Source organism: Ichthyobacterium seriolicida (assembly GCF_002369955.1).
GTDB lineage: Bacteria > Bacteroidota > Bacteroidia > Flavobacteriales > Ichthyobacteriaceae > Ichthyobacterium > Ichthyobacterium seriolicida.
Genome location: NZ_AP014564.1, coordinates 461370 through 576712, shown reverse-complemented (window position 1 = coordinate 576712; position 115343 = coordinate 461370). Strand labels below are relative to the sequence as shown.

Genomic DNA, 115343 nt, shown 5'->3' with positions numbered 1-115343 from the left:
TTTGGCTGAGATGGGTTATAATGTCAAAGCCTTTTGTTTCCAAGATTCTCCTAGAAGGGCTCATTCCATAGCAGCTCAAGGAGGTATAAATGCTGCTAAAAATTATCAGAATGATGGAGATTCAGTATATAGACTATTTTACGACACTATAAAAGGAGGAGATTACAGATCTAGAGAAGCTAACGTTTATCGTTTGGCAGAGGTATCAGCATCGATAATAGATCAATGTGTGGCTCAGGGAGTTCCCTTTGCTAGGGATTATGGAGGCTTATTAGATAATCGTTCTTTTGGTGGTGTACAGGTATCTAGGACTTTCTACGCTAGGGGTCAAACTGGGCAACAGCTCTTATTAGGTTGTTATTCAGCTATGTCTAGACAGATAGGCAAGGGAAAAATAGAGATGTACAATAGGCATGAGATGTTAGATCTAGTTATCGTAGATGGTAAGGCTAGAGGCATAATAGCTAGAAATTTAATTACAGGACAGATTGAAAGACATTCTTCACACGCTGTGGTAATAGCATCTGGAGGTTATGGCAACGTTTTTTTTCTCTCTACCAATGCTATGGGGTCCAACGCTTCTGCAGCTTGGAAGGCTCATAAGAAAGGAGCTTATTTTGCAAATCCTTGTTTCACCCAAATACATCCTACTTGTATACCCGTATCGGGAGATCATCAATCTAAATTGACTTTGATGTCAGAATCTCTTAGGAATGACGGCAGAGTATGGGTTCCTAAACACCAAGAAGATGCTAAGAAAATAAGGGAGGGTACCCTAAGACCTAATGATATATCTGAAGAGGATCGAGATTATTATTTAGAGAGGAGGTATCCAGCTTTTGGTAATCTGGTTCCACGAGATGTAGCCTCTAGAGCAGCAAAAGAACGTTGCGATAAAGGCTATGGAGTAAATGCTACTGGGGAGGCTGTTTATTTAGATTTTGCCTTTGCCATAGAGCGTTATGGAGAGATAGACGCTAGGACTAAGGGAATAAAAAATCCTTCTAAGGATAAAATAATAGAACTTGGCAGAAGTGTTGTTAAGGCCAAATACGGGAACTTATTTCAGATGTACGAAAAAATAGTAGACGAGGATCCTTATGAGACTCCTATGATGATATATCCAGCAGTACACTACACTATGGGGGGACTTTGGGTAGACTATAATCTCATGTCTACCATCCCTGGATGTTTTGTTTTGGGAGAGGCTAATTTTTCAGATCACGGAGCCAATAGACTGGGTGCATCTGCGCTGATGCAGGGTTTAGCAGATGGGTATTTTGTGATTCCTTATACCATAGGTCACTATTTAGCTGATGATATCCGTACGGGGAAAATTCCTACAGATAGTCCAGAGTTTGATGCTGCAGAGAAAGAGGTAAGAGATTCTATAGATAGGTTAATAAACAATAATGGATCTAATACAGTAGACTACTTTCATAAAAAACTAGGAAAAATAATGTGGGATTATGTGGGCATGTCTAGGAATGAACAAGGTCTTAAAAAAGCTATAGAAAGCATAAAAATTTTGAAAGAAGATTACGCTAAAAACGTTAGAGTTCCAGGCAGTGCATATGGATTGAATCAAGAGTTAGAAAAGGCCTTAAGGGTGAATGATTTTATGGAATTGGGACAACTCATGGCTATGGATGCTCTTCATAGGGAAGAATCTTGTGGAGGTCATTTCAGGGAAGAGGCTCAGACAAAAGATGGAGAAGCTTTGAGAAAAGATGAGGAATTTGCATTTGTCTCGGCTTGGGAATACACAGGTGAGAATATCAGTGATGAAAAACTAAACAAAGAAAAACTGAATTACGAATTTGTGGAGTTGAAACAGAGGAGTTACAAATAATTCATTTCTAAGAATGAGACTATGAATTTAACATTAAAAATATGGAGGCAGAAAGACGCTGAGGATAAAGGCAGGTCTGTCGATTACAATATGCCTGATGTATCTCCAGAGATGTCTTTTCTAGAGATGTTAGATGTACTAAATGAAGAATTAGTAAACAAAGGCGATGATCCAATAGCTTTTGATCACGATTGTAGAGAGGGAATATGTGGAGCTTGTTCTCTGTATATAAATGGGAGACCACATGGTCCTGATGAGCTTATCACCACCTGTCAATTGCATATGAGGAGATTCAAAGATGGTGACGTCATATATATAGAACCTTGGAGGGCTAGAGCTTTCCCTGTGGTAAAAGATTTAGTAGTAGACAGGACAGCTTTTGATAGGATTATGGCATCTGGTGGTTTTATTTCGGTCAACACTTCTGGTAATACTTCAGATGCCAACGCCATACCTATTCCTAAGAGCGATGCGGACAAGGCCTTTGATGCTGCTACTTGTATAGGGTGTGGAGCTTGTGTAGCTACCTGTAAGAACTCTTCTGCTATGTTGTATGTGTCGGCTAAAGTGTCTCAATTTTCTCTTTTACCTCAGGGTAAGGTAGAAGCTAAGCAAAGGGTATTAAAAATGGTTGAGAAGATGGATTTAGAAGGATTTGGGAACTGTACTAATACTGGATCTTGTGAGATTGAATGTCCAAAGGGAATATCTCTAGAAAATATAGCTATAATGAATAGGGAGTACTTAAAGCACTTTATTTCTTCTGAGGAAGATTAAATTTGATTATAGAGTTTTAATTTACGGAGTCTAGAGGAAGATTAAATTTGATTATAGAGTTTTAATTTACGGAGTCTAAGGGTTTGTTTAATGTTTTACTAACTTTGTGATTGGTAATCTCGCGAATTAATATTATTATTTGATAACTATGGTTTTTGATTTAGATGTTATAAAAGCTCTTTATTCTCTATATCCTGAGAGGGTGAAAATGGCTAGGGAATTATTAGGTAGACCTCTTACTTTATCTGAAAAGATATTGTACACGCACTTATGGGAAGGATTGCCACTAAAAGATTATGAAAGGGGAAAAGATTATGTAGATTTCAAACCAGATAGGATAGCTTGTCAGGATGCTACTGCGCAGATGGCTCTTTTGCAATTTATGCAAGCTGGGAAGAAAAGAGTAGCAGTGCCAACTACTGTTCATTGCGATCATTTAATACAGGCCAAACAAGGGGCTAAAGAAGATTTATTGGCAGCTAACGAGTCTTCTCAAGAGGTATTTGATTTTCTAGCGTCTATATCTAACAAATACGGAATAGGCTTTTGGAAACCTGGATCTGGAATCATACATCAAGTAGTACTAGAGAATTACGCTTTCCCTGGGGGGATGATGATAGGAACGGATTCTCATACTGTAAATGCAGGTGGATTGGGAATGGTAGCAATAGGTGTAGGAGGTGCAGATGCTGTAGATGTAATGGCAGATATGCCTTGGGAATTAAAATTTCCTAAGCTGATAGGAATTAAGCTCATAGGAGAATTAAGTGGATGGACTTCGGCTAAAGATGTAATACTTAAAGTATCTGGCATTCTGACTGTTAAAGGAGGAACTGGGGCTATAGTTGAATATTTTGGTGAGGGTGCCGAGAATATATCTTGTACTGGTAAAGGTACAATATGTAATATGGGAGCTGAAATTGGAGCTACTACCTCTACTTTTGGCTATGACGACTCTATGAGGAGGTATCTAAACTCTACGGGAAGAAAAGAGGTTTCTGCCCTAGCAGATCAGATATCCGAACATTTAACAGGTGATAGGGAAGTATACGAAAATCCAGAAAAGTATTTTGATAGGGTTATAGAGATAAACCTATCTGAATTAGAACCACATTTAAATGGTCCTTTTACTCCTGATAGAGCTACTCCTATTTCAAAGATGAAGAAAGAAGCCTTGGATAACGATTGGTCTTTAGATGTTGAATACGGTCTTATAGGTTCTTGTACTAATTCTTCTTATGAAGATATTTCTAGAGCAGCTTCTATAGTTCAACAGGCTATAGATAAAAAGTTAAAGATGAAATCGAAACTTGGCATAAATCCAGGCTCTGAACAAGTTAGACATACTATAGAGAAGGAGGGATATATCGATACGTTTAAGGAATTAGACGCTATAATATTTGCCAATGCGTGTGGTCCTTGTATTGGGCAGTGGGACAGATCTCAAAAAGATAAGGAGAGAAAAAATACAATAGTTCATTCATTCAATAGAAATTTTGCCAAGAGGAACGATGGTAATCCTAACACTTATGCTTTTGTTGGATCTCCAGAGATGGTAGCGGCTTTAGCTATATCTGGGAGATTAGATTTCAATCCTATAAAAGATACTCTTATCAACGATGATGGTGATGTAGTTAAATTAGATCTCCCAACTGGATTGGAGCTTCCTCCAAATGGTTTTTCTGTAGAAGATCCAGGATATCAAGAACCAGTAAAAGACGGATCTAATGTGGAAGTGGTTGTTTCAAAGACTTCTGACAGGTTACAGATTTTATCTCCTTTTGATGAGTGGGATGGGGAGAACATCTTTGGACTTAGACTGTTAATAAAGGCAAAGGGCAAATGTACTACCGATCATATTTCTATGGCTGGTCCATGGTTGAAGTATAGGGGGCATTTGGATAATATATCTAATAACTGTCTTATAGGTGCTGTGAATTTTTTCAATGATAAGACCAATGAAGTAAAAAACCAGTTAAATGGCGAGTTTGGAGAGGTTCCTAGTGTTCAGAGATATTACAAATCGAATAATGTAAAAACCATAGTAGTTGGAGATCACAATTATGGAGAGGGTTCTTCAAGAGAACACGCCGCTATGGAACCTAGGCATTTAGGTATAGTAGCTGTGCTAGTAAAATCTTTTGCAAGAATACACGAGACTAATTTAAAAAAACAGGGTATGTTGGCTCTCACTTTTGAAAATGAGAGTGATTACGATTTAATACAGGAAGATGATATATTTGATCTTATTGATTTAAAGAGTATTTCTCCAAATAAATCTATAACTCTAAGGGTAAAACACAGTGATAGTAGTGTTGATGACATTATATGTAAGCATACTTATAACGAGAATCAAATTGAATGGTTTAAGGCGGGTTCAGCTCTTAATTTGATAAGAAAAAATAATGAAGGCTAGGTTTTATGCCTTTTTTTTATTCTTTTTTTTATTCCTTTTATTTATATTTAATACTTACTTTCGTGGCATGTATTTTATGAATTGCCAAAACAGTGAAAATTAAGTTCGAATACTATAGGAGCTTTTGCAATCTTTTTGTGTTGAGTGAACGCAGTTATACGGTTGCATTAAAGCAGTTTTTATATTATTCCGATCGGGAAAAAAAATAATTAGGTATGATCTTTGGATCATACCTTTTTTTTGTGTCTCAATTTAAACTTAAGTGTTTATTTTTTTGAGGTCTTATTTTGAAATAATTATAAAAAAAAGGGAATAGTTAATATATAATTTATGCGATGGATTATATTTTTTTGGGGGATTCTAGTTTAATTTTTAGTAGGGTTCATGATAAGTGAAAAACAGTTAAAATACGACAAGGCTTATTTACGTATAGCTATGGAGTGGGCAAAATTATCTCACTGTAAAAGGAGGCAGGTAGGTGCGATTATAGTAAAGGATAAAACTATTATTTCAGACGGTTATAATGGAACCCCTTTTGGATTTGAAAATGATTGTGAAGACAGTGAAGGATACACAAAATGGTACGTATTGCATGCAGAGGCTAATGCTATTTCAAAGGTAGCTTCCTCTTCCCAATCTTGCAAAGGAGCTACACTTTATATAACTCTTTGTCCTTGCAGGGAGTGCAGCAAACTCATATTACAAGCGAATATAAAAAGAGTGGTATTTTATAATAAATATAAAGACTACTCTGGAGTAGAGTTTTTAGAAAAATCAGGTGTATTAGTTTCAGAAATAAGCGTATGATTCAATTATTGTTATGTCATTTTTTATAAACAGAGTTAATTTTAAAATATAATTAGATATGAAAAAATATTATTTTTTAATCCTATTCCTACTTTCATTTCGAATGGGTTTTTCTCAGGAAGATAAAATAGATGATGAATTAGATAAACGTTATCCACTTTTATTTAAATTAAATGAATCGGGCTCTAAATTTTTGAGTCTAACTATTTGGAATACTTTTCGAGCTGGCATAAAAAAGATTGGAACCAGAGATCAAAAAAATTTTTTAGATTTTAAAGGTTCAAATATTTTCGTTTATGGTCAATTTTCTCCTAGATTTATGGTAATGACAAGTATAGGTTCACGGTCGTTTAATGCTCAAAATACCGGTGTAGATGGAGAGTCAAAAGCTATGGTGTTTTTAAACGATGCCACAGGAGAGTATATGGTCATAGATAAAAAGATGTATATAGGACTAGGACTACATTATTGGTGCGGTATATCTAGAGCACAAGTAGGATCTGGCAATAGCGCCATGACAATGGGCGGTCCTAATGATAGAGTATGGTTAAATTATGGTAGAACAGGACAGGCTGTAAGAGAAATTGGAGTTTTTATCAAAGGATCTCTCTCAGATAAATTGAAGTATTCCTTTACTATAAATGATTCTGAAAATTCATACGTTGTAAATGATGACACTCCTATATCAAAAGATGTGTCGGCTTATGCTGGGGCATATATCTCACCTAAGGTCTCTAACTCGGAGAAATCTAGATTGAATTATACTTCTAGATTAGAATATCAATTCTTGGATGAAGAAGGCGATAAATTCCCTTTTAAGTCTGGGAGTACTTTCAGTAAAAAAGGAAATGTTTTCAATGTTGGAGCAGGCATTTGGTATCATCCCAATGCGTCTATTACTTTAAGGGATAAATTATCTCCTATAACAAAGATTTCTGAGATAAAAAACGTAAACCAGATAGAATATCAAGATGCTTTACATTTTTCAGTAGATGCTTATTTAGATATGAAAGGATTAACAGCTTATGCGCTTTTTCAAGACACTAATTATGGGAAGAATGCAAGAGGTTATAGATTCACAGGATCTAATACTACATTGACATTAGGTTATTTTTTAGAGGACTTTAATCTTCAGCCTTATGCTTCTTATAGTTTTTTACATCCTAGGGTCGATGGATATAATTCTGGATGGGATATGAAATTAGGTATTAATCTTTTGAAACTAGATATATTCTTAAGGGCATCTTTAGAATATAAAATTAATAAATCAGTTGAAGATACTTCTTTAAATAAAAGTTTGATTTTGCAAGTACAATTTGTAATATAAATATTATGGATAAATTAAATGAACAAAAAAATGCAAGTGCTTATTGGAAAGAGAACTTAAAGTACTTGATAGTCCTTTTAGGATTGTGGTTTTTAGTCTCTTATGTATTATCAATTATCCTAAAGGAGGATCTCGATGAAATAAGAATGGGAGGTTTTAAATTGGGGTTTTGGTTTGCTCAACAAGGGTCCATGTTCGTATATGTGATATTAATATTCGTATATGTGTACCTTATGAATAAACTAGACAAAAAATATGGTTACGATGAATAATATTATACACTTTAAAAAATAATAAAGCAATGGATGTACAAATTTGGACTTATATATTGGTCTCTATAACATTTATAGTATACATAGGTATAGCGATTTGGTCTAGGGCAGGATCCACGGAAGATTTCTATGTGGCTGGAGGAGGAATATCCTCTCTATCTAACGGGATGGCCACAGCTGCAGATTGGATGTCTGCTGCTGCCTTTATAAGTGCCCCTGGTATAATTTCCTTTATGGGATACGACGGATCTGTATATCTCATGGGATGGACAGGTGGTTATGTCTTATTGGCTTTGCTTTTGGCTCCCTATTTGAGAAAATTTGGAAAATTTACTGTTCCAGATTTCATAGGGGATAGATATTACTCTAATATAGCTAGAACTGTAGCTGTGTTCTGTGCTCTTATAGTATCTTTCACTTATGTGGCAGGTCAGATGCGTGGAGTAGGTATAGTATTTTCTCGTTTCCTTGAAGTATCTATAGATGCTGGGGTTATAATAGGTATGATAGTGGTCTTGTTCTACGCTGTGTTGGGGGGGATGAAAGGGATTACATATACTCAAGTAGCACAATACTGTATACTAATTTTTGCATTTATGGTTCCTCCTATATTTATATCATTCCAGATGACTGGGAACCCTATACCTCAACTCGGGTTTGGAGGTCAGCTATCAGATGGAACCTACTTATTGGACAAATTAGATGGATTATCCAGAGAATTAGGATTTAACGATTATACTAAGGGGAGCAAGTCCATTTTAGATATGTTGGCTATAACATTCACTTTGATGGCTGGTACTGCTGGACTTCCTCATGTAATAGTTAGGTTTTTCACAGTTAAAAAGGTCAAGGATGCCCGTAAATCTGCTGGATATGCACTATTATTTATAACTATTTTATATGCTACTATTCCTGTTGTAGCTGTTTTTTCTAGGGTTAATCTAATCGAGACTGTTAGTGACAAGCCTTATTCTAGTATGCCTGAATGGTTTAATAAATGGGAAAATACTAAGTTGATCAGTTTTGAGGATAAAAATGGAGATGGAAAGATACAGTATCTAGCAGATAAGAAGAGTAATGAGTTGACATTAGATAGAGATATAATGGTTTTGGCTAGTCCTGAAATAGCTAATCTGCCAAATTGGGTTATAGCTTTAGTGGCATCAGGCGCTCTAGCAGCTGCGTTATCTACTGCAGCAGGGTTATTATTGGTAATCTCTTCTGCTATATCACATGATTTGATAAAAAAACAATTTAATCCTAATATATCGGCAAAAAAAGAATTGATAGCAGCTAGGGTATCTATAATATTATCTGTTTTTGTAGCTGGTTATTTTGGTGTTAATCCACCTGGTTTTGTGGTAGCAACTGTAGCTTTAGCTTTTGGCTTAGCAGCATCTTCATTTTTCCCGGCAATAGTTTTAGGTATATTTTACAAACGAATGAACAAAGAAGGCGCTGTATTTGGAATGGTAATAGGTATGATGTTGATGCTTTACTATATGATAAAGTACAAATTAGGTTGGTTTGATGGAGGGGTAGTTCCAGATGAATCTGAATGGTGGTTTGGTCTTTCTCCAGAAGGTTTTGGCTTAGTGGCTATGTTGGTGAATTTCATCTGCTCTATAGTAATTTCAGCCTTTACTCCAGAACCCCCTGCTAAAGTTCAAGAAATAGTAGAGAACATTAGAATACCAAGTGGAGCAGGAGAGGCTGTTATGCATTAAAATATGTTTCTAATCTAGAAACCCTTTACTGATATTAAGAGAAACCTCTTAAGTTATCTTGAACTAAAAATTAGGTTCAAGATAACTTAAGGGGATTTTTTTTATCCATTTTAACAGATATAAATACAAATTTTCATAGCGATAATTAAATCTCCATTCACACTCTTTTAGATGATAATAAAACTTGTGCTTATGAACTCCTCTAAACCTGGATAATCGAACTTTACATAGTCCCCAAAAATTCTCTATTCCATTAATATGATTTACTCCTTTAGCAAATTCATTTTCACTATGTTTTAATCTATAATGCCTCTTATAACCATAATTTACCAAGCCGTCATAAGACTTAAATCTATCAGTATAAATTTATACTTTCTTTACTTGCTCTGCTCTCTATGATAAGCATTATTACTGATGATGAGCAGTTTTTTACAATTTGTATAAACTTTCCCCTCTCTCTTTAACATACCAAATACAGGAACTTTTCCTCCTGATCCTCGTACCCTTTTTCCCCTAGCTCGTTTAGCTCTAAAATAACTCTCATCTAATTCTATTTCCCCTTGATTAAAGAGACTTTCTTCTTCGCATTTTTGAGCAATTAACAAACGTAATTTGTCAAAAATTTTGTTGATAGTATAACGACTTACATCAGTCAATTTACTAACTTTTTTTGCTTGCTATATCTAGGCAAAATAACCGTAAAATAGACCTGAATTTTGCCTCAGAAATTCTCAAACGAATTATATACTTGTTTTTCATAGGGTTATACACATGTAAATTTACCTTAAGTTGTCTTGAACCTAATTATTTTTGCCAGTCAGATCTATCTCTGATTTGATGTAATAAGAGTTTTTTGACCATTTTAAATCAGATAATTTTGACATAACAAAATTTCCAAATTTAATCCCTTCTCCTATTCTTTAGAGAAGCTAAGCCGTTCTTATTTGTTTTAACATTTAAGTGGACTTTAGAATACAACCTCTTCTTCTAAATCTTTTTCATTTAAAGTGTACAGGGAAATACGAATACTAACCATTGATTCTTTCAACAATTTATTGCCTTTTAGAATTATTACTTGATAGCTCAATTTATCAGGAAAATTAGTGGAAGTAGAGTCGATACTTAGGAACAAGAAAAATATAAGTCCAAAAAGAAGAGAGAGATTAGTATTCATGACGACAAGAATAACCGTTCGAATTAAAACTTTCAGCCCTAATTTTAAAAAAAAACATCACTTATGCAAATGGATATAGTAACGAAAAGCTTTTTAGTAAAATCAAGTCTTTAAAGTATTTTTGGCAAGCGAATTATTAATCGAACTCAGGTTTACAAATAATTTTAAAAATTGGCTAATTTTGACCCCAATATTAAAATTTAGCTCTCTATTTTAAAATAAATCACTATGAGAATACTATTAAAAAATGCTATAATAATAGATTCCGAAAGTTCTCATAATGGTCTTAAGAAAGACATCCTAATAGAGGGTAATACAATAAAAGAGATATCGAATAGTATAAAAATATCCGACGACACTAAAATTGTTGAAGATAATAATTTATACGTATCTACAGGTTGGTTTGACTGTAATGTGAATTTTGGAGAACCAGGCTATGAACACATAGAAACCATAGAATCTGGATTGAATGCTGCCGCAAAAGGCGGCTTTACTTCGGTGGCTGTTATGCCTAATACTGAACCGACAATAGATAATTCTTCAGGAATACATTTCTTAAGAGAAAAATCTAAAGAACATATAGTAGATTTATTTCCCATAGGGGCTTTAACCAAGAAATGTAAAGGAGAAGAATTAGCCGAAAGTTATGATATGGTCGAAGCTGGTGCCATAGCATTTAGTGATAATAAAAACACTGTTACTAACTCTGACACTATGAAATTAGCTCTTTTATACAATAAGGAGCTAGGTAAAAAGGTAATCGCTTTTCCAGATACAAAAGATCTCTCTGGAGGAGCTCATATCAATGAAGGAATAAAATCTACTCAGCTGGGATTGAAAGGGAATCCTTCCCTATCAGAAGAATTACAACTCTCTAGAGATATATCATTAATGAGATATACAAAAGGGAATTTACATATACAAAACATATCTACTCATAATTCTATTTCCTTAATAGAGAATGCTAAAAAAGAAGGAATGCAAATAAGTTGCCATGTGACTCCACATCATATATCTCTTACTGAAGATGAATTAGATGATTTTGACACTCTATTTAAAGTCAAACCTCCTCTTCGTTCAAAAAAAGATGTAGAAGCTCTTAAATTAGCTATAAAGAAAGGAATCATAGATGCTATTTCTTCGGATCACACTCCAATAAATATTGAAGATAAAAAATGTGAATTCGAATATGCCAAACCTGGAACTATAGGCCTAGAAAGCTGTTTTGGGGTGATCAACAGAGAATTAGAAGGTGATATTTCTATAGAAGAGATCATAAACTTGATAAATTCAAATCCTAAAAACATTTTTGGAATAAAAAATACTAAAATAGAAGAGGGGGAAAAAGCTAATCTAACCCTTTTCAACCCAGATATTAAGTGGATTTTTACCGAAAAGGACATAATGTCTAAGTCTAAGAATTCTATGTTTATAAAAAAAGAGTTAAAAGGAAAAGTCATCGGCATATATAACAAAGGACGATTACTCTTAAATGCTTAGCTCATCTTTTAAGTAAGCTCCAAAACTCTTAAAGGCATGATAAAATGAAAATACTAGTTACTCTATCTCGTTTTTTTGTCGGAGGCGTATTCATCTTTTCAGGAATAATAAAACTCAATGATCCATTAGGCCTCTCTTTTAAACTCTATGAATACTTTAGTCCAAGCGTTTTTGACATTCCTTTTTTAGTAGATAAAACTCTGCCTATAGCCTTCTCTTTAATAGTGTACGAGATATTATTGGGCACTTTGCTAATCATCGGTTTTAGACCTAAGATTACCATATACAACCTCTTAGGATTGACCGTATTTTTCGCCTTTTTGACTTTCTATTCTGCGTACTTCAACAAAGTAACCGACTGTGGATGCTTTGGAGATGCTATAAAATTAACACCTTGGCAATCCTTTTATAAGGATATTATACTCTTATTCTTCATACTGATCATATGTTTCGGAATAAAATATTGCAAAGCGCTTTTTAGTAAAAAAGTATCTGAAGGGATTGTGTTATTCACTTTAATAAGTGCCTTAGCAATTGGAATATACATAATCTCTTTTCTGCCCATAAAAGACTTCAGGCCTTATTCCATAGGAACGGATATTTTAAAAGAAATAGATAGATCTGAGCGAGAAGATCCAGATATTTACGAGATGAAATGGATCTATAGAGTAGATGGAAAAGACAAAGTGTTTTCTACAGAACAAGAGCCTTGGAATATAGAAGGCGCCGAATTCGTAGATAGAAAGAGGATTCTAATAAAAAAAGGTTATGAATCGCCTATAAAAAACTTCTACCTATTATCTAAGGAAGATAAAGATCTGACATCTGAATTACTACAAAGAGAAAATCTGATATTAATAACCTCTTATGAACCTTTTGAGATAGAAGGAGAAACTCAAAAAGAGTTAATCAAATGGAGAGATGATTTTATCAAACAAGGTGTGGAAATATACTTTTTATTGCCCATTAGTACTATGGGTAAAGCCTCAAATAGCTATACTCTAGATAATCTAGAGCTGTATATGGATGACACTACTCTAAAGACAATAATAAGAGCTAACCCAGGAGTAATACTCTTAAATAAAGGTGTGATAATAGGAAAATGGAGTTTGAGAGATATAAAAAAAGCTTATGATTTAACTTTAAAACAGTAATCCCAGATTCTGAGATTCACACACATTTTTTTCTAAAAAAAACATATCTCTTTGTATTTTATCTATAATATAATTGTCAACACTTCAGGCATTTTAATAAATATTCTATCGTTATTCAGCCCGAAAATTAAAAAGTTTGTAGAGGGAAGAATCGATTGGGATAAAAAAATGCGTAGAGATTTTTATAGAAAAAAAAATGTAATCTGGTTTCACTGTGCTTCTTTAGGTGAATTTGAACAAGCCAGACCTCTCATAGAACTTTTCAAAAAGGGAAATAATAAAATATTGTTGAGTTTTTTTTCTCCTTCGGGTTATGATGTAGTACATAAGTCTTATTCCAAAGCCGACTATATATGTTACCTCCCTTTAGACACTATAAAAAATGTCAATACATTTCTAGAAATAGCCAATCCCGAGGCGGTTATTTTTATAAAATATGAATTCTGGTTTTGCTTTATAAATACTTTACACAGTAGGAAAATACCAACGTTTATAGTGTCGGCTATTTTTAATAGAAATCAGATGTTTTTTAAGTGGTATGGAAATTTTATGAGAGAAGGGATAAAAAAATTCACACATTTTTTTGTTCAAGATGAAGGGTCAAAAAAGCTGCTTGAATCTATAGGAATAGACAGTGTAACAGTGTCTGGAGATACTCGTTTTGACAGAGTTATAGAGATAGCTAGAAAATCTTCCCATATAGGGGAAATTGAAAAATTTAAAGGTGAAAAAATATTATTAATAGCAGGAAGTACCTCAAAGCCTTGTGAAAAATTACTGACTCATATTATAAATAATGATAATTGTAATATGAAATTCATAATAGCTCCACATGAGATAACAAAAAGAAATATTCAAGAATTAAAAAATAATATAAAATCTAAATATGTACTTTTTTCTGAGATAAACCGACAAGATATATCCCTCTATGATGTATTAATATTAGACAACGTAGGCATGCTAAGTGCCGTATATAAATACGGTGATATCAGCTATATAGGAGGAGGATTAGAAAAAAGAGAACTTCACAATATAATGGAACCTGCAGCATTTGGACTTCCTATAATAATAGGGAAAAACTACCATAATTTTTTAGAAGCTGTAAAAATGGTTGAGGAAAATGCAGCTTTCCCAATAGAAAATAACGTTACTTCATTGGGAGATATTATAAAAAAACTACTCGATGGTGATATTAGGAAGGAAGCTGGACAAAGAGCCTTAAAATTTGTTGAAAATAACAGGAGTGACCTAAAAAAAATAATCCACATTATTGATAAAAATACAAATCAATAATATGGATTATCTCTAAATTTAGATAGAATCTTAAAATCTATTTGTCATGATTATGACCATCGTGGTCCTCATGATTTTCGTGGTTATCTTCTTTAGAATCAGAATTTTTAGTGTGGTCTTCATCTTTGTTATCAGCGTTTTTCTCATCTTCTTGAGATTCAGATTCCTCTATTCTATCTCTTACTTCTTGAGCAAAACTGGTTTTCTTTACATCATCACTTAAAATACCGTAGTATTCTTTCAACTCGGAATTAGATATGCCCCTCAATGTTTTCAAAATAAAAGCTGAAACTGGACTATCAGGATTCTCCTTTATAAAAGAAACAGATATCTCAGAAATTTGACTCTCCATCTCTTTGTATTTCTCCATCATTTTTTTCTCTACCTCCATAGCCAATAGAGTGTCGTTTTGATTTACAGCCTCCATATATTTGTCTTGTAACTCTTTGCTGCTTGATAGTTCTATACTTTCAACTTTTTCAACCAATTTTTTAAACAGTTCATCAGTAGCAGAACCTTTTACATTTGCTCTTTCTATACTGTCGATAGGTATGACTACAGATACATCATCAGCCCCCATAAAAATTGCCGCATACCTGCCTTTATGAGCTTGTAACTCTATAAATAATAGTCCTTGTTCAACTTTTTTTCCTGAAAAGGAAAATTTATTATCACTTGATATCTTCGTGCTATCTAGGATAACGCTACCTATATTTTTTTTCATTTCCAGCAAATGAACATCTCTACTGAGAGAATCTAATGTCCCTAATACCTCTCCTTTAATAGTAAAACTATTATTGTTGTTGGAACAATTTGTAAATAACCCCAGTAAAACTAGGAATACACATGCTTTTTTTATCATTTCAAGTTACTTTAATTTATTGTTTAATATGATATTATTGAGTTTTATTTTAAACTAAAAAAGGGAAGCTAAAGAAATTTCTTAGCTCTTGCCCCTCAAAGAAGTGCAAATAAACAACTATTTTTTCATAAAAGATTGCTGTCTAAAGACTAAAAAATAAAAATAGGTTTAACCCGGATTATTCACAGTCATATTAAAATAGATTAGACGTGATATTTTTTCCTTAACTTTTTTGTTAATAGAAGAAGCTGTCTCAAAACCGAGGCAGTTTTTTTGTTTGAAAGTGTAGTTTTTTACCCGTTAGTTTATCTCACTAACTGATTGATAATCAAAATAGTATGAATACAAATTTCAGGGACTACAACCAATGACAAAATTGGCTTTTTCCGCCTAGTATCGAAGAATTGATTCCTGCAGATCATCCTGTGCGAGTTGTCAATGGTGTGATTGAACAACTAAACCTCAATTTGTTGATTTCTGAGTACAGTAAAGAAGGGAAACCAAGCTACCATCCTAAGATGATGCTCAAAGTAATGGTATATGCCTACATGGATAACACCTATTCTTCAAGAAAAATTGAGAAAGCAATGCGTGAAAACATCATTTATATGTGGCTTTCAGCTCAACAGGTAGTAGATCACAATACCATTGCTCGTTTCCGTAGTAAAAAACTCAAGACCATTTTTAAAGATATTTTCAAACAAGTGGTCTTGTTATTGGCAGATGAAGCCTTGTTAACACTCAAGGAAGTCTTTACAGATGGGACTAAAATTGAATCCATGGCTGGACGTTATACTTTTGTTTGGGGTAATGCGATTAAGACTCGTAAAGAGAAAATGTCCGAGCAACTGGAAAATATGTGGCAGTATGCTCAGAGTATCGCAGATGAAGAAGATCTAGATCCTACTCCTCAAGACTTTAGCAAGATTGATAAAGAGAAAGTAGAAAAGACGGCTACTAAAATCAATAAGATACTCAAAGGTAATACCAAAGCAAGCAGTAAAGCCAAAGCCAAGGCACGCTATATGGAAAAGAATTTCCCAATCAACCTTGAAAAGTATCAGCAACAAGAACAAATGATATCATAGCGTAACAGTTATAGTAAAACGTATCCTGACGCTACCTTTATGCGCATGAAAGAAAATCATATACTCAATGGTCAATTAAAACCAGGGTATAATGTTCAAAATCAATCATTTCCAAAATACCTTAGTGCAGATGCTGGTTATGGGAGTGAAAAAAAATGCCAATACCTAGAAGATGTTGAAATAAGTGGTTATGTCAAGTATAACACTTTTGATAAAGAGCAACGGACTTATAAATCTAATCAAAAGAAAATCTCTAAAGTTGACTTTCATAGAGATAATCTTCATTATAATGAACAAGGGGATTACTATATGTCCTATGTGGGCCAAAGAATAGAGAAAATCTATGAACGAGAGAATACAACAAAATCAGGTTACAATCAAACCTTGAGCGTATATGAGGCACAAAATTGTCAAGAATGTTCACTACGAGGGCTTTGCCATAAATCAAAGTACAATAGAAGGATAGAACGTAACGATCATCTTGAAAGACAAAAGAATATAATGCGTAATAGGCTCAAGAGTAATGAAGGTCAAAATAGACGTAAAAAAAAGAACATCAGATGTGGGACCTGTCTTCGGATATATCAAATCAAGCCGAAATTTCGAGAGATTTACACATAAAAGGATGAAAAAAGCAGAATTAGAATTTGGATTACATGCTTTAGCACACAATCTTCGAAAAAAGGTATCATAAAAAAGAACTTCCTTTTAAAAGGAAAGTAAAATATAGCGCTACATACCAAAAATTAAAAAACCGCCTCATTTCATTAATGAGACGGCTTCTTTGGCTAATTATAAGCTGATTAATTTAAAACAAACAGCTCTAATACAGTTGAAACAAGGTAAGAACTGCCTAATATTTATCCCAAAATAACTTGGTGTCTAAATTATCTCCACCTATAGCACTACTTGCTTGTTCGTATGATTTTTTATTCAAATTCTGCTCAGAAACTGGATAAGTATATCTATACGGCGGTTGACTGATACCTCCAAAAGGCTCAGCTGCTGGTGCTAACTCAGGATAATCTAACCTTCTCCAGTGCAACCAAGCGGAACTACCTCTATTGTACATAGCTATCCACATTTGAGTACCTATCCTCTCTTTCCATTTTGTAGCATCGTAAACTACTTCAGGTTGTGCCAAATAAGTTGTAGCCTCTGCATCAGTACCTCCAAAAAACACTATTGAAGCAGTGACTCCATCATCATAGTGTTGCTTTGCATCTCCAGCCAAAAAGCCTCTTTGGACAGCTTCTGCTAATAATAATTTTACTTCACTGTAATCAAAGATACGTCCCTTAGCGTCAGCTTTTGTAAACCTATCTGTAACATGAGAATATTCAGAATATGCACTTCCCTTGCCTATCTCCCCTCCTAAATACTTGTTAGGACTAACCGGAGTACATAGCTTAGATATTCTAGGGTCGTTTAAGCTCTCCAAAACATCTATAAATGTTTTGGCTATTACGTAGTCATTCCTCCCACTAGCTACCAAAGCTAGATACATCCTATTTTGATTAGGTTGTACAGGCTTGTAATTATAGTAAGCGTTATCAGCACTAGATTCAAATAATCCATAATTATTAGCTTTTACAACTATGTCTTTAGCATAAGTTTCATCTACATCTGCCATAACCAACCCCATTCTAAACATTAGAAAAGCAGCGAATTTTTTCCACCCCAATGTTGTAGTATAAACATTGTCATCAGGGAAGCCGCATGCTTGGGGATTAGCGGATATTGCCTTTATAGCCTTATCTAATTTGCTTATTAAGTCTTTATAAACTGTTTTAGCGTCATCGTACTTAGGAGATAGATTCTCTATATCTAAAGCCTCTTTATATGGAATATTCCCAAAAGTTTCTACTAACCTGCTATAAGCAAATACAATATGTATATCCAAAATAGCATCTCTTACTTTTTTCACGGATTCTTTTATCCCCTTATCCTCTTTTAATAATTTTTTAGCTTCATTTAAATTACTTAATCCTCTCATATAAAGATCTTTATACGTATTATGCGGCACATTTCTCCTAGACATGTTGTAATTAGACTCCTGTATATAGGTTGTTTGTTGTAAGTGCTGAACCCATAATCTGCTATTATTAGTATTGTCACTAATATCCAAAAGATTATTCACAATACGATTCTGAGCCCGTAAATACAAAGAATTAATAGTTGTTCTGCCTAAAATCTTGTCATTTTTATTCATATCTGTTATATCTGTCATGTAATCGTGTTTACATCCAAACACAAATAAAAGTGCTAAAAAAAGGATTATTTTATTTTTCATATTATTTATAAATTTTATGTAGGACATAGTCGCTTTACTTTTCATATTTTTTTTCTTAAAAATTAATTTTAACATTGAAAGCTAATTCCCTAAACACAGGCAATGATCCGATACTAATACCTTGTACATTACCAGCACCTAAGGCAGATTCAGGGTCAGCATGAGGTAGGTTTTTATGCAATATCCACAAGTTAGAACCTACTATACCTAATGTCACTCCCTTTAAAAATTTAATGTTGTCTACAGGTAATTTATACGACAGGGAAACCTCTCTTAACTTTATATATGAAGCATCATATACAAAAGCTTTATGAGGCAAAGCGCCATATCCAAAAGTCCCGTCTACAACTTCAAGCCTAGTTTCATTTTTTGCGCCATCTTCATTTACCCCAGGGTTGATATACCCCCCTCCGTCTGCTATCTTATTTCTAACAGGATTGCCTTTGTCATTAAGGAAGTCTGTCTCTTCATACAGCCCAGTACCCATTCCATACCACATATCTAAAGAGTAAATATCCCCTCCTTGTTGATAATCAAACAAAAAAGACAATGAGACCCCTTTGTAAGAAAAAGTATTAGACCATCCCAATAACCAATCAGGATTTTGATCACCTATCACCTCGTTTACAGTTTTAGTGACTTTATATTTGCCTTTATTAGGACCTTCACTGTGTACTATCTTTTGACCGTTTTTATCGTAGACATAATCCGAACCGTATATAAGACCATAAGGCTCACCTGGAGTAGCTCGTACAGTTACATTACTTTGATAACTTCCAAGAGTAATTTTATCTACACCATCTGCCAGAGAAACTACAAGACTTCTATTCAAAGACCAATTTATAGAAGAAGACCATGAGACAGAACCCATATTCACATTATAGGTGTTTAGAGAGACTTCTAATCCCTTATTTAATATTTCTCCACCATTGATAACTTTATCAGCATAACCAGTTGAAAGACTCACTGGGAGATAAGTAATTTGATCTTTAGATAAATTGTGATAAGCAGCTATGTCTAAACCTAATTTGTTTTCTAAAAACTTTAAATTTAGTCCAAGCTCGTAAGAAGTAGTTTTTTCAGACTTTAAATCTGGATTCATTTTTCTAGAACTAAGAGTAGATACTATACCTCCGTTATTATCTAAAGGCTTATATCTATCTATGAGAACATCATATGGAGCTGGTGCTCCTACCTGAGCAAAATTAAATCTAAGTTTACCAAAAGAGATCGTTGGGATATCAAATAACTCTGTAAATATAAAACTAGTAGACACAGAAGGATAAAAGTACACATTGCTAGCCTTTGGAAGTGTAGAGGATTGATCAACTCTAAAAGCCAAATCCATATATAGATATTTTTTATAGTCGAAAGAAGCATTTGAATAAACAGAATTTAAACCAACCTGCTCCTCATCTTCACGTGGAGGGGCAGTATCTCGTAGGGAATTACCTAAAAAATAATATCCAGAAACGGCGAGACCTCCTTTAGTATTAGATGAGATATAGCTGACAAAATCTCTTTTTATATTTCCACCAAAAAGACCTACAAAACCTATGTCCTCAGTTATAGGAAAACTAATATTTAATATAGCATCGTAATTTAATATTCTACTAGTTCTACTTCCTCTGAAGTATCCAGAATCAATCTCAATGCCAGAATCGCCAAGATCCATAGCATTACTGCCCTTTGCAATCCTCAGATCCATGTCCATAGAGTATGTGTCTAAAGCCCCTCTGAGCAATGCAGAAACTTTTAACTTATCATAATCTAATATCTTGTAATCCAAAGACATATTACCCAACCATCTATTTCTGTAATCAGTAGTGTAATTTTCATATCTCTCGAAATACATATTATTCCAATATGCAGGCTGAGGATTGCCGTTTTTATCTAAATTAGTATTCCAAGAAATGTTTTTCTTAGTCTTCTCATAAGCCTCTTTTTGTTCTTTTAAATCTACATTGGTCGCCCACCACTGCCTAAACATGGCCATAGTATTCGAGTTGTACCCCATGCGACTCCTCCCTATAGAGCTCTGACGTATATTACTCACAGATAATGTAGAGGATAAATCATCTGTAAACTTATAAGAAGTATTAACAGTAAAATTGTCCTTCTTTAAAGAAGAATTTGGCTCAGAGCCCTTCTCGTCGTGATTTGTATAAGACAATCTATATGTCATGCCTTTATCAGAACCTGATATGCTAAGAGAGTTAGAAAGGGTTATTGGCGTTTCAAAATAAGTTTCTGGACCATTTTCAGCATACTTCCAAGCCCCTTTCTTTTTATATTTTTCCTCTCCAAGACTTTTATATAAAGACCACCAGTGGTATACTTTTTTATCTTCTGAATACGCAGGGCCAAAAGAAGCATCCTGGCCTGTAGCTACGCCACTATTTTTTTCTCCAAAAAAATTACTCCAATCCTTTTCACCATAATAACCAGCGCCATATCCTTTTTGATACTTCGGGAAAGTGCTCCTATCTAGAAGGCCGAAAGAGGTAGAAGAATTAACAGTAATATCCATAGTTTTTTTGCCTATAGTTCCACCTTTTTTGGTGGTTATCATTATCACCCCATTAGCTGCTTGAGATCCGTACAAAACACTAGCTGCCGCTCCTTTTAGAACCTCTACAGATTCTATATCTTCTGGATTAATATCAGAGGCTATATTACCAAAATCTATCGGAACATCACTGTTACTCTCGTTTCTAAAATAGTTCGAAACAGGAACGCCATCTACTACAAAAAGAGCTTGATTACTGCCAGATAAAGAAGAGTTCCCCCTTATAACAACATTGCTACTTCCTCCCATATTGTTAGTCTTGTTTATCCTTACACCGGACACTTTACCAGAAAGAGAATTGGTAATATTACCTGATTTGACAACGTTCATGTTATCTCCAGAAACTTTTTGAACCGAATAGCCCAGAGATTTTTTATCCCTCTTTATTCCCAGGGCTGTAACTACTACATCTTCTAATACCTGAGCGTCACTATCCATAATAACATCAATTGTATTAGAATCTTCTACAACTACAGTGATCGTTCTCATGCCTATAAAAGAAAATTCTAGAACATCACCTTTACTAGCTTCTATAACGTAATTACCGTCATAATCTGAAGAGGTTCCAATGCCACTTCCTTTTACAATAACTGAAACTGCTGGCAAAACCTCGCCGTTGTCTTTAGAGGTTATAGTACCTGATATCTTGGATTTCTGCGCGTAGGAACTCTGAAAAAACAGAATACCTAAAAAAAGTAATAACTTTTGAGTTACATTCATAATAATTATATTTTTATTAAACTTTAACGAATTAACCCATCCTTGATAGGATGGATGGATCAAAAAAACTCTGACCCTTTAAGCATCGAGACAAAAAAGTGCTGGCCAAATGTATAAAAGTGCTGGGCAAATCTATATAAAAAAATCTAACCCAAAAAAATGCTACTAACTGAGAAACGAACAAATAAGCCGTAGAAAGACAGCAAATAAAAGGGTTAATAGAAAATAAAAAAAGTTGCTGAGTTTGAGATTTTAATAAATTATTAGCCCAACTCAATCCAGTTTTTAATCATCCTTCCTCCATAATCGGTTAAGATAGATTCGGGATGAAACTGAAAGCCCTTTACCTTGTACTCTTTATGCCTCAAAGCCATAATGTCACCTTCTTGAGTAGTAGCTATAACCTCCATATTATCTGGAAATTCACAAGGGGAAACCAGCCAAGAGTGATATCTTCCTACCTTTATCTCAGTGGGCAATCCTCTAAATAGAATTTCATCACAAACGGTGATATTTATCTGACTACAAACTCCGTGATACACTTTTTTGCTGTTGAATATACCCGCTCCAAAAACCTCAGCTATGGCTTGATGACCTAAACATATACCCAAAATACTTTTTTTAGAAGCATATCGCTCTATTATAGGCTTTAACATATTTGCCTCATGGGGAACCCCAGGTCCAGGAGATAAGAGTATCCTGTCGTATTTAGCCACAGCATCAAGTGTTATCTGATCGTTTCTAAATACATCTACTTCACCACAAAAATTACTCTTTACCAAATGGCCTAAATTGTAGGTAAAAGAATCGTAATTGTCTAATACTAAACATCTCATGCCATAAAACTGTAGTTTGAATTAAAGATGACAAAACCCAAATGTCCCGTAATTCATTGACAAATTAGATTTGCGAGCTATTATCTCTCCCCATAAACTCTTCTACCTTATCTACCATCTTTTGGCTTCCACAAATAAATGGCACTCGCTCATGCAACTCTGTAGGAACTATATCTAATATCCTTCTATGTCCATCACTGGCCTTGCCATTAGCCTGTTCAGCTAAAAAAGCTATAGGGTTACACTCGTACAATAATCTCAACTTGCCAGCTCTATTCTTAGAGCTCTTAGGATATAAATACACTCCTCCCTTTATCATATTTCTGTGGAAATCTGAAACCAGAGATCCTATATAACGAGAAGTATAAGGAGCTCCACCTTCACTTTTTTCCATCTGGCAATATTTTATATAATCTTTTATGCCTTGTGGAAAGTGAATATAATTACCTTCATTTATAGAATATATATTTCCCGTTTTAGGGAATTGCATATTTGGATGAGATAGATAAAAAGTTCCTATAGCAGGATTTAAAGTAAAGCCGTTTACACCATTTCCCCAAGAGTAAACTAGCATAGTAGAAGTTCCGTAAATTATATAACCTGCTGCTACCTGATTTTTTCCAGGTTGAAGAAAATCTTCTATTGTCACGGGCGTGCCCACTTTAGTAACCCTCTTGTAGATAGAAAAAATGCTCCCTATAGAGACATTTACATCTATATTGGAAGATCCATCTAGGGGGTCTAATAATACTACATATTTGTTTTGATGTTTATTATCTCTACTGTTTATAGTTATAAAGGTATCTTGTTCTTCAGATGCTATTCCACAGACTATATTTCTATTTTTTAGGGTTTCTGTAAAGACCCTATCGGCAAAGACGTCTAATTTTTGTTGATCTTCACCTTGCACATTATGAGTGCCAACACTTCCAGTGATATCTACCAAGCCAGTTTTATTAACCTCGTGATTTACAACCTTAGCAGCCAGACGAATGGCGTTAATAAGCCTAGAAAATTCCCCCGAAGAATGTTTAAAAGAAGCCTGACTATCTATTATATATTCTCCTAAAGATTGATTTTTATTAACAGTCATACCATGAAATTATTAAAAGGCTCATCATAAGAATTCAGCGCAGCGACAATATATTAAAATCCTCTTTCGGCTTTTATCTTATCATAGGCTTCACTGACTTTTTGAAATTTCTGCTTACCTATATTTACGTGTTGTTCACCCAAGTGTTGAATCCTGTCAGGGTGATACTTTTTGGCCATCTTCCTATAAGCTCTCTTTATATCATCATTTGTAGAATTTTTATCTACTTCTAAAATCTTATACATAGATTCTATATCGTTGTAATAAGTAGATTTTATGGAGTAAAAATCACCTTTGCTAATATTTAGGTAATTAGCTATAGTAGCTATTTTATCTATCTCAGCTGTTACTACATTTCCATCAGCATTGGCGACTCCAAATAAAAAATGTATTAGTTGCAAACGTTCAGCATGAGACATATACTGATTTATCTGTGCACAAATCTGAGGAAGAGAAATATCATTGTTGATGACAGTAGCCTTAAAAATCTTAAAATTCTCTTCTGTCCTAGATTCACCATACACTTTTGTGAAGTACCTTCTCACAAAACTCAATTCGGATTCACTTACCTTTCCATCAGCTTTTATTACTATAGCTGATAATACTAAAAGAGAGATTTCAAAATCTGTAGCTCGTGATGCCTTTATACTATCAGAACTAAAACCTCTTTTCGAGGCTCCCTCAAAAGCACTTCCCAAAGCAAATCCCAAAATAGCGCCTATAGGACCTCCTACAGTCCATCCCAAACCAGCACCTAATATTTTTTTAAAAGACATCTCTAAGATTTTATGTTAAAAGTTTCTTCTATGTGGAATACCGTTTTAATTATCAATAATAGACCAAAAAAAATCAATAGATATCCAGTTACACTTTTAATCTTGTAAATTCTTTTATTTGTCAATTTCTTTTTAAATCTCTTGGCTAAGAATATTTTGAAGATATCAATTAACAGATATGTTAATATGATAGATAGAAAACAAGCAAAAATTTCGTAATAAACCTTAGATATCTTAGTTGCTACAGCAATAACTACAGAAAGCCAAAAAATAAATACGCTCATATTGCTGATATTCAGCAAAAGACCTTTGAGGAAAAGAGCTAGATAATTGTTATTAACCTTACGCAAATGCAAATCTCTATACTCGCCCTTATCTTTTTTAAAGATATACGTAGCGCCATAGACGATAAGCGCTCCTCCTCCTATCAATAAAAATGAAGAGTTTTCAGTTATTGCATCTATCATGGGCTTACTGCCAAAAAGAGAGACCAATATAAACACTATATCGGCGGAGATAACTCCTAAATCAAAGATCAGAGCCGCTTTAAACCCTCTAGTAACACTTGTTTCTATAAGTATAAAAAAAACAGGTCCCATCAAAAAAGATAGTAGCAGACCCATTGATACTCCATATAAAACAATCTCTAGCATAACACTGAAATAATACCCCCTTTGTTATCAGCTCAAATACTTTCTATCTATGTAGATAGCCCCAAAGGGAACTACCGAAGCAATTACCATAATGCAGAAATCCTTCCAAGTACACCGAGTCTTTATTTTAAACAAAAATGACGATAAAACGTAAATGATAAACAATATACCGTGAATCATACCGACTACTTCAACCATAACTGGTTGTTGTAAAATATATTTAAAAGGCATAGCAATACCGAATAAAATCAAAAGAGAAAGACCCTCTAAAGCGCTAATCACTCTAAAAAACAAAAAAAACGACATGTCAATTAAATACCTTCATATAAAAAAGTGCCCAGAACTGGACTCGAACCAGCACATCTGTAAAGATACAACCCCCTCAAGATTGCGTGTCTACCAATTCCACCACCTGGGCAATGACAACTGTCTTATCATAAAAAAGAGGCTCACAAAAATACACTATCTTATTTTTACAGGTGTAAAAAGATAAAATTAAAATTATTTCTATTAGGAGACATCGTGTTTTTTTATCATGGTCTTATTTCTTTTTAAGGAATTGATATTAGGAAGGTTTAACATTATTAACGACACAGCTATTAGAAATACTCCTGTTACCACATTTGTTTTTACATTTTCTTCTGGTAAGAAAATCCAACTTAAAACACATCCAAATACAGGAATGATAAACTTCCAAAAATTTAGAGAAGACACCTTAACTGATTCTGTCCTAAGTAAAACAAACCATATACTCACGGCAAATGCCGATACAAAACTCAGCCAAGCTAAAGAAGTGCAATAAGTGATATTAGAAAAAGCCGAAAGATCAAATCCCTCAAAAAACATAGACATCAATATCAGCAAAAAACCTCCTATTGTCATTTGGGAAGAAGAAAGAATAAGAGGAGGAATGTCCTTTGTATATTTCGCTACAAAAATATTGCTATACGATATAGATATCACGTGTAATACAGCAATTACCACCCCGCCTATAAAGGCATTTAAATCTCCTACCTCCACATCTAATAATTCATTTATGCTTATGAATACTATCCCTAAAACCCCTATTAGTATGCTGAAAACCTTGAAAACATCGAGTTTTTCATTCTGTAACAAAACATGAGAAAATATAGCTATAACCAATGGAGAAGATCCTATTATAACAGAACACAGCGAAGCTGGTATCATATCCATGGCAATAAAAAGTAAAGAGTAGGTTAAAGTTGTAAACAAAATAGCTGCCATTACAACAACTTTGAAATTATCTTTCACTATCTTATAAAAAGGCTTTATGGCTCCGCAAAAGGGAATTAGCAATAATCCAGAAATAAAAAACCTCATGCCTCCAAACTGCATAGGATCCGTATACTGCAACCCTACCTTGATTACAAAAAAAGTAGAAGACCAAAGCAAACAAGCAATTATAGCTACTATATTAGCGTTTATATTCATTTATTTTTAACTATTTATTCTATGACTCCTGAACCTATTAACTCATTTTCTATATACCAAACAACAAATTGACCTTGTGTAACTGCCCATTGAGGTGAGGCAAACCTCAGGTATAAACCTCTTTCAAACTTATACAGCACAGCTTTTTGAGGGGACTGTCTATATCTTATGCAGGCTTCTACCTTCATTGATTCACCAGTATCTATAGCCAAATCTGTTCGTACCCAATGTGTGTTTTCATCTGATACAAATACTACACTTTTAAATAAACCAGGATGAGAATCTCCTTCTCCAACGTACACCACATTTTCCTTTGTGTCTGTTCCAATGACAAAAAGTGGATCTTTAGTGCCTCCAACACCTAAGCCTTTTCTCTGACCTATGGTAAAGGAGTGAGCCCCTTGGTGTATTCCAACTACCTCTCCCATCTTTATGGAATATCTCTTATGCTCATATAGGTTATATAACTCTTGTTCTAGACTGTTAAAACTGGTGGGATTCTCCAAATAAATATCTTCTTTATCACTTATTTTCACAATACTCCCTTGTCTAGGAATTAACTCTTGCTTTAAAAAATCAGGAAGCTTTATCTTACCTATAAAACACAATCCCTGAGAGTCTTTTTTATCTGCAGTTACCAAACCCATATCAGAAGCTATTTTCCTGACCTCTGTTTTGAGCATTCCTCCAATAGGGAATATTACCTTAGAGAGCTGCTCTTGAGAAAGCGAACACAAAAAATACGACTGATCTTTATTGGGATCCACCCCCTTTATGAGACTATATATCTCCTCTCCCCCTTTTTTTATGACATCCCTTTGACAATAATGCCCTGTAGCTATAAAATCTACATCTAACTCTTCTATCTCTTCTAAGAGAATTTTGAATTTTATCTCTCTATTGCACAACACGTCTGGATTAGGCGTTTTACCTCTTCCGTATTCTTCTAGCATATAGTCTACTATTCTCCTCTTATACTCTTTAGTGAGATCTATTATATGAAATGGAATTCCCAATTTCTGAGCCACCATCATAGCATCGTTGCTATCTTCTACCCAGGGACACTCATTAGATATGATCAAGGATTCATCATTCCAATTTCTCATAAATACAGCTATTACCTCATATCCCTTTTGAACTAAGATATGAGCGGCTACGCTAGAATCTACCCCTCCCGATAGACATATTACAACTCTCTGTTTCATAATAACGTGCAAATATAGATATTAACCGAATTGTATTAATAACCTTAGTTCGATTAATAAAATCACTTTAATCTTTTAAATTTATTGGGGTTTAAGAGGTTGCTAGCGTAGTTATTGAAATCCTTTTATACTTATGAGGCGATTTAATGGAATTTTGACACTTTTTGCACAAAAACAGTCAATTTATCACAAATACGAGTCTCTTTAATCCTAGTTAATTCAAGAATTTAAAGAGTTTTTACTAAACAAATTATCACTCTAACTCAGGTTATTAATGGGATTAAGGGCTTAAAATTATTTTTAAACCTAAAAAAATTGGATAAGTTTAGATGGAACAGTTATCTAAACTTTAGATAGGGAAACATTTGGAATGGATTTTAACTTGTCAAATCCCCCTTTTATGTCTACGACATTATCTATTCCCATGGACTTTAGTATAGAACAAGCTATTAGTGATCTATACCCTCCCTTACAGTGCACAAAGTTTTTTCTTTTCTTATTGATTTGAGCAAAATTGCTATGAATAAAATCTAAAGGCAAGTTTTTTGAATTTGAAATATGTAGAGATTGGTATTCTTTTTCTTTTCTAACATCTATTACATTTTCTACTTTTTTATCTCTCAGTTTTTCGACGAATTCTTCAGCAGAGATAGATTCTATTTTTTCCACTTTATCTCCATTTTCAATCCAAGTATTTATACCTCCTTGCAAATAACCTATGCAGTTATCATATCCGACTCTAGATAATCTCATAACAACTTCTCTCTCTCGACCTCCCTCTGCCAAGAAAACTATCTTCTGTTTTATATTCGGAATTAATGTTCCTATCCAAGGGGCAAAAGTCCCGTCTATGCCGAAATACCAAGACCCAGGAATGGAACCATTTTTGGTGTAATCTTCTTTGGATACAGTATCTATTACCAATACATCTTCTCTTTCTGATAGAGATTTAAATTCTTCTAAGCTTAAAGCTCTAGTGCCTCTTTGTATTATATCTGTGTATTGATCATTTATCCCTTTATTCATATCTACATTGTGCTTGAAGTAATCTGGAGGAGGAGGGATGTTTTCTGTCACTTTTTGTATAAACTCCTCTTTGCTCAAGTCTTGTTTCAAGGCGTAATTAGTTTCCTTTTGATTTTTTATAGTATCGTAAGTTTCTTTGCTAATATTTTTTCCGCAAGCTGATCCAGCTCCATGTGCAGGATATACAACAGTATCATCGCTTAATGTCATGATTTTTTCTCTTAGAGAATCAAAGAGATATCCAGCTAGTTCCCTTTGAGTCAAACCGTTTTTAACAGCTAAATCAGGTCTGCCTACCTCTCCTATAAAGAGACAGTCGCCAGTGAATACATAAGGTGTTTTTTTGTCTTTATCTATTAACAAATATGAAGAAGATTCCATAGTGTGTCCAGGAGTATGAAGCAGTTTTAGTTTTACATCTCCAATACAGAACTCTTCTAGGTCTTTTCCCTCGTGAAAATCATAACTGGTGTTAGCATTGGGCCCGTAGACTATAACCGCTCCCGTCTCATTAGATAGATCTACATGACCCGCTACAAAATCTGCATGAAAATGAGTTAGGAAGATATATTTTAGTTCAGCCTTATCTTCAGATAGCTTTTCTAAATAAGGGCTTGGGTCTCTTAAAGGGTCTATCACGGCAGCTTCTCCTTTAGATTCTATATAATAAGTCATTTGAGATAAACACTTTGTAAATATCTGTTCTACTTTCATAATTCTAGGTATTAAACGGATGGAATACTGCGAAGTTATGTTTTTATGTCAAAAGACTAGGTCTTTTTAGCACAGCGTTATAGTATATTTGTCGGGCATTAATCCTTTGAATATGGAAGAAATAAAAAATATAATTGAATCAGCTTGGCAAGACAGAGAATTACTAAAAAAAGAAGATGTAAAAAACTCTATTAGAGATATTATTTCTGGTTTAGACAATGGCGTATTGCATGTAGTTGGTCGTGTAGGCGATTCTTGGGTAGTTAATGAGTGGATTAAAAAAGCTATTATTCTATACTTTGTAATTCAAGAGATGAAGACTCATGAGGTCGGCATGTTTGAGTACCATGATAAGATTCCTTTGAAGAGCAAATATGCTGATAAGGGCATTCGCGTAGTTCCCAATGCGGTAGTTCGCTATGGATCATATGTTTCTCCAGGCGTTGTCTTAATGCCTAGTTATGTTAACATAGGAGCTTATGTAGATAGAGGAACAATGATAGACACTTGGGCTACTGTGGGTAGTTGTGCTAGAATTGGTAGTGATGTTCACATTAGTGGAGGCGTAGGCATAGGTGGCGTTTTAGAACCTGTACAAGCATCTCCCGTTATAGTGGAAGACAATGTCTTTATAGGATCTAGATGTATAGTTGTAGAAGGTGTTCATGTAGAGAGAGAAGCTGTTTTAGGGGCTAATGTAGTATTGACTTCTTCTACAAGAATTATAGATGTATCTCAAAAGGATCCAGTATATCTAAAGGGACGAATTCCTACAGGTTCTGTAGTTATTCCGGGTTCTTACACTAAGAGTTTTCCCGCAGGCGACTATAGTGTTCCCTGTGCGCTTATAATAGGAAAAAGAAAAGAGAGCACAAATAAAAAGACTTCTCTTAATGATGCTCTGAGAGATTATAACGTGTCCATTTAAGGAACAAGACAACTAATTGTTTTTTATTTCAAAGTCTTTTTATTAAGCAATGTAATGACCTAACTAGGTTTAGCAGTTCTCCTTTTGTTATAATTAGCAAAAAAACCATGACATAGTGTCATGTGTGCATTATCTCAAATACTTAAAATATTAAATATGGCAATGTGTAATTGTCAATAGATATAGCGGCATAATTTTTGCTTATTCTGATTCTATATTGACAGAACATAAAGAATAATTAATAAAAACTAAAATTATGAGTAAAATAATTGGAATTGATTTAGGAACTACAAACTCTTGCGTATCTGTAATGGAGGGCAACGACCCTGTAGTAATTCCTAATCAAGAAGGCAAGAGGACCACTCCTTCTATGGTAGCATTTGTAAAAGACGGAGAGAGGAAAGTAGGAGATGCAGCAAAGAGACAAGCCGTTACTAACCCTACTAAAACTATCTACTCTGTTAAGAGGTTCATAGGAGATAGTTACTCTTCCAACAAAGAGGAAGCAGGAAAAATGCCTTACAAACTAGTAAAAGGAGATAATGACACAACACGTGTAGATATAGATGGAAAACTATATACTCCTCAAGAAATCTCAGCTATGATTCTTCAAAAGATGAAAAAAATGGCTGAAGATTATTTAGGTCAAACCGTTAGTGAAGCTGTAATTACCGTTCCTGCGTATTTCAGTGATTCTCAAAGACAAGCTACAAAAGAAGCTGGAGAAATAGCTGGATTGAAAGTGAGAAGAATAATAAACGAACCTACTGCAGCTGCTTTAGCTTATGGCTTAGACAAAAAATTATCTGAGAGAAAAATTGCCGTTTACGATTTAGGGGGAGGAACCTTTGATATATCTATACTAGAATTAGATGAAGGAGTATTTGAAGTGCTCTCTACAAATGGAGATACTCACTTGGGAGGAGATGATTTTGATCAAGTAATTATAGATTGGTTAGCCGATGAGTTCCAAAATGAAGAAAAGATAGATTTGAGAAAAGATCCTATGGCCTTGCAGAGGTTAAAAGAATCAGCAGAAAAAGCTAAGATAGAGCTCTCTTCTAGCACTTCTACAGAAATAAACTTGCCATATATAACGGCTACAGACTCAGGCCCTAAACATTTGGTTAAAAATCTGACTAGGTCTCATTTTGAGAAATTATCAGACGACTTGATTTCTCGCTCTTTAGAACCTGTTAAAAAAGCTATTTCTGATGCAGAATTAAACCCTTCAGACATAGATGAGATAATATTAGTGGGCGGATCTACACGTATACCAGCTATACAAAAAGTGGTGGAAGACTTCTTTGGCAAATCTCCTTCCAAAGGTGTAAACCCAGATGAAGTAGTAGCTATAGGAGCTGCCATACAGGGTGGTGTTCTAACTGGAGATGTAAAAGATGTATTACTTCTAGACGTAACTCCTTTATCTTTAGGAATAGAAACCATGGGAAGAGTAATGACAAAATTGATAGAAGCTAACACTACTATTCCGACTAAAAAGTCTGAGACATTTTCGACTGCTGTAGACAATCAACCATCAGTAGAAATACACGTTTTACAAGGAGAGAGACCTATGGCAAGCGACAACAAAACTATAGGGCGTTTTCACTTAGACGGAATACCTCCTCAACCTAGAGGAATTCCTCAAATAGAAGTTACTTTCGATATAGACGCTAACGGATTGATACACGTAACAGCCAAGGATAAGTCTACGGGTAAAAGTCAAGATATAAGAGTAGAAGCTTCTTCTGGATTGACCCAAGAGGAAATAGAAAAGATGAAAAAAGATGCTGAGATTAATTACGAAGCTGATAAAAAATCTAAAGAGACAGCCGATAAGCTAAATCAAGCTGATGCTCTTATCTTCCAAACAGAGAAGCAAATCAATGAATTAGGAGATAAGATACCTGCGGATAAAAAAACTTCTATAGAAGCGGCTCTAGCTGAATTGAAAAAAGCTCACGAGAGTAAAGATCTAACTAGTATTGATGAAGCTTCAAAAGGCTTAGAAGAGGCTTTAAAAGGAGCTTATGAAGATTTGCAGAAAGCTCAACAGGCTAGTGGTAATACCAAAAGTGAAAATCAAAAATCTGGAGATGATAAAAAAACGGATATAGAAGATGTAGATTTTGAGGAGGTAAAATAAACATTTTACTATACTTTTGATATGACTTTTCAAAACGCAGAAAAAATGTTTTTTCTGCGTTTGTTGTATAAAAAAGCTCCTGTTCTAGCATTAGAATTAAATGCATTAGCCTACAAAATATGATAAACTTTTTTTATCAAATAAAAGAATTTCGATTATGTGATGAAAACATTATCACTAAATGGATCAACGATATAGCAAAAAAGGAAGAAAAAAATATAGGAGAGATAAATTATATATTTTGTAATGATGAAGATTTGCTCAAAATAAACTTAAAATATCTAAATCACGATTATTATACTGATATAATTAGCTTTGACTACTCTTCTGAGAATATTTTATCAGGGGATATCTTTATAAGTATAGATAGAGTTAAGGAAAATATGAATACTTTTAATCAGAGTTTCAACAGAGAATTGTTTAGAGTCATTTCTCATGGAATATTACACTTTATAGGATATAAAGACAAAGAGCCTAAAGAAAAAAAACTGATGAGAGAAAAGGAGGATTTCTACATAGCAAGTGAGATTATTTCTACTTATCTGTAGGTATTTTTAACACAAATCACATATTTCCAAATTAAAAAATGTTTAACGAATACGATGTAATAGTTGTAGGTGCTGGTCATGCAGGATCAGAGGCAGCTGCAGCTGCAGCAAATCTAGGGGCTAAAACCCTATTGGTTACTATGAGTCTTCAAAATATAGCTCAGATGTCTTGTAATCCAGCAATTGGAGGCATAGCAAAGGGACAAATAGTAAGAGAAATAGACGCCTTAGGAGGGCAGACGGGGATAGTAACAGACAAAACAATGGTACAGTTTAGAATGTTAAATAGATCTAAAGGGCCAGCTATGTGGAGCCCTAGAGCACAGTCAGACAGGATGCGTTTTGCAGAAGAATGGCGCTCAACTCTAGAGAGAACTAAAAACTTAGACTTTTATCAGGAAAAGGTTTCAGAGCTATTAATAAAAAATAATAGAGTAGAAGGTGTAAAAACTAGCTTAGGTATAGAGATAAAATCAAAATCTGTAATCCTCACTAACGGAACTTTTTTAAATGGAATTATACATATAGGACAAGACAATTTTGGGGGAGGTAGAATGGGGGAATCTTCATCTAAAGGAATAACTAAACAACTCATATCTCTGGGCTTTGTTCACGGAAGAATGAAAACGGGAACTCCTCCGAGAGTAGACGCTAGGTCTTTAGATTTCTCTAAGATGGAAGAGCAAAAAGGAGATGAAAACCCAGGAAAATTTTCTTTCACAAAGACTCCGGAGTTAAAAGAGCAAAAAAGTTGTTTTATAACTTATACGAATAAAAACGTACACGAAATACTAAAAACAGGTTTTTCTAAATCCCCTATGTTCACAAATAAAATAGACGGGGTAGGGCCTAGATATTGTCCTTCTGTAGAGGATAAAATAAATAGATTTTCCGAGAGAGAGAGACATCAAATATTCGTAGAGCCTGAAGGCTGGAATACTGTTGAAACCTATGTAAATGGCTTTTCCACCTCTTTGCCTAAGGAGACACAAATAGAAGCTCTAAAACAAATACCTGGTTTTGAAAAGGTAAAAATATTTAGATTTGGATATGCTATAGAATACGATTATTTCCCTCCCACTCAGCTTCTAAGCACCCTAGAGACGAGAATTACAGAAAACTTATACTTTGCTGGACAAATAAATGGGACTACTGGATATGAAGAAGCAGCGGCTCAAGGTTTGATGGCTGGAATTAATGCTGTTAAAAAGATAAAAGACGAAGCTCCCTTTACATTAAAACGAAATGAAGCTTATATTGGAGTTTTAATAGATGATCTGATAACAAAGGGCACAGAGGAGCCTTATAGAATGTTTACCTCTAGAGCAGAATACAGAATTCTGTTAAGACAAGATAATGCAGATTTAAGACTTACCAAATTAGGTCATGAAATAGGCTTAGCTTCTACAAAAAGACTAAAAGAATTAGATGAGAAATTTGACAAGATTAATAAAACTATATCATTTATTAAAAACAAAAGTCTAGAAAAAGATGATATTAATAAGTTATTAAAAGAGAGAGAGTCATCTCCAGTAAATCAAAAGCAAAAAGCGGCAAGTATCTTATCTAGACCTCAGATAAATATCGATCATATGATGGGATTCTGTGAAATCAACTCTTTTGCAGAAGAGAATAACCTAAACTCTGAAATATTAGAACAAGTTGAAATTCAAATTAAATACGAAGGTTATATAGACAGAGAAAAACAAAATGCTGAAAAACTAGACAGGCTAGAAGATATAAAAATACCTTCTCATTTCGAATATGATAAGCTGCCTTCTCTGTCTAGTGAAGCTAAAGAAAAGTTAATGAAAACACAACCTAAGACTATAGCTCAAGCATCTAGAATTAGTGGGGTATCCCCTTCAGACATAAGCATTCTTTTGGTTTACATGGGGCGCTAATAGTTTCACGTGAAACTATTAAATGGTCTTTGTTTAAAAAGCTGCAGCCCCGCAAAATACAGCCATATGATAAAAAGTTTTTCTTTTCACAAGAAGATATTCATTATTTGCCTGCCCTAATTAAAAAAAACATACCTTAATCTTAAAGAGAATTATATAAACACAATAGCTACTCAAAACCAAATACTAAAAAAACTTTCCCTTTAATTAAACCATATAACGACTAATAGTTTCACGTGAAACTATTTAAAGATATAAAAACAAAAAAGGGTTTTTAACGAAGAATGGATAGAATTAGATAAGTCATGTTTTAAACGCAAGTGATTTTAAGGAAAAAGTTATATAAAACAGTGCTATTGAAAAACTTTATAAAATTAGGCTAAAGACAACTTAAGATAATTTTACATGTGCGTAGCCCCTTATATTATCTATAAAAAATAAGCATATAATTCGTTTGAGAATTTCTGAGGTAGAATTCAGGTCTATTTTACGGTCATTTTTCCTAGATATGGCAATCAAAAAAACGCAGTAAATTGACTGATGTAAATCGCTATACTATCAACAAAATTTTTGACAAATTACGCTTGTAAATTACTTACTGAAAAATACGAAGAAGAAAACCTTTAACCAATAAGAAATAGAATTAGGTGAGAGTTATTTTGAAGCTAAAAGAGTTAAGAAAAAAAGGGAACGAGGGTCAGGAGGAAAAGTTCCTTTATTTGACATGTTAAAGAAAGGGGGAATTTATACATAAATTACAAAAAACTGTTTGTCATCAGTAATAATGCCTGTTATAGAAAGTAGAACAAGTAAAGAAAGTACAATATGACGGCTTGGCAAACTATGGTTATAAAGGCATTATAGAGTAAAGCATAGTGAAAATTGATTTGCTCCTTTAGCAAATCACATTAACCTGCATTATTCACAGTCATATTAACCCGCATTATTCATAGTCATATTAAAATAGATTAGACGTGATATTTTTTCCTTAACTTTTTTACTAATCGAAGAGAACTCATCTTCTTTGTCGTTTTTTTGCACCTTTTTTTAGGATGACAATGCTCTTTTTTAGTGTTTTTACATGGTTTTTTAACGACAGAACGTAACTATCCCAAGGTTGTTAATTTCACAAATAAACAATCGTTACTGGGTAATAATTTCCCGAAATAAACCCTTGTAAACAAAAAATTTAGATAACTGGTAATAGATTCGCCTTTTGGTAATTTTAATCATTGCTCCTACCTTCAAAAGATAAGTTCTATTTGAACTGATTAACCATTTTTTTGCTACTTCAAATCTTGTTTTCTTTATCTTCTGTTTCAGTAATAAAAACATTTCATAGGCAAGACTACTTATCATAAGTCGAAAAAAATTAGCAAGAAAACTATGATTTGACAAACGATCAGAAAAACACATATTTTTAACTTCTTTAATTCTATCTTCACTTGAATCGCCTCTTTTAACATAAAAGTCAAAGTAAATTTCTCTAGCATTCTTTTGGGGAATATTACTAGAAAAATGCCTTATATTCATCCCTAATCCTGTACTCTCAACTTTAGAATAGCACTGTTGAGGCTTGTGCCAACTCTTAGCTTTGTACCTGAAACTGATAAAATGTTGGTGCTTCTCTCCATGATCTAAATACCTGAGTTCGATTAATAAATCACTCAAACCCTTTGATTTTATTGGAATTTAAGAAAATACCCTTTTTAGTTTTTGTCTCTTTTGTGTGTTTATAAGACGATTTAATAGAAATTTAACAATTTTTTGCGCAAAAAAACACTCGATTTATCACAAATACGAGTCTCTTTAATCCCAGTTAATTAAAGGCTTTCAAGTGCTTTATTTAAGTAAATTATTAATCGAACTCAGGTTAAATACATTTTTTTACAGCATTTTTTGACCGAGATACCTTTCTTTTTAAAACTTCATTGCTCGCTATACCTGTCACATATAGTAAATCAAAATCATCTACTAATTGGTAAAAAGCGGCGCAGCTAAAGCCGCTATCACTTCTAATAATTATTTTCATATCTGGGTAACTCTCACGTATTTTCATAATTATTCGCCTTAAAATACTCACATACCATTTATTAGAATGACTGTTTCCTCGACGGAGTACAGGAAGAATAATCTGTCGGGTGTTTCTATCATGAAAAAAATAGTTCATTGTACATGAATTGACCATAATAACTATTAAACATTGACAATTGTTGACTGCCATAAGTTGGATCATCGGTTGAATCTACGTCAATAACTATTCTCTTGCGACCAGATAAATTTGAAACATATTTGTATAACCACGCATTACAAAAATTAAAAACAGCCTGTTTATCAAAGCTATTCTCAAATTTTGATATAGTGGGTTGAGAGGCCAAATCACCTTGAAGAACATCTTTAAATAAAGGATCATGCCGTAAATGACTAAGATCATTGGCGTCTTGATAGCCTAACATGATCATATAAACCCTTTGCTTTAACTGTTGCTTTCTGGTATAAGTAATAAATCTAGAGTCTCGAGTATCAGGCAAAAACTTACTGTAATAATGAATCAATTTATGATCTCGTTCTAATTTTTCAAGCATGATTAAAGATCCATCAGAGCTAATTTCTGATGATGAAAAAAGTTAACTCAACAAAAGTTTTCCCTCTATAAAATAATGTGTTTTTATTCCTCATTTTTGGGCTATATCTAAAGTGGTGAATTTTTGATTAAAACCTTTTAAAATTAACACTTTATACCCAATATTGAAAGGTAACTATGAATAATAAGAGTTAAGAACTTCTTTGTTAGATAACAACTACAGAAGCAAAAAAAATGAATAGTTTTAACCCTTAAACCCTTTTAAAATAAATACTTGTAATTGAGCTTGAAGATTTAGGAATTAGGATTTTGTTTAGTCAAAATCAATTTATCTAAGAACTGTTATATAGCCATTTATATCTGTAGTCTTGCCATCCTTCGTTATTCTAAGAATATAATAATACGTGCCGCCGTTTTTCCCTTCAAAAGACCAACTATTGTCATAATTCCTTTTTTCGTAAATCAAGCGACCAATCCTATCGTAGATGTAAAGAGTTATATTATCTTTTCTATATTCCTCAGGAATGCTCCAATTATCTTGATTGGTCAATATATTACTTAAGCCTTTGTCTACTATCACCTTACACACAACTCTCTTTTTACAGCCATATTCAGAAGTGATATCTACTATATATTCTCTGTCCTCATATACAGGATTAGTTTTGATGCTATATGATTTCGCTCCTGTATTCCAAAAGTGTTCTTTCCCCCCATAAGCCACAAAAGATGTATATTCTCCTCTCTTTAAATATCTCACTGGATCATATACTCCTATATCCGATTCTTGTACTTCTAGATATTTACTCTTTATCTTACATCTGGCTGTTTTGTGATCAAATATATAATGGTATTTTCCAAGTTCACCCGTTTTATATGTACTACTAGTCGCTCCAGGAATAAGCTCATTGTCTTTATACCATTGATATGTTCCTTCTCCTTCTCCTATCATTGGATTTCCTGTTATGGTAATTTGTTTTTCTACCTCACACAAGAAACCAGAATGGGTGGCTGAGATAAGAGCTTCTAAACTTTCAGGCTTAACCTCAACAGCATTAGACAGATCCGAACTACAGTTTCCATCTACATATGACACTTCATAGTCTCCAGAGCGGAATTCTTCTAATTCAAGTCTTTCTGTATTCTCATTAGGTATCTCAACTTTATTTCTATACCATCTGTATTCTCCTCCAGCAAGATGACCTTGAGCAATAGCTCTCAAAGTTGTAGCATAGGTTATCTTAGAATACAATATATCTGACTCTGCACATGTTGCTATTCTTGATGACGTTAATGTTATTGCTGGAAATGTTCTTCTTCCACTAGTGACTCTTACTTCAGCCTCTTTACTACAACCTTTTTTAGTAACTATACTTACCATATAGGTTCCAGAGCCATTGCCTGTGTCTCCTCCTACTACTAAGGAGCTAGTAGAGCTTAAAATTTCTCTACTAGCAGTATTAGGAGAACCATCATCATTCCTCTTTTCCCATACATAATCTACTTCTTCTGTTACTGTAGTCTTTGCTTCTAATGTAAGAGGTTTACCACACATTATCTCAGGATTAGCTGGTTCTATAGTAGGATTTGGCATTTCTACTATATCTATAGAATTACTATATGTTACACAGCCCTCAGGCCCCAGTAATTCCGTTGTAACGTAATATCTGCCTATTTCTGTAGGAGCAAAAGTCTTGCCTGCAGCTACAAGAGTTCCGCCAACAGCAGTAGCATCAATATATGTAGCCATATTTTTAAGATCTCTATTAAGAGATTTTTTATCTAAACCTAAGTTTTTAGCTAAACTTGGGCTAACAGTAGAAACAACAGCGCCAGCACCTATCTTAGCAGCTGTAGTAAATAACGAACCGAAAAATACGCCTAATGTACGAATACTAGAAGCTTTAGGCTTGGCCGCAGGAGCAGCGGCAGGAGCAGCGGCAGCGGCAGGAGGAGCAGCAGCGGCAGCGGCAGGAGCAGGAGCAGCTATTTTATACCATTTGAAATCTTCATCCTTAGCCGAAGCAAAAGCCTCTCCATCAAAACTCACACTTAGAGTATTACTTCCTCCGCATAAATAGTTGTTTCCTAACTTTGTACTAACTTTTAAATCTAAAGGCTCTAATATCTCTATCTCTTGGCTTTTTAGAGCTGTACAATGATTATCCCCTATATCTAATTCTAGCCTATATTTTCCAGGTTCAGTTACTTCTAACGGAACGACTTTTTCACTGATTTCGGCATCATCTTTAAACCATTTTACATTTTTAATATCTGAGCTCCCTACCTTTACCCCTGTTTCTAATTCATTTTTAGCTTCTGTTAAGTCTGTAGCAGAAACCGTAATACTATATTTATTTTTAGTAAAAGGATTAGGTTTACACAACCTGTTTTCTTTGGAACTGGTCTTTATCTCAATAGTTGGCTTTGAAAAATCAAAGGGTTCTTTAGGTTCTACTTTTTCACAAACTACAGTATTATCATCAGTTTTAGTTATTCTTACCTTTACAGAAAATTGAGCTGTATCATTTTTATCAGTACCAGTTATTGTATATTCTTTGCTTTTTCCATTAATACTAATATCTTGACCATCTTTTGTCCACTGATATGCAGCTGTATATCCAGTTAGGAGCTTATCAACATTAGCAGTTAATTTTATCCCTATATCGCAATTTCCGGGATCTACTCCAATCTTTACAGAGTATTCTTTTACTGTTACTGGATAAGATTTTGGAGAGTCGCATTCAATCTCTGAGATTTTAGATCTAACTATCTTATGGAGCACTTCATACTTCCCTGCTCCTACTGAAACAGACTTGCTATTGTCTTTTATCTTTTGATCATCTTTATACCATTCGTATGCTATTTCGCCTGAAAAACTAGCATCTTTTTCTGAGGATGTTAAAGTGGTATTCTCATTAGGAGCAACATAAAGCTCCTTTTCATTTGTTATTCCTGTTCCTTCAGCAATAGTAGGCTGATCTAGATTTTTGATAATTTCAAATATATCTGTGTATTCTTGTGTTACACCACCAGACTTTTCAGAACCTGAAGATGTGACCTCTTTAATCTGCATTTTGTGTTTGCCTACAAGTAGTTCTGGAAAATTTATAGACTGTTTGTAAACAGTACTTCCCTTATCAAATCCTCTATGAGCATTTGATATGATAACTATTTCTTTGACATCTTCACTATCATCTCTTATATCCCAACTCGATACTGTACTACTACCACCGCTAAGCTTAGCACTTTTAACAATTAATTTTCTAACACTTGAAAAGTCCCCTATATATGTTATTTGAATAGAATAATTATCCGATCTTCCCTGATCTATATCACATATTTTTTTTATAACTTTTCCACCAACATCTACTATTTCAAATTTTATGATTTGAGGGGAGGTATTAGTAACAATACTAGGACTCTTTCCAGAATAATAGAAAGAAGTATTAATTATAAAACAAAGGCTACTAAAAAATAGTAAACACAATATTCTAAAAATCTGTTTCATAACTTAGGTTTTTGCTAAGAAGTTAGTGTAAATTTATTTACTACTGTGTAAAAATGTTTTTAATAATTAAGGTTTAAAACAACTTTTATAATTTGATGATTTAACTATACTACTAAGTCTTTTTCTATTTTTAAATTATCTATTATAAACGACTGTCTATCGTTGGTGTTTTTACCCATATAAAAATCTAACATTTTATCTATGGAATACTGCTTATCTATTATCACAGGCTCCAAACGAATGTTTTTTCCTATGAAATGCTTAAACTCATCTGGAGAAATTTCACCTAAACCTTTAAATCTAGTTATCTCTGCGTCGGCCCTCATCTTTTTTATACACTTCTGTTTTTCCTTTTCACTGTAACAGTAGCTTGTACTCTTTTTGTCTCTCACTCTAAACAAAGGTGTTTCTAAAATATACAGATGCCTCTCCTTTATAAGTTCAGGAAAAAATTGCAAAAAGAAAGTTATCAACAACAATCTTATATGCATCCCATCTACATCAGCATCAGTTGCTATAACGACATTATTATATCTCAAATCCTCCATTCCATTTTCAATATTCAAAGCAGCTTGCAAAAAATTGAACTCCTCATTTTCATATACAACTTTTTTAGTTAATCCATACGAATTGAGAGGTTTACCCTTTAAAGTAAATACAGCTTGGGTCTCAACATTTCTAGATTTTGTAATAGATCCACTAGCTGAGTTTCCCTCAGTTATGAAAATAGTAGTATCTAACCTAGATGGAGAATTTCCCTTGTTGTAATGCTGACGACAATCCCTCAATTTTTTGTTGTGTAAACCTATAGTTTTGGCTCTCTCTCTAGCTATCTTTCGTATACCAGCTAATTCTTTACGCTCCTTTTCTGATTGAATTATCTTATTCTGCAAAATACTAGCTACCTCACTATTCTTATGTAAGAAATCGTTTAAATGCTTACTTATAAAGTCATTGACATAACTCCTGATAGTAGGTAAATCAGCTCCCATCTCTGTAGAACCCAACTTGGTCTTTGTCTGAGATTCAAAAACTGGTTCTATAACCTTTATAGATATAGCCGAAACTATGGACTTCCTAACATCTGAAGAATCGTAATTTTTACCGTAAAAATCTCTAATCGTCCTAAACACTGCTTCCTTAAAAGCAGACTGATGAGTTCCTCCTTGCAAGGTGTTCTGTCCATTTACAAAAGAGTAATAATCCTCATTGTACTGCTTAGAACTGTGTGTCATGGCAATCTCTATATCATCGCCCTTGAGATGTATGATAGGATACAAATATTCCCCTTCATCCAAAACATCTGTAAGTAAGTCTTTCAATCCATTGTCAGAACTAAATTCTTTACCGTTGTAAGATATAGTCAAAGATGTATTTAGATAAGAATAATTATTTATCATCTTTTCTACATAATCTTCCCTAAAAGTATAATTGCCAAAAATAGCAGTGTCAGGCACAAAAACTATATTAGTGCCATTTTTAGTATCAGAAGGTTCAACATCCTTGTCTAAAACAATTTTCCCTTCAGAAAATTCTACGGCCTTAACCTCATTTTCTCTAAAAGATTCCACCTTAAAATAAGAAGATAAAGCATTAACGGCCTTTGTTCCCACTCCGTTTAGACCTACTGACTTTGTAAAAGCTCTACTGTCGTATTTTCCTCCAGTATTTATCTGTGATACACACTCTGCTACCTTTCCCAATGGTATACCTCTCCCATAATCTCTGACACTTACTTTATCTCCTTCTATAGATATATCTATTCTATTTCCCCCTCCCATTACAAATTCATCTATAGAATTATCTATTATCTCTTTTAAAAGAACATATATACCATCATCAAATGATGAACCGTCGCCCAACTTTCCTATATACATACCAGGACGCATTCTTATGTGTTGTTTCCAATCTAAAGATTTTATATTATCCTCTGTATAATCAGTATTGTTAAGCATTGTGAAATATTATAATTCTATATCATCCAAAAAAATAGAAACAGGACTAGTTGGATTTGCCATTTTAGACACCCTTATATTATGATTTTCATAAGATATCCTGCCTGCTTCAACAGCCATTTTAAAAGCTTCAGCCACTTGAGAAGGATTTGAACAAACAGCTATAGCTGTATTTATAAGAACTGCAGACGCTCCCATTTCCATAGCTTCTGAAGCGTGAGAAGGTAATCCTATTCCAGCATCAACTATAACTGGCACATTGCTCTGTTCTATTATTATCTCTAACATATCCCTAGTCTTCAAACCCATATTGGTGCCGATGGGAGAACCCAAAGGCATCACTGCCTGTACCCCCACATCTTCTAACTTCTTACATAAAACTGGATCCGCATTTATATAAGGTAATACTACAAAACCATCTTTTACTAATTGTTCAGCAGCTTTTAGTGTCTCTACAGAATCTGGTAAGAGATATTTTGGATCAGGGTGGATCTCCAATTTTATCCAATTTGTTTCAAGAGCTTCCCTGGCCATCTTCGAAGCGAAAACAGCCTCTTTAGCATCCCTTACACCTGAAGTGTTAGGCAACCAATTTACTGGTAAATCTTTTAGATTACTCAATATATCATCATCTCTATGGTCTAGATTTACTCTCTTTAAAGCCATAGTCACTAATTCAGTGCCAGAAGATATAATAGCATTTCTCATCTCTAAATGAGAACTGAACTTACCCGTACCTACAAATAGACGAGATTTAAATAATCTATCTGCTATCTTTAGCATTTGAAATATATTTTTTTACTTTTATAACTGTTTCTTCTAAATTAGAATCAACTCTTAAAAGAGAGGAAACAGCTACACCATAAATACCTGTTTTCATTATAGCTTCTATATCACCTAATTCTATACCCCCGACAGCGATAATAGGCAATTTAAAATTATTGAGATTACTAATAATTCTATTATATCCGTCTATTCCTAAAACAGGAGCTATATTTAATTTTGTAGTAGTAAACTTAAATGGACCTAATCCTATATAATCAACTTGATTCTTCGATATAGAACAAATCTCTTCAAAAGTATTTGCTGTGCAACCTATTATCTTTCCCTCTTTTAATACTTTTTTTACATACTTTAGGGGCATATCTCCTTGACCTATATGAACACCATGGGCATCTACTATTGAAGATATATCTGCTCTATCATTAATAATTAACTTGGCCTTGTAACTATCACATATCCTCTTGGCTTCTATAGCAGTACTTATATAATCACTATCAGATATATCTTTTAATCTCAACTGTACCCAATCTATTCCTGCTCTGCAAACTCTAGATATGTTCAATAAGTGATCATCACATGTATTGCCATGTGTTATGTACTGTATTCTAGATATCACGAGTCAAAAAAAATAGAATAAAATATAATACTTATTTCATCTTAAAATCTTCCATAAATTTGGTAGTATACTCACCTCTTAAAAAGCGCTCATCTCTAATAAGCTGTTTGTGAAAAGGTATTGTAGTTGTTATTCCGCCTATTACAAATTCACCCAAAGCTCTCTTCATTTTCTTGATAGCCTTTTCTCTATCTTGATCTGTTACTATCAACTTTGCTATCATAGAGTCATAATTAGGTGGAATAGTATAACCAGAATATATACAAGTGTCTATTCTTACACCATTACCTCCTGGTATATGTAAGTCTGTTACCTTTCCAGGCGATGGCATGAAATTATTATATGCATCCTCAGCGTTTATTCTACACTCTATTGAGTGTCTCTTAGGCAAATAATTTTTTCCACTTATAGGAATACCAGCAGCTATTTTTATCTGTTCACATATCAAATCATAATCTACAACCTGTTCTGTAATAGGATGCTCGACTTGTATACGTGTATTCATTTCCATAAAGTAAAAATTCTTGTACTTATCTACAAGATACTCTATAGTTCCAACTCCCTCATATTTTATACTCTCGGCAATTTTAACCGATGCCTCACCCATTTTTTTTCTCAAAGCCTCATCCATAAAAGGAGATGGTGACTCCTCTAAAAGCTTCTGATGACGACGCTGTATAGAACAATCCCTCTCAGAGAGATGACAAGCCTTTCCTCTAGAATCAGATGCTATTTGTATCTCTATATGTCTTGGATCTTCTATAAATTTTTCCATATACATGCTATCATCCCCAAAGGCTGCTAAAGACTCCTTCATAGCAGAATCCCAATGATCCTTTAAATCTTGTTCCTTCCACACAACCCTCATTCCTCTTCCTCCACCACCAGCTGTAGCTTTTAAAATAACTGGATAACCTATTTTACTTGCAACTTTTTTAGCTTCGGAAAGTGAAGATAATATTCCATCAGAACCAGGAACACAAGGAACTTTTATTTTCTGTACAGTTTTTTTAGCATTGGCCTTATCACCCATCCTCTGTATCATATCATATGAAGCTCCTATAAACTTTATATTATGACCATCACAAATTTTTGAAAATCTAGCATTTTCAGATAAAAAACCATAACCAGGATGTATAGCATCTGCATTTGTTATCTCCGCTGCAGATAAAATATTATGTATGTTTAAGTAAGAATCTAAAGAAGAAGGAGGACCTATACAAACAGCCTCATCGGCAAAACGAACATGAAGACTATCCTTATCAGCTGTGGAATATACAGCGACAGTCTTTATACCCATCTCTTTAACTGTTCTAATTATTCTAAGAGCAATTTCACCTCTATTTGCTATGAGTATTTTTTTAAACACAACTATATATTAAAATTATATACTATATATTAAGATTATATTATGAAATTAAATAACTATGAAGAAGGTTCTATTAAAAATAGAGGCTGATCAAATTCAACAGGAGCTAAATTATCGACTAACACTTCAACTATCTTACCAGAATATTCTGATTCTATTTCATTAAATAATTTCATAGCTTCAACTATACAAACTACATCTCCCTTAGATACTAAATCTCCAACCTTTACAAACATATCCTTATCTGGAGAAGGACTTCTATAAAAAGTACCTATCATAGGGGACTTTATAGTCAATAAGTTTTCTTTTTTACCGTCTTTTTCGGTTTTTACAGTATCAATGTCGCTTTTTATCACAGGAGTTTTATTATCCTGATGTGAAATAATAGAAGGATAATCAGATGGATGCAAACTGGTATTTTGATACAAAATATTATTTTCAATACTTTTGTTCGTCTTAATAGTTATCTTAAATCCATCATTTTCCAAACTCAACTCACTAACATCTGACTTGGAAACTAACTTTATTAAGTTTTGTATTTCTTTTATATCCATCTCCAATTATTTTAAAACCGCCAAATTTACACCTAAAATAAAGAACAAATCTAAATATTTTTTTAGTTAATCGTACATTTGGAAAATATTTTATCTAAGTATTAATCTATAATTTATACACTTTAATAAACTATATGAAAAAACTATTTTTTTTGTTAATACTTCCCTTTACAATATCAAATGTAATTGGACAAGAAAATAATTATAAAAAAGTAGGTGTAGTTCTAAGTGGAGGTGGGGCTAAAGGACTCAGTCATATAAGTGCATTAAGAGTAATAGAAAAAGCTGGTATAAAAATAGATTATATAGGAGGAACCAGTTCTGGATCTATAATAGGAATGTTGTATTCTATAGGTTACTCTTTAGATGAAATAGAAAATATGATGAGAGAATTTGTGTATAATCACAATGTATATATCAACGATATAATTCCTAGAGAACAATTATCTGTTTTTAATAAAAAAATAAATGATAGATACTTAGTAAGCCTACCTATTGATAATTTCATTCCAATACCAATAGGTCTTACAGAAGGTTATATGTTCTTATCTTGGTTAAATGAAAAAACACATCACGTACATGGAATAAAAGACTTTTCTAAATTAAAAATACCTTTTTTATGCCTAGCTACAAATTTAGAAACTGGTGAAGAAGTAGTTCTAAAAAGTGGTAATCTAGCTGAATCAATAAGAGCTAGTTGTTCGTATCCTCTATTTATTTCACCTATAGAAATAGATGATATGGTATTAGTAGATGGAGGTATTTCAAATAATTTGCCATCTAGAGAAGTTAAAAATATGGGAGCAGATATCCTAATAGCAATAGATGTTCAAGAAAATTTATTCAATAAAATAGAACTCGATAACGCATATAAAATTGTCAATCAGATAATAAGTTTTAAGATGTCTGAAAAAAATGAATATCAAAGAAAAATATGCGATTTGATAATATATCCAGATATCACAAATACTAACATAACTAGTTTTGATCAAACAGATATGTTTATTAGAAATGGAAGAATAGCAGCAGAAAAAAAATGGGAAGAACTCAAAAATATAGCTAGTATTCAAAAAAAATCTTACAAGGGTGAGGAAATTAATAATTTTAATATTGACAAAAGTTTTCCTAAACCATTTATAAATAAAAAAATATCAATAAAAAATATTAATATAGATAGTGATGATGACGATAATACAAATTTTGTAAAAGAAGAATTGAATTTTATAAACTCTACAGAAAGAAAAATAAATTACAGTGAATTAAAAAAATATATAAATGAAATATATTCAACTAAAAAATTTAGATACCTAAGCTATAAACTATTACCCACTAAAAAAGAAGACGAAAAAGATCTATACATAGATATAAGAAAAACTAAAATAAATAAATACCTAAAACTAGGGTTTAACTATAATTCTGTTTCTAGAACTAGTTTATTAGTAAATTATACCGATAATAATTTTTTGTTTAAAAATAGTAACATATCTGCAGACTTTATTTTTGATAATAATTTTACATATTATTATTTACCCAGATACTTGATATCTTATAATTTTGACATAGGTGGTGGAATTAATTTAGATTTACATTCTAGTTATCAAAGCATTTTTTTCGAAAAACAAAATATTTTATTTAATAAAATATCAATTACAAATGATATAATTAGGAGTAGAAGTGTCAATCAATTTGATAAATTTAAAGTAGATAAAGTATCAAATATATTTTCAGTTATAACAAATGGAATTTCATTTAAAAAATCAATTTATTACTTCGGAAGTGTTAGACTTGATATAGATTACCAAGTCTACTCAAATGAAGCAAAAGAAATACTGATAAGTGATAATGATAAAGGAAAATTATCGAATTATAGAAAATATTTCTTCTTTAAAGAAAGGAGTCTTAATATTAAATTATGTACAGAAATAGATACTTACGAAGATAAGTATTTCCATACAAATGGATTTAAATCTAAAGCATCTTATAATTTATTTTACAATAAAACTCAAAAAGATGACACCTTCTTTTTAGGTGGAAGTATAAATTTATTAATGAGTGTATCTAAAAAAATTGATAAATACATAGGTTTTTATTTTTCTGCCAATTCATTCAATACATTTTATTATTCAAAAATCATAAATACTCAATCTAACATACAAACATTGAGAATGGGAGGAATGAATAAAATAGATTGGGCTGAAAACACTAGTTTTTTAGGTTTAGAATTTCAATCTTACAGTTATCCAAATGTTATAAAACTAGATTTTGGATTAAATCTAGACTTCTTGAAAAATCATCAAATATCAGCAGAAATAAATTACGCTTTGTGCAATTACCACTTATACGATTTATTTAATTTCAATATAGAAGATGAAGAAAGAAAAAGCTTAAATATAATAGGATTAGGAATATCTTATATATATAAGAGCTTATTGGGACCAATAGAAATTTCTGCCTCTACATCACCACAAAACAATTTAGAACCACTGATGTTTTTAAATATAGGTTTACCCTTTTAATTCTAAATATATATCTTCTAACAAATTATAAATATCTTCAGGAGAATCAATGGTTAGCAATTTCATTCTATAAACCTTAAAATTTTCTATACCCTTAAAATATTTACTGTAATGTCGTCTCATTTCTAAAACTCCCAATTTTTCTCCTTTTAGATTTATAGACATTTCTAAATGTCTTCTTACTGTTAATATTCTCTCTTCTAATGTGGGATTTTTTAAGTGTAATCCCGTCTTTAAAAAATGTTTAACCTCTTTAAAAAACCAAGGATAACCTATTGAAGCTCTGCCTATCATAGCTCCATCAAAGCCAAATACATCTCTTATTTCTTTTACTTTTTCTACAGTATCTATATCTCCATTAGCAAAAACTGGAATACACATTCTAGGATTATTCTTAACCTCTGCTATTCTATGCCAGTCTGCTATTCCCTTGTACATTTGAGATCGAGTCCGACCGTGTATAGATATAGCTTTGATACCTACATCTTGCAGTCTTTCAGCAACTTCTACTATTTTTATACTGTTTTCATCCCAACCCAACCTAGTTTTTACGGTAACTGGAATATTGGTACTATTAACTATTTCTTTTGTTAGATTAACCATCTTTGGAATATCCTTTAAAATAGCAGAACCAGCACCTTTACAAGTCACTTTTTTTACAGGACAACCGTAATTTATATCTATTATATCTGGATTATATCTCTCGACAATCTCCGCACTCATCTTCATAGAATCCATATTTCCACCGAAAATTTGTATACCTATAGGCCTCTCTTCATCATTGATATACAACTTTTCAAAACTCCTCTTAGCATTTCTTATCAAACCTTCTGAAGATATAAATTCAGTAAATACCAAATCTGCACCATTTTTTTTACATAAAAATCTAAAAGGTAAATCTGTAACATCTTCCATAGGAGCCAACAAAATAGGAAAATCACATAATTCTACATCACCTATCTTTACCATATCTAAATATCAAAATTATTATCTATTAATACTTTAGCCCTCTCAATTATTGAGTCTGAATACAAATTTTTATTATCAGTTTTCATATTTAATCTTTCATGTGGTACAACACCCAACTCAAAACTATAATCATACGCATCTAAAGATTTAGTAACCGAAAATCTAAGTCTCCATCCATTTGGTAAAATATATCCAACAGGAGAACCAGAACCACCTCCTGTGATATCACCTATTAATCTAACATTAGGTAATTGTTTCATTCCAGTTGCAAAATAACTAGTGGAACTATAACATGAAATATTTGTTAAAACCACAACTTTTTTCTTGTAAGTATTGCTGTGTGGATTGACATATGAATAAACTGGATCACTAAAATCATCTGGCCTAGGTCCATTTTTAAAATATTCCTTCCAAACCATTCTTTTCTTATCTGCAAATCTACTTAAAAGGGTAAATACATTAGAAAGATAACCACCTCCATTATTGCGTACATCTAATATAATCCCCTTGACTTTTTTAGATTCCATATAATTCAAAATATAATCTATACCCGATACAGAAGATATAAAACTACTGTAGTATATATATCCGTAATTACCATCTATTACATTATAAGAAAAACCTCCTAATCTCTTAAAATCTCTTTTCAGATAACCTCTTAAAATAATATCAATATCAAAATTTGTAGGATTATCAAAATAAGTTCTGTAACTATATGTATCAAATTTAGATGTCAAATTTACATGTCCATCTTTTAAACACTCTAACATTTCTTTGTAAATATTAAATTCATCTACTTTATCAATTCCATCGTGTATGTTAGGTTTGTAAACAGATACTATACTGTCCCAATTAATATTTTTATCCTTCAAAAAGGAATATTTATTTTTTATAACACTGCAAAAAACATTGAAATTATCCTTTGGAGAACTCTCCACTTTATCAATAGAGATTTTTTCACATCCAAATAGAAGATGTGTGATAATTAAAGATATAAATGAAATATTTGTAATTTTCATATCATGTAAATAAGTTGTACATAACTTGTAATAAAAAAACTAAAACAAAATTATAAACATTATAAATAATATAGTTATTAGTATTTTTTAAGATTAAAATTCAAAAAAAATATGATTTATAATTATAATTTTATCAACAACTTTACAACTAATTATAGATGTATTTATACCTCATAAACATTACAATTTATAGAGTTATTAACTTATTGAGCGACCATATAATATTATATAATTTTATATTTAAAAAGACAATATATGTAATTATAGTACAGTTAATATCTATTTGTTGTTTTTCTCAAGAGATAGAAAAAAAAGTTTTTTATTACCCCGATAACAAAATCATGAGTGAAGGATTCATGTACAATGGAAAACCAAATGGTTATTGGAAAACATATTATCCCAATGGTAATTTAAAATCTGAAGGAAATAGAAAATCATTTGTATTAGATAGCATTTGGACTTTTTATAATTCAGATTCCTCTGTAAAGGAAAAAATAACTTATGTAAATGGTAAAAAGGATGGATTATCTCATTCTTTTTTAAATGATAAAATACACATTGAAACCCCTTTTAAATCTAATATTATAAGTGGTACCTTGAAGGAATATTTCACAAATGAAACATTAAAAAAAGAGTTAAACTACCTAAATGGAGAATTACATGGAGATGGGTATGAATACGACAAAGACGGAAATATTATAACTATTTACAAATACAAAAGTGGTGTTTTAAACAAAAGGTTAGTCATAAATAGATTTAATATGTATGATAAAAAACAGGGAATTTGGATTAGTTTTTATCCTGATAAAGTATTTAAGTCTAAGGGATTTTACAATGATGGATTAAAGGATGGATATTTTAGATTTTTTGGTCCAGATGGAAAATTACTATATATAGAGAAGTATATAAATGGAGTTTTGGATAAAAAAAACAGAGAAGTTTCTAAAATAAAAACTTCTAAAGAATTTTATCCCAATATGTCTGTAAAGAGAAAGTCTAATCTCATTAACGGAAATTTAGATGGAATTCAAAGAGAATACGATGAAAGGGGAATAGTAAAAAAGAGTTTTGTTTATGAGAATGGAATTTTAATACAAGAAGGAGGTATTATAGATGATAATGGTTTAAAAAATGGATTTTGGAAATACTACAAAAATGATAAATTAAATTCTTGTGGAAACTATGTTAATGGTCAAAAACAGGGAATTTGGAAGTACTATTATCCCAATGGTGTTTTAGAGCAAGAAGAAAACTTTTTAGATGGAAAACTAGATGGAGAAAAAATATGGTATTACAGAGATTCAAAATTATTGAGAAAGGAGAATTACAAAAATGGAAAAAGGCACGGTTTATTTATAGAGTACAACACTATGGGAATTATATCAGTCAGTGGTAATTACACTTCTGGTTTAAAATCTGGTAAATGGGAGAGTAGTATAAATGATTATACGGAAATATATAATTATCAATACGGTTTAAAGCACGGTGAATATTTAAACATTAATAAAGATGGAAAAGTCCTTTTAAAGAAAGAATATAAAGACGACACTTTAGATGGTAAATTCGAATATTATCACGCCAATGGGAATATAAAAGAAAAAGGAGAATATATGAGAGGAAATAGATATGGAAATTGGATTTTTTACAATGAAGATGGATTAGAAATAATAAGTGTTTTTTACGAAGGTGGATTGGAGAGATCGTACAATGATATTAATATTTTTAAGTAAAAAAATTATACCTTCGCTAGCCGTTAATATTGTCATTTAATTTTGGTTTGTAGTATAATGAAAAATAGTGGTTTTTTGAAGTTTTTTGCTGTAATATTCGCATTAGTGTGTGTATACCAGATCAGTTTTACTTGGAAGGTAAAATCGTTAGAAGATCAAGCAAAGAGCTATCACAAGGGTGAAAAATTTTATTTAGATTCTATATCTAATAAGCCTGTTTATAATTTTCTAGGAATTGTAGAATACACTTATGATGAAATTAAGCGTAGGGAATTGAATCTAGGATTAGATTTAAAAGGTGGTGTAAACGTAATACTTCAAGTTTCTGTAAAAGATATATTGAAGAGTTTGTCTAATAATTCAAGTAATAAGGTTTTTAATAAGGCTTTAGAATCGGCAAGAGAAGACAATATAAGAAATGAGTTTTTTTTAGATGAATTCGTAAAACAATTCAATGATATAAAAAAAGAATTAAATGATGATATAACATTATCTTCTCCTCATATTTTTGGTAATAAAGATATGATTGATAAAATTAATATCAACAGTAGTGATGAAGATGTTATAAAAGTTCTAAGAGAAGAAATAGAAAAAAATATAGACAGAGTATTTGTAGTTATTAGGTCTCGTATAGATAAATTTGGAGTAAGTCAGCCTAATATACAAAGGTTGAAAAATTCTAGTAGAATTTTAGTTGAATTACCAGGAGTTAAAGATACTGATAGAGTAAAGAAAATTTTAAAGAGCACTGCTAAACTAGAGTTTTGTGAGACTTATAACAATGATTTATTAGCAGATTTTTTAATATCAGCTAATGATCTTTTAAGAGATATAGTTGAAAAGCCTACTCTTTCTAATGAAGAAAAAAAATCTTTAGATGAGTCTAAAAGTGAAAAAGAGGGTTCAGTAGATAAGATTATATCTGATATAAAATCAAAGGGTTCCACTCCTGATGTAGATGAACAACACAATCCACTATTTGAATTATTAAAACCTTATAATTATTCAGGTGTTGTTCTCGGATATGTATCTGTGAAAGATACCTCTGCAGTTAGTAACTATTTAAACGATCCTAAAATTAGGAGTTTGTTACCTCATGAATTGAGAGATGTTAAATTTCTTTGGTCGGCAAAAACTATTTCTGAGGATAATGTTTTAGAGTTATATTCAGTAAAAAAGACAAATAATAAAGCTCCTTTGGAAGGAGATGTAATAGTTGATGCTGCTGCAGATTTTGAAAATAATAAGCCTATTGTTAATATGCAGATGAATTCTCATGGTTCTCGCATATGGAAAAAAATGACAGAAAAAAATAAAGGTAATAGTATAGCTATAGTGTTAGATGATTATGTTTATTCTGCTCCTACTGTAAATACAGTAATTGAAAATGGTAGATCTCAAATATCTGGAAGATTTTTATTGGAAGACGCTAATGATTTAGCTAATATTTTAAAAGCAGGTAAATTACCTGCACCAGCTAGAATTATTCAGGCTGAGATTGTAGGTCCTTCTTTAGGACAAGAATCTATAGAATCAGGAATAAAATCTTTTGTTTTTTCTCTTTTAGTGGTTTTGGTGTGGATGATTTTCTATTACTCTAGAGGAGGTTTATATTCTGATATAGCTCTTTTAATAAATGTTTTATTTGTGTTTGGAATATTGTCTTCTATAGGTGCTGTATTGACTCTTCCTGGTATTGCTGGTATAATACTAACTATAGGTATGTCTGTAGATGCTAATGTTTTAATATACGAGAGGATAAGGGAGGAGATAGCATCTGGTAAAGGAATTATTTTAGCTGTGAAAGATGGATATAATATGGCGTATTCATCTATTTTAGACGCTAATATTACTACTTTATTGACAGGTTTTGTATTGTTTATTTTTGGAACGGGTCCTGTAAAAGGTTTTGCTACAACTCTTATAATAGGAATATTTACTTCTTTGTTCTGTGCTATTTTGCTAACTAGGTTACTTATAGAGATGGATTTAAAGAGAAAGAAAAATCCAACTTTTTCTACAAGAATAACTGTTAATTGGTTTAAAAATATAAACTTTGATTTTCTTAAAAATAGAAAATACGGTTATGTTATATCTTCTGTCATAATTGTTATTGGTTTATTTTCTCTGTTTACAAAGGGTCTTAATAAAGGAGTAGATTTTGTAGGTGGTAGAACCTATATAGTGAGATTTGATAAGACTGTAGATATAAATAGTATTTCCAAAGATTTATCTGAGGTATTTGTAGAAGATAATATTAAGGTTATTCCAGAGGTAAAGGTTTTTGGGTCAGATAATCAAGTTAAGATAACGACCAAGTATAAAATAAATTCAGATGAATCCACAGTGGATTCTGAGGTAGATGAATTATTGTACAAAGGTTTATCTAATCATTTGTCGAATTCTATTTCTATTAGTGATTTTTTACATCCAGGTGAAGGAGTGGATATAGGAGTTTTACAGTCTATAAAGGTTGGACCTTCAATAGCAGATGATATTAAGGAATCAGCTCTTTTATCCATACTGTTTTCATTGATTATAATATTCTTTTATATACTCTTGAGGTTTAGAAAATGGCAGTTTAGTGTTGGAGCATTAGTGGCTGTGTTTCACGATGTTTTATTAGTACTATCTATATTTTCTATAGCTTATGGCTATCTTCCTTTTTCTTTGGAAATAGATCAAGCTTTTATAGCTGCTATTTTAACTGTGATAGGTTATTCTATAAACGATACCGTTGTAGTATTTGATCGTATTAGAGAATATATAGGTCTACATTCAAAATTACATTTAAAAGATATGGTAAATAGGGCTGTATCGAGTACTTTGAGTAGAACTATAAACACTTCTATAACCACATTTTTTGTTCTATTCGCAGTATTTATTTTTGGAGGAGAAACTATTAAAGGATTTATGTTTGCGCTAATGGTTGGTCTTTTAGTGGGTACGTATTCATCTATATTTATAGCTACTCCTGTAATGTTTGATACTACTAAGAATAGAAAAAAATAAAAAAAGGTTGTGCACATAAAAAGTATAGTAAACTCTATTTTAGAAAAAAATAATTTAAAGTTTAAAAGAGATGAAATACACGTTATAGATGCTATAAACAGTATTTTTCCATCTTTAAAAAACAAATCAGAAAGAGTATATCTAAATAAGGGTATTTTATACTTGAAAATCAATTCATCTGTATTAAAGCAAGAAATACTATATGGTAAGAATAATATAGTTAAACATATCAATGATGTGTTAGGAGAATCTGTTTTGTGTGATATTATTATACTTTGATTTGTATTTTTTTATTTGATGTATTTTTGTTCGCCTTGAAAACAACTATCCCATATAGGTTTTAAATTAATTAAAAAAAATTATGTCTTATTTATTTACTTCAGAATCTGTTTCCGAAGGACACCCAGATAAAATTGCAGATCAAATTTCCGATGCTATTTTAGATAGGTTTTTGGCTTTTGATAAAGATTCAAAAGTCGCTTGTGAAACATTGGTAACGACTGGACAAGTATTTTTAGCTGGTGAGGTTAAATCAAATATTTATGTAGATGTTCAAAGTACAGCTAGAGATGTTATAAATAAAATTGGATATACTAAAGGAGAATATCAGTTCGATGGAAATTCTTGTGGTGTAATATCTTCTATTCACGAACAATCTCAAGATATAAATCGCGGTGTAGATAAGACTATTAGAGAAGATCAAGGTGCTGGAGATCAAGGTATTATGTTTGGTTATGCTACAGATGAAACTGAGACTTATATACCCTTACCTCTATTTATTTCACATCTTATATTAAAAGAGTTGGCATCTATACGTAGGGAAAATAAAGAGATAACTTATTTACGTCCTGATTCAAAAGCTCAGGTTACTATAGAGTATTCTGATGATAAGGAACCTATTCGTATAGATAGTATTGTTATTTCAACACAACACGATGAATTTGATTCTGATGATGTTAAGATGTTAGAAATAATAAAAAATGATATGATAGGTATATTGATACCTAGAGTAAAGAAAACATTAAATAAGAAGATTCAATTACTATTTGATGATAATATAAAGTACTATATAAATCCTACAGGTAAATTTGTTATTGGAGGACCTCATGGAGACACAGGGTTGACAGGTAGAAAGATAATAGTAGATACATATGGTGGAAAGGGAGCTCATGGGGGAGGTGCTTTTTCTGGAAAAGACTCTTCAAAAGTAGACAGATCCGCTACTTATGCAGCTAGGCATATAGCTAAGAATTTGGTAGCATCTGGTGTTGCAAGAGAGGTTTTGGTACAATTATCTTATGCTATTGGAATAAAAGAACCTATGGGTGTTTATGTAAATACTTATGGAACATCAAAATTGGATATCAGCGATAGTGAAATAGCAAATAAGGTTAAAGAAATATTTAGTTTAACACCATTTTCTATAGAGGAGAGATTAAAATTAAGAAATCCTATATATCTAGAAACAGCATCGTATGGACATATGGGTAGAGATCCTCAAATAGTAGAAAAAATATTTGAATCACCTTATGAAGGTAAGATTCAATTAAAAGTAGAATTATTTACTTGGGAAAAATTAGATTATGTAGAAAAGATAAAGAGAGCCTTTTCTATATAAATTTTTGGAACTATAAAATCCTATTATTAGATTTAGGTTCAAGACAACTTAAGGTAAATTTACATGCGTGTAACCCCTTATGTTGTCTATGAAAAATGAGTATACAATTCGTTTGAGAATTTGTAGAGGCAAAATTTAGGTCATCTTTATTATATCTTGTCGAGATATTAAAGAAATACATAATGTTTTTATACTCGTTATAAAAACATATAAATCAGCTCTTTGATAGTTTAATCAAAGTGAATTTCTTGGTTATTCTCCAACCGTATGAAAAATAATTCTTGACATGACTTAAATTTCATATTCAATAAATCATATACAAAAACATATTATCAATTGAATAATAGCAAATATGACATACTTTTGTCTTAGGTAAATAGAACTAAGATATGAGACATCTGAGTATTTTAATCATGTTTGTTGGCATTTATACAAATTGCTTTTCTCAAAAGGTATCGGAGGAAAAAAGTTTTTGGTCTGATTTAAAATATGGCGGAACTTGTGGATTGTATTTTCATAATAATGGTGGTCGTATTGATTTATCCCCAAGTGTTATTAAGCCTTTAAATAAGTTTGTATCCTTGGGATTGGGACTACAATTTTCTTATCGGGGAAGAAAAAGCGGACCTTATAAGTCTCACCATATTATGTATGGATTAGATCTTATAGGCGAGATAAATCCTTTTGATTTTGCTCGTATTACCTGTAACTATTCTCACATGATCTTGAACACGAAAAGTGATGACCTTAGGCTTGTAAAAAAAAATGAATACGTTCCTTCATTGTATTTGGGAGCGGGATATGTGAGTAAAAATATCTTTATAGGACTTAGATATAATATAATTCCTAACTATTTTGGAAGTCACAATTCACTTGAACCAGTTATAAGTTTATGGTTCTAAAAGCATAATCACATTATTTTTCTACCTAAAAAAAATGGATTCTACTGTAGTATTAAATCATGATGATATAAAACAAAAGATAAGGAGAATGTCTTTTGAAATTTTCGAAGACAATCAAAAAGAAAAAGAGATTTCAATAATAGGAATAAACAAAAACGGGTTTGTTTTAGGATCTGAAATAGTTAAGAATTTAAGAGATATTTCAGACATAAAAATATGTGAGTATCAATTATTTATAAATAAAAAAGAACCTTTAAAATCGGCTAAAATTTCGGGAGACATACAGAGTTTAAGAGATAAATCCATAGTAATAGTAGATGACGTCTTGGATTCTGGCAGAACTATGATGTATAGTATAAAATACTTTTTAGATGTCTCTTTAAAAAAAATTAAAACAGCTGTTTTAGTAGACAGATCACATAAAAAGTTCCCCGTACAAGTAGACTTTAAAGGATTAGCTCTATCTACTTCTATACAAAATCACGTTTCGGTAATTTTCACCGAAGAAGAAAATAAAGCAGTGCTATACTGATTTTATCTTTTAATCAAAATTTTTATGATGTCTAATTTCAATAAGATAGAGTACTTGAAATTCCTAAATAAACATTGTGAAAATACCCTTATGGAAGTATTAAACATAAAATACATAGACGTGGGGGATAATTTTCTAATTGCAGAGATGCCTGTGGATAAAAGAGTTCATCAACCCATGGGGTTTTTACACGGCGGAGCTACCATGGCGCTTGCAGAGAGTGTTGCAAGCGCTGCTTCTTTTGCCTTCATAAATATGGAAAAGCAGATGATAAAGGGCATAAGCATAAATGGAACACATATAAAAAGCATAAGAGAAGGAAAGGTTTTAGCCAGAGCAAATGCCATACACATAGGACGTTCTACTCACACTTTCGAAATTTTAGTGACAGATGAAAAAGGAGCACTCATCTCTCATTGTAAGTGTACTAATATGATTTTAAATCAATAATTAAAAGTTGATAAAAACTCATTACATACGAGATTTTTTTAAAAATCAACAAGCTTTTGTATGTTATAAAAGACCTGCTGAGGACTGGGTGAATATACTGTCACAAAATGATGGAAATCTTCACTCGGCAAATTTTAAAGAGAGAGGATTTATATTTTCTCCTTTTGAAAACGAAGAAATAAAAGAGAGTGTTTTTATAAGGAGAGATAATTTTTATGAGATATCTTTTGAGCATATCATATCAGAAGAAACAGAGCCTTGTCTTTTGAGAACAGATAATTCTACAACGACTCTCAAATCCGAGCATATTGAAAATATAAACAAGGCTATTGAACAAATAAAAAAAGGACATTTAACAAAAGTAGTACTCTCGAGGATTGAGGTCATAGATAGAGAATCTTTTTCAATTATAAATACCTTCAAAAAGTTACTTGTAAATTACACAAATGCTTTTGTTTACTTGTGGTATCATCCTAAAATAGGTCTTTGGATGGGGGCTTCTCCAGAGTTATTATTAAATATAAAAGACAAAATAATCACAACTGCGTCTATAGCTGGAACAACAAAGGCTGTTGGAGATGAAGTCGTATGGAGCGATAAAGAAATAGATGAACAAAAAATAGTGACCTCTTATATAGAAAATATCTTGAGTATAAATAAGATAAACGATATAAGAATCCTTCCTTTGGAGAACGCTAGAATTGGAAATATTTCTCATATAAAAAACGTTATAACAGGAGTTTTAGATGACAATTCTACATTAGAAAAATTACTTTCAAATTTACATCCTACTCCTGCTGTATGTGGGGTAAGTAAAGATAAGAGTATACATTTTATATTGAAAAATGAAAGGCATAAGCGATCTTTTTATTCTGGCTTTTTAGGAGAGATAAATATTTTAGATCGAGCAAATATCTTTGTAAATCTCCGGTGCATGGAAATATGCCATAACGATCTGATATTGTATGCGGGAGGGGGAATAATTATACACAGCATTCCAGAGGATGAATGGTTAGAAACAGAAAACAAGTTGGATATCACAAAAGATATGATGGTTTTTTATGACGAAAAATAGTATTGTTCACTCTAGTATAGAGATAGTCCAGGGCATTTCGCATGTACTAGAAAAAAAAAAAATAGACCAAATAGTTATCTCTCCTGGCTCTCGCAACGCTCCTTTAATTATAGAGTTTTCTAAAAACTCTTTTTTTCAGACATTCAGTGTAGTAGACGAGAGGTGCGCTGCTTTTTTTGCTTTAGGCATGGCGCAAAAGTCGAATATACCATCGGTTTTGGTATGCACTTCGGGATCTGCTATTTTGAATTACTATCCGGCTATTGCAGAGTCCTTCTACCAAAAAACACCTTTGATAGTCATATCAGCAGATAGACCAGAAATCTTGATTGATAGAGGTCATGGCCAAACCATAAGACAAAAAAATGTGTTTTACAATCACATAGCAAAGAGTATACATATACCAGAGGTGTATTCTCAAGAGCACTACCTGATGATAGATGAAATCGTAAATATTGCCATAGAAAAAGAGCAACCTGTACATATAAATCTACCATTTGATGAACCCTTGTATAAGACAACATCCAAATTGTGTATTAACCCTCAATCGTCTAATTATAAAAAAAAGGAAAGAGTCTTAGACCTAAAAGATCTAAATCAAATGAGAGAGCAGTGGGAAAGAGCTGCTAGCAAAATTATCTTAATAGGTCAGTTAACATCTAAAAACCCTGAGTTAGAAAGAGAGATAGATAGAATATCACAAGATCCTTCAGTTATTATATTTACCGAGACTACATCTAATATATACGGAAACAACTTATTCCCTAGCATAGATAAAATAATAAACACTGTAAATATTGAGACCCTAAATAATCTCAGACCAGATATTTTATTAACCCTTGGCGGAGCTGTAATATCTAAGAAAATAAAGGCTTTTTTTATAAAAAACAAACCTGGTGAACATTGGCATATAGGTCATGAAAGTACAGACACATATTTTTGTTTATCAAAATTTATAGACACAAAAGCTGAACTTTTTTTTAAAAATTTCAGACCTAAAAAAAACAATAATAGCAACTACTTTGATTTTTGGAATACTATAAAAATTCAGAGAAATCTCAGACATGATAAATATTTAAAAAAAAGTGTTTTTTCCGATTTAAAAGCTCTCTCTTGTGTATTAGAGGCCATTCCTGACAATACCTGTTTGCACGTTGGTAACAGCTCTATTATAAGGTATGTACAACTTTTCAATATTAAAAGGAGTTTATCTGTTTTTTGCAATAGAGGTACAAGCGGCATAGAGGGAAGCACCAGCACTGCTATAGGCGCTGCCTGTGTATCTAAAGAAGATGTAAGCCTTATATCTGGAGACATTAGTTTTTTTTACGACAGTAATGCTCTGTGGAATAATTACGTCCCCTGTTCTTTTAGGTTGATTGTAATAAACAATGGAGGTGGGGGTATTTTCAGGATTTTAGACGAATCTAAAAGCTTAGATTCTTTGGAGTTATTTTTTGAAACCAAACACAATCTCACGGCTAAACACTTAGCTAGAATGTATAATTGGAATTATCTAAAAGCTGAAAACACACCGGAATTACAAAGGCAATTATCTAATTTTTACCAAAAATCTGATTCTCCGTGTATTTTAGAAGTTTTCACTCCTAGGCTAGAGAATGCTGAAGTTTTAAAAGATTATTTTGATTTTTTGAAATATGACAAACTGTCATGAGATATTTCTTTTGATTAAAGGAAAAGGTTAAATGTAATTTGGCATATTTTTTGCCTTAGCTTGGTTTAAAGCTTAAACAAATTTAAAAATTCTAAATTATGACAAAAATAAATGTTAAGCCCTTAGCTGATAGGGTATTAGTAGAGCCAGCTCTTGCTGAGACAAAAACGGCTTCAGGTCTTATAATCCCTGATACAGCAAAAGAAAAACCTCAAAAAGGAACTGTGGTTGCTGTGGGGGATGGTAAAAAAGATGAGCCTCTAACGGTAAAGGTAGGAGATGTGGTTCTCTATGGAAAATACGGAGGGACAGAGTTGAAATTAGAAGATAAAGACTATTTAATTATGCGTGAGTCTGAAATTTTAGCAATCATTTAAATATAAAAAAAAAGAAATCAAAATGGCAAAAGAAATAAAGTTTGATGTTGAAGCTAGAGAAAAACTTAAAAAGGGAGTTGACGCCCTTAGTAACGCTGTAAAAGTTACTTTAGGACCGAAGGGTAGGAATGTGGTAGCAGAGCGTTCTTTTGGATCTCCACATGTAACCAAAGATGGTGTTTCAGTTGCAAAAGAAATAGAATTAGAAGATCCTATAGAAAACATGGGCGCTCAGATGGTAAAAGAGGTTTCTTCTAAAACTAGTGATTTAGCAGGAGATGGAACTACTACAGCGACTGTTTTAGCTCAATCTATAGTGAATACTGGGTTGAAGAACGTAGCTGCAGGAGCTAATCCAATGGATCTAAAAAGAGGTATAGATAAAGCTGTTGAGGCTATATCTAAAGATTTGGACAAACAATCAAAAGAAATCATAGGTTCTTTTGAAGAGATACAACAAGTGGCTTCTATTTCTGCAAATAATGATTTGGCTATAGGTTCTCTAATAGCTGAATCTATGAAAAAAGTAGGAACTGATGGAGTTATAACAGTAGAAGAAGCAAAGGGAACTAGCACTACAGTAGAAGTGGTAGAGGGAATGCAGTTCGACAGAGGTTATATCTCTCCTTATTTCGTAACCAATTCGGATAAGATGCAAGCCGAACTAGATAATCCATATATCTTATTGTACGACAAGAAAGTGTCTTCTATGAAGGATTTACTTCCTATTTTGGAAGCAGTAGCACAATCGGGCAAACCTCTATTGATAATAGCAGAAGATGTAGACGGCGAGGCTCTAACTACTTTAGTTGTCAACAGAATAAGAGGATCTCTAAAGATAGCAGCGGTTAAATCCCCTGGTTTCGGTGATAGGAGAAAAGAGATGTTAGAAGACATAGCTATACTTACTGGCGGGACTGTAGTTTCAGAAGAGAGAGGATTTACATTAGATAAGGCTACTATAGAAATGCTTGGAACAGCTGAAAAAGTGACTATAGACAAGGATAATACTATCATAGTAAACGGATCTGGAGATGAAAAAGCTATCAAAGGCAGGGTAGGTCAGATAAAAACTCAAATAGAGAATACTACTTCCGATTACGATAAGGAGAAACTACAAGAGCGTTTGGCAAAATTATCTGGCGGGGTAGCTGTTCTTTACGTAGGCGCTGCATCTGAGATAGAGATGAAAGAGAAAAAGGATCGTGTTGATGACGCTTTACACGCTACTCGTGCCGCTGTAGAGGAGGGCATTGTAGCTGGAGGTGGAGTAGCTCTACTAAGAGCAAAACACGTTTTAAAAGATCTTTCATTAGAAAATGAGGATGAAAAAACAGGGGTTCAAATTATTGAAAGAGCTATTGAAGAACCACTTAGACAGATCGTATCTAATGCTGGGTTGGAAGGTTCTGTAATCGTTTCTAAGGTCCTTGAAGGAAAAGAAGACTTTGGATTTGACGCTAAGACAGAAGAGTATGTAAATATGTTTAAAGCGGGAATTATAGATCCGAAAAAAGTTACTAGAATAGCATTGGAAAATGCGGCTTCTGTAGCTGGTATGATTCTAACTACAGAATGTACTATAACTAGCATAAAAGAGAATAAGGCAGATTCTATGCCACCTCAAATGGGAGGCATGCCTGGAATGATGTAATCACTTTTTAATAATGCTTTTAAAAGCCTCGTTAACATGACGGGGCTTTTTTATTCATTTGGATGAATATTTTATACTGAGTTGTTCTTTTTAAGTTCTATGGAATTTAAATTGACATTTTATTTTTAATTATATAGCATTTATCGCTTTATGATCTATTTGGCACTTAAAATGCTAAATTTGCATTTTACAAAGAGGTATTTTTCTTTTCGGGTTAACTTTAGATGATAAATAGGAGGCATATCAGGATTAAAGTCATGCAATGCTTGTATGCTTTTTTTAAATCTGGTTTGAATATAGACCATAAGCACAAGGCTCTAAATGAATTGATAAAGAGCATAGATGGAATAATTGATTTACATATTATCCTTTTGGATTTTGTGTTAACTCTCAAAAAAAAAGCTCTTTCTCAGTTAGAAGTACATAAAAATAGAAACTTCCCTTTAAAAGAAGAAATAGATAGATTAGAAATATTTGTAAAAAACCCCCTTTTTAACCTAATAGAAATACAAATTGATACTGAGCAATTATCCAATTTGGAAAGTGTGTGTTGGCAAGATAATGATCAGTTTGTAAAAAAAGTGTTTAACAACATAAAAGAATCTCAATTATATAGAGATTACACTTCTAATTCTCTATTAGATTTCGATTCTCACAAGGCTTTCATTGTAGATTTATTTGTCAATTACATAGCGCCTGAGGAGAGTATTCACGATTTTTTAGAAGACGTTAACAAGCATTGGGCTAGCGATGTCTGTATGGCAAACACTTTGATTTTAAATGCGTTTAAGGGGATAAAAAACGACTCTAAAAAATTACCTTCTGTGTATATAAGTTCTTCGGATAGAGATTTTGGAGAGGCTTTGTTTTTTACAACGTTGGATAATTACCATAAAAATATAGATAGGATAAAACCTTTTTTAAAGAATTGGGATATAGATAGATTATCTTCTTTAGATCTCATAATTATACAAATGTCTTTGTGTGAATTTTCACATTTTTCTGATATCCCTATTTCAGTTACTATAAATGAATATATAGAGATATCTAAGGAATACTCCTATGACAAGAGCAGGGTATTCATAAATGGAATTTTATTTGAATTACAAAAGGGTATTGTCAAAGACAGTTAAATAAATAATGATAAACGTCAAAAAATAAATAATATGAATTTAGTTATACTTCAATCTGTTTCAAACGGGATGGCCAATCCTCTTATAATGTTTGGTTTGATCTTTTTAGTACTGTACTTTTTTATGATTAGGCCACAGGCTAAAAAGCAAAAAAAGGAAAAGAAATTTCAAAACGAATTGAATAAAGGCACTAAAGTCGTGACTCATTCTGGGATGCACGGAAAGATATCGGAAGTAAATGACACTACATGTGTTATAGATACGGGTTCTGGAAAAGTTGTATTTGAAAAAAATGCTATTTCAGCAGAGCTCAGTTTAGCTCGTACTCCTGTTGTAGATAAAAAACAGTAGTATCTATTACTTTTTTAAGTTAAAAAAACGTCAAAAAAACGTCAAAAAAACATTAATAGTATTTGAAACAATGTCGATGAAAAGAATCTCATTTTCACTTCTATTGTGTTTAATCATTTCTCCATTAGTAAAAGCACAGGGTATTGTGCCCAATCCTGTGAAGATACAGAGCAAGGGTGATCGTTTTGTTTTTTCTTCTATCAATATACATGTGGGGAATTTTAATTCTAGAAACGGTGATATATTAGTAGATGCTCTTGTGCGTAGAGGGTTAAAAGCTAGGGTTATAGCTGATAAAAAATCAGCTAATGTGTTGCTATTGATAGATGAAAATATAGATAGTCTAAAACACGAAGGTTATGTATTGGATATATCTAAACACAGAGTAACAATAAAGGCTTCGAACACAAAGGGAATTCTCTATGGAATGAATAGTTTCTTACAATTATTAGATAATAAAGATGTTCCTATTCCTTGCGTTTATATAGAAGATGAGCCTAGATTTAAGTGGAGAGCCTTTATGATAGAGAATAATTTTAGATTTAGAGAATTATCTCAAATACGAAATATCTTAGATAAGATGTCTTTGTATAAAATGAATGTCTTTTATTGGGATATTACCACTTTTGATGGATTAGGTATAGAATTGCAAAAATATTCTTCCTTGAGAAAGAAGAATACCACAAAGTTCTATTCTCACAGAGATATTAAAGAGATTCTAGAATACGCGGAGGTTTTGGGTATTACCATAATACCCGTTATAGATATTTATCGCATTATTTTTGAGGTTAATCAGCACGATTTGCTAAAAGATAGAGATAAAAATATCTCTAATGCTATTAAATCTTGTTTTTCTAGTATAATTAAAGAAAACAAACTATGTGATTTTGTTGAAGAGATTTTTATTGAAACTATAAAATTATTTCCTTCGCCTGTGGTTCACATAACCAACAACAAAATAGATTACAGTGTATATGAAAAATATAAGAGTATAGACTCCTTAGTTTATCAAGACAACAAAAAAAAACAGTATTCTTTGGTAGATGTAAACTTGATTAACAAGGTATCTAAATTAATAGAGAAGCACGACCGTCGTATGTCTATAAACAGCAGTATTTTCAAAAACTATGACGAAAACAACAACGTGGATATTATTTTGGATAGTATAAAAAACCTATCTGGTAATATTGTGGTACACCTCTCTAAAGAGCACATCAATTTTCTAACAGATTTTCTCAGTAAGGGTTGTGATGTAATTTTAGACAATGAATATTCTAACTTAGACTATACTTTTTTGAGTTTAAACCATATATATAATTCTGACTTATCTCTGGGTGATAATAGGTTAAAAAAGATATTAGGTTTATCTCTTCATTTCTTAGAAGATCAGAATGAAATTAAAAGAGATTTTAAGGGAGATATATTAACGTTTTTAGGCCTTTATTCAGAGTTGAATTGGACCTATAAGCATAGAAAAAATTATAATACCTTTGTCAAAAGGCTTGGAGTTAGGGGCTAAAGATGATTTGTCTGATCGAAAAGTTCACAAGAGAAAAATACCTATTAAAAGTTCTCAAACGACATTTCATGAATTTATATAAAGTTGGATCGTAAAGATTTCATTTCGGATGTAAGTGTAAAATGGTGTCCTGGTTGTGGGGATTATTCTATACTCAAACAAATGCAATCTGTTTTGCCAGATTTAGGTCTCAAAAAAGAAAATATAGTTTTTGTCTCTGGAATAGGTTGTTCTTCTCGTTTCCCATATTATATGAACACTTATGGGTTACACGGCATTCACGGCCGAGCTACAGCTATATCTACAGGGTTAAAAATCGCCAATCCAGATCTGAGCGTTTGGATTATAACCGGTGACGGGGATAGCTTATCTATAGGAACTAATCACCTAATACATCTGTTTAGGAGGAATTTGGACGTAAATATACTCTTGTTTAACAATGAGATATACGGTCTTACCAAGGGGCAATATTCTCCTACTTCCAGAGTGGGGTTAAAGACTAAATCTTCTCCCTTGGGGACTATAGAAAAACCTTTTAATCCCATCTCTTTAGCCTTGGGTTCCGGTTCTACCTTTATAGCTAGAGGTATAGATAAAGATCCAAAAAAGCTTAAAGAACTCTTTAAGCAATCTCACCTACACAAGGGCACCTCTTTTTTAGAGATATATCAAAATTGTATCATTTTCAACGATGGTGCTTTTGATAAATTCACAGATAGAGAGCAAAAGAACGATAGTATAATATTTTTAGAACATGGACAACCTTTGCTATTTGGTAAAGGGGGAGACAAAGGCATAATATTAGACGGACTTAGTCCTAAAATAGTGGAATTAGACAAAGGGCATTATAGTCTAGATGATTTATGGGTGCACGACGAAAGAGATAAGGTCAAGGCTAGTATATTGGCTAATGTTTTTGATGAGTATACATTGGATAATGTTTTACCTACTCCCTTTGGGGTAGTGTATCGGGAGGATAGGCCCTGTTATGAAGATGACTTATCTATTCAGATAGAAGAATCTATTGACGAACTCGGTAAAGGAGATTTAGATAAGTTGTTAAAAGGAAATAAAAATTGGTATATAAATTAGTGATATTCTATGAGCGATAATATAAAGCACGAATGCGGTATAGCCTTGGCTAGATTTTTTAAGCCCTTATCTTATTATAGGGAGAAATATCAGACGTGTTTTTACGGAATAAAAAAGATGAATCTCCTCATGGGCAAACAGCACAATAGGGGTCAAGATGGAGCTGGTATTGCAGGGATAAAGCTAAATGTTAACCCTGGTGATAGATATATATATAGAACTCGTAGTAATTCTGAATCCCCTATAAAAGGGGTATTTGATACTGTTTATAAAGAAATAGATAAAATCTTGTCAAAAAATCCAGATAAGATAAACGACGTAAACTGGTTAGAGGCTAATATTCCATCTCTTTGTCATATGTATTTGGGGCATATTAGATATGGAACTTTTGGCAATAATGATTTGGATAGTGTTCATCCTTTTTTAAGAGAGAATAATTGGAAAACTCGTAATATAGTCATAGGAGGTAATTTTAATATGACAAATGTTTCAGAGTTGTTTAAAACTTTGGTTGAAATAGGTCAATATCCTAAGAAAAAAAGCGATACGGTTACTATTATGGAAAACATAGGTCATTTTTTAGATGAAGAAAATGATTTCATATACCAAAAGTATAAAGGTTCTAATACGAAGAAAGAAATTTCTTCCATTATCTCGCGAGAGATGGATGTAGAAAGAGTTTTGAAAAGAGCTTCAAAAAAATGGGATGGAGGTTATGTAATAGCAGGTATGTTTGGTCATGGAGATTCTTTTGTTATGAGAGATCCCAATGGAATAAGACCAGCCTATTACTACAGAGATGAAGAGATGGTAGTAGTAGCTTCTGAACGTCCAGCTATACAGACGGCTTTTGGTCTTCCTTTTGAAAAGATAGAGGAATTACCTAGGGGTAGTGCCATTATCATCAAAGAAAATAATGAAGTATATATAACCGAGATAAAAAAGCCTGAAGAACATAAGGCTTGTTCTTTCGAAAGAATATATTTTTCTAGGGGAAATGATGGAGAAATATATAAAGAGAGAAAATCTTTAGGAAAGAGACTTTTGCCTCAAACTTTAAAAAGTATAGATTCAGATGTAGGAAACACTATCTTCTCTTATATCCCCAATACTTCTGAGGTGGCTTTTTTGGGAATGATAGAAGGCGTAAATGACTATTTGAACGAGTGGAAAAGGTCAGAGATTTTAAAGTTATCAGATTTAAAGAATACAGAGAAGATAGATGATATTTTAAAAATCAAGCCTCGTGTAGAAAAAATAGCCATTAAAGACGCCAAATTGAGATCTTTTATAACACAAGACATCGGTAGAAAGGAAATGGTAGCGCATATATACGATACCACTTATGGAGTGGTTGACAACACAAATAATCTAGTGGTATTAGATGACAGCATAGTTAGGGGCACGACTTTGAGAAACAGTATAATTAAAATACTAGACAAGTTAAATCCTAAAAAGATAATTATCCTTTCTTCTGCTCCACAAATAAGATATCCTGATTGTTACGGAATAGATATGGCTAAATTAGAAGATTTCGTCGCTTTTAGAGCTGCTGTAAAACTATTGGAAGAAAACGGTCAATCCTCTTTATTAAAAGATGTTTATGACAAGTGTCTAGAGCAAGTAGACTTACCTGATTGTGAAATTATCAATTATGTAAAAAAGGTTTACGAACCATTTTCTGTAGATCAGATTTCATCTAAGATAGCCGAATTGATTTCTTATAATGGCATTAAAGCAAAGGTGGAAGTTATATACCAAACTATAGATAATCTTCATGAAGCCTGTCCTCACAATAGAGGGGATTGGTATTTTACTGGTGATTATCCCACTCCTGGGGGCAATAGAGTGGTAAACAGATCCTTTATAAATTTTATAGAACGAAAAAACGAAAGAGCGTATTAAAAAACACCAATAAAAAATCAAATCATGAAAAAAATAATATTCGTAATTATGTCGAGTTTAGTTATATCGTGTAACGATTCTATGGATGATTTTGCTATAATTTATCCAGAGACAAAAAAAGTTGACAGCGTGGATATTTACTTTGGCACTGAAGTAAGGGACCCGTATAGGTGGCTTGAAGATGATAGATCTAAAGAGACCAAAGAGTGGATAAAAAAACAGAATAAACTGACCTTTGATTATCTAGAGAGGGTGCCATACAGAGGAGCTATAAGAGAGCGTTTGAAAAAATTGCGAGACTACGAGAAGGTGACCATGCTCCAAAATAAAAGAGGATATACTTATTATTATAAGAATCATGAAGTTCTGTATCGTAGTAAAGATGGAGAATCAGAAGTTTTTTTAGATCCTAATACTCTTTCTAATGACGGCACTATTTCACTTTCTAAAACGGGTTTTTCTAGAGACGGGAAGTTTTTAGCTTATTCTATTTCTGAAGGGGGAAGTGATTGGGAAAAAATATTGGTTATGAATACTATTTCCAAGACTTCAGTAGGAGATACAATATCTAATGTGAAATTTGGACTTATCTCTTGGAAAGGAAATGAAGGATTTTTTTATTCTAGTTATGATGCTCCACAACAGAGTAAGATGTCTGCTAAGACAGATTCTCATAAGTTATACTATCACAAATTAGGAACAAAACAAGCAGAGGATGTTCTAGTATTTGGATTAGAAACTAAGCGGCGTTATGTCTATGGCCGAGTTACAGATGATGATAGATACCTGATTATATCGGCTTCTAATAGTACTTCTGGAAATGAGTTATACCTCTTAGATCTAGACAAAAGAGATTCTAAATTAATCACTTTAGTAGATGATTTTAACAATGACCACGTAGTCATTGATAACGAGGGATCTAAATTATATGTTTTGACTAATTTCAATTCTCCTAACAATAAATTAGTGACAATTGATATAAAAAATCCTGATAAGAAAAATTGGATTGATATTATACCAGAAGATAAATATTCTATGGAAGTTTCTAGTGGAGGAGGATATTTTTTTGCTCATTATATCAAAGATGTCATTTCGGTAGTTAAACAATATGATTATTCTGGCAAATACATTAGAGATATAGATCTTCCAGATTTGGGAACTGTAACGGGTTTTGAAGGTGAAAAAAATGATAAAGAATTGTATTTTACGTTTACTAATTACACGGTCCCTTCGACTGTTTATTCTTTTGATATCAAAAGTGGCGATTCGAATTTGTATAAAAGACCCGAGGTCAATTTCGATGTCAATGACTATGAATCTAAGCAAGTTTTTTATACTTCAAAAGACAAGACTAAGGTTCCTATGACTATAGTATATAAAAAGGGAATAGAGCTAAACGGTAAAAATCCAACTATTTTGTATGGATATGGTGGATTTAATATTAGCCTGAGGCCTTCTTTTAGGGCATTTTATCTGCTTTGGTTAGATCTTGGAGGTGTTTATGCTATACCTAATTTAAGGGGAGGAGGAGAATATGGTAAACAATGGCATATAGCAGGAACGAAAATGAATAAGCAAAATGTTTTTGATGACTTTATTTCTGCGGCAGAATATTTGATAAGAGAAAAGTATACTTCCAAAGATTTTTTAGCTATTGAAGGTAGATCTAATGGAGGTTTGTTAGTTGGTTCTGTTCTGACTCAGCGTCCTGATTTGATGCGTGTGGCTCTTCCTGGAGTTGGTGTTTTAGACATGTTGAGATATCATGTATTTACCTCTGGTGAAGGATGGGCATATGATTTTGGGACCTCAGAAGATAGCCAAGAGATGTTTAAATACTTGAAAAAATATTCTCCTTTGCACAATGTAAGAAAAGATATTAATTATCCATCTGTTCTAGTTACTACAGGGGATCACGATGACAGGGTAGTTCCTGCACATTCTTTTAAATTTATTTCAGAATTACAAGAAAAACACAAAGGTTCGAATCCTGTCTTTATAAGGGTAGGGATAAATGTAGGGCACGGTAAAGGCAAGCCTATGTCAAAACTAATAGATGAATATGCCGATATATACAGTTTTACTCTTTTTAATATGGGCATTAAAACACAAGGCTTTTTAAAGTAAGACCTTTTTTAATTTTAGCTCGAAATATTTGAGTAGTATACTATGGAGAGCATGTTAAATATTAGTCTAAAATCCTGATCTTTTTCAGCATCTTGACTTATATAAAAGTTGTTTTTTCAAGACTCATTTTAGTATTTATCTAATCGAACTCAGGCTGATAATAATTTGTATTACTTAACCTGGATTATTCATGGTCATATTTCAACATTTGATATGAGGTGTTAATTTTAAAGGGTTTTAACCAAATCTAGACCACTTTAGATATTCCCCAAAAATGAGGAATAAAAACACATTGTTTATAACCTGAGTTAGATTGATAATTACTTGGAAATACTGGATAAAAAACGATAGATTTAACCTTAAAAAGTCATATGACTATGAATAATCCGGGTTAAGCTAGGTTTAACACGAAGCTTAATCAATTCACTCTTTGTTTCTTTCATACTTATTGTTTAACAATAAATACTTTGAAATGTACTAAGAGGTGAATCTAATTTGAAGATTTAGTTTTAGGAAGATATCGGTTCCTTCTCTGTAAAGAACCCCGAAACCATGTTTGGAGGTACTAGGTGTTTCCGTTTTTAGGTTATGGAACAGGTAGTTTTCAAACTCATTCTTATCGAAAATGTGATATGATAATATCTCTCCATCCTTCTTAACTACAAGATATCCAGCAGTTGAATCTATTTGTCCCGTCCAGACCTTACCTGGAATCATTCCCAATGCACAATCAGTCAAAAATCGTTTAACCTTGTATTCGTAGAAGTTATGAGCATGCTGAGTATCAAACCCAATAGGATTGTCATCCCTTAAGTCGGCAACAATATCAGTCAGTCTTGTTGAATTACCAGTAAAGTGAGCATAAACCATATAGCCTACTATTGCTGGCAGTAAGCTGTCTATTAGAACTAAGTTATTACCAAATGTACTTTTATCTGGTCTCTCATAATCTACACTACCTCCAAGATTGATGATAGCGTTGATTCTGTCTCTCACCTTACTCCTAGTATTAATATTGTTAATTCTATTAATATCAGCATCAGTTAATGCAACATTGTTAACCTTATAGATAAAATTGGTACTACTGCTTGCATTTAGAAAAGTAGATGTGTTTCCTAACTGAGACTTAATCGAGAATCCCAGTTAATGCTGTAAGTTTGTTCTGATATCATGAATAGCTATCTCGATGTCAGACTTCACAGTAGATTTGGATCTGATTGAAAAGCACCCAATTGAGCTGATGAAGTTTTCTGTTCTAGTTAAAGCAAAAGCGCCCGACCTATTTTTAATCTCTTCGAGCATCCATTCGGATTCATCTAGAAACTTTTGTTTATCTAATCTAATAATTTCATCATCACCATGAATGATGACAACCTCACTATTATCTACTTCAAATTTTAACTTGTTCTGTGTCTCTGTTCGGATAACCCTAACAATTGGATAGAAGAAATTAGAAACTCTTTGTAGATGAAAGTCTCCTTTATATAATCTCCCTTCACCTAATAATTTCAAGAGTACATATATCTCACTCCATTCTCCTTTATTACCTGTTAACATATATTATCATGTTTATCATCTGTTCACTAACAACCTTGATAGCTATTACCTGCTTGATAGCTATTACCTTTTAGCATATATTATCATGTTTATCATCTGTTCACTAACAACCTTGATAGCTGGAATAGCAACGGAATTACCAAATTGCTTGTAAGCTTGAGCGTCACTAACTTCAATCTTAAACTTATCTGGAAAGCCTTGAAGTCTAGCCCATTCCCTCGGAGTCATTCTCCTAATTCCTTCGGTATTTACATTACCTTTAATGTTAGTTACTGGCTTGAAGTTACTCAACCTATCATCGAAAACTAAATTCCTTTCTCTACCCATTCCACCACCAACAATTGCATTGGCTACTTCATCATCTCTAATGATGGCAAATCCGAATCCATTTCCTTTAGATTCATGCCTTGAACGGTGGTTCCTTAGCGTTTCTAAGTAGACATCACTCAGATAATATTTTACACTGACTTCATTTTCCTCTTTAATACTCTTGAAACTCGTAGTTTTATTTGAACCATTAGGATACTCAAATTGATTTATGTTGAGTGATTTATGAAATCCTACTATGAATATACGTTCCCTATTTTGAGGAACACCAAAGTGCTTAGCGTTCTTAACTTCTGGATCTGGCACATAGTATCCTAGGTCTTCTCTTAACACTCTAAGTATTGTCGATAATGTTTTTCCTCGTTTATGGTTTTGAAGTCCTTTTACATTTTCTAAGAAGAATGCCTTAGGTTGCTTTTCTTTGATTATTCTGGCAACATCGAAAAACAAGGTTCCCCTTGTATCCTCAAATCCACCTCTTTTACCAGCGATCGAAAAAGCCTGACAAGGAAATCCAGCACATAGGATGTCATGGTCTGGAATATTCTTCTCATGAATCTTAGTTATATCACCAGCTGGTCTATCTCCAAAGTTAACTTCATATGAGTCTTGTGCGTACTTATCGATTTCAGAAGTAAAAACACATTTTCCTCCTAAAGACTGCAATGCGATTCTGAACCCACCTATACCAGCAAACAAGTCTATGAACTTGAATTTTGGCTTCTTTGGTGACTTAAATGGTATTTGTTTCGTACTAATTGACATCTGACAAATTTCAGAAATAATATTCGTATTTATCCATAATCCTTTGATTTTGATGCTAAAGATTATACTCTGAAATAGAAATCGCCCCCAACAAAACTTCCTTTGGAGCATGATATCTTAACATATATGTAATTTTTAAAGTATACCTCCCTTTTATGTAATGTAAGGGATATAGCATTAGTAGGTAGAGGAAGTTATCCACAGCCAGGCGAAATACCATTAGCTCACAATGGATTTCTCTTTTTAGACGAGTTGCCAGAATTTAAAAGAAGTGTCTTAGAAGTTATGAGACAGCCCCTTTTTAATTTTTGGTATTTAACGCTACATTTTAGTTTCCTTTTAAAAGGAAGTTGTTTTTTCATACTGCCTTTTTTCAAAGATTGTGTGCCAAAGCATGTAATTCAATTGTATTTTTTTTGTTCATAGATTTTCTCCATTCTTTGTCCCATAGGACACATAGTAATCCTCTTGTTCATTATAATGAATATTATCCTGGATTATTCATGGTTATATTTCAATATCTGATATGAGACGTTAATTTTAAAGGGATTTACCGAAATATAGACCACTTTAGATATTCCCCAAAAATGATGAATAAAAATACATTGTTTATAACCTGAGTTAGAGTGATAATTACTTAAAAATAATTCTAATTAAAAGTTTTACTACTATCTTAGCTGAAACATTTAATTTTTTGTCTTTAGGGGAAAGAATTAGGGTAAAATTTGTGGTTAATGCTTTAATATTCAAGTTGATTGACAGGTTGTAATTAATTATTTTTTTTAAAAAAAACATGAAGACATTTTCTTTTGTGAAGAGTATAACTTTCTCTTTTGTGTTGTTATCTGTGTTTATTTTTTCTTGTGAAAAGAATAAAGGTTATGATAATAATTTAGATATAGGAGTAGGCATAGAGTCTATTTCCCTAATTGAATCTGAAAACCCTGAAAAAGGATTAGTTTCTGATATAACATGTGATATAGATACTGCTGAGTATACTGTATCATTAACAGTTCCTCATTCGGCTATTTTAACTGGATTGAAGTTTGATATAAAACTCTCTGAAGGATATAGCATATCACCTGCTAGTGGAGATGAAGTTAATTTTGAACTTGAAGAATCTTCTGAGGAGTCTTCAGAAACACCTTCTCTTCAACGTTATAAAAAAGTTTTTACTTTAACAGCTAAAGATGGAACTGCTAAGGAATACAAAGTATATATAACCAAAGGTTCATCTAATGAATGCGCTATTAGTTCATTTAAATTTATTAATGATGAAAAAAATAATGGTAAGGGTCTTGTAAAAGACATAACTGGAATTATAATAAAGTCAGAAAGTGGAGAAGCTACCATATCATTAATAGTTCCAAATATTGCTGATTTAGCAGATCTTAAGCCTACTATAGAGATAAGTTCTGGAGCTACGGTTAGTCCAGCAAATGAAGAAGCTAAAACTTTTACATCTGGTTCAGAAGAGGAATATACTGTAACAGCTCAAGATGGTACAACAAAAACTTATAAAGTAACTGTAACTAAGGAAGAAGGACCAAAATTAGAAAGCTTTAAAATACCAGCTGATAATAATAAGGGTATTAGAGATGAGGTAACTGCTACATTTGAGCATGAGCAAGGGTCTGCTACGGGTAAAATTTTGTTAAATATTCCTTATACAGGAACTACTATTACTTTAACAGGATTAACACCTACTATAACTTTTCCTGAAGGGTGTACTGTAAATTCAGCTAGTGGTGCACCAGTAACTGGAGAGATTAGCAGCGTTACATTTACTTTAACAAAAACTGATACAGGTTCCCAAAGAGTTTATACTGTTGAGGCAGTCAAAGGACCTTCTATTGGTAAGTTTGAGTTTAAAACAGGTTCTAATAGCGGGAATGGCATAACTACTGATATAAGCGCTACAAGTATTAATCACGATACTGGAGCTATAGCTATAACCATTCCTAGCACTGTAAACTTAAATCAAAATCTAACACCTACAATTGAAGTTGAAAGTGGTGTTACTGTTGATCCATTAAGTGAAACTCCTCTTACTTTTACCGCAAATACCCCTGTTCAATATAAAGTTTCAACTAATGGTATAGAAAAAACTTATGAAGTAACTGTAACTAAAGAAGCAGCGCCTAGATTGACAAAGTTTGAAATAGCAGCTAATAATGGAAAAGGTATTAAAGAAAAAGTTGAAGCTACATTAACTCATGCTGAAGACTCTGACACTGGCACTATATTACTGAAATTTCCTAAGGATATGGATACGGAGATCTCTTTAACAGAATTAACACCTACTATAGGGGTTCCTACTGGTTGTAGTGTAGATGCACCTAGCAGCCAAGCGGTATCAGGAGAGATTAGTGGTAAAACATTTACTCTAACAACCACTTTAGGCTCTACAAGAACTTATACTGTTGAGGCAGTTAAAGGGCCGTTTATTAGCTCTTTTAAATTTGAAACTACTAGTGGTGGGAGTGCTAATACGGGTATAAGTACCACTGTAAATGGAGTTATTAATCACGTTAACAATACCATAACTATAACGGTTCCAAGTACGGTAGATTTAGCCAATACACAGTTAACACCTACAATTACACTAATAAATGGCAGTATTGATCCTGCCCCTTCTGCGAGGCTTTTTAATAATAATCAAACTATTCAGTATACAGTAAAAAATTCTACTTATACATCGTTTGCTAAAACTTACACAGTAACTGTAACTAAAGAAGCAGCGCCACAATTGACAGAGTTTAAAATAGCAGCTAAAACTAGCCAAGGTATTGCAAGTGAGGTTCAAGCTACATTAACTCATGCTGAAGGATCTGACACTGGCACTATATTGCTGAAGTTTCCTAAGGATATGGATACAGATATCTCTTTAACAGGATTAATGCCTACTATCACTCTTCCTGATGGTTGTAGTGTAGATCCACCTAGCGGCCAAGCAGTATCTGGAGAAATTGGAATGGCTAATAATAATACAGTTACTCTAACGAGTGCTTTGGGTTCTAAAAGAGTTTATACTATAACAATAGTTAAAGGGCCGTTTATTAAGTCGTTTAAGTTTGGGACTGCTAGTAGTGGAACTAATACAGGTATAAGTACCACTGTAAATGGAGTTATTAGTCACGCTAACAATACCATAGCTATAACAGTTCCTAGTGGTGTCACTTTATCTAGTTTAACTCCTACAATTACATTAGGAGATGATAGTACTTCTACTGTTGAACCTGCTGCTTCTGTTAGGCCCTTCAGCAGTAACCAGGCTGTTGTATATACGGTAAAAAATTCTACTTATACAGACTTTAGTAAAGTCTATACCGTAACTGTAACTAAAGAAGTGGCGCCAAAATTGACAGGTTTCACTATAACAGCTAATCCAACAAATGGTATTCAAAATGATGTGACTGCTGAATTAACTTATGATGATGCCGATAACGCCGCTACTGGAACAATAAAGTTGAAGTTTGAACATAAAGTTGCTGGCTATAGCAATGAAATTGTTTTAACAGGATTAACGCCTACCATAACTTATCCTAATGGTTATAGTATAGATCATACTAGTGGTACAGAAGTATCTGAAAGTATTCATGAGAAAACATTCACTTTAACAACCACTTTAGGTTCTAAAAGAATTTATACTGTACAGGCAGTTAAAGGGCCATTTATTAAGTTGTTTAAGTTTGGTACTGCTAATAGTGGCACTAATACAGGCATAAACACCGAAGTGACAGGACAAATTAACCATGAAAATAATACCATAGCTATAACAGTTCCTGGTTCTGTTAAGAAGATTTCAAGTGGTGAAAATAAAGTAACTCTAACTCCTACAATTGAGTTGGGAGGAGATGATACTACTGCTGTTCAACCTGCTAGTGCGCAATCTCAGCAGTTTACTATCGATACCGCTCTTAATTATACAGTAACAGGCAAAGATGGGATGAAAAAGATTTATGATGTTACAGTAACTAGAACAAAATCAAATCTAACTCAGATTACATCATTTACAATTGATTCTAATAGTGGTAATATTACAGAGACTGTTTCTGGAGCTGCAGATAATAAAGGTAGAATAGTTGTGCCTGTGTCTAGCCCTCTAACAGGAGCAAAAACTCCTACTATATTAAAATCAGATTATGCTACTATAACTTCTCCAAGTGGAGCTGAAACTTTTTCTTATGAAAATCCTGTTACATATACAGTAACAGCTGAGGATAATAGTACAACAAAGAGTTATGATGTGTATGTATATGATTCTACTAAGGTTATAGTTACTGATAGTTTGAAACTAACAAGTAATGGCGCTGATATCACTCCAGATTCTAAGAATATTGATGCAAATGCCAGAGTTATAAGTATTACTGTGCCTACAGGTACTGATCTTAGTAATTTAACACTTAGTTTGGATAGTAGTAGTTCTTATACTCTAGATCCTACTGGGGAACAAAACTTTTCTAATGAAACAGAAGTAAAATATACTCTTAAAGAGAGTGGCAGCAGTAATGCTGTAGGTCATTATTGGGTTAAGATAGCGGTTGCTGAATAAGCTGCGAAATAAATAATTTCTGTACTTATTCAACTCTAAAAAAAAACAGTCAGTCAGGTTATTATGGCTGTCTGTTTTTATTTTTTATTGGCCGCATAATATTTACTACTATCTTAGCTAGGATATTTGATTCTTTGTCTTTAGGGGAAAGAATTAGGCTAAAATTTGTCGTTAATGCTTTGATATTCAAAGTGATTGACAGGTTGTAATTAATTATTTTAAAAAAAACATGAAGACATTTTCTTTTGTGAAGAGTATAATTTTCTCTTTTGTGTTGTTATCTGTGTTTATTTTTTCTTGTGAAAAAGAATAAAGGTTATGATAATAATTTAGGTATAGGAGTAGGCATAGAATCTATTTCCCTAATTGAATCTGAAAACCCTGAAAAAGGATTAGTTTCTGATATAACATGTGATATAGATACTGCTGATTATACTGTATCATTAACAGTTCCTCATTCAGCTATTTTAACTGGATTAAAGTTTGATATAAAACTTTCTGAAGGATATAGCATATCACCTGCTAGTGGAGATGAAGTTAATTTTGAACTTGAAGAATCTTCTGAGGAGTCTTCAGAAACACCTTCTCCTAAACGTTATAAAAAAGTTTTTACTTTAACAGCTAAAGATGGAACTGCTAAGGAATACAAAGTATATATAACCAAAGGTTCATCTAATGAATGCGTTATTAGTTCATTTAAATTTATTAATGAAAAAAATAATGGTAAGAACCTTGTAAAAGACATAACGGAAACTATAACAGAGTCAGAAAGCGGCAATACTATCTCGTTAACAGTTCCAAATATTGCTGATTTAACAGGTCTTAAGCCTACTATAGAGATAAGTTCTGGTGCTAGAGTTAGTCCAGCAAATGAAGAAGCCAAAACTTTTACATCTGGCTCAGAAGTCGAATATACTGTAACAGCTCAGGATGGCACAACAAAAACTTACAAAGTTACTGTAACTAAAGAATTGGCGCCAAAATTGACAGGGTTCAATGTAACAGCTAATCCAACAAATGGTATTCAAAATAACATTGAAGCTGAATTAACTCATACTGAAGACTCTAATACTGGGATTATATTGTTAAAACTCCCTAAGGATAGGGATACGGATATCTCTTTAACAGGATTAACACCTACTATAGAAGTTCCTACTGGTTGTACTGTAAGTCCAGAAAGTGGTAAAGCAGTATCTGGAGATATTAGCAGCGCCAGATTTACTCTAACAAAAACTGATACAGGTTCTACAAGAACTTATACTGTACAGGCAGTTAAAGGGCCTTATATTAGTTCTTTTAAATTTGAAACTGGTAGTGTCGTGAGTGCTAATACGGGTATAAGTACCACTGTAAATGGAGTTATTAATCACGCTAATAATAATATAACAGTAATAGTTCCTAATACGGTAAACTTAGGTCAAACTATAACTCCTACAATTGAAGCTGAAAGTGGTGTTACTGTTGTCCCTTCTACTGGAATTCCTCAGACCTTTAATGAAAATACTCCTGTTCAATATAAAGTAACATCTAATGGTATAGAAAAGACTTATGAAGTAACTGTAACTAAAGAATTGGCGCCAAAATTGACAAAGTTCGAAATAGCGGCTAAGTCTGAAAACGGTATTAAAGATAAAGTTGAAGCTACATTAACTCATGATGGTGCCGATAACGCCGCTACTGGAACAATAAAGTTGAAGTTTGAACATAAAGTTGCTACTCATCACAATGATATTGATTTGACAGGATTAACGCCTACTATCGAGCCTAATACTGGTGGATATACTGTAAATCCAGCTAGTGGTGCAGCAGTAACTGGAGATATTAGTACTTCTGGCAGTAATACAGTTACTCTAACAACTGCTTTAGGTTCTAAAAGAGTTTATACTGTTGAAGCAGTTAAAGGACCTTATATTAGTTCTTTTAAATTTGAAACTACTAGTGGTGTGAGTACTAATACGGGTATAGACACCGAAGTGACAGGACAAATTAACCATGAAAATAATACCATAGCCTTAACGGTACCTGCTTCAGTGAAGAAAGATGGTCAGAATAAAGTAACTCTAACTCCTACAATTGAGTTTAGAGGAGACGCTACTCTGAATATTCAGCCTGCTAGTGGAAATTCTCAGGAGTTTACATCTGGCGAAGCTGTTCAGTATATAGTGACAGGTAAAGAAGGGATGCAAAAGACTTATGATGTTACAGTAACTAGAACACCTTCAACTGAAGCTGTAATTAAATCATTTGAAATAGAATCAGGACATTCAGGTAACATTTCAGAGATTGGCACTGATGATAAAGGAAGAATAGTTGTGCCTGTGACTACTGCTCCAGCAAACACAACTCCTGATATAACACAATCAGATTATGCTACTATAACTTCTCCAACTACTGGAGCTCAATCATTTACTTATGATAATCCAGTTACATATACAGTAACATCTGAGGATACTAAAACACAAAAAACTTATGAAATTTACATATATGATAAAGCTAAAACTATAACTGATAGTGATACTTTGAAAGTAACAAAATCTGATGGTACTGAGATTACTCCAAGTTCTAAAGTTATTACTGAGAATAGCAGAGTTATAACTGTTACTGTTCCTTCTAGTACTACTGATGATGAATTAAAGACATTAACACTTACTTTGACTAGTGCTTCTTCTGGGCTTAGCATAGAGCCTATTGGCGCTCAAGATTTCTCTGGTGGAGCAGAAGTAAAATATACTCTTAAAGAGAGTAGCAGCAGCAATGCTGTAGGTCATTATTGGGTTAAGATAGCGGTTGCTGAACCAGCTGCGAAATAAATAATTTCCGTACTTATTCAACTCTAAAAAAACAGACAGTCAATTATTATGGCTGTCTGTTTTGTTTTTTCTGTATTTATTATTACTTAAAAATAATTCTAATTTAGAATTTTACTACTATCTTAGCTAAGATATTTAATTCTTTGTCTTTAGGGGAAAGAATTAGGTTAAAATTTGTGGTTAATGCTTTGATATTCAAAGTGATTGACAGGTTGTAATTAATTATTTTTTTAAAAAAACATGAAGATATTTTCTCTTATGAAGAGTATTATTTTCTCTTTTGTGTTGTTATCTGTATTTATTTTTTCTTGTGAAAAGAATAAAGTTTATGATAATAATTTAGGTATAGCTGCAGGCGTAGAGTCTATTTCCCTAATTGAATCTGAAAATCCTGAAAAGGGATTAGGATCTGATATAACATGTGATATAGATACTGCTGAGTATACTGTATCGTTAACGGTTCCTCATTCGGCTATTTTGACGGGATTAAAGTTTGATATAAAACTCTCTGAAGGATATAGCATATCACCTGCTAGTGGAGATGAAGTTGATTTTGAACTTGAAGAGTCTTCTGAGGAAGAAGCTGCTACTGATGAGATTTCTGAGGAATCTGCTAAAAAACCTTCTCCTCAACGTTATAAAAAAGTATTTACTGTAACAAAGGGTGATAAGTCTCAAGAGTATACTGTTTATATAACTAAAGAATCAGCACCGAAGTTGACTGAGTTTAAAATATCAGCTGATACTATTAAAGGAATAAAAACAGAGATATCTGCTGTTATAACTGATGACACTGACACTGCAACAGGCAAGATTTTATTAAAAATTCCTTATACAGGGACTGCTATTAATTTAACTGAACTAGCCGTTGCTGTTACCATTCCAGATAATCACACTTTAGATCCAGTTGCTGGGACAATATCTGGAGATATTAATGGAAAAGAATTCACTTTGAAAACTATTTTAGGTTCTAAAAGAGTTTACACTGTTGAAGCAGTTAAAGGGCCTTACATTAGTACCTTTAAATTTCCAGCATCAAATTCTGGGGTAACTACTGAAGTAACAGGAAATATAGATCACACTGCTGGCACTATAACTGTAACAGTTCCTAATGGTGTAACTTTATCTAGTTTAACTCCTACAATCGAAGAGGGAGGGAACACGCAAACTGATTTTACTCCCTCTGGTCAGACAGATTTTGATTCTAATGTTGAGTATACAGTAACGTCTTCTAATCCTTCAGTTACTGATTTTACTAAAGTATATACAGTTTCTGTAACTCAAAACGCTGAACCTCAGATACAGAGTTTTACATTTAGTGATAGTTCTAATACTGGTAAAAATATTGGAAATAGTGTAGACGTTACAATTAATCATAACTCTGGGAATAACGTAGGAGAGATAATCGTTAAAGTTCCTCATAATGTAGAGATTGGTGATTTAACTCCAACTGTTACAGCTAACACTTCTGCTTTAGCTGGCACTCAAGTATATAAAGGGGCAACTGGTACTGATGATGCTAATTCTAGCAATAATTTTACAGATTCTCACAATACTCCTAAAGAATACAGTGCAGTAGGTCCTGCTGGAGGAAGAAAGGTTTATAATGTAAAGGTTTATAAAGAGCCAGCTATAAAAAGCTTTAAGTTTGAACAGGGTCAGAATTCAGGAGTTGATGGGTTCCCTACTAGTAGCCCAACTGAATATGACGGCTCAGTTTCAGGCGACAATATAAGTGTTTTAGTTGCTAATACAGTTAACGTAACTAATTTAAAAGCTTCTATTACTGGGGATAATATTAATGCTACTAATCCTATAGATATAACTTTTACCCCTACTAGTGATTCTGCTTCTTCTTATTCTGCAACTATTACAGTTCAGAATGAACATTTATCTAGTTTTACTAAAACCTATACAGTTAATTTAACTAAAGAGTCTGCGCCACAGTTAACAGGGTTTACAATAACTACTGATACCAGTAAAGGTATAGCAGAAAATTCTGTAACTACTACATTTGAGCATCCTGATAGTGATGGAAAGGGTGGAAAGATAAAGTTGAAGTTTCCTAAGAATAATGAGCATGAATTTAATTTAGCGGGGTTAAGTTATACTAGCACCGCCAGTACAGTAGTTGCTTTAACTCCTGCTAATGAAATATCGGAAGATATCACTACTGGGAATAGTAAAATTACTCTAACAACTACTCTAGGTTCTACCTCAGAGTATACTTTAACAGCAGTTAAGGGGCCTTATATCAGTAGTTTTAAATTTGAAACTGCTAGTAGTGGCATTAATACAGGTATAAGTAGTGAAATAAGTGCAACAAGTATTAACCACAATACTGGAGCTATAGCTATAACAGTTCCTGGTTCTGTTAAGAAGATTTCAAGTGGTGAAAATAAAGTAACTCTAACTCCTACAATTGAATTTGGAGGAGATGCTACTACTATTGTTTCTCCTAATACTAGAGTTTCTCAGGAGTTTACATCTGGCGTAGCTAAAAGCTATAAAGTAACAGGTGCAGATGGAATGACAAAAACTTATGATGTTACAGTAACCAGAACACCTTCAGCTGAAGCACAGATTACAAAATTTGAAATAGAATCAGGGCAATCAGGTAGTATTTCAGAGACTGTTTCTGGAGCTACAGATAATAAAGGCAGAATAGTTGTGCCTGTGACGGCTGCAGTCACTAAGGCTCCCAGTATAATACAGTCAGATTATGCTATTGTAACTCCAGCAGATGCTCAAGCATTTATTTATGATGCTCCAAAGGAGTACACAGTAAGAGCTGAGGATAATACTGCAACGAAGACTTATGAAGTATACATATATGATTCTAATAATGTTATAGTTCCTGATAGTTTGAAAGTAGCAAATGGCAGTACTGAGATTACTCCAAGTTCTAAAGTTATTACTGAGAATAGCAGAGTTATAACTATTACTGTGCCTACAAGTACTGATCTTAATAATTTAATACTTAGTTTAACCGATACTTCTAATCTTAGTATAGCTCCTACTGATGGGCAAGATTTTTCTGCGGGAAAGGAAGTAAAGTATAAACTTACTGAAACTAGTGGCAGTGTAGTGGGGCATTATTGGGTTAAAGTTCAAACGGGTAGTTAGTAAATAAATTCCAATTATACTTATTCAACCTAAACAGTCAGTCAGGTTATTATGGCTGTCTGTTTTTATTTTTTTATTGACCAACACAATGATCACTACTATATTAGCTAGGATATTTAATTCTTTGTCTTTTAGGGGAAAGAATTAGGCTAAAATTTGTGGTTAATGCTTTGATATTCAAGGTGATTGACAGGTTGTAATTAATTATTTTTTTTAAAAAAACATGAAGACATTTTCTTTTGTGAAGAGTATAATTTTCTCTTTTGTGTTGTTATCTGTGTTTATTTTTTCTTGTGAAAAGAATAAAGGTTATGATAATAATTTAGGTATAGGAGTAGGCATAGAATCTATTTCCCTAATTGAATCTGAAAACCCTGAAAAAGGATTAGTTTCTGATATAACATGTGATATAGATACTGCTGATTATACTGTATCATTAACAGTTCCTCATTCAGCTATTTTAACTGGATTAAAGTTTGATATAAAACTTTCTGAAGGATATAGCATATCACCTGCTAGTGGAGATGAGGTTAATTTTGAACTTGAAGAATCTTCTGAGGAGTCTTCAGAAACACCTTCTCTTCAACGTTATAAAAAAGTTTTTACTTTAACAGCTAAAGATGGAACTGCTAAGGAATACAAAGTATATATAACCAAAGGTTCATCTAATGAATGCGCTATTAGTTCATTTAAATTTATTAATGATGAAAAAAATAATGGTAAGGGTCTTGTAAAAGACATAACTGGAATTATAATAAAGTCAGAAAGTGGAGAAGCTACCATATCATTAATAGTTCCAAATATTGCTGATTTAGCAGATCTTAAGCCTACTATAGAGATAAGTTCTGGAGCTACGGTTAGTCCAGCAAATGAAGAAGCTAAAACTTTTACATCTGGTTCAGAAGAGGAATATACTGTAACAGCTCAAGATGGTAGAACAAAAACTTATAAAGTAACTGTAACTAAGGAAGAAGGACCAAAATTAGAAAGCTTTAAAATACCAGCTGATAATAATAAGGGTATTAGAGATGAGGTAACTGCTACATTTGAGCATGAGCAAGGGTCTGCTACGGGTAAAATTTTGTTAAATATTCCTTATACAGGAACTGCTATTGATTTAGAAGGATTAACCCCTACTATAGAAGTTCCTGCTGGTTGTAGTGTAGATCTACTTAGCGGTCAAGCAGTAACTGGAGATATTAGCAGCGCTAGATTTACTCTAACAAAAACTGATACAGGTTCTAAAAGAGTTTATACTGTTGAAGCAGTTAAAGGACCTTATATTAGTTCTTTTAAATTTGAGACTACTAGTGGCGGGAGTACTAATACGGGTATAAGTACCACTGTAAATGGAGTTATTAGTCACGCTAACAATACCATAGCTATAACAATTCCTAGTACGGCAGCAAAGGGATCAAGTGATAATACAGTAACTCTAACTCCTACAATTGAGTTTGGAGATACTACCAATACTACTATCACTCCTAGTGTGACTGCTCAGCAATTTATTTTGGGTAGCGAATTTAATTATAAAGTAACATCTAATGGTATAGAAAAGACTTATAAAGTAACTGTAACAAAAGAAGCAGCGCCGCAGTTGAAAAGCTTTACGATATCAGCTAATCCAACAAATGGTATTCAAAATAATGTTGAAGCTGTTATAACTGATGATTCTAATGCAGCTACAGGAAAGATTTTATTAAAAATTCCTTATACAGGAACTGATATTAATTTAACAGGATTAACACCTACTATAACTTTTCCTGATGGAAGTAGTGGTTATACTGTAAGTCCAGTTAGTGGCACGGCAGTATCTGTAGATATTAGTACTACTGGTAGTAATACATTTACTGTAACAACCACTTTAGGTTCTAAAAGAGTTTATACTGTAACGGCAGTTAAGGGGCCTTACATTAGTAAGTTTGAGTTTAAAGCAAACGCTAATAACGCGAATGGTATAACTACTGATATAAGTGCTACAAGTATTGATCATAATACTGGAGCTATAGCTATAACAGTTCCTAGCGCGGTAGACTTAAGTCAAACTCTAACTCCTACAATTACATTAGGAGATGATACTACTTCTACCGTTGAACCTGCTGCTTCTGCAAAAGTATTTAACCAGTCTGTTCAGTATACAGTAAAAAATTCTACTCATACAGACTTTAGTAAAGTCTATATCGTAACTGTAACCAAAGAAGCAGCGCCAGTTTTATCAAGTTTTTTAATAAACGCTAATTCTGGTAAGGGTATTAAAACTGATGTAGCTGCTGTTATAACTAATGATTCTAATGCAGCTACAGGAAAGATTTTATTAAAAATTCCTTATACAGGAACTGATATTAATTTAACAGGATTAACTCCTACTATCGAGCCTAATACTGGTGGATATACTGTAAATCCAGCTAGTGGTGCAGCAGTAACTGGAGATATTAGTACTGCTGGCAGTAATACAGTTACTCTAACAAAAACTGATACAGGTTCTAAAAGAGTTTATACTGTTGAGGCAGTCAAAGGCCCTTCTATTAAGTCGTTTAAATTTGGTAATAGTGGCAATACAGGCATAACTACTGAAATAAGTGCAACAAGTATTAACCATGATACTGGAGCTATAACCATAACAGTTCCTGGTTCTGTTAAGAAGGGTTCAGGTGGGAGTAGTAATACAGTAACTTTAACTCCTACAATTGATTTTGGAGATGCCAACAATACTACTATCACTCCTAGTGTGACTGCTCAGCAATTTACTTTGGATAGTGAATTTAAGTATATAGTAAAAAATTCTACTCATATAGATCTTAATAAAGAGTATAAAATTACTGTAACTAGAACACCTTCAACTGAAGCTCAGATTACAAAATTTGAAATAGAGTCAGGAGCCCAAGATAATATTATACACCCTAGCAATAGCAATGGTGATAAAGGCAGAATAGTTGTGCCTGTATCTAGTCTTCCAACAAGTTCAACAAGTTATACTATAGAAAAATCAGATTATGCTACTGTAACTCCAAATGAAGTTGAAACTTTTTCTTCTTACAGTGAATCAAAACAATATACTGTAACAGCTGAAAATACTAGTACACAAAAAACTTATGAAGTATACATATATGATTCTAATAATGTTATAGTTCCTGATAGTTTGAAAGTAGCAAATGGCAGTACTGAGATTACTCCAAGTTCTAAAGTTATTACTGAGAATAGCAGAGTTATAATTATTACTGTGCCTTCTGGGACAAGTTTAACTGATTTAACACTTAGTTTGGATAGTAGTAGTTCTTCTTCTTATACTTTAGAGCCTACCAATGGGCAAGATTTCTCTGATGGAAAAGAAGTAAAGTATACTCTTAAGGAGAATAATGATGTAAAGGGTTATTATTGGGTTAAGATAGCGGTTGCTGAATAAGCTTAGAAATAAATAATTTCTGTACTTATTCAACTCTAAAAAAAACAGGCAGTCAGGTTATTATGGCTGTCTATTTTTATTTTTTTATTGACCGACATAATATTTACTACTATCTTAGCTAAGGCATTTAATTCTTTATGGTAAAGAATTAGGGTAAAATTTGTGGTTAATGCTTTGATGTTCAAAGTGATTGACAGGTTGTAATTAATTATTTTAAAAAAACATGAAGACATTTTCTTTTGTGAAGAGTATAATTTTCTCTTTTGTGTTGTTATCTGTGTTTATTTTTTCTTGTGAAAAGAATAAAGTTTATGACAATAATTTAGGTATAGTTGCAGGCGTAGAGTCTATTTCCCTAATTGATTCTGAAAACCCTGAAAAAGGATTAGGTTCTGATATAACTTGTGAGATAGATACTGCTGAGTATACTGTGTCGTTAACAGTTGCTCATTCGGCTATTCTAACGGGATTAAAGTTTGATATAAAACTCTCTGAAGGATATAGCATATCACCTTCTAGTGGTGAAGAAGTTGATTTTGAACTTGTTGAAAAACCTTCTGGAGAGTCTACTGAGGAAGCTTCTGAAACGCCTTCTGAGGAATCTTCTTCTAAACGTTACAAAAAGGTATTTACTGTAACAAAGGGTGATAAGTCTCAAGAGTATACTGTTTATATAACTAAAGAATCAGCACCGAAATTGACTGAGTTTAAAATATCAGCTAATGAAAGTAAAGGCATTAAAAGTGAGGTGACTGCTCTTATAACTGATGCCACTGACACTGCTACAGGTAAGATTTTATTAAAAATTCCTTATACAGGAACTGCTATTAATTTAACTGAACTAGCTGTTGCTGCTACCATTCCGGATAATCACACTTTAGATCCAGTTGCTGGGATAATATCTGAAGATATTAATGGAAAAGAATTCACTTTGAAAACTGCTTTAGGCTCTAAAAGAGTTTACACTGTTGATGTAGTTAAAGGACCTTATATTAGTGCCTTTAAATTTGAAACTAATCCTGCTGAGGGAACTGCTAATACAGGAATAATCAGTGAAGTAATAGGAAATATAGATCACACTGCTGGCACCGTAAAACTAATAGTTCCTAGTGGTGTCACTTTACCTAGTTTAACTCCTACAATTACAGTGGGCGAGAACACTAAATCTGAGTTTACTCATTCTGCTCAGACAAATTTTAGTTCTAATGTTCAGTACACAGTAACATCTTCTAATTCTTCAGCTACAGATTTTACTAAAGTATATACAGTTACAGCAACTCAAAACGCTGAGCCTAGAATACAAAGTTTCGCATTTGATACTACTAAATCTGGAAATGGTAATAAAAACCTTGGAACTCCTGTAGTTGAAATTAAGCATAATTCTACGGGATCTGAAGGGGAGATAATTCTTAAAGTTCCTCATGATGCAGATTTAACTGGATTAACTCCAACTGTTACAGCTAGTACTCCTTCTGGCATTCAAGTATATAAAGGAGAATCTAGTACTGATGATGCTAACACTTCTTCTAATGATTTCAGCAATTCTCATGATGGTTCTGTGAAATATAGTGCAGTAGGTACTGCTGGTGGAAGGAAAGTATATTCTGTAAAAGTTTATAAAGAACCAAAAATAAGTGCTTTTAAGTTTGAAAGTAGTAATAATTCAGATGGGGCTTTCCCTTCTAGCATAACTAAATATGACGGCTCAGTTTCAGGCAATAATATAACTATCACAGTTGCTAATATAGTTAACGTAACAAGTTTAAAAGCTTCTATTACTGGAAGTAATATTGCCTCGGATTATGTTACTTCTGAGTTGAATTTCACTACTGGTAGTGGTGGTAATACTTTAACATTAGATGTTCCAAATCAGTATTTGCCAGGATATACAAAAACATACACTGTAACTTTAACTAAAGAAGCGGCGCCAAAATTAGGAAGCTTTAAAATACCAGCTACTACTGGAAAAGGTATTAAAGATGAGGTAACTGCTGACCTAACTCATGAGGAAGGTTCTGATGCCGGAATAATAAAATTAAAGTTTGATCATAAAGAAGCTGGCCGTAATACTGATATTGTTTTAACAGGATTAACACCTACTATAGGGGTTCCTGCTGGTTGCAGTATAGATTCACCTAGCAGCCAAGTAGTATCTGGAGATATTAGCAGCGCTAGATTTACTCTAACAACAGCTTTAGGCTCTAAAAGAGTTTATACTGTAACGGCAGTTAAAGGGCCATTTATTAGGACTTTTAAATTTGGTACTAGCAATACAGGCATAAGTTCTGATAGTGCAGCAAGTATTGATCATAATACTGGAGCTATAACCATAACAGTTCCTAGTGCAGTAGCAAGGAACTCAAGTGAAAATAAAGTAACTCTAACTCCTACAATTGAATTTGGAGGGGATGATGCTACTACTGCCAGTTCTTCTCCTGCCAGTGGGGTACCTCAAGAATTTACATCTGGCGAAGCTGTTCAGTATATAGTGACAGGTAAAGAAGGGATGCAAAAGACTTATCAAGTTACTGTAACTAGAACACCTTCAACAGAAGCTGTAATTAAATCATTTGAAATAGAATCAGGACATTCAGGTAATATTTCAGAGACTGGCACTGGTGATAAAGGCAGAATAGTTGTGCCTGTGACTAGTGTTCCAGGAAGTTCAGTAACTCCTAGCATAACAAAATCAGAATATGCTACTGTAACTCCAGCAAATGCTCAAACTTTTTCTTATGATACTCCAAAGGAGTATACAGTAAGAGCTGAAGATACTTCTACAGCAGCAAAGATTTATGATGTGTATATATATGATTCTACTAAGGTTCTAACTGCTGATAAACTTAAAATAACAGACAGCAGCACTAGTGGCGCCAGCACTGATATTACTCCAGATTCTAAAAATATTAATGCAAATACCAGAGTTATAAGTATTACTGTGCCTGCTGGGACAAGTTTAACTGATTTAACACTTAGTTTGGATAGTAGTAGTTCTTATACTCTAGCCCCTACAGATGGGCAAGATTTTTCTGCGGGAAAGGAAGTAAAGTATAAACTTACTGAAACTAGTAGCAGTACTGTAGTAGGTCATTATTGGGTTAAGATAGAGGTTTCTGGATCAGCCAGTTAAATAAATAATTTCCATACTTATTCAACTCTAAAAAAAACAGGCAGTCAGTTATTATGGCTGTCTGTTTTTGTTCATATAAAAAAGCGGAGATTCAAATAATTGCTACTATATTAGCTAGGATATTTAATTCTTTGTCTTTAGGGGAAAGAATTATGCTAAAATTTGTGGTTAATGCTTTGATATTCAAGGTGATTGACAGGTTGTAATTAATTATTTTTTTTAAAAAAACATGAAGACATTTTCTTTTGTGAAGAGTATAATTTTTTCTTTTGTGTTGTTATCTGTGTTTATTTTTTCTTGTGAAAAGAATAAAGGTTATGATAATAATTTAGGTATAGGAGTAGGCATAGAGTCTATTTCCCTAATTGAATCTGAAAACCCTGAAAAAGGATTAGTTTCTGATATAACTTGTGATATAGATACTGCTGATTATACTGTATCGTTAACAGTTCCTCATTCGGCTATTTTAACTGGATTAAAGTTTGATATAAAACTTTCTGAAGGATATAGCATATCACCTGCTAGTGGAGATGAAGTTAATTTTGAACTTGAAGAATCTTCTGAGGAGTCTTCTGAGGAGTCTTCAGAAACACCTTCTCTTCAACGTTATAAAAAAGTTTTTACTGTAACAGCTAAAGATGGAACAGCTAAGGAATACAAAGTATATATAACCAAAGGTTCATCTAATGAATGCGCTATTAGTTCATTTAAATTTATTAATGATGAAAAAAATAATGGTAAGGGTCTTGTAAAAGACATAACTGGAATTATAATAAAGTCAGAAAGTGGAGAAGCTACCATATCATTAATAGTTCCAAATATTGCTGATTTAGCAGATCTTAAGCCTACTATAGAGATAAGTTCTGGAGCTAGAGTTAGTCCAGCAAATGAAGAAGCTAAAACTTTTACATCTGGTTCAGAAGAGGAATATACTGTAACAGCTCAAGATGGTACAACAAAAACTTATAAAGTAACTGTAACTAAGGAAGAAGGACCAAAATTAGAAAGCTTTAAAATACCAGCTGATACAGGAAAAGGTATTACGGAAGAAGTTGAAGCTACATTCGAGTATCTTTCTGACAACACTAACACTGGTAAAATAATATTAAAGTTTCCTAAGAGTGCTTCTACTGTAATTAGTTTGTCAGGATTAATTCCTACTATAGAAGTTCCTACTGGTTGTATTGTAAGCCCAGCTAGTGGCACGGTAGTATCTGGAGATATTAGTACTACTGGTAGTAATACATTTACTTTAACAAAAACTGATACAGGGTCACAAAGAGTTTATACTGTTGAGGCAGTTAAAGGGCCGTTTATTAGCTCTTTTAAATTTGAAACTACTAGTGGCGGGAGTACTAATACGGGTATAAGTACCACTGTAAATGGAGTTATTAATCACGCTAATAATAATATAACAGTAACCGTTCCTAGCACTGTAAACTTAAATAATAGTCTAACACCTACAATTACGTTAGGAGACAGTACTACTACAGTTGAGCCTGCTAGTGCGCAATCTCAGCAGTTTACTAGTAGCAGCCCTGTTAATTACATAGTAACAGCCAATGGGATAAAAAAAACTTATGCGGTTACAGTAACTAAAGAATTGGCGCCAAAATTGACAGGTTTTACTATAACAGCTAATCCAACAAATGGTATTCAAAATAACGTTGTGGCTGAATTAACTCATGTTGATTCTGATAACACTGGTACTATCTTGTTAAAATTTCCTAAGAATAATGAAAATGAATTTAATTTAACAGGATTAACCCCTACTATAGAAGTTTCTACTGGTTGTACTGTAAGTCCAGCTAGTGGTGCAGGAGTAACTGGAGAGATTAGCAGCGCTACATTTACTCTAACAAAAACTGATACAGGTTCTAAAAGAGTTTATACTATAACAGCAGTTAAAGGGCCGTTTATTAAGTCGTTTAAGTTTGAAGCTGCTAGTGTAGTGAGTGCTAATACCGGTATAAGTACCACTGTAAATGGAGTTATTAATCACGCTAATAATAATATAACAGTAATAGTTCCTAATACTGTAGACTTAAGTCAAACTCTAACTCCTACAATTGAAGTTGAAAGTGATGTTACTATTGTCCCTTCTACTGGAATTACTCAGACCTTTAATGAAAATACCCCTGTTCAATATAAAGTTTCAGCTAATGGTATAGAAAAAACTTATGAAGTAACTGTAACTAAAGAAGCAGCGCCACAGTTGAAAAACTTTACAATATCAGCTAATCAAACAAATGGTATTCAAAATAATGTTGTGGCTGAATTAACTCATGCTGAAGACTCTAATACTGGTACTATATTGCTGAAATTTCCTAAGGATATGGATACTGATATCTCTTTAACAGGATTGACACCCATTATAACTTTTCCTGATGGAAGTAGTGGGTATACTGTAAATCCAGCTAGTGGTGCAGCAGTAACTGGAGATATTAGTACTACTGGCAGTAATACATTTACTCTAACAACTACTTTAGGTTCTAAAAGAGTTTATACCGTAACGGTAGTTAAAGGCCCTTCTATTAAGTCTTTTAAATTTAAAACATCTAGTAGTGGAACTAATACAGGTATAACTACTGATATAAGCGCTACAAGTATCAAACACGATACTGGAGCTATAGCCATAACCGTTCCTAGCACTGTAGACTTAAGTCAAACTCTAACTCCTACAATTGAAGTTGAAAATGGTGTTACTGTTGTCCCTGCTACTGGAACTCCTGAGACTTTTAATGAAAAAACTCCTGTACAATATAAAGTAACAGCTAATGGTGTAGAAAAGACCTATCAAGTAACTGTAACTAAAGAATTGGCGCCAAAATTAGGAAGCTTTAAAATACCAGCTACTACTGGAAAAGGCATTAAAGAAGAAGTTCAAGCTACATTAACTCATGCTGATTCTGATAACACTGGTACTATCTTGTTAAAATTTCCTAAGAATAATGAAAATGAATTTAATTTAACAGGATTAACTCCTACTATAACTTTTCCTGATGGTTGTAGTTTAGATCCACCTAGTGGTGCAGCAGTATCTGGAGATATTAGTACTACTGACAATAATACATTTACTTTAACAAAAACTGATACAGGTTCTAAAAGAGTTTATACCGTAACGGTAGTTAAAGGACCTTATATTAGTTCTTTTAAATTTGCTACTAGTGGCAATACAGGTATAACTACTGAAATAAGCGCAACAAGTATTAACCACGATACTGGAGCTATAGCTATAACAGTTCCTGCTACGGTGGAGAAGACCTCATCAGATGGCACTAATACAGTAACTCTAACTCCTACAATTGATTTTGGAGATGCCACCAATACTACTATCACTCCTAGTGTGAGTGCTCAGCAATTTACTTTGGGTAGCGAATTTACTTATACAGTAAAAAATTCTACTTATGCAGATCTTAATAAAGAGTATAAAATTACTGTAACTAGAACACCTTCAACTGAAGCGCAGATTACAAAATTTACAATTAATACTGATGAAGGTAATATTACAGAGACCGTTACTGGTAGTGGCAGTAAAGGCAGAATAGTTGTGCCTGCTGCTACAGGTAGTAAGACTCCTACTATAGAAAAATCAGATTATGCTACTGTAACTTCTCCAACTGGAGCTCAATCATTTACTTATGATGCTCCAAAGGAGTATACAATAAGAGCTGAAAATGGCACTACAACAAAGACTTATGAAGTTTATATATATGATTCTACTAAAACTATAGCTAGTAGTGATAGTTTAAAACTTACAAATAGCAGTAGTACCGAGATTACTCCAAGCGCTGTTGATATTAATGCAACTACCAGAGTTATAAGTATTACTGTGCCTACAGGTACTGATCTTAGTAATTTAACACTTAGTTTGGATAGTAGTAGTAGTTCTTCTTATACTCTAGATCCTAACAATGGAGAAGATTTTTCTGATGGGAAAGAAGTAAAATATACTCTTAAAGAAAGTAGTGGAAGTAATGTAGCAGGGCATTATTGGGTTAAGGTTCAAACGAGTAATTAGTAAATAAATTCCAATTATACTTATTCAACTCTAAACAGGCAGTCAGTTATTATGGCTGTCTGTTTTGTTTTTACTGTTTTTTTTATTGATTTAAAAAAAAACAGTGACACAAAATTTCAAGAAAAACTTATGACACAGAAAAGGCTCGTCATACCCAAAGTCACATTAATATGTAGTGAGGAAGAACTATAAAAGACAGATCTAGTTACAGACTGTATTATTTAAAGAGAAAAACTATCAACTGCTTCTACAGTTTTTTCTATATCTGTATTGGACAATTCATTGCATATAAACCAGGTCTCAAAAGCAGAAGGAGGCAAATACACACCATTGGACAACATATGATGAAAAAACTTATTAAAAACTTTAGTGTCAACCGTGTTAGCAGAATTAAAGCTTTCTACTTCTTCTTCACAGAAGAATATACTAATCATAGATCCCACTCTGTTTATCCTAAAAGGAATATCTTTTCTAGATAGAATACTTATAAACTCACTCTCAAGTTTAGCTGTCTTTTCATTTATGTTTTTATATATATCTGGATTGTCTGACAACTCCTTTAAAACAGTATATCCGGCTATCATAGCCATAGGGTTCCCAGATAGAGTGCCAGCTTGATAAACATCTCCAACAGGAGAAACACAATTCATTATTTCTGATTTGCCTGCAAAAGCACCAACAGGCATACCGCCTCCTATAATCTTTCCGTAGGTTACCAAATCTGCTTTGACTCCAAAAAACTCCTGAGCTCCCCCTTTAGACAATCTAAAACCTGTCATTACTTCATCAAAAATCAAGACTATATTGTTTTGATCACACAATTCCCTAAGCTGACTTAAAAAATTATCAACTGGAGGAATACATCCCATATTCCCAGCCACTGGCTCCAAAATAATAGCCGCTATTTGATTTTTATATTCCTCTATTAACCTCTTTACACTTCCTATATCATTATAAGTAGCTAATAAAGTATCTTTAGATGTAGACGATGTAACACCTGGACTACTTGGAGTTCCAAAAGTCATGGCTCCACTGCCAGCCTTAATTAAAAAAGAGTCTGAATGCCCGTGATAACAACCTTCAAATTTTATAAACTTATCCCTGTTTGTATAAGCTCTTGCCAAACGAATAGCACTCATACAAGCTTCCGTGCCCGAATTGACCATTCGTATCATATCTATAAAAGGACACATCTCTATTATCAACTTGGCTATCTCGACTTCTATCTCTGTTGGAGTTCCAAATGATGTTCCTCTCCTAACTTGTTCGGTAATAGCGTTTATAACTGATTCACTAGCGTGACCCAAAATCATAGGGCCCCAAGAATTTATATAATCTATATAGACATTTCCATCTTCATCATAGAGATGAGCCCCCTTTGCCCTTCTTATAAAAACAGGCTTGCCTCCTACACCTTTAAAAGCTCTCACAGGAGAATTTACCCCACCAGGTATAAATCTTTTAGCTTCTTTAAAAAGGTTATTGCTTTTAGTATGCATGATATTTATAATTAACTCTCCTTAAAATCTCTAACATATAGAACGTCTCCTCTATTTAACTTAGAATCTTTAGAAATATTATTTCTCTTTTCTAACCATCTCAACCTAATTCCAAGTTTTTGAGAAACTTCATATAAACTCTCTGACCCTCCTATAACGTAAGTGTTTACACCATTTTCTACTTTTATTTTCTTTCTAGATAAAAAAACATTCATTCCGTCTTTCAAGTCTTCTGAACTCGAAAGATCGTTGTAATCTAAAATGGCATACTCTGGTAGGTTATGTTTTTTGCAAATAGAACCCAAAGTATTAGCAGAAGAGATCACTTCATATTTAATACCGTTTATACTTTTACTTCCATATTTAAAAGTATGTTCCATACTCTCATCACTTTCAGCACTTTCAGCACCCCTGATGATAGCTGCTACTTGATTTTTCTCTACCTCAGTTAGAGTCATACTGTCGTATTTGTATAACTCCTCATCTTCTATGATTTTGATGAGTATTTTAGCGTATTTAGGGTCTGTAGCGTAACCTGCTTTTTTCAAGCCATGAGCCCAAGCTTTATAATCATCAATATCTAAATCGAATAAAAAAGCATATCTACTTCTGCTAACCAAAAACTCTGAATGATCTCTATATGAAGTCCATGGATGTTTGTATTTTCTAAAGCATTCACCTTTTTCATCATCATCGTGATATACTTTTTCTCCTTCCCAAGAAGTATGACACTTTATTCCAAAATGATTGTTAGATTTATTTGACAATTCACTCTTTCCATTACCTGACTCCAAAACGCCTTGTGCTAGAGTTATACTAGCGGGAATCCCATAGGTAATCATCTCTTCAATAGCTATAATCTTGTATTTCTCTATATAGTCTTTCCTATCTTGAAAATTTTGTGAGAACAACAAATTACAATACAAAAAACAAAATACCCCTTTCTTAGTAATATTAATCATATATATATTTTAAAAATCGTTTTTGCTCCTCAATCCTCCAGTATGAATCATCAATATATCAGTGCCTCTGCTGAATATATTCCTCTCTATCATATCGAAAATAGCGTATAAAACCTTGCCTGTATAAACGGGTTCCAAAGGTATGGAAGTTTTATTTTCTATTAACTCTATAAACGACAACAACCTTTTATCACACTTGGCATATCCACCAAATGAGTAGTTGTAATTCAAAGACCATTGGCATACATCTTCGTTTAAATATTTACATATCTCTGCCTCTAAAAAATTCGCTCCTCTTAAGACTGGAATGCCAATCACTCTTTGATTTTTCTTAGCAGAATTTATAATTCCAGATATAGTGCCGCCTGTGCCCACAGCACAAAAAATCACATCGAATTTATCTGTTCTACTGTCTAATATCTCCTCACATCCTTTAACCGCTAAATTATTAGAGCCCCCCTCTGGAAGCAAATAAAATTCCCCAAATGTATTTCTTAAGCTAAGAATAAAATCCTCATGGTACTTATCCCTATATTGTTTTCTATCTATGAAGTGTAGTTTCATACCACACTCCAAACAAAACCTCAAAGTCGAATTCAATTCATCTGGTCTTTTATCTGCTAGCTCTTCACCCCTGATGACTCCCACAGAAGAAATATTCTTCTCTTTACAAGCATAAGCAAGAGCCAAAATATGATTGGAGAAAGCCCCTCCGAAACTCAATATTCTATTATATTTCTCATTTTCTGCAAAGAGCATATTGTATTTCAATTTCCTGTATTTATTACCCGAAATATACCGATGTATAAGATCCTCTCTCTTTACAAATACATTTACTCCTCTAAGCGAAAAAAGAGGAAGGGTTACCCTTTGTATAGGTACTTCCATACATAAGATTTAAGGGTATAAAATTATGATATTTTCAATAAAAATGTGATGCAATATATATGTTATATTTGGGGACCGAAATATTTAATATCATGGCTAAAACCTTATCTAACATGTTGCCTTTGGGTGTGGAGGCACCTTATTTTGATTTATTAGACACTGTTTCTGGTAAGAATCTAAACTTGAATGAATTAAAAGGCAAAATAGGAACTGTGATAATGTTCATATGTAATCACTGCCCTTTTGTGATACACATAAATGAAGAAATAGTTTCCATATCTAATGACTATATAAAAAAAGGCATCGGCTTTATAGCTATCTCATCTAATGACGTTGAAAACTATCCTCAAGATTCTCCTGAATTAATGAAAGAAGTAGCTGACCAAAACAGCTATCCATTTCCTTATTTATACGATCAAACACAAGATGTAGCTAGGGCTTATCAAGCTGCTTGCACTCCTGACTTTTACCTCTTTAATAATGATTTGAAATTAGTCTATAGAGGACAGTTAGACCATTCTAGACCAGAGAGCGAAACACCTATAACGGGAAGAGATCTAAGAATGGCTTTAGACTATTTGTTGATAGGTAAAACCATAGAAGACAAACAACAAAAACCTAGTATGGGTTGTAATATAAAATGGAAGTAATTAATACTACTTTAAACATAAAGTCATGAGTACTATAGATTGGTTTAAGAGAAAGAAAAGAGGTGTAACTACTCCCACTGGTGAAAAGAAAGATATGCCAAAAGGTTTTTGGTACAAGACTCCTAGCGGGAAGATCATAGATACCGAAGAGCTAGAAAAAAATTTCTACGTAAGTCCTGAAGATGGATATCATGTTAGGATAAATAGCAAGGAGTATTTTGAAATTATGTTCGATAACAATGAATTTGAAGAACTAGATGTCAATATGAGTTCTAAGGATCCTTTGAAATTCGAAGACAAAAAAAAATATAAGGACAGACTAAAGGTCACTCAAAAAAATACAGGTCTAAAAGACGCCGTGAGAACAGCAGTAGGCAAATCTCAAGGAAATAGATTAGTAATATCCTGTATGGATTTTTCTTTTATAGGAGGATCTATGGGGTCGGTTGTAGGAGAAAAAATATCAAGAGGTATAGATTATTCAATACAAAATAAAATACCCTTTATGATGATTTCAAAGTCTGGAGGCGCCAGAATGATGGAAGCTGCTTTTTCACTGATGCAAATGGCAAAGACTTCTGCTAAATTGGCCATTTTAGCCAAAAACAAAATACCTTATGTGTCGCTTCTCACAGACCCTACAACTGGAGGGATTAGTGCTTCTTTTGCCATGTTGGGAGATATAAATATAGCCGAACCTGGTGCATTGATAGGTTTTGCAGGGCCTAGGGTGATAAAAGAAACCATAGGAAGGGATTTGCCAGAAGGCTTCCAAACTTCAGAGTTTTTGCTAGAGCACGGATTCTTAGATTTTATAGTGGAAAGACCTCTTTTAAAAAAGAAAGTCAATGACTTTTTAAATATGGTTTACCACAGTAAAAAAGCGTGAAAATTAAAACTATTTCAATAGGCTTTAATTTTCATTTGTACAAAATATGATTATAAAAAGTAATCAAACAAAGAAGCCGTATGATTAATTAAACCAGGCGGTTTTTAAATTTTTGGTATTTAGCGCTACATTTTAGTTTCCTTTTAAAAGGAAGTTGTTTTTTTGCTTTTATTTCACCCTTCATTACTGTTGAAGTCTGTTAAGCATTATATTCTTTTGTCTTTCAAGATGATGGTTACGTTCTATCCTTATATTGTGCTTTGATTTATGGCAAAGCGTTCGTATTGAACAACCTTGACAATTTTGTGCCTCATATACGCTCAAAGTTTGATTGTAATGACATCCCTTAAAGGGTGTAAATAAAAAATGACATATTTTTTTGTTTTTATTCATAGTATCTTGTCTGTACAAAAATAATTTTTCAGTGTGACACTGAAAGTTATAACCAAACTTTGAGAATAAAAAAAACTAACTTAGCGTGCTATTTTTTTTCAACTTTTTTCAACTAAATCAAAAGTAGTATTATATATCTTCCGCCTTTATTTATAATACATATTTTCTAGTCTATTTCTTATAGTTTTAAAAGCTGTCTCTTATGTTGAAAAGAATAATCAAATCCGTATTTTACAAAAAAGAAATAATGAGATCAAAGAAAAAACACACTGACAATTTACTCGGAAAATATATAACAGGGAGAGTAGATATGACTTCCACAGGAAGTTGTTATATAGTTAGCCAAGACACAGTAAAAGATGTATTCGTTTCTGAAAAACACAACGCTTTAAAAGCCTTCAATAACGATGAAGTAAAAGTTTATATTCACAAAGTAAACAAACAAGGCAGATTGGAAGGTAAGATTACTGATATTGTAAATAGAAATAAAACATCTTTTGTAGGAACCATAAGAATAAAAGACAAGTCGGCTTGGGTAGTATTGAGCGAAAAAAAAATATTAACAGATATATCTATTCCTTTGGATAAGACAGACAAAGCCAAGGACAAAGACAAAGTAGTGGTAAACATCACAAACTGGGCTATAGGATCAAAAAAAATACAGGGAGAGGTAACAAGGGTATTAGGAGCTTCAGGAGAAAATAAAGTAGAGATAAATTGCATTTTAGAAGAATACGAATTGCCTTATGAATTTCCAGAAGAAGTAGAGAGGCAAGCCAATGCCATAAACGATAAAATATTAAACAAAGAAGTCTCAAAGAGAAGAGATATGCGGTCTGTAGATACCTTCACTATAGATCCTGTAGACGCTAAAGATTTCGACGATGCCATATCTGTTGAAGAGATAGACAAGGGCATTTGGGAGGTGGGAGTTCATATAGCTGATGTATCGCATTATGTTAAGCCAAATACCTTATTAGATAAAGAAGCATATAAAAGGGGCACATCTGTCTATTTAGTAGACAAAGTGGTTCCCATGCTTCCAGAAATTTTGTCTAATAAGGTGTGTTCACTTAGGCCTGATGAAGAGAAATACACTTTTTCTGTTATATTTCAAATAGATGAAAATGCCAATGTAAAAAATCAATGGTTTGGTAGAACTGTGATAAATTCCAACAGGCGTTTTACTTATGAAGAGGCTCAGGAGGTGATAGAGACAGGGAAAGGAGACTTCAACAAAGAGATATTGTATTTGAATAAAGTAGCTAAAATAATGCGAGAAAAACGCATATCAAAAGGATCTATTTCCTTTGATAAAGGTGAAGCTAAATTCAATTTAGATAGAGAGGGATTTCCCACGTCCGTATACCTAAAAGAATGCAAAGAGTCTAATCATCTAGTAGAAGAATTTATGCTCTTGGCTAATAAGAGCGTTTCTACTTTTATAAACAAAGACAATAAAAATCATAAAAAGACATTTGTATATAGAGTTCACGACGAACCAGATTCTATCAAAATAGAAGAATTATCTAGAATAGTGAAGAAATTTGGCTATAGCATAGATATAAAATCTAAAAAAAAACTCAATGCCTCTTTGAATAAGTTGTTGAGCGATATAAAGGGTAAGGCTGAGGCAAATATGATAGAGACATTAGTCATGCGCTCTATGAGCAAGGCTAAATACAGCACTGAAAATATAGGACACTATGGATTGTCTTTTAATTATTACAGTCACTTTACCTCTCCTATAAGACGTTATCCAGATATAATGGCTCATCGTCTATTACAACACTATTTAGATAAAGGCTCTTCGGTAAGCCCCAAAGAATATGAAGATATGTGTCAACATTGCTCTGCAAGAGAGATATTAGCATATAAGGCAGAGAAAGATACTATTAAATTCATGCAGGTTTTGTATATGCACAAATTCACAGGAAAGAGGTTTAAAGGCATCATAACTGGAGTTACAGACTGGGGAATTTACGTTCAAATGAAAGACAATCATTGCGAGGGCCTTGTGAGGATAGATAGTATTAAGCCTGGGCGATTCAGACTAGATTCAGAGAACTATAGAATAGTAGGAGTAAACAACGACAGGGTATATCAATTGGGCGATGAAGTAGAGGTCTTGGTGACTAAAACGAATTTGAGCAAAAGACATATAACCCTCGAATTAGTTTGAATTATGAGGAAACTAAAAAATTCAGAGTTAAAAAGGGAGACTGTAGAGTCTTTTAAATCTTCTGAAAAGATTCCTTTGATAATAGTTTTAGATAATGTGAGAAGTGCAAATAATGTAGGTTCTATCTTTCGCACTTGTGATGCCTTTTTAGTAGAGAAAATATATCTGTGTGGAATAACTCCTGTTCCTCCAAATAGAGATATTCATAAAACAGCTTTGGGAGCTACCGATTCTGTGGAGTGGGAATACAAAAAAGATACTGTAGAACTAATAGATGAGCTAAGGAGACAAAACATTACTGCAATAGCCATAGAACAGGTAGAGGACAGTTTGAATCTGAATCAGATGAAGGTGATCAAAGATGAAAAATTTGCTTTTATATTCGGAAATGAAGTGAGAGGGGTAGATCAAAAAGTTATAAATGTATGTGATTATTGCGTAGAAATCCCACAATATGGAACTAAACACTCTTTGAACGTATCTATAAGTGCAGGAATCTCCATATGGAATTTTTTCAAAGATTTTTCATCACATAGCTGATTACTACCGTTGTTGAAATACTAGGTGTTCTAGTATAGATTTCGGATCTTTCAACTCATGGCATAGCATATGACAAATACTTACCTTTGTTGCCGTAATTTTTTAAAACACAAAAACAACTATGAAGTGTGGTATAGTAGGACTCCCAAACGTGGGAAAATCAACTCTTTTTAATTGTATATCAAAGGTTAAGGTAAAATCAGATAATTTTCCTTTTTGCACTATAGATCCTAATGTTGGAATAATAAATGTTCCAGATGCTCGCATCTATGAATTAGAAAAAATAGTTAAACCTGAAAAAATACAACCAGCTACCGTAGAAATTGTAGACATCGCAGGTTTGGTAAAAGGAGCTAGCAAGGGAGAGGGCCTAGGAAATAAATTCTTATCTAATATAAGAGAGACAAATGCCATAATACACGTTTTGAGATGCTTCGATGACAACAATATAATACATGTAGATGGCTCTGTAGATCCTATTAGAGACAGAGAGATTATAGATACAGAACTTCAGATTAAAGACTTGGAAACCCTAGAAAAAGCTCTGGTTAAAACACAAAAAAACGCTAGAACAGGCAATAAAGAAGCCAATAGGGAATTGGCCATACTAAACAAGTACAAAGAAGCACTAGAGAGTGGTCTTTCAGCTATAAGTGTAGAAGCTCTTCAAGACGAAATAGACTTTATCAACAATATGATGCTCTTAACTAGTAAACCTGTGATCTACGTATGTAATGTGGATGAGTCTTCTGCTAAATCTGGCAATAAATATGTAGATAAGGTCAGAGAGAGTGTCAAAGATGAGAATGCCCAAATATTAGTCGTAGCCGTAGGGACAGAGGCCGAAATATCTGAGTTAGAAGACACCGAAGAGAGAGATATTTTTTTAAGTGATTTAGGCTTAGAAGAGCCAGGAATAAATAAATTGATACGTTCGGCTTATTCCCTTTTAAACCTTCAGACTTATTTCACTGCTGGAAAAAAAGAAGTAAGAGCCTGGACCATAAAAAAAGGATATACAGCTCCACAAGCGGCAGGAGTCATTCACACAGATTTTGAAAGAGGCTTTATAAAGGCAGAAGTCCTAAAATATGAGGATTTTATATCGTTAGGATCTGAGCTAGCCTGTAAGGAAGCTGGCAAGCTCCATATAGAAGGAAAAGAATACGTAGTATGCGACGGCGATATTATGAATTTCCGATTTAATGTATAAACTCTTATGATCGATTCTAATACCATCATAGCTGTATCTACAGCCCCTGGAATAGCAGCCATAGCGGTAATACGCCTCTCAGGACCAGATGCTATAAAGGTTACAGACGAAGTTTTTCATCCTTCTAATGGTCACAAGAAATTATGTGATAGACCTACACACACCATATCTCTAGGGTTGATAAAACAAGGTGAAGACATAATAGATGAAGTATTAATATCGATATTTAGAGCGCCTAAATCGTATACAGGAGAAAATGTAGTAGAAATATCTTGTCATGGATCTACCTATATAAAACAGAGAATAATACAGCTCTTTATAGATAGAGGAGTATCATTGGCAAAACCAGGAGAATTTACCTTAAGAGCTTTTTTAAATGGGAAAATGAATCTTTCTCAAGCTGAAGCGGTGGCAGATGTGATATCATCTGAAAATCAACTGGCGCATCAAACGGCTCTACAACAAATGAGAGGAGAGTTCTCTAATGACTTGAAACAACTGAGGCAAAAACTGATAAACTTTGCGTCTTTAATAGAATTAGAATTAGATTTTTCCCAAGAAGATGTGGAATTTGCCGATAGATCAGAGCTATTAGATTTATTAAATGTAATAGAGCTCAAGACTAAGAGTTTTATAGATTCCTTTTCATTGGGCAATGCCATAAAATGCGGTATTAATGTAGTCATAGTAGGAGCTCCTAATTCTGGGAAATCAACCTTGTTGAATGCCTTATTCAACGAAGAGAAAGCCATAGTGTCAGATATAGCAGGCACTACTAGAGATGTAATAGAAGATGAGTTAGTAATAGATGGCATAAGTTTTAGATTTATAGACACTGCAGGAATAAGAAAGACCGAAAATCAGATAGAAAAAATAGGAGTACAAAAAACTTTTGAGAAGATAGATGTCTCTAGAATAGTCATCTACGTTTTAGATTCTACTGATGATATAGAAGAGAAAAAAGAGAAAATATTAGATATAAAGAGGCAATTAAAATCTCAAATACTGATAGTATTAGCAAATAAGATAGATTTAGTAGTTGATAAAAAACAACTACAAAGCGAGTTAATAGATTTTGATAATGTCTTGTATATCTCTGCAAAAAACAAAGAAGGAATAGATCAAATACCTAAATTATTGAGAGCCTTTGTTGATAAGGATATGTTAAAAAGCGGTTCAACTGTAATCTCTAATATCAGGCATTACGAATCTCTTTTGAGGGTTGGCGATTCCATAGATATGATAAAGAAAGGGCTCAATGAAGGTTTCCCACAAGATTTAATAGCTCTAGATATTAGAAGTGCCTTAAATAACTTAGGGCTAATAACTGGGGAAGTCACCAATGAAGATTTGTTGGGCAACATATTCCAAAACTTCTGTATCGGCAAATAGGTATGCCTAAAAGCACCTAAGTAAAAGGACACTGTCCTGTAAAGTATCCATCATCTGCTCAATCACACCATTGACAACTCGCACAGGATGATTTGCAGGAATTAATTCTTCGATACTAGGTGGAAAAAGCCAATTTTGTCCTTGGTTGTAGTCCCTGAAATTTGTATTCATACTATTTGATTATCAATCAGTTAGTGAGATAAACTAACAGGTAAAAAACTACACTTTTAAACAAAAAAAAGCTGCCTCGGTTTTGAGACAGCTTCCTTTACAATCTCTTTTAGTGTCTATTTAATTCCTGCCTGCTCTAAAAAATCATTCAGAACTTCTTTTGCATCATGAACTAAAAACGACAATATTTTTTTATTTTCTGTTATAATAAAAGCTATGTAATAACTGATGTTATCCTTATCAGTCTTCACTTTAGCAATTATATGCTTTACTTTCCTATCATTAGGATTTACTAAAAATACATTTTCGTATTTATCCTTATCTTCTACGGGTAGAAATTCTTTTCCAGATTCTGATATCTCTTCAAATCCTAATATTTTTTGAGGTATTTTTTCAAAAAAACCTTCAATAGAAAAATTTATTCTATCCATAGCTTCTAGATAATCGGATGAAATACTCTCCTTAAATTTATCAATATGATTTTTGGATATTAATTCTACAAATTCTTTTACATCTTTTTCTAATTCATCTTTTTTTGATTCTTGGGAGTATACAAAAAAAGGAGCTAATAATAAAACAGCAACTTTTACTTTAAAATTACCTAATAATAGACTGAGTTTTGTCTCTATAGTTTTTTGGCTGAAATTTGTCATTTTTATTTATTTTATCATTTTCAATAGTGAATACTAAGCGTAAATGTATACCAAAGTTATCATTAAACCTAAACTCATCAAAATGCAACGAGTTTAAATTATCATAAATAATGGTATTTATTCTGTTTCTTAAAATATTACTAATCTCCAAACTATATGATATACTACCATATTTCTTGTAGATATTCAATCCTAAATCAAAAACCTTCAATTTGTTATCTAACATTCCACCAAAATAATTACTATTATACAATTCTAGATTAACAAATTTGTTTTTATACTTTAACCTATTGCTGATAATACTTAAAAATTGAACCTCCCCAAGGTATATAGAGGGGTTTGATATTACAGCGATATCTAAATATAGATTTTTAATAATCTTATAATCATTATACATTAATCCTAAACTTAGCGTATATATATCTTCTGTGTTTCTATATGTTTTTATAATTCTAATTCCTCTAACTATATTGGATTGCGCGATATAATCCCTAACCAAAGAAAGAGAAGAAAATACAGTCATTTTATTCCTAAAAATCCAATATGATGATAATTCATAAATTTTAATATTGAGAAGATCTACTTTCCCCTGCTCATATTCAAAATTAGGCCCCTCTATATTCCCAGTGGAATTAAGTTTATCAAAAGTAGGATGAATTACTATTTTATCAAAAGATAAACCAAAAATATTAGACATGCTTTTCATATACTGTAGTGATATACTAGGTTCTAGTATTAGGTTATTTCTTTTATACTTATGTGTTTGTTCACTAACAAAACTATTTTTTATACCAAGTTTAGCATTTAAAGTCAGAGGTCTAGCTATATCCCAAATGAAACCTAGATGACTAAGAAATGTTTCCTCTTTATACTTAAATGTATTTGTTAGAATTTTATTGTCCACTTCTAATGCTTCTACATTCAAGGGGTAATATTTTTTTTCTGTACTTGTGTTAAATACTAAATATTCAAATGTCGTAGAAAAACTTATTTCTTTTAAAGGTCGTATTTCATACGAAATAGAATTATTCAGATGATAGTAATTACTATATCCATACGCTTTTAGCATATAATTTGAAATACTTCTTGTTTGAGTTATTCCATTTTTTCTATCCTTATTTTCTCTATTGTTATACACAAGACTAATCCTTAGATTACTATTTTCGGTTTCTATTGTATAATTAAAGAACATTTTAGAACGGTTTTTTGTGTAAAAAAAATTATTTTTCCTGTATATACTATTATCTCCTTTAAAACTATTTAAATCATATTTAGATGAATTATCTTCATAAGGAAAGTAAGTATAATCTACCTTCGCTATGAGCAATTGATTATTTGTCGGAATTAATTTATATCTCAACCCTCCTGAATAAGCAAGTTCTTCTAGTTCATTAGTAGAATTTAATTCCGTTATGCTTTCCCCTTTTAGCTTGCTAGTCGTTTTTGACACTACAGCTCTTTTATCATAATCAATAGAAGACTTTAAGTCAAATTGATGTTTACCTATTTTTAGAGAAGATGAAAAATCATTTCTAATTCTAGGATAAGTAAAATAACCCGTTTCTATCTTATTTGTAAGGCTATACCCTTTCTTTATAACCTTAGTCTTTATCTTAATAACAGGATTATTTACACCATAATAAGCGCTTGGATTCGGAATTATTTCTATCTCTTCTATGTCTATAGCAGGCACAGATTTTAAGTGTTGTATCAACTCTTCCTCGGAGAGAGCAATTTTCTCACCATCTATAAATATAGTTGCATCTTTACCGAGAGTCTTTATTTTTCCTAACCCATCTTTGTGGATTATAGGGTTATCTTCTAACAGTTCATCTGTACTCATTCCATAAATTTTTTCATTTTCTTTATCCATTTTGAATACAAAAGCTCTTTTTTCTTTGTTGTAATAATTATTTATTTCGTCCTCTAGATGTATCTCATCTAATTTATATGAATAGGCTTGTTGCATTTCTACTGAAATAACCGTATCATTAACTAGATCGAGTGAGATTGAATTATTTTCATAACCATCACTAGTTAATAAAAGTTCATATTCTCCTTTGTTTAATTTTTTGAAAATTAAAAACCCTTTTTTATCACTTTTTCTATTGTATGTGGTATCTTTTCCAATCAAGGAAGAATTTACATCATATAAGGGGGTATTAAAAGAATTAGTAACTTTTACTTTCAGTTCTACTGATTCTTCTTTCGGAGGAAAGAACATAAATTTCATAAGGATAATGCCTGTAATCATTTTTTTTTAATATATATATGTTTGTGTTACCGTTTAACCCATTAAAATTTTTAAACAATGATAAAAAAAATTAAGGAGGTTCCTGTAACTTTATCTCTATTATTTTCGATTCTATTTTCACTATTGCGAAAACTCCAAATGATAAAATATCATTAAGAACTGCTATACACTTGGAGGAAGCTCCAAAAAGCTTGAAGGATGTTAAGGAAGTGACAGTAGATATTTAGACATAGTTTGATTTACAGCTTTCTAAAAGGAGATTATAGAATAAAAACAATTGACTTTATTCTTTTTTTCTAAACATTATATTTTGACGTACATTCGCGCAATTGGAATTAGTCTAAAAAAATAACTTTAAAAAAACAAGCTTAAATGATTTTTCTATCATTGATATTACATGATAAAATTGGTCAAGATACTACTGTGCCAGCTCTAGATGCTCCAGATAATACTTTGTCCGTTATCGATTTAATTACTAGTGGAGGCATTGGAGGTAGAACCATAATATTTGTTCTATTTCTTCTATCGATTATAACTATTTATGTTTTTGTAGAGAGGTTTTTAGCTATAAAATCGGCTGGAAAAATAGATCCTAATTTTATAAATAATATAAAAGATTTGGTATCTAACGACAGAATAGATTCTGCAGATATCTTGTGTAAGCAAATAGATAGCCCCGTATCTAGGATGATAGGAAAAGGCATATCAGTAATTAATAAACCTCTTAAAGATATAGAGGCATCTATCCAAAATGTCGGTAAGATAGAGATATACAATCTAGAAAAAAATATAGGCATATTGGCTACCATAGCTGGTGTCGGGCCTATGATAGGGTTTTTAGGAACTGTTATAGGGATGGTATTAGCTTTTCACGAAATGTCAGTTTCTGGAGGACATGTAGATGTGCAAATGCTATCAAAGGGAATATATACAGCTATGACAACCACGATAGCTGGTTTGATAGTAGGAATCTTTGCATACGTATTGTATAATTTTTTAGTTGTAAAAACAGACAAGGTTATACATAAAATGGAAGCAAATACCACTGAGTTTTTAGACTTGCTAAACAAGCCTTCTTAGATTTTCACCACGATGAATTTAAAGAGCAGAAATAAAGTCAGTGCTGAGTTTGCTATGTCGTCTATGACCGATATAGTCTTTTTATTACTCATATTCTTTATGCTTACTTCCACTTTGGTAACTACCGATGCCATAGATTTAATTCTGCCTAAAGCAGTCAGCGGCAAGAATTTAGAAAACAGAATGGTCTCTGTAAGCATCTCTAATAATTTGGAATACTATATAGATAAAACCCTTGTTAGACGTGAAAATATAGAATCAGAATTAAAAAAGATTTTTCTCTCAGAGAAAGAGCCTAATCTTGCCATTAGAGCCGAAGAGAATGTTCCTGTAAAGAATTTAGTCGAGATAATGGACATTGCAAATAGAAATAAATATAAAGTCATTCTAGCGGTCCGCACCAAATGATATGAGTCAAAAAAAAAATCATAAGCGATATGCAGCGTTTGCTACCCTAGCGTTTCATAGTTTGGTCTTTTTATTTTTGTTTTTTTTTGATTTCACTCATCAAGGTTCGCCTGCAAATAGTAGTGTTGTAATAGCTATAAAATTTTCTGAGCCATCGTATAGCAAGCCCAAGAAAAAGACATCTAGCTCTCCAAAAAAAGTTAACCCAGAACAAATAACCGAGGAGATCTCAAAGGAAGAAAAAGTTATGACTAGTGAGCACATCACAAAAGATATAGCTATTAAAAAGAAAGAGATATCACCCAAAAAGAAAAAAGAGGAGAAAAAAGAGAAAAAGCCTTCTAAAAAAACACTCTCTGCTATAGACAAAATAATGAATAGCAAAGAGGTAGGGAAAGGCGATAGTAAAGGTAGTGATATTGTTGATAAAGATAATATAGGTGATAACTTTGACTCTTCTAATTTCAATAAAACATCTGGCAAAAATTATGGTAATTATCAATTGGGAGATAGGGCTCCACTGAGCAGACCTATGCCTAATTACGACTGTGATGAAGAGGGCAAAGTTATAGTTAAGATATTAGTGAATAGCCAAGGTGTGGTTACTCATGCAGATCCTGGTGTAAAAGGCAGTACTACTTTGTCTCCTTGTCTCTTGAAGAGAGCAGAAGAGGCTGCTTTGAAAACTTTATTCTCCAAGGATAAAAAGAACACTGGTCAAAATCAAGAAGGTAGGATAATTTATAATTTCACTATAAGTGAATGAGATAGAATATAAAGAGGTATTAGATTGGGTTTTCAATCAATTACCTGTATATCAAACCGATGGAATAAAAGCTTATTCAAAGATAGATTTAAGAAATATAATATCTATAACATCTACTTTAAATAATCCTCAAGAAAATTTTAAAAGTATCCATGTTGGAGGTACAAATGGAAAGGGATCTTGTTGTCATATGTTGTCCTCTATCTTACAAGAATGTGGTTATAAAGTTGGATTGTATACTTCACCTCATCTAAGGGATTTCAGAGAGCGCATAAAGATAAATGGAATAATGATTCCAAAGGATTATGTAATGTCGTTCATCTTAAAAAACAAGGTGACATTTAAAAAATACAATGCTTCATTTTTTGAGATGACAGTGGCCATGGCTTTTCAATATTTTAGTGATCAAAAAGTAGATATTGCCGTTATTGAAGTAGGTATGGGTGGACGTTTAGATTCTACTAACATTGTAAATCCCTTGGTCTCGGTAATTACCAATATAGGTATTGATCATACTCATTATCTAGGCAATAGTATAGCTGAAATAGCCTGGGAAAAAGCTGGAATTATAAAACCGCATACTCCAATTGTAATAGGTCAAACACAGGAGGATATTAGAGATGTTTTCATAAAAAAAAGTACAGAAGAAAAAGCTCCTATATATTTTGCAGATCAAAGCAAAAGCGATACAATAGATTATACTTCTGATTTAAAAGGTCATTATCAAGTTCACAATAAAAAGACAGTTCTGCAGACCGTTGAAATACTAAAAAAGCATTTTAATATCGACACAAATTCTGTAAAAAGAGGTTTATCTAATGTTATTAGAAATACAGGCTTTATGGGCAGATGGCAGATTATGAGTGATTCTCCCATCACATATTGTGATACAGCTCACAATTTAGATGGTCTTTCCCTTGTCCTAAAGCAGATAGATGCTGAGAGAAATAAAAAAGCTAAGCTTCACTTTATACTTGGTTTTGTAGAAGATAAAGACATAGTTCCTATAGTAGAATTATTTCCAAAAGATGCTAGCTACAGCTTTACACAAGCTAATATAAATAGGGCTTTAGACAGTAAAGTGTTGCAAGGTAAATTTATGGAAAAGGGAATATCTGGAAATGTCTACAAAGATGTTCGTACAGCTTATGAATATGTTAAAAACATAGCCGATAAAGACGATTTTATATATATAGGTGGCAGTACATTTATAGTTTCAGAAATAATTTAGCGCAGTTATGAAAAAAGTATTAACTTTGCAGAATTCCTGAGCTGAGACCGCCATAGGTATTAGTTATAGGGGCGATTAGCTCAGTTGGTTCAGAGCATCTGCCTTACAAGCAGAGGGTCATAGGTTCGAATCCTATATCGCCCACTCCTTTAGAGTTCTATATATTTAGAATAGCTGAAATATAGAATTTATCCCCCTCCCCCTCTTTTTTTTAAAAAAGTTAATAGTAAAGACTTTCTTGTTTTAGGAATTTAACATCCTCATACGCGTAATTAGTTTATTTTTTCTTTACAGATCCCTAGTAGTCTTTTTTGTTTGGAAGTGTATTAGAAACTTCATCTTTATTTTTAGTAATTTGGATTCTTCAATCCAACACTGCTGATAAAAGGTCATTTATAAAAGGATATTTATGACTGTCTTATTCCCTTTTGTAATCTCTCTTTTTGCGTTTGAATCGGGAATTATCTCTCGTATTTTGAAGTTTAACTTTTTCAAAAGTCTAGGAAAATGATCCTATTCTATATACATGATAAATATGGGGATATTCAATTGTTTAGCATTTATTTCAGTTTCTCTTTCGGCAGGGGTTTTAGCAAAAAATAACTTTAGTATAATTGATGGAAGATTAGTCTCATCAATGGATGTAAGCGGCTTTACTCACAGTGTGATATTATTTATTGTCACCTATACGGTCATTTTAATTTCCAATTTCACATACAGGAATATAGGGTTAAGAGTACAGAGGTGGAATAAGATATTGGAGTAATATTCTATACTAAAAAGATTAACTTTGCTCGAACATTTTTTTTAAAAAATATTACAAGGTCAATCATGAAGTTTAAATCGATTTTATCAATATTAGTAATTCTGATAATGGTCTCTTGCGGACGAGTTTCTCAAAATGAGAGAAATAAGAATACTATGACTATATCCGAGACAATTAAGATGAATTTTCCCGCTGATTTGGTCGTAGTCAACTTCGATATTTTCAATGTCAATAGGAATTCTTCTTCCGCCGCTAGGGTTGTAGAAGAGAGGGTTGACAAGCTTATGGAGATATTCTTATCAAACAATTTTAAAAAAGAGTCTTTAAAAATTCAGAATTTCTCTATTAGGGAGGAATTCGAATACGGTTATTATAATTCAAAGAAAAGAGTTGTGGGATATCGTGCTTCACAAAACTTAATTCTCAGTGTTGCTTATAGCAAAGATAATATGAAAAAAATATTCGATTTATTTGGAAATAGCGGAGTAGAAGCTTCTCTCTTTCTTAGCTTCACGATTTCTGATATGGATAAGATAGAAGAGGTTTTGATAGAAAAACTTGTAGAAAAAAGCAATAAGAAAGCTAGGATTATAAGTGAAAATATGGGGGTCACTCTTCTAAGAGCAATTGATATAATTGTCAATCCTGATATGACATCACGCCATAATAAAAATCAAAGTTTTGGCACATTAACTGCTGAAATGTCTAAAAACATTAATGAAAACATAGGTCCAGTCGATATAGAGCTAAGTTCTAGCAGTCAGATCACTTGGCATATAAAGTAAAAAACGTCACAGTGACTTTAGAAGAATATCAGAGTGGACAAACTATACTGATAGATAAACCTCTTAATTGGACATCTTTTGATGTGGTAAATAAACTGAGATATTCTATAAAGAAGTTTTTTGATATAAAAAAAATAAAGATAGGGCATGCAGGTACTTTAGATCCGTTGGCTTCTGGCTTATTGGTAGTATGTACTGGCAAAAGAACTAAAAGTATTTCAGAAATACAGAATAGCGATAAAGAGTATTTAGGGCAATTAAAGTTAGGCGCTACTACTCCTTCTTATGACTGCGAGACTAATGAAGATGCCTTTTTCCATACAGATCACATTTCAGAAGAGCTTATTATAGATACGGCTAAGAAAATGATAGGTAAGCAATCACAGATTCCTCCTATTTTTTCTGCTATAAAAAAGGATGGCAAGAAATTATATGATTTTGCCAGAAATAATATAGCTGTGGATATCCCATCTAGAGAAATATGTATTTCTTCTTTTGAAATCTCGCAAATAAAAATGCCTTTTATATCTTTTAAAGTGGTTTGCAGCAAGGGGACTTATGTCCGTTCCTTAGCTAATGACTTTGGGAAAGAACTAAAATCAGGAGCTTATCTGACATCTTTAAGGCGCACTAGAGTAGGGGGTTTTTATATTAAAGATGCTATCGGTATAGATGAATTTATTCCATAATAGCTGATTATTGATCAGTATGGCATAACAATTATCGTAATTACTAATTGATAAATTCTCTAACTGAAATATTTTTTTGAAAAAACTCTCCTAATTCA

83 protein-coding genes, 2 tRNA genes and 4 pseudogenes (1 of these 89 only partly in view) are annotated in these 115343 nt (G+C 32.8%); 56 read left to right on the top strand and 33 right to left on the bottom strand.

What is annotated here, in order from left to right; translation table 11 throughout:
- The 7 genes from JBKA6_RS02190 to JBKA6_RS02160 form a co-directional block, all read left to right on the top strand.
- Positions 1 to 1852 carry the 3' portion of a fumarate reductase/succinate dehydrogenase flavoprotein subunit gene (locus tag JBKA6_RS02190; protein WP_096685427.1) on the top strand. Its footprint begins 155 nt before the window's first position, so only the last 1852 of its 2007 coding nucleotides appear in the window; the start codon falls outside the window, past its left edge; it ends in the stop codon at positions 1850 to 1852.
- Between the two features lie 21 nt (positions 1853 to 1873).
- The gene (locus JBKA6_RS02185; protein ID WP_096685425.1) at positions 1874 to 2629 is read left to right on the top strand and encodes a succinate dehydrogenase/fumarate reductase iron-sulfur subunit; all 756 of its coding nucleotides are present in this window, start codon (positions 1874 to 1876) and stop codon (positions 2627 to 2629) included.
- A gap of 148 nt (positions 2630 to 2777) precedes the next feature.
- Positions 2778 to 5045 (top strand): aconitate hydratase, encoded by a 2268-nt coding sequence (locus JBKA6_RS02180; RefSeq protein WP_096687339.1) that lies wholly within the window; start codon positions 2778 to 2780, stop codon positions 5043 to 5045.
- Positions 5046 to 5429: 384 nt separating this feature from the next.
- Positions 5430 to 5852: a deoxycytidylate deaminase gene (locus JBKA6_RS02175; protein WP_096685423.1), complete on the top strand. Its 423-nt coding sequence runs from the start codon at positions 5430 to 5432 to the stop codon at positions 5850 to 5852.
- 58 nt (positions 5853 to 5910) lie between these two features.
- Entirely contained in the window at positions 5911 to 7179 is a 1269-nt protein-coding gene (locus JBKA6_RS02170) for a hypothetical protein (RefSeq protein WP_157776883.1), read from the top strand.
- A 5-nt stretch (positions 7180 to 7184) separates the two neighbouring features.
- The gene (locus JBKA6_RS02165) at positions 7185 to 7451 is read left to right on the top strand and encodes a DUF4212 domain-containing protein (protein WP_096685419.1); all 267 of its coding nucleotides are present in this window, start codon (positions 7185 to 7187) and stop codon (positions 7449 to 7451) included.
- 29 nt (positions 7452 to 7480) lie between these two features.
- Entirely contained in the window at positions 7481 to 9178 is a 1698-nt protein-coding gene (locus JBKA6_RS02160; protein WP_096685417.1) for a sodium:solute symporter family protein, read from the top strand.
- Positions 9179 to 9241: 63 nt separating this feature from the next.
- On the opposite strand, the pseudogene JBKA6_RS02155 reads toward JBKA6_RS02160, so the two are convergent.
- Positions 9242 to 9937 (bottom strand): annotated as a pseudogene (locus JBKA6_RS02155) (IS1595 family transposase).
- A 208-nt stretch (positions 9938 to 10145) separates the two neighbouring features.
- The gene (locus JBKA6_RS02150) at positions 10146 to 10352 is read right to left on the bottom strand and encodes a hypothetical protein (RefSeq protein WP_096685415.1); all 207 of its coding nucleotides are present in this window, start codon (positions 10350 to 10352) and stop codon (positions 10146 to 10148) included.
- Positions 10353 to 10580: 228 nt separating this feature from the next.
- Here JBKA6_RS02150 and JBKA6_RS02145 point away from each other — a divergent pair, with 228 nt between their 5' ends.
- From JBKA6_RS02145 to JBKA6_RS02135, 3 genes are all read left to right on the top strand, one after another.
- A complete protein-coding gene (locus tag JBKA6_RS02145) occupies positions 10581 to 11852 on the top strand; it encodes a dihydroorotase (RefSeq protein ID WP_096685413.1) in 1272 nt (423 codons plus the stop codon).
- A gap of 44 nt (positions 11853 to 11896) precedes the next feature.
- A complete protein-coding gene (locus JBKA6_RS02140; protein WP_096685411.1) occupies positions 11897 to 13006 on the top strand; it encodes a BT_3928 family protein in 1110 nt (369 codons plus the stop codon).
- A gap of 168 nt (positions 13007 to 13174) precedes the next feature.
- On the top strand, positions 13175 to 14299 hold the full coding sequence (locus JBKA6_RS02135) for a 3-deoxy-D-manno-octulosonic acid transferase (RefSeq protein WP_157776882.1): 1125 nt from the start codon (positions 13175 to 13177) through the stop codon (positions 14297 to 14299).
- Positions 14300 to 14336: 37 nt separating this feature from the next.
- Here JBKA6_RS02135 and JBKA6_RS02130 read toward each other — a convergent pair whose 3' ends face one another.
- The gene (locus JBKA6_RS02130) at positions 14337 to 15161 is read right to left on the bottom strand and encodes a DUF4369 domain-containing protein (protein ID WP_096685407.1); all 825 of its coding nucleotides are present in this window, start codon (positions 15159 to 15161) and stop codon (positions 14337 to 14339) included.
- A gap of 518 nt (positions 15162 to 15679) precedes the next feature.
- Here JBKA6_RS02130 and JBKA6_RS08070 point away from each other — a divergent pair.
- The 3 genes from JBKA6_RS08070 to JBKA6_RS08060 are packed head-to-tail and all read left to right on the top strand — an operon-like array spanning position 15680 to position 16943.
- Positions 15680 to 16249 carry a transposase gene (locus JBKA6_RS08070; RefSeq protein WP_394340190.1) on the top strand — a complete coding sequence of 190 codons (570 nt, stop codon included), beginning with the start codon at positions 15680 to 15682 and terminating at the stop codon, positions 16247 to 16249.
- 45 nt (positions 16250 to 16294) lie between these two features.
- Positions 16295 to 16870: a transposase gene (locus tag JBKA6_RS08065; protein ID WP_394340182.1), complete on the top strand. Its 576-nt coding sequence runs from the start codon at positions 16295 to 16297 to the stop codon at positions 16868 to 16870.
- Positions 16812 to 16943 carry a transposase gene (locus tag JBKA6_RS08060; RefSeq protein ID WP_394340181.1) on the top strand — a complete coding sequence of 44 codons (132 nt, stop codon included), beginning with the start codon at positions 16812 to 16814 and terminating at the stop codon, positions 16941 to 16943. Before JBKA6_RS08065 ends, JBKA6_RS08060 begins: the two co-directional genes overlap by 59 nt.
- Before the next feature lie 159 nt (positions 16944 to 17102).
- Here JBKA6_RS08060 and JBKA6_RS02120 read toward each other — a convergent pair whose 3' ends face one another.
- The 11 genes from JBKA6_RS02120 to JBKA6_RS02070 form a co-directional block, all read right to left on the bottom strand.
- On the bottom strand, positions 17103 to 18542 hold the full coding sequence (locus JBKA6_RS02120; protein ID WP_157776881.1) for a SusD/RagB family nutrient-binding outer membrane lipoprotein: 1440 nt from the start codon (positions 18540 to 18542) through the stop codon (positions 17103 to 17105).
- 55 nt (positions 18543 to 18597) lie between these two features.
- Positions 18598 to 21831 (bottom strand): SusC/RagA family TonB-linked outer membrane protein, encoded by a 3234-nt coding sequence (locus JBKA6_RS02115; RefSeq protein WP_157776880.1) that lies wholly within the window; start codon positions 21829 to 21831, stop codon positions 18598 to 18600.
- 263 nt (positions 21832 to 22094) lie between these two features.
- Positions 22095 to 22667: an anthranilate synthase component II gene (locus JBKA6_RS02110; RefSeq protein WP_096685401.1), complete on the bottom strand. Its 573-nt coding sequence runs from the start codon at positions 22665 to 22667 to the stop codon at positions 22095 to 22097.
- Between the two features lie 64 nt (positions 22668 to 22731).
- Positions 22732 to 23760, bottom strand: a complete 1029-nt coding sequence (gene fbp / locus JBKA6_RS02105; protein ID WP_096685399.1) for a class 1 fructose-bisphosphatase — start codon at positions 23758 to 23760, stop codon at positions 22732 to 22734.
- Positions 23761 to 23813: 53 nt separating this feature from the next.
- Positions 23814 to 24536 carry a TerB family tellurite resistance protein gene (locus JBKA6_RS02100; RefSeq protein ID WP_096685397.1) on the bottom strand — a complete coding sequence of 241 codons (723 nt, stop codon included), beginning with the start codon at positions 24534 to 24536 and terminating at the stop codon, positions 23814 to 23816.
- 2 nt (positions 24537 to 24538) lie between these two features.
- Positions 24539 to 25159 (bottom strand): LysE family translocator, encoded by a 621-nt coding sequence (locus tag JBKA6_RS02095; RefSeq protein ID WP_262490695.1) that lies wholly within the window; start codon positions 25157 to 25159, stop codon positions 24539 to 24541.
- Between the two features lie 57 nt (positions 25160 to 25216).
- Complete coding sequence (locus JBKA6_RS02090; RefSeq protein WP_096685393.1) at positions 25217 to 25495, bottom strand: DUF3817 domain-containing protein; 279 nt, start codon at positions 25493 to 25495, stop codon at positions 25217 to 25219.
- Positions 25496 to 25523: 28 nt separating this feature from the next.
- A tRNA-Leu gene (locus JBKA6_RS02085) sits at positions 25524 to 25607 on the bottom strand.
- Positions 25608 to 25699: 92 nt separating this feature from the next.
- Complete coding sequence (locus JBKA6_RS02080) at positions 25700 to 26641, bottom strand: DMT family transporter (RefSeq protein WP_096685391.1); 942 nt, start codon at positions 26639 to 26641, stop codon at positions 25700 to 25702.
- 14 nt (positions 26642 to 26655) lie between these two features.
- Positions 26656 to 27846 carry a tRNA 2-thiouridine(34) synthase MnmA gene (mnmA, locus tag JBKA6_RS02075; protein ID WP_096685389.1) on the bottom strand — a complete coding sequence of 397 codons (1191 nt, stop codon included), beginning with the start codon at positions 27844 to 27846 and terminating at the stop codon, positions 26656 to 26658.
- Between the two features lie 342 nt (positions 27847 to 28188).
- Positions 28189 to 29586, bottom strand: a complete 1398-nt coding sequence (locus tag JBKA6_RS02070; RefSeq protein ID WP_096685387.1) for an MBL fold metallo-hydrolase — start codon at positions 29584 to 29586, stop codon at positions 28189 to 28191.
- Between the two features lie 112 nt (positions 29587 to 29698).
- On the opposite strand from JBKA6_RS02070, the gene JBKA6_RS02065 reads away from it, so the two are divergent.
- From JBKA6_RS02065 to JBKA6_RS07685, 5 genes and pseudogenes are all read left to right on the top strand, one after another.
- Positions 29699 to 30514, top strand: a complete 816-nt coding sequence (locus JBKA6_RS02065) for a 2,3,4,5-tetrahydropyridine-2,6-dicarboxylate N-succinyltransferase (RefSeq protein WP_096685385.1) — start codon at positions 29699 to 29701, stop codon at positions 30512 to 30514.
- Between the two features lie 256 nt (positions 30515 to 30770).
- Positions 30771 to 32663: a molecular chaperone DnaK gene (gene dnaK, locus JBKA6_RS02060; RefSeq protein WP_096685383.1), complete on the top strand. Its 1893-nt coding sequence runs from the start codon at positions 30771 to 30773 to the stop codon at positions 32661 to 32663.
- 119 nt (positions 32664 to 32782) lie between these two features.
- A complete protein-coding gene (ybeY, locus tag JBKA6_RS02055) occupies positions 32783 to 33211 on the top strand; it encodes an rRNA maturation RNase YbeY (protein WP_096685381.1) in 429 nt (142 codons plus the stop codon).
- Between the two features lie 38 nt (positions 33212 to 33249).
- The gene (gene mnmG / locus JBKA6_RS02050; RefSeq protein ID WP_096685379.1) at positions 33250 to 35115 is read left to right on the top strand and encodes a tRNA uridine-5-carboxymethylaminomethyl(34) synthesis enzyme MnmG; all 1866 of its coding nucleotides are present in this window, start codon (positions 33250 to 33252) and stop codon (positions 35113 to 35115) included.
- A 421-nt stretch (positions 35116 to 35536) separates the two neighbouring features.
- Positions 35537 to 35998 (top strand): annotated as a pseudogene (locus tag JBKA6_RS07685) (IS1595-like element ISIse1 family transposase); the annotation flags it as partial.
- Between the two features lie 260 nt (positions 35999 to 36258).
- Here the strand turns inward: JBKA6_RS07685 and JBKA6_RS02045 are convergent.
- From JBKA6_RS02045 to accB, 9 genes are all read right to left on the bottom strand, one after another.
- Positions 36259 to 36786 carry a transposase gene (locus JBKA6_RS02045; protein WP_157776879.1) on the bottom strand — a complete coding sequence of 176 codons (528 nt, stop codon included), beginning with the start codon at positions 36784 to 36786 and terminating at the stop codon, positions 36259 to 36261.
- A gap of 202 nt (positions 36787 to 36988) precedes the next feature.
- The gene (locus tag JBKA6_RS02040) at positions 36989 to 37285 is read right to left on the bottom strand and encodes a transposase (RefSeq protein WP_157776878.1); all 297 of its coding nucleotides are present in this window, start codon (positions 37283 to 37285) and stop codon (positions 36989 to 36991) included.
- Positions 37266 to 37700 (bottom strand): transposase, encoded by a 435-nt coding sequence (locus JBKA6_RS02035; protein ID WP_096685373.1) that lies wholly within the window; start codon positions 37698 to 37700, stop codon positions 37266 to 37268. The genes JBKA6_RS02040 and JBKA6_RS02035 overlap by 20 nt, the downstream gene beginning before the upstream one ends.
- 327 nt (positions 37701 to 38027) lie before the next feature.
- Positions 38028 to 41207: a T9SS type B sorting domain-containing protein gene (locus JBKA6_RS02030; RefSeq protein ID WP_096685371.1), complete on the bottom strand. Its 3180-nt coding sequence runs from the start codon at positions 41205 to 41207 to the stop codon at positions 38028 to 38030.
- Positions 41208 to 41311: 104 nt separating this feature from the next.
- Entirely contained in the window at positions 41312 to 43162 is a 1851-nt protein-coding gene (locus JBKA6_RS02025) for a DNA topoisomerase IV subunit B (protein WP_096685369.1), read from the bottom strand.
- 9 nt (positions 43163 to 43171) lie between these two features.
- Positions 43172 to 43945 carry a thiazole synthase gene (locus tag JBKA6_RS02020; RefSeq protein WP_096685367.1) on the bottom strand — a complete coding sequence of 258 codons (774 nt, stop codon included), beginning with the start codon at positions 43943 to 43945 and terminating at the stop codon, positions 43172 to 43174.
- Positions 43926 to 44561: a thiamine phosphate synthase gene (gene thiE / locus JBKA6_RS02015; RefSeq protein ID WP_096685365.1), complete on the bottom strand. Its 636-nt coding sequence runs from the start codon at positions 44559 to 44561 to the stop codon at positions 43926 to 43928. The genes JBKA6_RS02020 and thiE overlap by 20 nt, the downstream gene beginning before the upstream one ends.
- A 31-nt stretch (positions 44562 to 44592) precedes the next feature.
- A complete protein-coding gene (accC, locus tag JBKA6_RS02010) occupies positions 44593 to 45930 on the bottom strand; it encodes an acetyl-CoA carboxylase biotin carboxylase subunit (protein WP_096685363.1) in 1338 nt (445 codons plus the stop codon).
- Positions 45931 to 45986: 56 nt separating this feature from the next.
- Positions 45987 to 46484 (bottom strand): acetyl-CoA carboxylase biotin carboxyl carrier protein, encoded by a 498-nt coding sequence (accB, locus tag JBKA6_RS02005; protein ID WP_096685361.1) that lies wholly within the window; start codon positions 46482 to 46484, stop codon positions 45987 to 45989.
- 134 nt (positions 46485 to 46618) lie between these two features.
- On the opposite strand from accB, the gene JBKA6_RS02000 reads away from it, so the two are divergent.
- The gene (locus tag JBKA6_RS02000; RefSeq protein ID WP_096685359.1) at positions 46619 to 49000 is read left to right on the top strand and encodes a patatin-like phospholipase family protein; all 2382 of its coding nucleotides are present in this window, start codon (positions 46619 to 46621) and stop codon (positions 48998 to 49000) included.
- On the opposite strand, the gene dusB is transcribed toward JBKA6_RS02000, so the two are convergent.
- Together dusB and JBKA6_RS01990 are read right to left on the bottom strand one after the other, a co-directional pair.
- Positions 48989 to 49969 carry a tRNA dihydrouridine synthase DusB gene (dusB, locus tag JBKA6_RS01995; protein WP_096685357.1) on the bottom strand — a complete coding sequence of 327 codons (981 nt, stop codon included), beginning with the start codon at positions 49967 to 49969 and terminating at the stop codon, positions 48989 to 48991. The two genes, JBKA6_RS02000 and dusB, sit on opposite strands and share 12 nt — an antisense overlap.
- 2 nt (positions 49970 to 49971) lie before the next feature.
- Positions 49972 to 50988: a S41 family peptidase gene (locus JBKA6_RS01990; RefSeq protein WP_096685355.1), complete on the bottom strand. Its 1017-nt coding sequence runs from the start codon at positions 50986 to 50988 to the stop codon at positions 49972 to 49974.
- Between the two features lie 341 nt (positions 50989 to 51329).
- On the opposite strand from JBKA6_RS01990, the gene JBKA6_RS01985 reads away from it, so the two are divergent.
- From JBKA6_RS01985 to JBKA6_RS01905, 17 genes are all read left to right on the top strand, one after another.
- Positions 51330 to 52718, top strand: coding sequence for a toxin-antitoxin system YwqK family antitoxin (locus JBKA6_RS01985; RefSeq protein WP_172843093.1), 1389 nt, complete (start codon positions 51330 to 51332; stop codon positions 52716 to 52718).
- Between the two features lie 57 nt (positions 52719 to 52775).
- Positions 52776 to 55730, top strand: a complete 2955-nt coding sequence (gene secDF / locus JBKA6_RS01980; protein ID WP_096685351.1) for a protein translocase subunit SecDF — start codon at positions 52776 to 52778, stop codon at positions 55728 to 55730.
- Between the two features lie 9 nt (positions 55731 to 55739).
- The gene (locus JBKA6_RS01975; protein WP_096685349.1) at positions 55740 to 56009 is read left to right on the top strand and encodes a DciA family protein; all 270 of its coding nucleotides are present in this window, start codon (positions 55740 to 55742) and stop codon (positions 56007 to 56009) included.
- Between the two features lie 82 nt (positions 56010 to 56091).
- Positions 56092 to 57348 (top strand): methionine adenosyltransferase, encoded by a 1257-nt coding sequence (gene metK / locus JBKA6_RS01970; RefSeq protein ID WP_096685347.1) that lies wholly within the window; start codon positions 56092 to 56094, stop codon positions 57346 to 57348.
- Positions 57349 to 57737: 389 nt separating this feature from the next.
- Positions 57738 to 58250 carry a hypothetical protein gene (locus JBKA6_RS01965; protein WP_096685345.1) on the top strand — a complete coding sequence of 171 codons (513 nt, stop codon included), beginning with the start codon at positions 57738 to 57740 and terminating at the stop codon, positions 58248 to 58250.
- 34 nt (positions 58251 to 58284) lie between these two features.
- Positions 58285 to 58782 carry a phosphoribosyltransferase family protein gene (locus tag JBKA6_RS01960; protein WP_096685343.1) on the top strand — a complete coding sequence of 166 codons (498 nt, stop codon included), beginning with the start codon at positions 58285 to 58287 and terminating at the stop codon, positions 58780 to 58782.
- A gap of 27 nt (positions 58783 to 58809) precedes the next feature.
- Positions 58810 to 59232 (top strand): hotdog fold thioesterase, encoded by a 423-nt coding sequence (locus JBKA6_RS01955; RefSeq protein ID WP_096687337.1) that lies wholly within the window; start codon positions 58810 to 58812, stop codon positions 59230 to 59232.
- A gap of 88 nt (positions 59233 to 59320) precedes the next feature.
- On the top strand, positions 59321 to 60307 hold the full coding sequence (locus tag JBKA6_RS01950) for a chorismate-binding protein (protein ID WP_157776877.1): 987 nt from the start codon (positions 59321 to 59323) through the stop codon (positions 60305 to 60307).
- Complete coding sequence (menD, locus tag JBKA6_RS01945; RefSeq protein ID WP_096685339.1) at positions 60294 to 61982, top strand: 2-succinyl-5-enolpyruvyl-6-hydroxy-3-cyclohexene-1-carboxylic-acid synthase; 1689 nt, start codon at positions 60294 to 60296, stop codon at positions 61980 to 61982. Before JBKA6_RS01950 ends, menD begins: the two co-directional genes overlap by 14 nt.
- A 98-nt stretch (positions 61983 to 62080) precedes the next feature.
- Positions 62081 to 62359 carry a co-chaperone GroES gene (locus JBKA6_RS01940; protein WP_096685337.1) on the top strand — a complete coding sequence of 93 codons (279 nt, stop codon included), beginning with the start codon at positions 62081 to 62083 and terminating at the stop codon, positions 62357 to 62359.
- 22 nt (positions 62360 to 62381) lie between these two features.
- Entirely contained in the window at positions 62382 to 64013 is a 1632-nt protein-coding gene (gene groL, locus JBKA6_RS01935) for a chaperonin GroEL (protein WP_096685335.1), read from the top strand.
- Between the two features lie 257 nt (positions 64014 to 64270).
- Positions 64271 to 65146 (top strand): transcription antitermination protein NusB, encoded by an 876-nt coding sequence (locus JBKA6_RS01930; protein WP_172843092.1) that lies wholly within the window; start codon positions 64271 to 64273, stop codon positions 65144 to 65146.
- 33 nt (positions 65147 to 65179) lie between these two features.
- Positions 65180 to 65497 carry a preprotein translocase subunit YajC gene (gene yajC / locus JBKA6_RS01925; protein ID WP_096685331.1) on the top strand — a complete coding sequence of 106 codons (318 nt, stop codon included), beginning with the start codon at positions 65180 to 65182 and terminating at the stop codon, positions 65495 to 65497.
- Between the two features lie 76 nt (positions 65498 to 65573).
- Positions 65574 to 67016: a family 20 glycosylhydrolase gene (locus JBKA6_RS01920; protein ID WP_172843091.1), complete on the top strand. Its 1443-nt coding sequence runs from the start codon at positions 65574 to 65576 to the stop codon at positions 67014 to 67016.
- A gap of 84 nt (positions 67017 to 67100) precedes the next feature.
- Positions 67101 to 68108, top strand: a complete 1008-nt coding sequence (locus JBKA6_RS01915) for a 2-oxoacid:ferredoxin oxidoreductase subunit beta (protein WP_262490687.1) — start codon at positions 67101 to 67103, stop codon at positions 68106 to 68108.
- Positions 68109 to 68117: 9 nt separating this feature from the next.
- A complete protein-coding gene (locus tag JBKA6_RS01910) occupies positions 68118 to 70013 on the top strand; it encodes an amidophosphoribosyltransferase (protein WP_096685327.1) in 1896 nt (631 codons plus the stop codon).
- A 24-nt stretch (positions 70014 to 70037) separates the two neighbouring features.
- Positions 70038 to 72140: a prolyl oligopeptidase family serine peptidase gene (locus JBKA6_RS01905; protein ID WP_096685325.1), complete on the top strand. Its 2103-nt coding sequence runs from the start codon at positions 70038 to 70040 to the stop codon at positions 72138 to 72140.
- 477 nt (positions 72141 to 72617) lie between these two features.
- On the opposite strand, the pseudogene JBKA6_RS07775 reads toward JBKA6_RS01905, so the two are convergent.
- A pseudogene (locus JBKA6_RS07775) lies at positions 72618 to 73697 on the bottom strand (HpaII family restriction endonuclease).
- 63 nt (positions 73698 to 73760) lie between these two features.
- Positions 73761 to 74789: a DNA cytosine methyltransferase gene (locus JBKA6_RS01890; protein ID WP_231952071.1), complete on the bottom strand. Its 1029-nt coding sequence runs from the start codon at positions 74787 to 74789 to the stop codon at positions 73761 to 73763.
- Positions 74790 to 74951: 162 nt separating this feature from the next.
- Here JBKA6_RS01890 and JBKA6_RS01885 point away from each other — a divergent pair.
- The 7 genes and pseudogenes from JBKA6_RS01885 to JBKA6_RS01855 form a co-directional block, all read left to right on the top strand.
- Positions 74952 to 75089: pseudogene (locus JBKA6_RS01885) on the top strand (ATP-binding protein); the annotation flags it as partial.
- Positions 75090 to 75582: 493 nt separating this feature from the next.
- Positions 75583 to 79344 (top strand): DUF5018 domain-containing protein, encoded by a 3762-nt coding sequence (locus tag JBKA6_RS01880; RefSeq protein ID WP_096685317.1) that lies wholly within the window; start codon positions 75583 to 75585, stop codon positions 79342 to 79344.
- Positions 79345 to 79643: 299 nt separating this feature from the next.
- On the top strand, positions 79644 to 82154 hold the full coding sequence (locus JBKA6_RS01875) for a DUF5018 domain-containing protein (protein WP_096685316.1): 2511 nt from the start codon (positions 79644 to 79646) through the stop codon (positions 82152 to 82154).
- Between the two features lie 240 nt (positions 82155 to 82394).
- On the top strand, positions 82395 to 85280 hold the full coding sequence (locus tag JBKA6_RS01870) for a DUF5018 domain-containing protein (protein WP_096685314.1): 2886 nt from the start codon (positions 82395 to 82397) through the stop codon (positions 85278 to 85280).
- Between the two features lie 223 nt (positions 85281 to 85503).
- The gene (locus tag JBKA6_RS01865) at positions 85504 to 88683 is read left to right on the top strand and encodes a DUF5018 domain-containing protein (RefSeq protein ID WP_096685312.1); all 3180 of its coding nucleotides are present in this window, start codon (positions 85504 to 85506) and stop codon (positions 88681 to 88683) included.
- A 223-nt stretch (positions 88684 to 88906) separates the two neighbouring features.
- On the top strand, positions 88907 to 91813 hold the full coding sequence (locus tag JBKA6_RS01860; RefSeq protein ID WP_096685310.1) for a DUF5018 domain-containing protein: 2907 nt from the start codon (positions 88907 to 88909) through the stop codon (positions 91811 to 91813).
- Between the two features lie 229 nt (positions 91814 to 92042).
- The gene (locus JBKA6_RS01855; protein WP_096685306.1) at positions 92043 to 95834 is read left to right on the top strand and encodes a DUF5018 domain-containing protein; all 3792 of its coding nucleotides are present in this window, start codon (positions 92043 to 92045) and stop codon (positions 95832 to 95834) included.
- A gap of 221 nt (positions 95835 to 96055) precedes the next feature.
- Here JBKA6_RS01855 and hemL read toward each other — a convergent pair whose 3' ends face one another.
- The 3 genes from hemL to JBKA6_RS01840 are packed head-to-tail and all read right to left on the bottom strand — an operon-like array spanning position 96056 to position 99183.
- A complete protein-coding gene (hemL, locus tag JBKA6_RS01850; RefSeq protein WP_096685304.1) occupies positions 96056 to 97336 on the bottom strand; it encodes a glutamate-1-semialdehyde 2,1-aminomutase in 1281 nt (426 codons plus the stop codon).
- An 8-nt stretch (positions 97337 to 97344) separates the two neighbouring features.
- Positions 97345 to 98295: a glucosaminidase domain-containing protein gene (locus tag JBKA6_RS07995; RefSeq protein WP_096685302.1), complete on the bottom strand. Its 951-nt coding sequence runs from the start codon at positions 98293 to 98295 to the stop codon at positions 97345 to 97347.
- Between the two features lie 9 nt (positions 98296 to 98304).
- On the bottom strand, positions 98305 to 99183 hold the full coding sequence (locus JBKA6_RS01840; RefSeq protein WP_096685300.1) for a 1-aminocyclopropane-1-carboxylate deaminase/D-cysteine desulfhydrase: 879 nt from the start codon (positions 99181 to 99183) through the stop codon (positions 98305 to 98307).
- A gap of 92 nt (positions 99184 to 99275) precedes the next feature.
- Between JBKA6_RS01840 and JBKA6_RS01835 the strand changes: the two genes are divergently transcribed.
- Both JBKA6_RS01835 and accD read left to right on the top strand, forming a co-directional pair.
- Entirely contained in the window at positions 99276 to 99833 is a 558-nt protein-coding gene (locus tag JBKA6_RS01835) for a thioredoxin family protein (protein ID WP_096687333.1), read from the top strand.
- A gap of 34 nt (positions 99834 to 99867) precedes the next feature.
- Positions 99868 to 100722 carry an acetyl-CoA carboxylase, carboxyltransferase subunit beta gene (gene accD / locus JBKA6_RS01830; RefSeq protein ID WP_096687331.1) on the top strand — a complete coding sequence of 285 codons (855 nt, stop codon included), beginning with the start codon at positions 99868 to 99870 and terminating at the stop codon, positions 100720 to 100722.
- Positions 100723 to 100905: 183 nt separating this feature from the next.
- Here the strand turns inward: accD and JBKA6_RS08055 are convergent, their stop codons facing one another.
- Positions 100906 to 101115: a transposase gene (locus JBKA6_RS08055; RefSeq protein ID WP_157776876.1), complete on the bottom strand. Its 210-nt coding sequence runs from the start codon at positions 101113 to 101115 to the stop codon at positions 100906 to 100908.
- Positions 101116 to 101317: 202 nt separating this feature from the next.
- Here JBKA6_RS08055 and rnr point away from each other — a divergent pair, with 202 nt between their 5' ends.
- The 4 genes from rnr to mnmE all read left to right on the top strand — a co-directional run bounded on the left by rnr (position 101318) and on the right by mnmE (position 106442).
- Entirely contained in the window at positions 101318 to 103297 is a 1980-nt protein-coding gene (rnr, locus tag JBKA6_RS01825; protein WP_096685298.1) for a ribonuclease R, read from the top strand.
- A gap of 3 nt (positions 103298 to 103300) precedes the next feature.
- Positions 103301 to 103837 carry an RNA methyltransferase gene (locus JBKA6_RS01820; protein WP_096685296.1) on the top strand — a complete coding sequence of 179 codons (537 nt, stop codon included), beginning with the start codon at positions 103301 to 103303 and terminating at the stop codon, positions 103835 to 103837.
- Positions 103838 to 103958: 121 nt separating this feature from the next.
- Entirely contained in the window at positions 103959 to 105050 is a 1092-nt protein-coding gene (gene ychF, locus JBKA6_RS01815; protein ID WP_096685294.1) for a redox-regulated ATPase YchF, read from the top strand.
- Between the two features lie 6 nt (positions 105051 to 105056).
- Positions 105057 to 106442 carry a tRNA uridine-5-carboxymethylaminomethyl(34) synthesis GTPase MnmE gene (gene mnmE, locus JBKA6_RS01810; RefSeq protein WP_096685292.1) on the top strand — a complete coding sequence of 462 codons (1386 nt, stop codon included), beginning with the start codon at positions 105057 to 105059 and terminating at the stop codon, positions 106440 to 106442.
- A 287-nt stretch (positions 106443 to 106729) separates the two neighbouring features.
- Here the strand turns inward: mnmE and JBKA6_RS01805 are convergent, their stop codons facing one another.
- Both JBKA6_RS01805 and JBKA6_RS01800 read right to left on the bottom strand, forming a co-directional pair.
- The gene (locus tag JBKA6_RS01805; protein WP_096685290.1) at positions 106730 to 107266 is read right to left on the bottom strand and encodes a hypothetical protein; all 537 of its coding nucleotides are present in this window, start codon (positions 107264 to 107266) and stop codon (positions 106730 to 106732) included.
- Complete coding sequence (locus JBKA6_RS01800; protein ID WP_172843090.1) at positions 107211 to 109520, bottom strand: porin family protein; 2310 nt, start codon at positions 109518 to 109520, stop codon at positions 107211 to 107213. The genes JBKA6_RS01805 and JBKA6_RS01800 overlap by 56 nt, the downstream gene beginning before the upstream one ends.
- 372 nt (positions 109521 to 109892) lie before the next feature.
- Between JBKA6_RS01800 and JBKA6_RS01795 the strand changes: the two genes are divergently transcribed.
- The 7 genes from JBKA6_RS01795 (at position 109893) to truB (ending at position 115245) form a co-directional block, all read left to right on the top strand.
- Positions 109893 to 110600 (top strand): MotA/TolQ/ExbB proton channel family protein, encoded by a 708-nt coding sequence (locus tag JBKA6_RS01795; protein WP_096685286.1) that lies wholly within the window; start codon positions 109893 to 109895, stop codon positions 110598 to 110600.
- Positions 110601 to 110612: 12 nt separating this feature from the next.
- The gene (locus JBKA6_RS01790; protein WP_096685284.1) at positions 110613 to 111008 is read left to right on the top strand and encodes an ExbD/TolR family protein; all 396 of its coding nucleotides are present in this window, start codon (positions 110613 to 110615) and stop codon (positions 111006 to 111008) included.
- Between the two features lie 61 nt (positions 111009 to 111069).
- Complete coding sequence (locus tag JBKA6_RS01785; protein WP_157776873.1) at positions 111070 to 111774, top strand: hypothetical protein; 705 nt, start codon at positions 111070 to 111072, stop codon at positions 111772 to 111774.
- The gene (locus JBKA6_RS01780; protein WP_317044161.1) at positions 111767 to 113005 is read left to right on the top strand and encodes a bifunctional folylpolyglutamate synthase/dihydrofolate synthase; all 1239 of its coding nucleotides are present in this window, start codon (positions 111767 to 111769) and stop codon (positions 113003 to 113005) included. Before JBKA6_RS01785 ends, JBKA6_RS01780 begins: the two co-directional genes overlap by 8 nt.
- A gap of 69 nt (positions 113006 to 113074) precedes the next feature.
- Positions 113075 to 113149, top strand: a tRNA-Val gene (locus JBKA6_RS01775).
- A gap of 687 nt (positions 113150 to 113836) precedes the next feature.
- Positions 113837 to 114556 (top strand): SIMPL domain-containing protein, encoded by a 720-nt coding sequence (locus JBKA6_RS01765; protein WP_096685278.1) that lies wholly within the window; start codon positions 113837 to 113839, stop codon positions 114554 to 114556.
- A gap of 11 nt (positions 114557 to 114567) precedes the next feature.
- Positions 114568 to 115245 (top strand): tRNA pseudouridine(55) synthase TruB, encoded by a 678-nt coding sequence (truB, locus tag JBKA6_RS01760; protein ID WP_096687327.1) that lies wholly within the window; start codon positions 114568 to 114570, stop codon positions 115243 to 115245.
- Positions 115246 to 115343 lie beyond the last annotated feature (98 nt).

Bases quoted from the DNA above. Each gene is read 5' to 3' on its own strand.
- JBKA6_RS02185 (WP_096685425.1), top strand. From the start codon at position 1,874: ATGAATTTAACATTAAAAATATGGAGGCAGAAAGACGCTGAGGATAAA.
- JBKA6_RS02180 (WP_096687339.1), top strand. From the start codon at position 2,778: ATGGTTTTTGATTTAGATGTTATAAAAGCTCTTTATTCTCTATATCCT.
- JBKA6_RS02175 (WP_096685423.1), top strand. From the start codon at position 5,430: ATGATAAGTGAAAAACAGTTAAAATACGACAAGGCTTATTTACGTATA.
- JBKA6_RS02170 (WP_157776883.1), top strand. From the start codon at position 5,911: ATGAAAAAATATTATTTTTTAATCCTATTCCTACTTTCATTTCGAATG.
- JBKA6_RS02165 (WP_096685419.1), top strand. From the start codon at position 7,185: ATGGATAAATTAAATGAACAAAAAAATGCAAGTGCTTATTGGAAAGAG.
- JBKA6_RS02160 (WP_096685417.1), top strand. From the start codon at position 7,481: ATGGATGTACAAATTTGGACTTATATATTGGTCTCTATAACATTTATA.
- JBKA6_RS02150 (WP_096685415.1), bottom strand. From the start codon at position 10,352: ATGAATACTAATCTCTCTCTTCTTTTTGGACTTATATTTTTCTTGTTC.
- JBKA6_RS02145 (WP_096685413.1), top strand. From the start codon at position 10,581: ATGAGAATACTATTAAAAAATGCTATAATAATAGATTCCGAAAGTTCT.
- JBKA6_RS02140 (WP_096685411.1), top strand. From the start codon at position 11,897: ATGAAAATACTAGTTACTCTATCTCGTTTTTTTGTCGGAGGCGTATTC.
- JBKA6_RS02135 (WP_157776882.1), top strand. From the start codon at position 13,175: ATGCGTAGAGATTTTTATAGAAAAAAAAATGTAATCTGGTTTCACTGT.
- JBKA6_RS02130 (WP_096685407.1), bottom strand. From the start codon at position 15,161: ATGATAAAAAAAGCATGTGTATTCCTAGTTTTACTGGGGTTATTTACA.
- JBKA6_RS08070 (WP_394340190.1), top strand. From the start codon at position 15,680: ATGATGCTCAAAGTAATGGTATATGCCTACATGGATAACACCTATTCT.
- JBKA6_RS08065 (WP_394340182.1), top strand. From the start codon at position 16,295: ATGAAAGAAAATCATATACTCAATGGTCAATTAAAACCAGGGTATAAT.
- JBKA6_RS02120 (WP_157776881.1), bottom strand. From the start codon at position 18,542: ATGAAAAATAAAATAATCCTTTTTTTAGCACTTTTATTTGTGTTTGGA.
- JBKA6_RS02115 (WP_157776880.1), bottom strand. From the start codon at position 21,831: ATGAATGTAACTCAAAAGTTATTACTTTTTTTAGGTATTCTGTTTTTT.
- JBKA6_RS02110 (WP_096685401.1), bottom strand. From the start codon at position 22,667: ATGAGATGTTTAGTATTAGACAATTACGATTCTTTTACCTACAATTTA.
- fbp (WP_096685399.1), bottom strand. From the start codon at position 23,760: ATGACTGTTAATAAAAATCAATCTTTAGGAGAATATATAATAGATAGT.
- JBKA6_RS02100 (WP_096685397.1), bottom strand. From the start codon at position 24,536: ATGTCTTTTAAAAAAATATTAGGTGCTGGTTTGGGATGGACTGTAGGA.
- JBKA6_RS02095 (WP_262490695.1), bottom strand. From the start codon at position 25,159: ATGGGTCTGCTACTATCTTTTTTGATGGGACCTGTTTTTTTTATACTT.
- JBKA6_RS02090 (WP_096685393.1), bottom strand. From the start codon at position 25,495: ATGTCGTTTTTTTTGTTTTTTAGAGTGATTAGCGCTTTAGAGGGTCTT.
- JBKA6_RS02080 (WP_096685391.1), bottom strand. From the start codon at position 26,641: ATGAATATAAACGCTAATATAGTAGCTATAATTGCTTGTTTGCTTTGG.
- mnmA (WP_096685389.1), bottom strand. From the start codon at position 27,846: ATGAAACAGAGAGTTGTAATATGTCTATCGGGAGGGGTAGATTCTAGC.
- JBKA6_RS02070 (WP_096685387.1), bottom strand. From the start codon at position 29,586: ATGAAAGTAGAACAGATATTTACAAAGTGTTTATCTCAAATGACTTAT.
- JBKA6_RS02065 (WP_096685385.1), top strand. From the start codon at position 29,699: ATGGAAGAAATAAAAAATATAATTGAATCAGCTTGGCAAGACAGAGAA.
- dnaK (WP_096685383.1), top strand. From the start codon at position 30,771: ATGAGTAAAATAATTGGAATTGATTTAGGAACTACAAACTCTTGCGTA.
- ybeY (WP_096685381.1), top strand. From the start codon at position 32,783: ATGATAAACTTTTTTTATCAAATAAAAGAATTTCGATTATGTGATGAA.
- mnmG (WP_096685379.1), top strand. From the start codon at position 33,250: ATGTTTAACGAATACGATGTAATAGTTGTAGGTGCTGGTCATGCAGGA.
- JBKA6_RS02040 (WP_157776878.1), bottom strand. From the start codon at position 37,285: ATGAACTATTTTTTTCATGATAGAAACACCCGACAGATTATTCTTCCT.
- JBKA6_RS02035 (WP_096685373.1), bottom strand. From the start codon at position 37,700: ATGCTTGAAAAATTAGAACGAGATCATAAATTGATTCATTATTACAGT.
- JBKA6_RS02030 (WP_096685371.1), bottom strand. From the start codon at position 41,207: ATGAAACAGATTTTTAGAATATTGTGTTTACTATTTTTTAGTAGCCTT.
- JBKA6_RS02025 (WP_096685369.1), bottom strand. From the start codon at position 43,162: ATGCTTAACAATACTGATTATACAGAGGATAATATAAAATCTTTAGAT.
- JBKA6_RS02020 (WP_096685367.1), bottom strand. From the start codon at position 43,945: ATGCTAAAGATAGCAGATAGATTATTTAAATCTCGTCTATTTGTAGGT.
- accB (WP_096685361.1), bottom strand. From the start codon at position 46,484: ATGGATATAAAAGAAATACAAAACTTAATAAAGTTAGTTTCCAAGTCA.
- JBKA6_RS02000 (WP_096685359.1), top strand. From the start codon at position 46,619: ATGAAAAAACTATTTTTTTTGTTAATACTTCCCTTTACAATATCAAAT.
- dusB (WP_096685357.1), bottom strand. From the start codon at position 49,969: ATGGTAAAGATAGGTGATGTAGAATTATGTGATTTTCCTATTTTGTTG.
- JBKA6_RS01990 (WP_096685355.1), bottom strand. From the start codon at position 50,988: ATGAAAATTACAAATATTTCATTTATATCTTTAATTATCACACATCTT.
- JBKA6_RS01985 (WP_172843093.1), top strand. From the start codon at position 51,330: ATGAGTGAAGGATTCATGTACAATGGAAAACCAAATGGTTATTGGAAA.
- secDF (WP_096685351.1), top strand. From the start codon at position 52,776: ATGAAAAATAGTGGTTTTTTGAAGTTTTTTGCTGTAATATTCGCATTA.
- metK (WP_096685347.1), top strand. From the start codon at position 56,092: ATGTCTTATTTATTTACTTCAGAATCTGTTTCCGAAGGACACCCAGAT.
- JBKA6_RS01965 (WP_096685345.1), top strand. From the start codon at position 57,738: ATGAGACATCTGAGTATTTTAATCATGTTTGTTGGCATTTATACAAAT.
- JBKA6_RS01960 (WP_096685343.1), top strand. From the start codon at position 58,285: ATGGATTCTACTGTAGTATTAAATCATGATGATATAAAACAAAAGATA.
- JBKA6_RS01955 (WP_096687337.1), top strand. From the start codon at position 58,810: ATGTCTAATTTCAATAAGATAGAGTACTTGAAATTCCTAAATAAACAT.
- menD (WP_096685339.1), top strand. From the start codon at position 60,294: ATGACGAAAAATAGTATTGTTCACTCTAGTATAGAGATAGTCCAGGGC.
- JBKA6_RS01940 (WP_096685337.1), top strand. From the start codon at position 62,081: ATGACAAAAATAAATGTTAAGCCCTTAGCTGATAGGGTATTAGTAGAG.
- groL (WP_096685335.1), top strand. From the start codon at position 62,382: ATGGCAAAAGAAATAAAGTTTGATGTTGAAGCTAGAGAAAAACTTAAA.
- JBKA6_RS01930 (WP_172843092.1), top strand. From the start codon at position 64,271: ATGCAATGCTTGTATGCTTTTTTTAAATCTGGTTTGAATATAGACCAT.
- yajC (WP_096685331.1), top strand. From the start codon at position 65,180: ATGAATTTAGTTATACTTCAATCTGTTTCAAACGGGATGGCCAATCCT.
- JBKA6_RS01920 (WP_172843091.1), top strand. From the start codon at position 65,574: ATGAAAAGAATCTCATTTTCACTTCTATTGTGTTTAATCATTTCTCCA.
- JBKA6_RS01910 (WP_096685327.1), top strand. From the start codon at position 68,118: ATGAGCGATAATATAAAGCACGAATGCGGTATAGCCTTGGCTAGATTT.
- JBKA6_RS01905 (WP_096685325.1), top strand. From the start codon at position 70,038: ATGAAAAAAATAATATTCGTAATTATGTCGAGTTTAGTTATATCGTGT.
- JBKA6_RS01890 (WP_231952071.1), bottom strand. From the start codon at position 74,789: ATGTCAATTAGTACGAAACAAATACCATTTAAGTCACCAAAGAAGCCA.
- JBKA6_RS01880 (WP_096685317.1), top strand. From the start codon at position 75,583: ATGAAGACATTTTCTTTTGTGAAGAGTATAACTTTCTCTTTTGTGTTG.
- JBKA6_RS01870 (WP_096685314.1), top strand. From the start codon at position 82,395: ATGAAGATATTTTCTCTTATGAAGAGTATTATTTTCTCTTTTGTGTTG.
- JBKA6_RS01865 (WP_096685312.1), top strand. From the start codon at position 85,504: ATGAAGACATTTTCTTTTGTGAAGAGTATAATTTTCTCTTTTGTGTTG.
- JBKA6_RS01860 (WP_096685310.1), top strand. From the start codon at position 88,907: ATGAAGACATTTTCTTTTGTGAAGAGTATAATTTTCTCTTTTGTGTTG.
- JBKA6_RS01855 (WP_096685306.1), top strand. From the start codon at position 92,043: ATGAAGACATTTTCTTTTGTGAAGAGTATAATTTTTTCTTTTGTGTTG.
- JBKA6_RS07995 (WP_096685302.1), bottom strand. From the start codon at position 98,295: ATGATTAATATTACTAAGAAAGGGGTATTTTGTTTTTTGTATTGTAAT.
- JBKA6_RS01840 (WP_096685300.1), bottom strand. From the start codon at position 99,183: ATGGAAGTACCTATACAAAGGGTAACCCTTCCTCTTTTTTCGCTTAGA.
- JBKA6_RS01835 (WP_096687333.1), top strand. From the start codon at position 99,276: ATGGCTAAAACCTTATCTAACATGTTGCCTTTGGGTGTGGAGGCACCT.
- JBKA6_RS08055 (WP_157776876.1), bottom strand. From the start codon at position 101,115: ATGAATAAAAACAAAAAAATATGTCATTTTTTATTTACACCCTTTAAG.
- rnr (WP_096685298.1), top strand. From the start codon at position 101,318: ATGTTGAAAAGAATAATCAAATCCGTATTTTACAAAAAAGAAATAATG.
- JBKA6_RS01820 (WP_096685296.1), top strand. From the start codon at position 103,301: ATGAGGAAACTAAAAAATTCAGAGTTAAAAAGGGAGACTGTAGAGTCT.
- ychF (WP_096685294.1), top strand. From the start codon at position 103,959: ATGAAGTGTGGTATAGTAGGACTCCCAAACGTGGGAAAATCAACTCTT.
- mnmE (WP_096685292.1), top strand. From the start codon at position 105,057: ATGATCGATTCTAATACCATCATAGCTGTATCTACAGCCCCTGGAATA.
- JBKA6_RS01805 (WP_096685290.1), bottom strand. From the start codon at position 107,266: ATGACAAATTTCAGCCAAAAAACTATAGAGACAAAACTCAGTCTATTA.
- JBKA6_RS01800 (WP_172843090.1), bottom strand. From the start codon at position 109,520: ATGATTACAGGCATTATCCTTATGAAATTTATGTTCTTTCCTCCGAAA.
- JBKA6_RS01795 (WP_096685286.1), top strand. From the start codon at position 109,893: ATGATTTTTCTATCATTGATATTACATGATAAAATTGGTCAAGATACT.
- JBKA6_RS01790 (WP_096685284.1), top strand. From the start codon at position 110,613: ATGAATTTAAAGAGCAGAAATAAAGTCAGTGCTGAGTTTGCTATGTCG.
- JBKA6_RS01765 (WP_096685278.1), top strand. From the start codon at position 113,837: ATGAAGTTTAAATCGATTTTATCAATATTAGTAATTCTGATAATGGTC.